82 protein-coding genes and 2 pseudogenes (1 of these 84 cut by a window edge) are annotated in these 88,989 nt (G+C 62.4%); 45 read left to right on the plus strand and 39 right to left on the minus strand.

Features of this window, described 5'->3' with window-relative positions; translation table 11 throughout:
• From PARACOCCUSGL_RS0106930 to PARACOCCUSGL_RS0107025, 20 genes are all read left to right on the plus strand, one after another.
• Nucleotides 1–102, plus strand: the 3' end of a protein-coding gene (locus PARACOCCUSGL_RS0106930) for a TRAP transporter large permease subunit (protein ID WP_010394603.1). The gene continues 1,776 nt to the left of window position 1, outside the view; only the last 102 of its 1,878 coding nucleotides appear in the window; the start codon falls outside the window, past its left edge; the stop codon is at nt 100–102.
• Between the two features lie 28 nt (nt 103–130).
• Nucleotides 131–1,147 carry a TRAP transporter substrate-binding protein gene (locus tag PARACOCCUSGL_RS0106935; RefSeq protein ID WP_010394605.1) on the plus strand — a complete coding sequence of 339 codons (1,017 nt, stop codon included), beginning with the start codon at nt 131–133 and terminating at the stop codon, nt 1,145–1,147.
• Between the two features lies 1 nt (nt 1,148).
• Complete coding sequence (locus PARACOCCUSGL_RS0106940; RefSeq protein ID WP_010394607.1) at nt 1,149–1,985, plus strand: IclR family transcriptional regulator; 837 nt, start codon at nt 1,149–1,151, stop codon at nt 1,983–1,985.
• Complete coding sequence (locus PARACOCCUSGL_RS0106945; protein ID WP_010394609.1) at nt 1,982–3,151, plus strand: acetyl-CoA acetyltransferase; 1,170 nt, start codon at nt 1,982–1,984, stop codon at nt 3,149–3,151. Before PARACOCCUSGL_RS0106940 ends, PARACOCCUSGL_RS0106945 begins: the two co-directional genes overlap by 4 nt.
• The gene (locus PARACOCCUSGL_RS0106950) at nt 3,148–4,737 is read left to right on the plus strand and encodes an acyl-CoA synthetase (protein ID WP_010394611.1); all 1,590 of its coding nucleotides are present in this window, start codon (nt 3,148–3,150) and stop codon (nt 4,735–4,737) included. The genes PARACOCCUSGL_RS0106945 and PARACOCCUSGL_RS0106950 overlap by 4 nt, the downstream gene beginning before the upstream one ends.
• Complete coding sequence (locus tag PARACOCCUSGL_RS0106955) at nt 4,734–5,573, plus strand: PCC domain-containing protein (RefSeq protein WP_010394613.1); 840 nt, start codon at nt 4,734–4,736, stop codon at nt 5,571–5,573. The genes PARACOCCUSGL_RS0106950 and PARACOCCUSGL_RS0106955 overlap by 4 nt, the downstream gene beginning before the upstream one ends.
• Complete coding sequence (locus PARACOCCUSGL_RS0106960; RefSeq protein ID WP_010394615.1) at nt 5,570–6,331, plus strand: SDR family NAD(P)-dependent oxidoreductase; 762 nt, start codon at nt 5,570–5,572, stop codon at nt 6,329–6,331. Before PARACOCCUSGL_RS0106955 ends, PARACOCCUSGL_RS0106960 begins: the two co-directional genes overlap by 4 nt.
• A 134-nt stretch (nt 6,332–6,465) precedes the next feature.
• Complete coding sequence (locus PARACOCCUSGL_RS0106965; protein WP_010394617.1) at nt 6,466–7,851, plus strand: PLP-dependent aminotransferase family protein; 1,386 nt, start codon at nt 6,466–6,468, stop codon at nt 7,849–7,851.
• A 98-nt stretch (nt 7,852–7,949) separates the two neighbouring features.
• On the plus strand, nt 7,950–8,735 hold the full coding sequence (gene ehuA, locus PARACOCCUSGL_RS0106970; RefSeq protein ID WP_010394619.1) for an ectoine/hydroxyectoine ABC transporter ATP-binding protein EhuA: 786 nt from the start codon (nt 7,950–7,952) through the stop codon (nt 8,733–8,735).
• A 22-nt stretch (nt 8,736–8,757) separates the two neighbouring features.
• Nucleotides 8,758–9,579: an ectoine/hydroxyectoine ABC transporter substrate-binding protein EhuB gene (ehuB, locus tag PARACOCCUSGL_RS0106975; RefSeq protein WP_176224537.1), complete on the plus strand. Its 822-nt coding sequence runs from the start codon at nt 8,758–8,760 to the stop codon at nt 9,577–9,579.
• 58 nt (nt 9,580–9,637) lie between these two features.
• Nucleotides 9,638–10,294, plus strand: coding sequence for an ectoine/hydroxyectoine ABC transporter permease subunit EhuC (ehuC, locus tag PARACOCCUSGL_RS0106980; protein WP_010394623.1), 657 nt, complete (start codon nt 9,638–9,640; stop codon nt 10,292–10,294).
• Between the two features lies 1 nt (nt 10,295).
• A complete protein-coding gene (gene ehuD, locus PARACOCCUSGL_RS0106985) occupies nt 10,296–10,955 on the plus strand; it encodes an ectoine/hydroxyectoine ABC transporter permease subunit EhuD (RefSeq protein ID WP_010394625.1) in 660 nt (219 codons plus the stop codon).
• Entirely contained in the window at nt 10,952–11,695 is a 744-nt protein-coding gene (locus PARACOCCUSGL_RS0106990; RefSeq protein ID WP_010394626.1) for an aspartate/glutamate racemase family protein, read from the plus strand. Before ehuD ends, PARACOCCUSGL_RS0106990 begins: the two co-directional genes overlap by 4 nt.
• A complete protein-coding gene (gene eutB / locus PARACOCCUSGL_RS0106995; protein WP_010394630.1) occupies nt 11,692–12,648 on the plus strand; it encodes a hydroxyectoine utilization dehydratase EutB in 957 nt (318 codons plus the stop codon). Before PARACOCCUSGL_RS0106990 ends, eutB begins: the two co-directional genes overlap by 4 nt.
• Nucleotides 12,645–13,622 carry a cyclodeaminase gene (locus PARACOCCUSGL_RS0107000; protein WP_010394632.1) on the plus strand — a complete coding sequence of 326 codons (978 nt, stop codon included), beginning with the start codon at nt 12,645–12,647 and terminating at the stop codon, nt 13,620–13,622. The genes eutB and PARACOCCUSGL_RS0107000 overlap by 4 nt, the downstream gene beginning before the upstream one ends.
• 11 nt (nt 13,623–13,633) lie before the next feature.
• On the plus strand, nt 13,634–14,815 hold the full coding sequence (gene doeA, locus PARACOCCUSGL_RS0107005) for an ectoine hydrolase DoeA (protein ID WP_010394634.1): 1,182 nt from the start codon (nt 13,634–13,636) through the stop codon (nt 14,813–14,815).
• A gap of 4 nt (nt 14,816–14,819) precedes the next feature.
• Complete coding sequence (gene doeB / locus PARACOCCUSGL_RS0107010) at nt 14,820–15,842, plus strand: N(2)-acetyl-L-2,4-diaminobutanoate deacetylase DoeB (protein ID WP_010394635.1); 1,023 nt, start codon at nt 14,820–14,822, stop codon at nt 15,840–15,842.
• Nucleotides 15,839–17,290, plus strand: coding sequence for an NAD-dependent succinate-semialdehyde dehydrogenase (locus PARACOCCUSGL_RS0107015; protein WP_010394637.1), 1,452 nt, complete (start codon nt 15,839–15,841; stop codon nt 17,288–17,290). The genes doeB and PARACOCCUSGL_RS0107015 overlap by 4 nt, the downstream gene beginning before the upstream one ends.
• On the plus strand, nt 17,290–18,660 hold the full coding sequence (locus tag PARACOCCUSGL_RS0107020) for an aspartate aminotransferase family protein (protein WP_010394639.1): 1,371 nt from the start codon (nt 17,290–17,292) through the stop codon (nt 18,658–18,660). Before PARACOCCUSGL_RS0107015 ends, PARACOCCUSGL_RS0107020 begins: the two co-directional genes overlap by 1 nt.
• Nucleotides 18,661–18,673: 13 nt before the next feature.
• Entirely contained in the window at nt 18,674–19,813 is a 1,140-nt protein-coding gene (locus PARACOCCUSGL_RS0107025) for an alcohol dehydrogenase family protein (protein WP_237701492.1), read from the plus strand.
• 89 nt (nt 19,814–19,902) lie between these two features.
• Here PARACOCCUSGL_RS0107025 and PARACOCCUSGL_RS0107030 read toward each other — a convergent pair whose 3' ends face one another.
• The 5 genes from PARACOCCUSGL_RS0107030 to PARACOCCUSGL_RS0107050 all read right to left on the minus strand — a co-directional run bounded on the left by PARACOCCUSGL_RS0107030 (nt 19,903) and on the right by PARACOCCUSGL_RS0107050 (nt 28,349).
• Nucleotides 19,903–20,403, minus strand: a complete 501-nt coding sequence (locus PARACOCCUSGL_RS0107030) for an acetone carboxylase subunit gamma (protein ID WP_010394643.1) — start codon at nt 20,401–20,403, stop codon at nt 19,903–19,905.
• A 71-nt stretch (nt 20,404–20,474) separates the two neighbouring features.
• Complete coding sequence (locus PARACOCCUSGL_RS0107035) at nt 20,475–22,790, minus strand: hydantoinase B/oxoprolinase family protein (RefSeq protein WP_010394645.1); 2,316 nt, start codon at nt 22,788–22,790, stop codon at nt 20,475–20,477.
• Between the two features lie 22 nt (nt 22,791–22,812).
• Complete coding sequence (locus tag PARACOCCUSGL_RS0107040) at nt 22,813–24,960, minus strand: hydantoinase/oxoprolinase family protein (protein WP_010394647.1); 2,148 nt, start codon at nt 24,958–24,960, stop codon at nt 22,813–22,815.
• Nucleotides 24,961–25,085: 125 nt separating this feature from the next.
• Nucleotides 25,086–26,912, minus strand: coding sequence for a sigma-54-dependent Fis family transcriptional regulator (locus PARACOCCUSGL_RS0107045; protein ID WP_227493481.1), 1,827 nt, complete (start codon nt 26,910–26,912; stop codon nt 25,086–25,088).
• 111 nt (nt 26,913–27,023) lie between these two features.
• Nucleotides 27,024–28,349: an MFS transporter gene (locus PARACOCCUSGL_RS0107050; RefSeq protein WP_029371710.1), complete on the minus strand. Its 1,326-nt coding sequence runs from the start codon at nt 28,347–28,349 to the stop codon at nt 27,024–27,026.
• Nucleotides 28,350–28,573: 224 nt separating this feature from the next.
• Here PARACOCCUSGL_RS0107050 and cyoA point away from each other — a divergent pair, with 224 nt between their 5' ends.
• The 5 genes from cyoA to PARACOCCUSGL_RS0107075 are packed head-to-tail and all read left to right on the plus strand — an operon-like array spanning nt 28,574 to nt 33,497.
• A complete protein-coding gene (gene cyoA, locus PARACOCCUSGL_RS0107055) occupies nt 28,574–29,776 on the plus strand; it encodes a ubiquinol oxidase subunit II (protein WP_010394653.1) in 1,203 nt (400 codons plus the stop codon).
• A gap of 12 nt (nt 29,777–29,788) precedes the next feature.
• A complete protein-coding gene (gene cyoB, locus PARACOCCUSGL_RS0107060; protein ID WP_010394655.1) occupies nt 29,789–31,795 on the plus strand; it encodes a cytochrome o ubiquinol oxidase subunit I in 2,007 nt (668 codons plus the stop codon).
• 3 nt (nt 31,796–31,798) lie between these two features.
• Nucleotides 31,799–32,428 carry a cytochrome o ubiquinol oxidase subunit III gene (gene cyoC / locus PARACOCCUSGL_RS0107065; protein WP_010394657.1) on the plus strand — a complete coding sequence of 210 codons (630 nt, stop codon included), beginning with the start codon at nt 31,799–31,801 and terminating at the stop codon, nt 32,426–32,428.
• On the plus strand, nt 32,428–32,811 hold the full coding sequence (gene cyoD / locus PARACOCCUSGL_RS0107070) for a cytochrome o ubiquinol oxidase subunit IV (RefSeq protein WP_010394659.1): 384 nt from the start codon (nt 32,428–32,430) through the stop codon (nt 32,809–32,811). Before cyoC ends, cyoD begins: the two co-directional genes overlap by 1 nt.
• Complete coding sequence (locus tag PARACOCCUSGL_RS0107075) at nt 32,808–33,497, plus strand: SURF1 family protein (protein WP_010394661.1); 690 nt, start codon at nt 32,808–32,810, stop codon at nt 33,495–33,497. The genes cyoD and PARACOCCUSGL_RS0107075 overlap by 4 nt, the downstream gene beginning before the upstream one ends.
• Before the next feature lie 157 nt (nt 33,498–33,654).
• Here PARACOCCUSGL_RS0107075 and PARACOCCUSGL_RS0107080 read toward each other — a convergent pair whose 3' ends face one another.
• Nucleotides 33,655–34,983: a nucleobase:cation symporter-2 family protein gene (locus PARACOCCUSGL_RS0107080; protein WP_050804173.1), complete on the minus strand. Its 1,329-nt coding sequence runs from the start codon at nt 34,981–34,983 to the stop codon at nt 33,655–33,657.
• A gap of 253 nt (nt 34,984–35,236) precedes the next feature.
• Here PARACOCCUSGL_RS0107080 and PARACOCCUSGL_RS0107085 point away from each other — a divergent pair, with 253 nt between their 5' ends.
• Complete coding sequence (locus PARACOCCUSGL_RS0107085) at nt 35,237–36,175, plus strand: LysR family transcriptional regulator (RefSeq protein WP_010394665.1); 939 nt, start codon at nt 35,237–35,239, stop codon at nt 36,173–36,175.
• A 45-nt stretch (nt 36,176–36,220) separates the two neighbouring features.
• Here the strand turns inward: PARACOCCUSGL_RS0107085 and PARACOCCUSGL_RS0107090 are convergent, their stop codons facing one another.
• From PARACOCCUSGL_RS0107090 to PARACOCCUSGL_RS20365, 4 genes are all read right to left on the minus strand, one after another.
• Nucleotides 36,221–38,524, minus strand: coding sequence for a xanthine dehydrogenase family protein molybdopterin-binding subunit (locus tag PARACOCCUSGL_RS0107090; protein WP_010394667.1), 2,304 nt, complete (start codon nt 38,522–38,524; stop codon nt 36,221–36,223).
• Nucleotide 38,525: 1 nt separating this feature from the next.
• Nucleotides 38,526–39,026, minus strand: a complete 501-nt coding sequence (locus tag PARACOCCUSGL_RS0107095) for a (2Fe-2S)-binding protein (protein ID WP_010394669.1) — start codon at nt 39,024–39,026, stop codon at nt 38,526–38,528.
• Nucleotides 39,023–39,886, minus strand: coding sequence for a xanthine dehydrogenase family protein subunit M (locus PARACOCCUSGL_RS0107100; protein ID WP_029371712.1), 864 nt, complete (start codon nt 39,884–39,886; stop codon nt 39,023–39,025). The genes PARACOCCUSGL_RS0107095 and PARACOCCUSGL_RS0107100 overlap by 4 nt, the downstream gene beginning before the upstream one ends.
• Before the next feature lie 76 nt (nt 39,887–39,962).
• The gene (locus PARACOCCUSGL_RS20365; protein WP_010394673.1) at nt 39,963–40,685 is read right to left on the minus strand and encodes a GntR family transcriptional regulator; all 723 of its coding nucleotides are present in this window, start codon (nt 40,683–40,685) and stop codon (nt 39,963–39,965) included.
• A 129-nt stretch (nt 40,686–40,814) separates the two neighbouring features.
• Here PARACOCCUSGL_RS20365 and PARACOCCUSGL_RS0107110 point away from each other — a divergent pair, with 129 nt between their 5' ends.
• On the plus strand, nt 40,815–41,771 hold the full coding sequence (locus PARACOCCUSGL_RS0107110; RefSeq protein ID WP_237701493.1) for an XdhC family protein: 957 nt from the start codon (nt 40,815–40,817) through the stop codon (nt 41,769–41,771).
• Complete coding sequence (locus PARACOCCUSGL_RS21205) at nt 41,768–42,325, plus strand: NTP transferase domain-containing protein (protein WP_010394677.1); 558 nt, start codon at nt 41,768–41,770, stop codon at nt 42,323–42,325. Before PARACOCCUSGL_RS0107110 ends, PARACOCCUSGL_RS21205 begins: the two co-directional genes overlap by 4 nt.
• Here the strand turns inward: PARACOCCUSGL_RS21205 and PARACOCCUSGL_RS0107120 are convergent.
• The 7 genes from PARACOCCUSGL_RS0107120 to PARACOCCUSGL_RS0107150 form a co-directional block, all read right to left on the minus strand.
• Nucleotides 42,322–43,551: an amidohydrolase family protein gene (locus tag PARACOCCUSGL_RS0107120; protein WP_202796776.1), complete on the minus strand. Its 1,230-nt coding sequence runs from the start codon at nt 43,549–43,551 to the stop codon at nt 42,322–42,324. The genes PARACOCCUSGL_RS21205 and PARACOCCUSGL_RS0107120 overlap by 4 nt on opposite strands.
• Nucleotides 43,552–43,713: 162 nt before the next feature.
• The gene (locus tag PARACOCCUSGL_RS0107125) at nt 43,714–45,081 is read right to left on the minus strand and encodes a nucleobase:cation symporter-2 family protein (protein WP_010394681.1); all 1,368 of its coding nucleotides are present in this window, start codon (nt 45,079–45,081) and stop codon (nt 43,714–43,716) included.
• A 111-nt stretch (nt 45,082–45,192) separates the two neighbouring features.
• On the minus strand, nt 45,193–46,218 hold the full coding sequence (locus tag PARACOCCUSGL_RS0107130) for a GTP-binding protein (protein ID WP_010394683.1): 1,026 nt from the start codon (nt 46,216–46,218) through the stop codon (nt 45,193–45,195).
• A gap of 21 nt (nt 46,219–46,239) precedes the next feature.
• Nucleotides 46,240–46,836 (minus strand): UbiX family flavin prenyltransferase, encoded by a 597-nt coding sequence (locus tag PARACOCCUSGL_RS0107135; protein ID WP_010394686.1) that lies wholly within the window; start codon nt 46,834–46,836, stop codon nt 46,240–46,242.
• Complete coding sequence (locus PARACOCCUSGL_RS0107140) at nt 46,833–48,203, minus strand: UbiD family decarboxylase (RefSeq protein WP_010394689.1); 1,371 nt, start codon at nt 48,201–48,203, stop codon at nt 46,833–46,835. The genes PARACOCCUSGL_RS0107135 and PARACOCCUSGL_RS0107140 overlap by 4 nt, the downstream gene beginning before the upstream one ends.
• A 61-nt stretch (nt 48,204–48,264) precedes the next feature.
• Complete coding sequence (locus tag PARACOCCUSGL_RS0107145; RefSeq protein ID WP_010394691.1) at nt 48,265–49,170, minus strand: amidohydrolase family protein; 906 nt, start codon at nt 49,168–49,170, stop codon at nt 48,265–48,267.
• An 18-nt stretch (nt 49,171–49,188) separates the two neighbouring features.
• Entirely contained in the window at nt 49,189–50,130 is a 942-nt protein-coding gene (locus PARACOCCUSGL_RS0107150; RefSeq protein WP_010394694.1) for an amidohydrolase family protein, read from the minus strand.
• A gap of 208 nt (nt 50,131–50,338) precedes the next feature.
• Between PARACOCCUSGL_RS0107150 and PARACOCCUSGL_RS0107155 the strand changes: the two genes are divergently transcribed.
• Nucleotides 50,339–51,274: a LysR substrate-binding domain-containing protein gene (locus tag PARACOCCUSGL_RS0107155; protein ID WP_010394696.1), complete on the plus strand. Its 936-nt coding sequence runs from the start codon at nt 50,339–50,341 to the stop codon at nt 51,272–51,274.
• Between the two features lie 35 nt (nt 51,275–51,309).
• Here the strand turns inward: PARACOCCUSGL_RS0107155 and PARACOCCUSGL_RS0107160 are convergent, their stop codons facing one another.
• On the minus strand, nt 51,310–51,648 hold the full coding sequence (locus PARACOCCUSGL_RS0107160; protein WP_010394697.1) for an inner membrane ABC transporter permease protein YjfF: 339 nt from the start codon (nt 51,646–51,648) through the stop codon (nt 51,310–51,312).
• 433 nt (nt 51,649–52,081) lie between these two features.
• Here PARACOCCUSGL_RS0107160 and PARACOCCUSGL_RS20375 point away from each other — a divergent pair, with 433 nt between their 5' ends.
• From PARACOCCUSGL_RS20375 to PARACOCCUSGL_RS0107195, 7 genes are all read left to right on the plus strand, one after another.
• The gene (locus PARACOCCUSGL_RS20375; protein ID WP_138918307.1) at nt 52,082–52,567 is read left to right on the plus strand and encodes a MarR family winged helix-turn-helix transcriptional regulator; all 486 of its coding nucleotides are present in this window, start codon (nt 52,082–52,084) and stop codon (nt 52,565–52,567) included.
• Between the two features lie 328 nt (nt 52,568–52,895).
• Nucleotides 52,896–53,690, plus strand: coding sequence for a cyclase family protein (locus tag PARACOCCUSGL_RS0107170; protein ID WP_010394700.1), 795 nt, complete (start codon nt 52,896–52,898; stop codon nt 53,688–53,690).
• A gap of 12 nt (nt 53,691–53,702) precedes the next feature.
• Nucleotides 53,703–55,265 carry an NAD(P)/FAD-dependent oxidoreductase gene (locus PARACOCCUSGL_RS0107175; RefSeq protein ID WP_010394701.1) on the plus strand — a complete coding sequence of 521 codons (1,563 nt, stop codon included), beginning with the start codon at nt 53,703–53,705 and terminating at the stop codon, nt 55,263–55,265.
• Nucleotides 55,262–55,699, plus strand: a complete 438-nt coding sequence (locus PARACOCCUSGL_RS0107180; RefSeq protein ID WP_010394702.1) for a MarR family winged helix-turn-helix transcriptional regulator — start codon at nt 55,262–55,264, stop codon at nt 55,697–55,699. The genes PARACOCCUSGL_RS0107175 and PARACOCCUSGL_RS0107180 overlap by 4 nt, the downstream gene beginning before the upstream one ends.
• A gap of 47 nt (nt 55,700–55,746) precedes the next feature.
• Nucleotides 55,747–57,891 (plus strand): indolepyruvate ferredoxin oxidoreductase subunit alpha, encoded by a 2,145-nt coding sequence (locus PARACOCCUSGL_RS0107185; protein WP_010394703.1) that lies wholly within the window; start codon nt 55,747–55,749, stop codon nt 57,889–57,891.
• 8 nt (nt 57,892–57,899) lie between these two features.
• Nucleotides 57,900–59,462: an indolepyruvate oxidoreductase subunit beta family protein gene (locus PARACOCCUSGL_RS0107190; protein ID WP_010394704.1), complete on the plus strand. Its 1,563-nt coding sequence runs from the start codon at nt 57,900–57,902 to the stop codon at nt 59,460–59,462.
• Between the two features lie 85 nt (nt 59,463–59,547).
• Nucleotides 59,548–60,852: an aromatic acid/H+ symport family MFS transporter gene (locus tag PARACOCCUSGL_RS0107195; RefSeq protein ID WP_010394705.1), complete on the plus strand. Its 1,305-nt coding sequence runs from the start codon at nt 59,548–59,550 to the stop codon at nt 60,850–60,852.
• Between the two features lie 633 nt (nt 60,853–61,485).
• On the opposite strand, the gene maiA is transcribed toward PARACOCCUSGL_RS0107195, so the two are convergent.
• Genes maiA through hmgA form a run of 3 tightly spaced genes read right to left on the minus strand, consistent with a single transcriptional unit; the run spans nt 61,486 to nt 64,747 of the window.
• The gene (gene maiA / locus PARACOCCUSGL_RS0107205; protein ID WP_010394706.1) at nt 61,486–62,142 is read right to left on the minus strand and encodes a maleylacetoacetate isomerase; all 657 of its coding nucleotides are present in this window, start codon (nt 62,140–62,142) and stop codon (nt 61,486–61,488) included.
• On the minus strand, nt 62,139–63,344 hold the full coding sequence (fahA, locus tag PARACOCCUSGL_RS0107210; RefSeq protein ID WP_010394707.1) for a fumarylacetoacetase: 1,206 nt from the start codon (nt 63,342–63,344) through the stop codon (nt 62,139–62,141). Before fahA ends, maiA begins: the two co-directional genes overlap by 4 nt.
• 41 nt (nt 63,345–63,385) lie before the next feature.
• The gene (hmgA, locus tag PARACOCCUSGL_RS0107215; protein WP_010394708.1) at nt 63,386–64,747 is read right to left on the minus strand and encodes a homogentisate 1,2-dioxygenase; all 1,362 of its coding nucleotides are present in this window, start codon (nt 64,745–64,747) and stop codon (nt 63,386–63,388) included.
• Nucleotides 64,748–64,893: 146 nt separating this feature from the next.
• Here hmgA and PARACOCCUSGL_RS0107220 point away from each other — a divergent pair, with 146 nt between their 5' ends.
• Entirely contained in the window at nt 64,894–65,325 is a 432-nt protein-coding gene (locus PARACOCCUSGL_RS0107220; RefSeq protein WP_010394709.1) for a MarR family winged helix-turn-helix transcriptional regulator, read from the plus strand.
• Here the strand turns inward: PARACOCCUSGL_RS0107220 and PARACOCCUSGL_RS20380 are convergent.
• The 4 genes from PARACOCCUSGL_RS20380 to PARACOCCUSGL_RS21990 all read right to left on the minus strand — a co-directional run bounded on the left by PARACOCCUSGL_RS20380 (nt 65,322) and on the right by PARACOCCUSGL_RS21990 (nt 67,289).
• The gene (locus PARACOCCUSGL_RS20380; RefSeq protein ID WP_010394711.1) at nt 65,322–65,798 is read right to left on the minus strand and encodes a MarR family winged helix-turn-helix transcriptional regulator; all 477 of its coding nucleotides are present in this window, start codon (nt 65,796–65,798) and stop codon (nt 65,322–65,324) included. The two genes, PARACOCCUSGL_RS0107220 and PARACOCCUSGL_RS20380, sit on opposite strands and share 4 nt — an antisense overlap.
• A gap of 234 nt (nt 65,799–66,032) precedes the next feature.
• A complete protein-coding gene (locus tag PARACOCCUSGL_RS22255; RefSeq protein ID WP_010394713.1) occupies nt 66,033–66,446 on the minus strand; it encodes an FAD-binding protein in 414 nt (137 codons plus the stop codon).
• 146 nt (nt 66,447–66,592) lie between these two features.
• The gene (locus tag PARACOCCUSGL_RS22260) at nt 66,593–66,874 is read right to left on the minus strand and encodes an FAD-binding protein (RefSeq protein WP_010394715.1); all 282 of its coding nucleotides are present in this window, start codon (nt 66,872–66,874) and stop codon (nt 66,593–66,595) included.
• Nucleotides 66,875–67,133: 259 nt separating this feature from the next.
• Nucleotides 67,134–67,289 (minus strand): hypothetical protein, encoded by a 156-nt coding sequence (locus tag PARACOCCUSGL_RS21990; protein ID WP_010394716.1) that lies wholly within the window; start codon nt 67,287–67,289, stop codon nt 67,134–67,136.
• A 421-nt stretch (nt 67,290–67,710) separates the two neighbouring features.
• On the opposite strand from PARACOCCUSGL_RS21990, the gene PARACOCCUSGL_RS0107245 reads away from it, so the two are divergent.
• The 7 genes from PARACOCCUSGL_RS0107245 to PARACOCCUSGL_RS20390 are packed head-to-tail and all read left to right on the plus strand — an operon-like array spanning nt 67,711 to nt 73,352.
• Nucleotides 67,711–68,673 (plus strand): MoxR family ATPase, encoded by a 963-nt coding sequence (locus tag PARACOCCUSGL_RS0107245; protein WP_029371725.1) that lies wholly within the window; start codon nt 67,711–67,713, stop codon nt 68,671–68,673.
• Nucleotides 68,667–69,503, plus strand: a complete 837-nt coding sequence (locus PARACOCCUSGL_RS0107250; protein ID WP_237701494.1) for a DUF58 domain-containing protein — start codon at nt 68,667–68,669, stop codon at nt 69,501–69,503. The genes PARACOCCUSGL_RS0107245 and PARACOCCUSGL_RS0107250 overlap by 7 nt, the downstream gene beginning before the upstream one ends.
• On the plus strand, nt 69,490–69,819 hold the full coding sequence (locus tag PARACOCCUSGL_RS0107255; RefSeq protein ID WP_010394723.1) for a hypothetical protein: 330 nt from the start codon (nt 69,490–69,492) through the stop codon (nt 69,817–69,819). Before PARACOCCUSGL_RS0107250 ends, PARACOCCUSGL_RS0107255 begins: the two co-directional genes overlap by 14 nt.
• Nucleotides 69,816–70,742, plus strand: a complete 927-nt coding sequence (locus PARACOCCUSGL_RS0107260) for a VWA domain-containing protein (protein WP_010394725.1) — start codon at nt 69,816–69,818, stop codon at nt 70,740–70,742. The genes PARACOCCUSGL_RS0107255 and PARACOCCUSGL_RS0107260 overlap by 4 nt, the downstream gene beginning before the upstream one ends.
• On the plus strand, nt 70,739–71,608 hold the full coding sequence (locus tag PARACOCCUSGL_RS0107265) for a VWA domain-containing protein (protein WP_010394726.1): 870 nt from the start codon (nt 70,739–70,741) through the stop codon (nt 71,606–71,608). Before PARACOCCUSGL_RS0107260 ends, PARACOCCUSGL_RS0107265 begins: the two co-directional genes overlap by 4 nt.
• Nucleotides 71,605–72,216, plus strand: a complete 612-nt coding sequence (locus PARACOCCUSGL_RS0107270; protein ID WP_029371728.1) for a hypothetical protein — start codon at nt 71,605–71,607, stop codon at nt 72,214–72,216. Before PARACOCCUSGL_RS0107265 ends, PARACOCCUSGL_RS0107270 begins: the two co-directional genes overlap by 4 nt.
• Nucleotides 72,210–73,352 (plus strand): BatD family protein, encoded by a 1,143-nt coding sequence (locus PARACOCCUSGL_RS20390; protein ID WP_010394731.1) that lies wholly within the window; start codon nt 72,210–72,212, stop codon nt 73,350–73,352. The genes PARACOCCUSGL_RS0107270 and PARACOCCUSGL_RS20390 overlap by 7 nt, the downstream gene beginning before the upstream one ends.
• 137 nt (nt 73,353–73,489) lie before the next feature.
• Here the strand turns inward: PARACOCCUSGL_RS20390 and PARACOCCUSGL_RS0107280 are convergent, their stop codons facing one another.
• The 8 genes from PARACOCCUSGL_RS0107280 to PARACOCCUSGL_RS0107315 all read right to left on the minus strand — a co-directional run bounded on the left by PARACOCCUSGL_RS0107280 (nt 73,490) and on the right by PARACOCCUSGL_RS0107315 (nt 82,056).
• Nucleotides 73,490–74,194 (minus strand): ABC transporter ATP-binding protein, encoded by a 705-nt coding sequence (locus PARACOCCUSGL_RS0107280; protein WP_010394733.1) that lies wholly within the window; start codon nt 74,192–74,194, stop codon nt 73,490–73,492.
• Complete coding sequence (locus tag PARACOCCUSGL_RS0107285; protein WP_010394735.1) at nt 74,187–75,959, minus strand: ATP-binding cassette domain-containing protein; 1,773 nt, start codon at nt 75,957–75,959, stop codon at nt 74,187–74,189. Before PARACOCCUSGL_RS0107285 ends, PARACOCCUSGL_RS0107280 begins: the two co-directional genes overlap by 8 nt.
• Nucleotides 75,952–76,785 carry a branched-chain amino acid ABC transporter permease gene (locus PARACOCCUSGL_RS0107290; protein WP_010394738.1) on the minus strand — a complete coding sequence of 278 codons (834 nt, stop codon included), beginning with the start codon at nt 76,783–76,785 and terminating at the stop codon, nt 75,952–75,954. The genes PARACOCCUSGL_RS0107285 and PARACOCCUSGL_RS0107290 overlap by 8 nt, the downstream gene beginning before the upstream one ends.
• A gap of 65 nt (nt 76,786–76,850) precedes the next feature.
• Entirely contained in the window at nt 76,851–78,011 is a 1,161-nt protein-coding gene (locus tag PARACOCCUSGL_RS0107295) for a substrate-binding protein (protein ID WP_010394740.1), read from the minus strand.
• A gap of 41 nt (nt 78,012–78,052) precedes the next feature.
• The gene (locus tag PARACOCCUSGL_RS0107300; RefSeq protein WP_010394742.1) at nt 78,053–78,898 is read right to left on the minus strand and encodes a nitrilase family protein; all 846 of its coding nucleotides are present in this window, start codon (nt 78,896–78,898) and stop codon (nt 78,053–78,055) included.
• Between the two features lie 185 nt (nt 78,899–79,083).
• On the minus strand, nt 79,084–79,728 hold the full coding sequence (locus tag PARACOCCUSGL_RS0107305) for an ANTAR domain-containing response regulator (RefSeq protein ID WP_010394743.1): 645 nt from the start codon (nt 79,726–79,728) through the stop codon (nt 79,084–79,086).
• A complete protein-coding gene (locus PARACOCCUSGL_RS0107310; RefSeq protein WP_010394746.1) occupies nt 79,725–80,867 on the minus strand; it encodes a transporter substrate-binding domain-containing protein in 1,143 nt (380 codons plus the stop codon). Before PARACOCCUSGL_RS0107310 ends, PARACOCCUSGL_RS0107305 begins: the two co-directional genes overlap by 4 nt.
• A 268-nt stretch (nt 80,868–81,135) precedes the next feature.
• On the minus strand, nt 81,136–82,056 hold the full coding sequence (locus PARACOCCUSGL_RS0107315; protein WP_010394748.1) for a LysR family transcriptional regulator: 921 nt from the start codon (nt 82,054–82,056) through the stop codon (nt 81,136–81,138).
• Between the two features lie 123 nt (nt 82,057–82,179).
• Here PARACOCCUSGL_RS0107315 and PARACOCCUSGL_RS0107320 point away from each other — a divergent pair, with 123 nt between their 5' ends.
• Nucleotides 82,180–82,464: a hypothetical protein gene (locus PARACOCCUSGL_RS0107320; RefSeq protein WP_010394750.1), complete on the plus strand. Its 285-nt coding sequence runs from the start codon at nt 82,180–82,182 to the stop codon at nt 82,462–82,464.
• A gap of 285 nt (nt 82,465–82,749) precedes the next feature.
• Here PARACOCCUSGL_RS0107320 and PARACOCCUSGL_RS0107325 read toward each other — a convergent pair whose 3' ends face one another.
• From PARACOCCUSGL_RS0107325 to PARACOCCUSGL_RS21995, 6 genes and pseudogenes are all read right to left on the minus strand, one after another.
• On the minus strand, nt 82,750–83,652 hold the full coding sequence (locus PARACOCCUSGL_RS0107325) for an XdhC family protein (protein WP_010394751.1): 903 nt from the start codon (nt 83,650–83,652) through the stop codon (nt 82,750–82,752).
• A 110-nt stretch (nt 83,653–83,762) separates the two neighbouring features.
• Nucleotides 83,763–85,991, minus strand: a complete 2,229-nt coding sequence (locus tag PARACOCCUSGL_RS0107330) for a xanthine dehydrogenase family protein molybdopterin-binding subunit (protein ID WP_029371736.1) — start codon at nt 85,989–85,991, stop codon at nt 83,763–83,765.
• Nucleotides 85,992–86,003: 12 nt separating this feature from the next.
• Nucleotides 86,004–86,450 (minus strand): (2Fe-2S)-binding protein, encoded by a 447-nt coding sequence (locus PARACOCCUSGL_RS0107335; RefSeq protein WP_010394754.1) that lies wholly within the window; start codon nt 86,448–86,450, stop codon nt 86,004–86,006.
• A 484-nt stretch (nt 86,451–86,934) separates the two neighbouring features.
• A pseudogene (locus PARACOCCUSGL_RS21420) lies at nt 86,935–87,354 on the minus strand (class I SAM-dependent DNA methyltransferase); the annotation flags it as partial.
• 97 nt (nt 87,355–87,451) lie between these two features.
• Nucleotides 87,452–87,811, minus strand: coding sequence for a type II toxin-antitoxin system ParD family antitoxin (locus PARACOCCUSGL_RS22390; protein ID WP_083825823.1), 360 nt, complete (start codon nt 87,809–87,811; stop codon nt 87,452–87,454).
• 124 nt (nt 87,812–87,935) lie between these two features.
• Nucleotides 87,936–88,989, minus strand: a pseudogene (locus PARACOCCUSGL_RS21995) (hypothetical protein); the annotation flags it as partial.

Consider the following 88,989-nt stretch of genomic DNA (forward strand, 5'->3'; position numbering starts at 1 on the left):
GCCGATCAGGTCATGCGCCGGATCTGGCCCTATCTTGCGGCGCTGATGATCGGCCTTCTGGCCATCGCTGCCGTGCCCTGGTTCTCGACCGCATTGCTATGATCCAAACAACCTCGGGGAGGAGGAAACCATGAAAATCAACCGTCGCAGCGTCCTGATGGGGGCCGCCGCCGGGGCGCTGGCCGCGCCCTTTATCCGCACCGGCGCAGCCCGCGCCGCCGAATTCAGCTACAAGATCGCCAATAACCAACCGCTAGAACACCCAAGCAACGTCCGGCTGATCGAGGCGGTCAAGGCGATCCTTGAGGAAACCTCGGGCGCTGTGGACATCCAGATCTTTCCGTCCAACCAGCTTGGCGCCGATACCGATGTGCTGGGTCAGCTGCGCTCGGGCGGGGTTGAGTTCTTCCAGCTGTCGCCGATCATCCTTTCGACGCTGGTGCCGAACGCCTCGATCAACGGTGTGGGCTTTGCCTTCCCGGATTACGACACGGTCTGGAAGGCGATGGACGGCGAGCTGGGTGCCTATGAGCGCGGACAGATCGAGGCCGCGGGCCTTGTCGTGATGGACAAGATCTGGGACAACGGCTTCCGCCAGACCACCTCCTCGACCAAGCCGATCACCTCGCCCGAGGATCTTCAGGGCTTCAAGATCCGCGTGCCGGTCAGCCCGCTGTGGACCTCGCTCTTTTCGGCCTTTGGGGCGGCTCCGGCCTCGATCAACTTTGCCGAGGTCTATACCGCACTGCAAACCGGCATCGTCGATGGTCAGGAAAACCCGCTGGCGATCATGAAGGTCGCCAAGCTGTGGGAGGTGCAGAAATACCTGTCCATGACCAACCATATGTGGGACGGGTTCTGGCTGCTTGGCAACCGCCGTGCCTGGGCCGCCCTGCCCGAGGAAGCCCAACAGATCGTCGCCAAGAACTTCAACGCCGCCGCCGAACGGCAACGCGCCGACGTGATGGAGCTGAACGCCTCACTGCGTGGCGAGCTTGAGGGACAGGGCTTTGTCTTTAACGACGTCGATCCCAAACCGTTTGAGGACAAGCTGCGCGAGGCGGGCTTCTATACCGAATGGAAAAAGACCTACGGCGACGAGGCGTGGGAGATCCTTGAGACCGCCATCGGCCGCAAGCTCGCCTGACATGACCGGACAGCCCGCCCCATCCCCCGCACCCCCTGCGCCTGAGCCCGCCGGCGGCGGCGCGCAGGCGGTGGCGCGGGCGCTGTCGCTGCTGTCGCTGGTCGGCAGGGGTGGCAGCGCGGGATCGGGGCTGGCTCAGCTTGCCGCTGCAACCGGGCTTGCGCGACCGACAGCACGGCGGCTGCTGCTGGCGCTGACCGAGGCGCGCATGGTCGAGCAGGACCGCCACACCCGCCGCTATCATCTTGGTCCCGAAGCGTATCTGCTGGCCTCATTCGCGGCCGAGCGGCACGGCATCCTGCATCACGCGCGCGACTCCATGCTGCGGCTGGCGCGCGACACTGGCGATACGGTGCTGCTGACCGTGCCACAGGGCGACCACACGCTTTGCCTTGAGCGGATCGAGGGCGACTTCCCGGTCCGGACCCATGCTCTGATGCGCGGCGACCGCAAACCAGCGGGCGTCGGCGCAGGGGCGCTGGCGATCCTTGCCGCCCTGCCGGTGGCCGAGGCGGATGCGCTGCTACAGCGGACGGCCCCGCTGACCGAGGCGATGGCCCCCGGCCTTGCCCCGGCACTTATCGAGGATCTGGCGCGCGCGCGGGCCAGCGGCCATGCGCTGAACCCCGGTCGGGTCGTGCCGGGATCGTGGGGCCTGGGCGTTGCAATCCTGTGGCCCGATGGCCGCCCGGCGGGTGCGCTGTCCATCGCTGCAATCGACAGCCGCATGGGCGAGGCCCGTCAGGCCGAACTGACAGCCATGCTGCACCACGAAGCGCGGCTGATCGAAACCCGTCTCGCCGCGCTTGAGACGCAACCCGAAAGGAACATCGCATGACGGATCCGCTGATCGTCGGCTGGGCGCATACGAAATTCGGCAAGGCCGAAGCGCCCGACACCATGGCCCTGATGGCCGAAGTTGCGCGCCCGGCGCTGGACCACGCCGGACTTGGCCCCGAGGCCGTCGATGGCATTTTCGTCGGGGTCTATAACAACGGCTTCTCGCGGCAGGATTTTCAGGGCGCTCTGGTCGCCATGGGTACCCCCGAACTGGCGGGCGTACCCTTTATGCGCACCGAAAGCGCCTGTGCCACCGGCTCGGCCGCGCTTTACTCGGCTGCGGATTTCATCGCCTCGGGGCGTGGCAAGGTCGCGCTGGTGATCGGCGCCGAAAAAATGAGCGCGACCCCCGGAGATCAGGTCGGCGACATCCTTTTGTCAGCAAGCTACGTCCCGGAAGAGGGCGACATCCCCGGCGGATTTGCAGGCGTTTTTGGCCGCATCACCGACACCTATTTCCAACGCCACGGCGACCGCTCGGAAGAGCTGGCGATGATCGCCGCAAAGAACCACGAAAACGGTATGCGCAACCCTTATGCGCATATGCAAAAGCCCTTTGACGTCGCTTTCTGCAACACTGTCTCGGACAAGAACCCGCGGGTGGCGGGACCGCTGCGGCGCACGGATTGTTCACTCGTCTCGGACGGGGCTGCGGCGCTGGTGCTGGCCGCGCCCGATGTGGCGGCCGATCTGCAACGCGCCATCCGCTTTCGCGCCCGGGCGCAGGCGGGCGATCTGCTGGCGCTGTCGCGGCGCGACCCCATCGCCTTTGACGGCCCGCGCCGGGCATGGGCAGCGGCGCTTGAACAAGCCGGGCTTGGTATCATGGATCTGGCGCTGGTCGAGACCCATGACTGTTTCACCACCGCCGAGATGATCGAATACGAGGCCATGGGCCTGGCCGAACCCGGTCAGGGCTGGCGCGTCATCCGCGACGGCGTGACCCGCTTTGACGGCGCGTTGCCGGTGAACCCCTCGGGCGGGCTCAAGTCGCGCGGCCATCCGATCGGCGCAACCGGCGTCTCGCAACATGTCATGGTCGCCATGCAGCTTTGCGGTGATGCTGGCGAAATGCAGGTGCCGGGCGCCACACTCGGCGGGGTATTCAACATGGGCGGCGCAGCAGTCGCCAGCTATTGCTCGATTCTGGAGCGGATGAAATGACCGAACCCATCGGCGGCCTGAACCCGGTCTCGACCCGGGTGATGAACCTTGCCACTTTTCTGACCCAGGCAGCACGGCGGGACCCTGACGGCGTCGCGCTGGTCATGGGCGATGCGCGCTGGAGCTGGCGCGAGTTCGAAGCCCGCGCCGACGCCCTTGCCCACGCGCTGCAAACCCGCTTTGGCCTGCAAAAAGGCGACCGGGTCATGTGCCAGTCGCAGAACTGCATGGAGATGATGCAGGCCATGTTCGCGGTCTGGCGCGCCGGTGGCGTCTGGGTGCCCGCAAACTTTCGCCAGACGCCCGAAGAGGTGGCCTATCTGACACAATCCTCGGGCGCGGCACTGATGTTCTGCAACGCGGGCTTTCCCGATCACGCCGCCGCCTGCGGGGTAACGACGCTGGTCTTTGGTCAGGCGGACTTTGGCCCCTCGGTGCAGGATATCACCGAGGCGCATCTGGGCCAGCGCCCCGAAGTCGCGGTGGTGGATCGCGACGACCCGTGCTGGTTCTTCTTTACCTCGGGAACGACGGGACGGCCCAAAGCCTCGGTCCTGACCCACGGGCAAATGGCCTTTGTCGTTACAAACCATCTTGCTGACCTGATGCCCGGGCTGACGGGCGACGATGCCTCACTGGTCGTCGCGCCGCTGTCCCATGGCGCGGGGGTCCATCAGCTGACGCAGGTGGCACGGGGGGTCAAGACCGTGCTTTTGCCGTCCGAACGTTTCGATGTCGCGCAGGTCTGGGATCTGGTGCGGGAATGGCGTGTCTCGACCATGTTTACGGTGCCGACGATCCTTAAACTGCTGGTCGAACATCCGGCGACAGCCGGGGCCGATACCTCATCGCTGCGCTATGTGATCTATGCTGGCGCGCCTATGTACCGGGTCGATCAGCAAAAAGCGCTGGACACGCTTGGCAAGGTGCTGGTGCAATATTACGGGCTGGGCGAATGTACCGGCGCAATCACCGTCCTGCCCGCCCATCTGCACGAAACCGGGGAAGGTCCAAACGTCCGCATCGGTACCTGTGGCCATGCCCGCACCGGGATCGAGATCCAGATACAGGACGATCAGGGCCGCGAACTGCCGCCCGGCCAGACCGGAGAGATTTGCGTGATCGGCCCCGCCGTCTTTGCCGGCTATTACCAGAACCCACAGGCCAATGCGAAATCCTTTCGCAACGGCTGGTTCCGCACCGGGGACCTTGGCCATATGGACGAGGCGGGCTTTGTCTATATCACCGGACGCGAATCCGACATGTTCATCTCGGGCGGCTCAAACGTTTACCCGCGCGAGATCGAGGAAAAGATCCTGACCCACCCCGCCATCTCTGAGGTCGCGGTGCTTGGCATCCCCGACCCGCTGTGGGGTGAGGTCGGCTGGGCGGTCTGCGTTGCCCACGCCCCGGTCAGCGAAGCAGAGCTGACCGAATATCTTGGGCCCAGGGTCTCGCGCTACAAACTTCCCAAACGCTTTCTGTTCTGGGACGCGCTGCCGAAATCGGCCTATGGCAAGATCACCAAAAAGATGATCCGCGAAGAGCTTGAGGCCCGCGGCCTGCTGGAGAAAGCACCGGCATGAACCCCGACACGCGGATGGTCCATCCCGGCCCGCGCGCCACAAGCCGCGCCGAGGTGCGGCGCGCCGTGTTGCGCCCTGTCAGGGGGCGGCTGCGCGCGGGTCAGACGGTCATGCAGGCGGTGGGCGATCTGTTCGCCTCTTGCGGCTGCAAGGGCGGGGTGTTGTCGCTTGCCGGGCTTTGCTGCGGGCCGATGCGTTATGTGCTGCCCGACCTGTCCACAGACGGGCTGCATGCGGCGTGGTATTCCGAGACGCACGCCCCGCCGGGCCGCTGGACAATCCACAGCGCCACCGCCACCGTCGGCTGGAAAGAGGGCGCGCCCTTTCTGCATTGCCACGGCATCTGGTCGGATGGGCGCGAAACGGCCATGGGGCACCTTTTGCCCTTTGACTCGGTCATTGCCGAGGACGTCACGGTCGAAGGGCTTGGCGCCCCCGGCACATGGTTCGAGGCCCTGCCTGACCCCGAGACCGCCTTTACCCTGTTCACGCCTGAGGGGGGCGAGGATGGCGCCGCCCTTTTCGCCCGCATCCGCCCGGGCGAGGACGTAGTCACCGCCATCGAAACCCTCGCCGCCAGGCATGGCATCAGCTCGGCAAGGCTGCATGCCGTCGGCAGTATCGACCACATCCGCTTTTCGGACGGGCAGCGTATGGACTGCCTTGCCACCGAACTGCGTTTTGACGACGCCCGGCTGATCCGGGGCACCGCGCATATCCCGATTGAGGTCGTGGATATCCACGGCCATATCGCCCGAGGCGTGCTGGAACGTGGCCCGAACCCTGTGGGCGTCACGCTGGAACTCATCATCGAACCGACAGAGGACCCATCATGAAAACCGCTATCGTCACCGGGGGTTGCCGGGGCATCGGCCTTGCCGCCACCGAGATCTTTCTTGAACAGGGCTGGCGCGTGGCCATGGTCGATCGTGACACCGAAGAGCTGCACCGGGTCGCGGATGGTATGGAAAACGTGCTGGCGGTCGAGGCCGATGTCTCGATTCCCAAGGATGTCGAGCGCATGGTGGCCGAGACAACCGCCGCATTCGGCCGCATTGATGCGCTGGTGAACAATGCCGGGGTCGCGCTGTTTTCGCGCGTCGGCCGCACCAGTTTCGAGGAATGGCGCGAGGTGATGTCGACAAACCTTGACGGCGTCTTTCTGTGCACCCAGGCGGCAGTGCCGGAACTGGCCAAGACGCGTGGGGCAATCGTCAATATCGCCTCGATCTCGGGCCTGCGCGCCTCGACCCTGCGGGTAGCATACGGCACCTCCAAGGCGGCGGTGATCCACCTGACCAAGCAATTCGCCGCCGAGCTGGGCGAACAGGGCATCCGCGTCAATTGTGTGGCGCCCGGCCCGGTCAAGACCAAGCTGGCTGCCGCCGTCCATGCGCCCGAAATCATCTCGGCCTATTACGACGCCATCCCGCTGAACCGCTATGGCGAGGCGCGTGAGATCGCAGAAGCCATCGTCTTTCTATGCTCGGACAAGGCGAGTTTCGTGTCAGGACAGACCCTGGCCGTCGATGGTGGCTTTGACGCAACCGGCGTCGGCCTGCCCGCGCTCAGGCGCGAGAACGAACCGGCCTGACCGCGGGCCGGTGCCGCATCCAACCCGCTGACCAATGCCGGGCCGTGTCACGACATCACGGCCCGCCCGAAAATTGTCTGCAGATATAATCATAACAATATTGCCAATTGCCTGGATTGGATTAATTTCAATCCATGACAATATGGACCCCAGATCCCGGCACCCTGCATCGCCCGGCCTATCTTTCGCTGGCCGAGCAATATGCCCGCGCCATTCGCGACGGGCGGCTGCCCGCTGGCACCCGCCTGCCGCCCCAGCGCAAGCTGGCCGACGATCTGGGATTGTCGGTCCAAACCGTCTCGCGCGCCTATGAAGAACTGATCCGCCGCGGCCTGGTGGTCGGAGAGGTCGGGCGCGGCTCTTTCGTGTTGCCCCCGGGGGGCGAAAACTCACCACCCTATCTGGCAGAGCGGCAGCGCGAACTGATCGACCTGTCGATCCTCAAACCCGTGACCGAGCATATGCATGTCGAGACCTTCCGTCAGGGCCTGCATTGGGTGGCCGAAAATCTGACGGCTTCGGCCGCGCTGTCCTTCCGCCCGAACTCGGTCCTGCCGAAACACCAGCAGGTCGCCGCAGACTGGCTGCGCCGTCATGGCGTCGACACCGCACCGCAAAACATCACCATCACCGACGGCGCCACCTCGGCCATCACCACGGCGGTGATGAGCGCGGTCCCGGCGGGCGGCACTTTGGCGGCCGCCACGCTGACCCATCATCTATTGATCCCGCTGTGCCGCTATCTGGGCCTGCATCTTGAGGGACTGCCCGTCGATGAGGACGGCATCATCCCCGAGGCGCTGGATCATCTGGCCCGCAAGGGCTGTTTGCGGGCGCTGTATATGCAACCGGCGGCAATCAATCCCATGGCAATCATGACCAGCACCCAACGTCGCGCCGAACTTGCCGATATTGCCCGTCGGCATGATCTGCTGATCATCGAAAACGACATGCTGAACGCGATGATTCCCGACCGGCCGACGCCCATGGCGGCACTCGCGCCCGAGCGGGTGCTGCATATCAACGGCTTTACCAAGACCACGCTGCCGGGCCTGCGGGTTGCCTGGCTGGTGTCTCCGCCCCAGATCGCCTCGACCGCCGCTAACCGGCATCTGGTGACAAACTGGATGGCCACACCCGCCATGGTCGAATTGCTGAGCCATTGGATCAGTGACGGCACGGTGGACCGGCTGATCTGCTGGCAACGCGAGGCGTTGGAACAGCGCCACCGCATCGCCCGTGAGGTGCTGGGCGCAACCCTGTTTCGCGCGCATCCCCAAAGCCTGCACATCTGGCTGGAACTGCCCGAAGGTCGCGACGAAGAGGAGTTTGTCGCCCAGGGCCGCCAGCGCGGCGTCGCCATCGCTTCGGGCCGGGCCTTCCGGCTGAGTGAACGTGGACGCCGCGACGCGGTGCGAATCGCCCTTGGCTCGACCAGCACAGATGAGCTGCACCGGGGCCTAGCACTGGTCGCCGATGTACTGAACGGCACCTCGGAGCCGTTGCTTCCGCTGATCTGATGAGCAGATCAAAGCTAAAAATTGTTATGATATTATTTTAATATTGACCTGATTTGATCTCGCTGCAAAGCTCTCCTCAGCAACAAAGGGGGACGCCTTTGGACCAGCCGATCATCCGCATCCAGAATTTGCAGAAATCCTTCGGGACGCTGACAGTTATCGACGGGCTGAACTTTGATGTGGCCAAGGGCGAAAAGCTGGCGCTGATCGGCCCCTCGGGCTCGGGCAAGACCACGATCCTGCGCATCCTGATGACGCTGGAAGGGATCTCGGGCGGACGGATCGAAATCTGTGGCGAACCGCTGTACCACATGCAACGCAATGGCGCCGAGGTCCCCGCGGATGAGGCGCATCTGCACCGGATGCGTCGCCACATCGGCATGGTATTTCAGCATTTCAACCTGTTCCCGCATAAATCGGTGCTGCAAAACATCACGCTCGCCCCCATGCTGACCAAGGGCGAGACGCGGGCAGCGGCCGACAAGCGGGCGCGCGAATTGCTTGATATGGTCGGCCTGGCCGATAAGGCCGGCTACATGCCAAGCCAGCTTTCGGGCGGCCAGAAACAACGCGTCGCCATCGCCCGCGCGCTGGCCCTTCAACCCCAGATCATGCTCTTTGACGAGGTGACCTCGGCTCTTGACCCTGAACTGGTCGAAGAGGTGCTCGAAGTGATGAAGCGCCTGGCCGCCGAAACCGACATGACCATGCTGCTCGTCACTCACGAGATGGGATTTGCCCATGACTTCGCTGATCGCGTCCTGTTCTTTGACCGGGGCCGCATCGTCGAACAGGGTCCGCCCAAGCAGATCTTTACCGCGCCGGCAGAGGACCGGACGAAGTCCTTCCTGCGCAAGATCATCGCCGCCGGACAGCGCGTGTGATGCAACCCAACAGGAGAGAATGATGAAAAAATGCCTGATCGCCTTGGTTTTGGTGGCCGCGCCGCTGCCGGCCCTTGCCGACAAGCTAGATGACCTCAAGGAACAGGGCTATGTCCGCATCGCCATCGGCAACGAACCGCCCTATACGGCTGTCGCCTCGGACGGCAAGGTCTCGGGGGCGGCACCGGATGTGGCACGCGCGGTCTTTGAGCGGCTGGGGATCAAGGATCTTGAGGCCTCGATTGCCGAATATGGCGCGATGATCCCCAGCCTTCAGGCCGGGCGGGTCGATGCGATCACCGCAGGTCTGTTCATGAAACCCGAGCGGTGTCAGGCCGTCGCCTATTCCGAACCGATCCTTTGCGATGCCGAGGCACTGCTGCTGCCCAAGGGCAACCCAAAGGGCTTTAAATCCTATGCTGACATCGCCAACGACCCTGCGGCAAAGCTTGGCGCGCCGGGCGGAGGCACCGAGGAAAAGCTGGCGCTTGATGCGGGCGTGCCGCGCGACCGGCTGATCGTGGTTCCTGATCCGCAATCGGGGCTGAAGATGGTGCAGGACGGCCGTATCGACGCCTATTCGCTGCCGGTCCTGTCACTCAACGATCTGCTTAAGAAATCGGGCGACGCGAACCTTGAGGTCTTTGCCCCGGTCGAAGGCGCCCCGGTTTATTGCGACGGCGCGGCCTTTAACAAAAAGGACACCGCCCTGCGCGACGCCTTTGACGTCGAGCTGGCCAAGCTGAAAGAATCGGGCGAGTTCGCCAGCATCGTCGAGCCTTACGGCTTTTCGGCACAGGCGGCGATGTCGACGACGCGCGATCAGCTCTGCGCGGCGCAGTAACCTCTGGGCGGGGGGTTACCTCGCCTTTTCATCAGCGAAAAAAGGCAGGCTTCGGCGCATGGGCGACTGGGCAGGATATCTGACACTCATCCTTCAGGGGGCATGGGTCACGGTCAAGCTGACCCTGATGGGCTCGGCTTTGGCGCTGGTCGTGGCCTTTCTTGCCGGGCTTGGCCGCATCTCGCACCACGCGCCGATCCGCTGGCTTTCAACCGCGTATATCGAATTCTTTCGCGGCACTTCGATCTTTGTCCAGCTGTTCTGGATCTATTTCGTGCTGCCGATGACAGGGGCCGAGCTGACGCCCATGCAGGCGGGGGTAATGGCGCTGGGGTTGAATGTCGGCGCATATGGGGCCGAGGTGGTGCGCGGCGCGATCCTTGCCGTGCCGCGCGGCCAGCACGAGGCCTGCATCGCCGTCAACCTGACGCGCTGGCAGCGGCTGCGCCATGTCATCCTGCCGCAAGCCCTGCCGCTGATGCTGCCGACCTTTTGCAACAATGCCATCGAGCTGCTCAAGGCGACTTCGGTCGTCTCGCTGATATCGCTGTCGGACATGACCTTTCAGGCGCAGGTGGTCCGTTCACAGACCGGCAGCACGCTGATGCCCTTTGTCACCATCCTGGTGCTGTATTTCGCGATGTCCTCGGCCATCTCATTCGGCATGCGCCGGATCGAGCGCCGGGTGACGCGCGGTCTCGACGGAGTGCGCTGACATGGAATGGGATTGGGATTTCGCCTGGTCGATCATGCCCACCCTGCTTGCAGGGTTCCGCATCACGCTGATCGCGACCTTTCTCGGCGCTATTGTGGCCGCAGTGCTGGGGCTGGTCTTTGCGATCCTGCGCCGCTCATCCAACCGCTGGCTTTCACGCGGGACCAGTTTTGTGGTCGAATTCATCCGCGGCACGCCGCTGCTCGTGCAGCTGTATTTCATCTTTTACGTGCTGCCCGATCTGGGGCTGCGATTGCCGGCGCTGATGGCGGGGGTGATCGGCATGGGCCTGCACTATGCGACCTATGCTGCCGAGGTCTATCGCGGCGGCATCGAATCCGTCCCGCGGGGCCAGTGGGAGGCCGCGCGCGCCACCAACCTGACCACCCGGCAGACCTGGCTGCATGTCATTCTGCCGCAGGCGGTGCCACCGATGATCCCGGCGATGGCGAATTACCTGCTGGCCATGTTCAAGGAAACGCCGCTGCTATCCGCCATCACCGTACTTGAGCTGATGAATCAGGCGAAATCGGTCGCCAACAGCTCATACCGCTATGTCGAGCCGATGACGCTGGTCGGGGTGATGTTCCTGATCGTCAGTCTGCTGTCGGTCATCGCGCTGCGCTGGCTGGAACGCCGTTATGGAAGGGTCTCGCAATGAACACCCTGCCGCTGTCCGTCACCTTTGACAACCGGCCCCTGCCTCGTCGCGTCGGGCTGGTGACACTGGCCACAGATCACACGACCGAGGTCGATTTCTCGGTCCTGCCGGCGCATGGCGTTGGCGTCTATGCCACCCGCATCCCCTTTGCCAATCCCGTCACGCCCGAGACATTGGCCGCGATGGCCCGCGACGTGACCTCGGCAGCGGCGCTGATCCTGCCTGATGAGGATCTGGACGCGGTGGTCTATAGCTGCACTTCGGCCTCGGTCGTGATCGGCGACGAAGCGGTGCGCGAGGCGATCCGGCGTGGCAAGCCGGGTTCTGAGCCGATCACACCGATTTCAGCCGGATTTGCCGCTTTGCGGGCGCTTAAGGCAGAGCGGATCACGCTTCTGACCCCCTACACCCCGCGCACCACCCAGCCGATGGCCGATTGCTTCCGGGGTGCGGGCTTTGCCCTGCAAGGGGTGTCCTGCCTGAACCTGACCGACGATCGCGAAATGGCACGAATTTCGCATGCGACGATCATCGAGGCGGCGCGTGCCGCCATCGCCCCGGACAGCCAGGCATTGTTTATCGCCTGCACTGCCGTCCGCGCCGCCACCATCGTCGACCGGATCGAACAGACGGTCGGGGTCCCGGTGGTCTCGGCCAATTCCGCAACGCTGTGGGCGGCTGCGCGGGCCTGCGGCGTGACCGGCCCGATCGCGCCCGGCCAACTGATGAGGACGGCATGAGCGTCACCCTTAACGACATCCACGCCGCCGCCAAGCGCATCCGCGCCCATGTGGTCGAAACGCCGCTGTTGCCGGACGAGGTCCTGTCAGCCCGGCTGGGCCAGCCCATCTGGCTGAAATGCGAATACCGCCAGACCACTGGCGCCTTCAAGCTGCGCGGCGCGACCAATGCGCTTTTGTCCCTGCAACCCAGGGCGCTGGCGCGCGGCGTTGTCACAGCTTCGACCGGAAATCATGGCCGGGCGCTGGCCCATGCGGCCCGCGCGCTTGGCGTGCCGGCGACTGTCTGCCTGTCGCGTCTGGTACCCGAAAACAAGGTACGTGCCATCCGCGACCTCGGGGCCGAGGTACGCATCGTCGGCGCCAGCCAGGATGAGGCGATGGCCGAGGTTGCCCGCGCAGTCGAACGCGAAGGGATGACCGAAATCCCGCCCTTTGACCACGAAGCGGTGGTTGCCGGTCAGGGAACGTTGGGTCTGGAAATCGCGCCCATGGACCCTGCGATGGTGCTGGTACCGCTTTCCGGCGGCGGGCTCGCAGCTGGGATTGCGGTGGCGCTCAGGTCGCTTGCCCCCCAGACACGGATCATCGGCCTGACGATGGAGAGTGGTGCCGCCATGGCCGCGAGCCTTGCCGCCGGTCATCCGGTCGAGGTCGGGGAAAGCCCCAGCCTTGCCGACAGCCTTGGCGGCGGCATCGGGGTCGCAAACCGCGTGACCTTTCCGCTGTGCCGCGACCTGCTCGACGATGTGGTCCTGCTGACCGAGGCCGAGATCGCGGCCGGTATCCGCCACCTTGGCCGCGCGGGCCATGTCGTCGAAGGCGCGGCCAGCGTCGGCACCGCCGCGCTTCTTGCGGGTAAGGTCGCGCCGACCGGCCCGACCATCTGCATCCTTTCCGGCGCGAATATCGACCCCGCGCTGCATTCCCGCATCATGGCAGAGGCCGCATGAGACCGCCCGTCACCATCCTGACCGAAACCGACCTGCGCGCGCTTGTGCCGCCGGATACCAAAGCTGTTGCCTGCATCCGCGATGCCTTTGTGGCGCTGGCGACCCGACCTGTGGCAATGCCGCCGATCCTGCGCCTGGATATCCCCGAACACCGGGGCGAGGTCGATGTAAAGACCGCTTATATTCCCGGCCTTTCGCATTTCGCGATCAAGATCTCGCCCGGATTTTTTGGCAATCCCGCGCTTGGCCTGCCCTCGACCAATGGGATGATGGTGGTGCTGTCCTCGCGTACCGGACTGGTCGAGGCTCTGTTGCTCGACAACGGCTATCTGACCGATATTCGCACCGCCGCAGCCGGGGCAGTGGCCGCCGACGCGCTTGCGCGCCCGGATGCAGGCAAGGCAGCGATCCTTGGGGCGGGGATGCAGGCGCGGATGCAACTGCGCGCGCTTACACTTGTGCGCAAACTTACCGGGGTGCGGGTCTGGGCGCGGGATGCGGCCAAGGCACAGGCTTTTGCGGCCGAGATGACCAAAGCGTTGGGCATCCCCGTCACCCCCGCCGCCAGCGTCGCCGGGGCGACGCACGACGCTGATCTGGTCGTGACCACCACCCCCGCCGAGCAGCCGATCCTAGGTCCCGACGACATTGCCCCCGGAACCCATGTCACCGCCATGGGCTCGGACGCGCAGCATAAGAATGAGATCGCGCCCGAGCTGATCGCCCGCGCACTCTATGTTGCCGACCGCCTCTCGCAAACGCGAGAGCTGGGCGAACTGCGCCATTCGCCCCTTGCCGGGCAGGAATTTCCCGAACTGGGCCAGATCCTTGCCGGACAGGCCGCGGGCCGGACCAGCGCCAGCCAGATCACCCTGGCCGATCTGACCGGCACCGGGATTCAGGACACCGCCATCGCCACCCTGGCACTTGCCCGTGCGGGCAAAACCGGGGCCGGCCGTACCTTCACCCTGTGAGAGCAACCGCCATGACAGAAGTCGCATTGAAATTCACCCGCGAGGAATATGCCGGACGCCTCGCCAGGACCCGCCGGGCGATGGAGGCGAAAGGCGTCGATCTGCTGATCGTCACCGATCCGTCGAACATGAACTGGCTGACAGGCTATGACGGCTGGTCATTTTACGTCCATCAATGTGTCGTCATCCCGCCCGAGGGCGAACCGATCTGGTACGGGCGCGGACAGGACGCCAATGGCGCAAAACTGACCGCCTATCTGCGGCATGAAAATATCATCGGCTATCCCGACCATTACGTGCAGAACCCCGAAATGCACCCGATGGACCACCTGTCCGCCATCCTGCGCGACCGTGGCTGGGGCGCAAAGCGCATCGGCGTCGAAATGGACAATTACTGGTTCACCGCCGCAGCCTTTGCCAGCCTGACACAGCACCTGCCGGATGCGCGGTTTTCAGATTGCACCGCCCTTGTGAACTGGCAACGCGCGGTGAAAAGCCCGCAAGAGATCGCCTATATGCGCAATGCCGCGCGGATCGTCGAGGCGATGCACGCCCGCATCCTCGACAAGGTCGAGGTCGGCATGCGCAAATGCGATCTTGTGGCCGAGATCTATGATGCAGGCGTGCGCGGCATCGACGGAATCGGCGGCGATTATCCCGCAATCGTGCCGCTGTTGCCCTCGGGGCGCGATGCCTCGGCCCCGCATCTGACATGGGACGACAAGCCGATGCAGCGCGGCGAGGGCACTTTCTTTGAAATCGCCGGGTGCTATCACCGCTATCACGTCCCCCTGTCGCGCACGGTATTTCTGGGCAAACCGACACAGGCGTTCCTAGACGCGGAAAAAGCGACGCTCGAAGGGATGGAGGCAGGGCTTGCCGCCGCGAAACCCGGCAATACCTGCGAAGATATCGCCAGGGGCTTTTTCGACGTTCTGGCAAAGTACAACATCATCAAGGACAACCGCACCGGCTATGGCATCGGCGTCAGCTACCCCCCGGATTGGGGTGAACGCACGATGTCCCTGCGCCCCGGCGACCGCACTGTGCTGCAACCCGGGATGACCTTTCACTTCATGACCGGCCTCTGGCTTGAGGACATGGGGCTGGAGATCACCGAGTCGATCCTGATCACCGACACCGGCGTCGAGTGCCTTGCCAATGTCCCGCGCCAGCTTTTCGTAAAGGATTAGGGCCATGTTGCAGATGCAGCCCCCGCCCTCGCTGGTGCCTTCGCCCGTCACGGCGACGGTGGATTTTGCCGCGCCCGGGGTACAGCACGGCTTTCTGCGCCTGCCCTACTCGCGCGATGACGCGGCCTGGGGTTCGGTGATGATCCCGGTCACCGTGGTCAATCACGGCGAGGGGCCGACGGCGCTGCTGACCGGCGCAAACCACGGTGACGAATACGAAGGGCCGATCGCGCTTTTCGATCTTGCCGCAACCGTCCGGCCCGAGGAAGTCACCGGCCGGCTGATCATCATTCCGGCGATGAACTACCCGGCCTTTGCAGCAGGCACCCGTACCTCTCCGATCGACCGGGGCAACCTGAACCGCAGCTTTCCGGGTCGGCCCGACGGCACGGTGACCCAAAAGATCGCCGATTATTTCCAGCGCGTGCTGCTGCCCATGGCCGATGTGGTGCTGGATTTCCACTCGGGCGGAAAAACGCTGGATTTCCTGCCCTATTGCGCCGCCCATGTGCTGCCCGACAAGCGGCAAGAGGCGGCCGCCTTTGACCTTGTACGCGCCTTTGGCGCCCCATGGTCGTGCAGGATGCTCGAAATCGACGCGGTCGGCATGTATGACACCGCCGCCGAAGATATGGGCAAAATCTTTGTCACCACCGAACTGGGCGGAGGCGGGACAGCATCGGCCCGCACAGCCGGAATCGCCCGGCGAGGCCTGAGAAACCTGCTGATTGCTGCCGGGGCGATGCGGGGCGAGGTCACGGCCCAGCCGACACGCTGGCTTGATATGCCCGACGCTGATTGCTTTGCCTTTGCCGAGGACGGCGGGTTGATCGAATTCCTGATTGATCTGGGCGGGCCGGTCAGTGCCGACCAGCCTGTCGCGCGCATCTTTCCCATCGGGCGGACCGGGCTTGCCCCGACTGCCGTCCATGCCCGCCGCGCCGGGCTGCTGATGGCGCGGCATTTCCCCGGCATCGTGAAACCCGGCGATTGCGTCGCCGTCATCGGCGAGGAGGTCGAAGGATGATCTCGGACAAGACCCTGCTTTGCGAAGACGCCTTTATCAACGGCGGCTGGGTCGGCAGCCCGCGCTTTGACGTCACCGACCCCGCGACCGGCACGGTTATCGCCCGGGTGGCACGGCTTGATGCGGCGCAGGCCCGCGCAGCCGTCGATGCGGCTCAGGCCGCCTTTGCCCCCTGGGCCGCCCTGCTGCCGCAGGAACGCGCGGCAGTGCTGTTGCGCTGGTACCAGCTTATCCACGAAAACCGCGAGGATCTGGCCCGGCTCATGACCGCCGAACAGGGCAAACCCCTGTCCGAGGCCCGGGGCGAAATCGACTACGCGGCCAGCTTTGTCGAATTCTACGCCGAAGAGGCAAAGCGACCGAATATCGAAAGCGTGACCTCGCATCTTTCGACCGCCGAGATGGAACTGTGGCGCGAACCTTTGGGCGTCGCGGCGCTGGTGACCCCGTGGAACTTTCCCTGTGCCATGATCACCCGCAAGGCCGCGGCAGCACTGGCGGCGGGTTGTACCACGGTTGTGCATCCTTCGGCGGAAACGCCACTTTCGGCGACCGCCCTGGCAGAGCTTGCGCGGCGCGCAGGCTTTCCGGCAGGCACCTTTAACGTCGTGACCGGGGACGCGGCCGAAATCGTCGGCGCATGGTGCGCCGACCCCCGGGTTCGGGCGCTCAGCTTTACCGGCTCGACCCGTATCGGCAAGCAGCTGTATCGCCAAAGCGCCGATACGGTAAAGCGGCTGGTTCTTGAGCTTGGCGGTCACGCGCCCTTTATCGCCTTTGCCGATTGCGACCTTGATCTGGCCGTTGATGAGGCGATCAAGGCCAAATTCGCAACCTCGGGACAGGATTGCCTTGGCGCAAACCGCTTTCTGATCGAACGCGGGATCTATGATGAGTTCTGCCGCCGCTTTGCCGCCGCCGCCGCCGCGCTGACACTGGGTCCGGGGGTCGAGGACCGCGACCTTGGTCCGCTGATGAATGAAGCCGCCGTCCGCAAGCAAGAGGAACATGTCACCGACGCATTGGCCCGCGGCGCACGGCTGCTGACCGGGGGGACACGGGATGCGCAGGGGCCGCTGTTCTATCAGCCGACCGTTCTGGCCGATGTCCCGCCCGAGGCGCTGATCTTTCACGAAGAAACTTTCGGCCCTGTCGCCGCCATCGCCCCTTTTGAAACCGAGGACGAGGCGGTGGGTATCGCCAATGGCACCGAATACGGGCTGGTCGCCTATGTCCATAGCTGCGACCCGCGCCGCATCTACCGCCTGTCGCGGGCGCTGGAATTCGGCATGGTCGCCGTCAACCGCACCAAGGTCACCGGCGCACCGATCCCCTTTGGCGGCATGAAACAGTCCGGGCTGGGCCGCGAAGGCAGCCGCCACGGGCTCGAAGCATTCACCGAGATCAAATACGTCTGCCGCGACTGGGCAGAGACAAGGAGAGCATGATGCTGACCAATGACGAACTGTCCAAATGGGACCGCGAGAGCCTGTTCCACCCCTCGACCAATCTTGGCCAGTTCGCGCGGGGCGAGGGCGCGCAGCGCATCGTCGCAGGCGCCGAGGGTGTCCATATTCTGGACCGCGACGGCAACCGGCTGCTGGACGGCTTTGCGGGCCTGTACTGCGTGAACGTGGGTTATGGCCGCACCGAAATCGCCGATGCAATCGCCCGGCAGGCGCGCGAGCTGGCCTATTACCACGCCTATGCCGGTCATGGCTCAGAAGCGTCGATCACGCTGGCAAAGATGGTCATGGACCGCGCGCCCAAGCATATGGCGCGGGTCTATTTCGGGCTTGGCGGCTCGGACGCGAATGAAACGAACATCAAGCTGGTCTGGTACTACAACAACATCCGCGGGCTGCCGCAAAAGAAAAAGATCATCTCGCGCTGGCGCGGCTATCACGGCAGCGGCCTGATGACCGGCTCGCTGACCGGGCTTGAGCTTTTTCACCGCAAGTCCGCCCTGCCGCTGGCGCAGGTGATCCATACCGAGGCGCCCTATTACTATCGCCGCAAGGATGCCGGCATGACCGAAGAGCAATTCAGCGCCCATTGCGCCGAAGAGCTTGAGCGCCTGATCGCCGCCGAAGGCGCGGACACCATCGCCGCCTTTATCGGCGAGCCGGTTCTGGGCACCGGCGGGATCGTCCCGCCGCCCAAAGGTTATTGGCAGGCGATCCAGAAAGTTCTGGCGCGTCACGATATCCTGCTGATCGCTGATGAGGTGGTGACAGGCTTTGGCCGGCTGGGCAGCATGTTCGGCTCGGACCATTATGGCATGACGCCCGATATCATCACCTGCGCCAAGGGCCTGACCTCGGCCTATGCGCCGCTGTCGGGCAGCATCGTCGGGCAAAAGGTCTGGGATGTGCTGATGCAGGGCACGGACGAGAACGGCGTCCTTGGTCATGGCTGGACCTATTCCGCCCATCCCATCGGCGCAGCGGCCGGTATCGCCAATCTGCGGCTGATCGACGAGCTGGGACTGGTCGGGAACGCCGGTCGCACCGGCCGCTATCTGAACGACCGGATGCGCGCCGCCCTTGGCGATCATCCCAATGTCGGTGAAATCCGCGGTGAGGGCATGCTTTGCGCGGTCGAGCTGGTCCGGGATCGGGACCAGCGCACCTTCTTTGACACAGACGAGGGGGTCGGGGCCAAGGTCGTTGGCGCAATGCTCAGACGCGGTGTGATCGCCCGCGCCATGCCGCAGGGCGATATCATCGGACTTGCCCCGCCCCTGTGCCTGACCGAGGCCGAGGCCGATGTCATCGTCGATGCCGCCGCCGGATCCGTGCGCGAAATCCTGGGCTAAGGCGGAATAACTCGTGACGGCCGCTATCCCCGAAACGATGTGCGCCATGGTCCTGACCGGCCATGGCGGCCCCGACAGGCTGGAATGGCATGACGACTGGCCCGTTCCCCGCCCCGGCCCGGGCGAGGTTCTGGTCCGCATCACCGCCTGTGCCAAGAACAACACCGACCGCAAGGTGCGTGAGGGGCTGTATTCCGACGATGGCGCGGTCGCCTCATTCGCCATGGCGGGCGAGACGCTGACCTTTCCGCGCATTCAGGGCGCCGATGTAGTCGGCCATGTCGTCGCCGTGGGTCCGGGCGTATCGCCCGACCGGATCGGCGAAAGGGGGCTGCTCGATTTCAACATCTATCCCGATCAGCGCGACGATCTGAACCTTGCGCCGGATTATTTCGGCCATGGCGCAGACGGGGGCTATGCGGAATATGGCTGCTTTCCCTCAGACCAGTTCCACGCCATCGCCAACCCCGCGCTCAGCGATGCCGAGCTGGCGACACTGGGCATGTGCTCGTGGCAGACGGGCTATCACATGCTGACCTCGGCCAATGTTTCGGCGGGTGAGCATGTGCTGGTCACCGGGGCCTCGGGCGGGGTCGGAACCGCGCTTTTGCAAATGTGCCGGGTCATCGGCGCGATCCCCCATGCCATCGCCAGCGCCGGCAAGGCCGAGGCACTGCGCGCGCTTGGCGCCGAAAGCGTGATCGCACGCGAGACCGTCACCGACTGGCCCGTGGCGATTGCGCAGGCAACAGGCGGTGTCACGATCGACGCGGTGATGGATCTGGTCGGGGGCGAGATGACCGTGCCACTGATCCGCACCATGTGCCGTGACCTGCACGGACGGCGGACACCACCGCGCCTGTCCATTGCCGGGGCAAGCGCGGGCAATGTCACTGCCCTGCCCTGGACGCTGATCTATCTTAATCAGGTCCAGATCTTTGGCGTCTCGCACGGCACCCGGGCCGAAGCGCGGCAACTGATCAGCTGGATCCGCGAGAACCGGTTCAGGCCCGTGCTGTCAGGGATCATGCCCCTGTCCCGCCTGCGCGAGGCCGAGCAGCTGTTTGTCGAGCGTAGCCGCGATTTTCTTGGCAAGCTGGTGATCGTCCCGGATCGGGTGATCGCGGAACAAGGGCTGACACCAATGGCCTGAACCACCCGCCCGGCAGGGCAGATGTGCAAGGGGCGACCCACACCGGCCGCCCCTTGTCTGATGAACTGTCTTTGGCGATGGGCCGCAGGTCAGGCGCGCTCGGGCACCGGCAGACCCAGCCAGTCCTTGTAAAAGGTCTCGATATCCGGCTCAAAGTCATGGATGACCGGATACCATGGGGTCGGCGCCTCGACCTCCAGCAAATCGCCCGACAGCGGACAGAAATATTCGCGGATGACCTGCCAGTCGGGCGAGGGGGCCATCAGGCGCGGATAAATCTCTTCCATCTGCTGGGGGGTGCTACGCACCCGGACCCGGGCATAAAGTTTCCAGTTCTGGTCCCAGTCGCAGAAATCATGGCCCGCCTGACTGCGGATCACCCATTTCTTGTCCGACTTGCGCTGCACGATATACAGTTTAGGTCCCAGCGGCAGAATGATCGGATCGTCCCATTCCACCTGCTCTTGCAGGATCTCCAGATAAATCTGGAAACGCTCGCGGTCCTTTGGCGTGGACAGCATGTTATGCAGCGTGTCACGGTCGATCTTGCCGTCCACCAGATCCTTGATCTTGGCTTTGGTATAGGCCATCGGTTCCTCCCTTGGATTGGCCTTGAGGGGATATTGGCTGCGCCCGGGGGGAACGGACGCAGCCGGGGGCGTCATTCCTCGACGAATTGCACGGTCCTGACGTCCGGCAGTTCCGAGATATCCATCGAGTATTCCCGCCCGTAAGAAGGGATGGGCAGATCCGCCTCGCACAGTTTCCAGTCGGCGGGCAGGTTCCAGAAGGCGCGGAACTGCTCTTCAAATCGCGGCCCAAGCTTGAACGAGGCGGCATACATCTGCTGAACATGCACACCCGCATCCTTGTTCAGGATCCGCTGGCGTTCCTCGGCCATCCATTCGCTGGTCGGGACCGATTCCGCGAGCCGCTGTTTGCGGATGGCCTGACGGCGGACCTCGGTCGCGGCCAGATCCACGCCCTTCATGCCGTCGCCCGCCTCCTTCAGCACCACGCCATAGACGCTGTCGGCAAACCGTTCGAGCAGATAGCCGCCGTTCACGTCATCGGCGACCTTCTGCGGCTCGCGGTCCAGAGGATCGCCAAAGCCCGGCCCTCCCCGCATGTAGTTGAGGTAAAGGTCATAGTCCCTGAACATCGCCTCGGTAGTGATGGCCTGCTTGTCACGCTTGATGCGCGCGTCAGGCAACTGGCCATCCCAGACCGGGTTTTGCGGGTCGGTATCGCCGCCATGGGGGATCGGGCCACCCTCGGCGATGAGCTCTTTCAGGCGGGTGTCATGGGCCTCGAACCGATAGCCCGAGGCAGCGGGGTAGCCACCCATCAGCCCCCAGTCCGAGCTGATATGCCCGTTACCCATAAAGAACATGGTCCAGTCTTTGGCGTTCCAGACCATGCGCAGCGATTCAAAGCCGCAGCCGCCGCGATACTTGCCAGCGCCGCCTGACGAGGCCTTGATCTGCCGACCCAGATAGATCAGCGGTTCGGCCAGTTCCCAGATCTCCATGTCACCCATGTCGCCTTCGGGGTTCCAGACCGCAGCGGCATGGCTGATCCCATCGCTGAAGGCGCTGGCCCCGACTCCGTTCGCGGCGCATTCGAACGAGTTCACGGCATGGATTTCATCATACTGGTTAAAGCCGCCGCCCTGTAGCCAGTTCGAGGTATTGGCGTTACCCGAGTTCACTTCTTCCAGATAGCCGCGCCCGAAATAGGCCCGGCTCAGCCCGCGCCACAGCGCAGTCCACGAACTGACGAGGAAATGCCATGAATAGCTGAATGCCACCCGCCTGTCGTCGGGGTTCATCCATGTGCCCTTGGGCAGACGGAACTCGGTCCCGTAGGCGGCGCCGTCGTTGATCATCTCGGTCGGGATCAGCGACTGGGTCATCATCACCCAGATACCGCTGGTAAAGCTGACCTGATGGGCGTTGTAGGTGTGCCAGCCCCAGCGCGAGGCGCCCTCGAAATCCAGCCGCCATGTACCATCCCCGCGAATGGTGATTTCGGACGGGGTGTGCATGATCGTGTCGACCTTGGCAAAGTCCGAGGGGACCCGCACATCCTCATGCGCATAGGGCACGTCCACAAAACCGACCTGCCGATACTTGCCGGGAATGGTCATCGCCCTGATACGGGCCTGAAGACCCAGCCGGCCGTGCTCGACCGCCTCATAGGCGAATTTCCAATAGGCCTCGATACCCTCTTCGGCGATCACCTCCTGCACCAGATCGCGGATCATGTGGCAGCCCGCGACGCGGGTACGCTCGTCCAGCATCCAGTAGCGCGTAGTGCGCACCATGCGCTGGCTTTCGTGCAGCCAGTCGCGGAACAGCGTGTCATTTTCGCCAATCTTGCGGCAGGTGATCGAATAGCCGTCGCCGAAACGCTGCACCTGCCCGGTAGACATCGAGCCCGGCCCGACCGAGCCGGTGTCGATCACGTGGGTGACGCCACCAACCCAGCCGATCAGTTCCCCCTCGTGAAAGATCGGCACGATGGTGTGGATGTCGCAGGGGTGGACGTTCCCGATCAGGCTGTCGTTGTTGCAGAAAATGTCCTTGTCCCTGATGCCGGGGTTATGTTCCCAGCCGTTCTCGATCATATATTTGATCGCCGCGCCCATGGTCCCGACGTGGATGATGATCCCGGTCGAAGTCAGGATCGAGTCGCCAGCCGCGTTATAAAGGGTAAAGCACAGCTCACCCTCTTGCTCGACGATGGGCGATGCCGCGATCTTTTTGGCGGTTTCGCGCGCATCCACCACCCCGGCCCGCAGCCGCGAGAAAAGCTTGTTGTACTTGATCGGATCGCTGTCGCGCATCTCAAGCCGCTCAAGCCCGGCGTAATGTTTGGTCCGCCTGGTGGCCTCCATCAGCCGGTCGCGGTGTTGCTTCAGGGTCTCGCCGCCGCGGACGATGCCGCGCGTGTCGACCTTTGCTTGAATGTTCATGTCGATCTCCTCCCTCGGAGCTTCAGAGTTCTTTCAGGTGGAACAGGCGATGACCGTCGAGCCAGGTCTCGAAACCTCCGGGCACCACAAAGGTCGTGGCGTCGGATTCGATGATCGCCGGGCCGGTGACGCGGTTGCCCGGTTTCAGCTTTTCCATCTGGTAAAGCTGCGCATCGACCCATTGCTTGTGGCGATAGAACTTGCGGGTGCCAAGCCTGGCCTCTTCGGGCGGGGTCGGACCGGCCTCGGGTTCCTTGGGGATCCGGGGTTTGGGGATTGGCACCGTGCCGCGCATGATCGCGCCAGTCACCGAATAGCCAAGCTCGGGCGAGCGGGCAGCGGCGGCATAAACGCGTCCATAGGTGTCGTTGAAGGCCTCGACCAGCTTATCCCAGTCCTCGGCCGAGTTGGCCTCAAGGATCGGGCTTTCGATTTCCAGATCGTTCAGCTGGCCGCGATACTGCATGCGGAAACCGGGTTGCAGTGTCACGCGATCAGCGGAATAGCCGTTGATCTCGAACTCTTCGAGGACCCGCTCTTTGAGCTCTTCCCAAGCTGCCTGCAGGGTCTGGGCCTGACGGACCTTGAGATCATCCCCGGCCTCGCTTGCGATGTTGATATCGAGCGATTTATCATAGCGATACTCGAAATCCGCCGCCGCGCAGCCAAAGGCGGAAAAACCTGCCGCCCAGGCGGGAACGATCACATCCTCAAAGCCCAGACCCTCGGTATAGCCATAGGTGTGGACAGGACCTGCGCCACCATAGCTGAAGCAGACGAAGCTGGACGGGCTGTAACCCTTGCCCGAGATCATCGAGCGCAGATAGTCACGCAGATCGCTGTCCAAAAGCTCGATCACCCCAGCCGCGGCATCCTCGACCGACAGGCCAAGCGGATCGGCGATCTGCTCCTTCATCGCGTTCCAGGCCCGCTCGCGGTCCAGCTTGACCTGACCGCCAAGGAAGTTGTCGGGGTTCAGATAGCCAAGGATGACATGACAGTCCGAGATGGTGACGGTCTCGATCCCCGATTCAGCCCAGCAGACACCGACGCGATAGCCCGCCGAATCCGGGCCAAGCTTGATCGCCCTGGTATAGGGGTCAAGCCGGATAAAGCTGCCCGCCCCGGCGCCGACCGAATCCATGGCGACCAAAGGCAGGGACAGGACAAGCCGCGCCATATCCGGGTCGTTGCGGATCGTCAGTTCGTTCTGGGTGATCAGCGCCACGTCGAACGAGGTGCCGCCAATGTCAGAGCAGGCGATATTGGAATAACCCAGCACTTCGCCAAGATATTTCGCACCGATCACGCCCCCGATCGGACCCGAGACGATGGTGCGCGCCAGCTCCTTGGCCTTCCAGCTGATGGTGCCGCCATGCGTCGCCATCACGCGGAAGTCGAATTTCGAGCCGTTATCCTTGAACGCGGATGAGATCTTGTTCAGCGTCTGGCGCGACGGCTCGGCGGCATAAGCCTCAAGGATGGTAGTATTGGTGCGGTGGGTTTCCTTGCGCACCGGATAATAGTCGGTCGAGGCAAAAACCGGGATGGACTTGCCCGAGGCCGCGATTTCCTCTTGCACGATATCGCGCACCCGCCGTTCATGCGCGGGGTTGCGGTAGCTGTGCAAAAGCGAGATCACGATGCCTTCGACATCCTGCGCGATCAGTTCGCGCGCAGCCTGACGGGCAGTTTCCTCGCGCAGCGGAATGACCACGGTACCCGACATGTCGATGCGTTCCATGACGCCGCGCGTCAGGTGACGCGGCACCAAAGGCTCGTCATAGTAATGGGTGTTCAGGTGGATCCGGTCTTCATAGGCAAAGCCCAGATAGGCCTGGATCGCACGGCCCATGCGGTGGAAATCCTCCATCCCCGCATTGACGATCAGGCCGCAGCGCAACCCCTTGCGCTGAACCACTCGGTTCAGCATGGCGGTGCCTGAATAGACACCGGTCTGGATTTCGGACAGCGCCTCTTCCAGCGTCAGTCCCCAATGCTCCAACCCCTCGCGAGAGCTGGCGATCAGGCCAAGCGCCTCGTTCTGTGGCGTCGATTGGGCCTTGCCGACGACGAATTCGCCTTCGCTGTCCACAAAGAACGTATCTGTCATGGTGCCGCCAGCGTCGATGCCCAGCACCTGCACCTTGCGTCTGTTGGGTTTGTCCAATGGCACGGTTTTCTCCTCCCATTGCGCCACCTCCCTGTGGCGTAGCGGCAGGATGGAATCGTGCCACCTGTCCGTGTTGTCCGGTTTTCGGACAGGGCGTCGGACAATGGCGGACAGAACGGCACTTATTCGCGGCGAGGCCGCCTGATGCCGTACTGGTCAAGCTTGAGATAAAGCGTCGAGCGCGCGATCCCCAGCCTGCGCGCGACCTCGGTGATGTTGCTGCCCGCCTCGGCCATGGCCGCCATGATCTCGGCCCGCTCTCGGTCGCGCAGGGTTTCCTCGCGCCGCGGACCGGGTGCGCGCGTCAGGTGGCGGGGCAGGTCCGACGCATCAACCAGCCCGCTTAGCGAGGTCACACCCAGAGATTCCACCAGATTGCGCAATTCCCGCAGATTGCCCGGCCAGTCATGGGCCTGCAACTGCTGCATTGCCGCCGGGGTAAAGCGCAGCACCCTGCCCTGACGGTGCTGCGGCGCATAGGTCTGGGCAAAGCGGCGGATCAGCGCCGGCAGGTCCTCACGCCGCTCGGCCAGCGCAGGCAGGCGCAAGACCGCCGCAGCCAGCCGGAAATGCAGCGCCGAGCCAAGCCCGCCCACGCCAAGGCTGTCGGACAGCGGCACCGAGCACAAGGTTATCAACTGGACCGCCGTCCCCGCCCGTTCGATCTGCGCCAGCGCCTGCGTCAGAAGCGGCTGCACCTCGGCCGGGGTTTCGGCCGGCTCGTCAAGGCACAGCGTGCCGCCGCTTTGCGCCAGACGCAGCAATGCCTCGCTGCCACCCGATCCCGGCTTCAGCGTCGCCGCGTCAAGAAGGCTGCAATCGAGCATCTCGAACGGCAACCCGGCCAGGGGGCCACCTGCATGCAGCGCACGGGCAAAGGTCTCTTTGCCGCTGCCGACCGGCCCCTCAAGAACCAGAGGCAGGCCGTTTCCGACGATCCGTTCAGCGGCATTGCAAAGATCCTGCATCACCGCCCCTGTTTCAGCGATCTGGCGCAGATCTGGGGGCGCGGCCGGCTCACGCCGTGCAGGACGCGTGCGGCGGGGAAAGGTCACGACAACGCCCAGCGCCTCGCCACGTTCGGACAGGACATCGACCTCGGCATCGGCCAGAACCTCGCGCACCCGCCCGGCCAGATCATGGCAGTCGCCGTCGTTGTCCTTCATCAGGCTTTGCAGGACCGCACCTTTCGCTTCGACCTGCGCGGCAGCTTCGCGGCTGGGGGTGCGGGACCAGACCTTGCGCCCGTAGCGGTCAAGCAGCAACAGATCCTCGGCTCCCCCGCCATTGTGCCGTGCCAGCAGCGCATCAATCAGGACCGCATGTTCATGCAGGCCGGCGCTGCGCAAGCTTTCCTCGATCTGCAAAGCCAGCGTCACCGACAGCGCGGCGCCCCGGCGCATGCTGTCCTGAGCAGGACCCGAGATATCGACAGCGCCAAGCAGCCGCCCGCTCAGCGGGTCATGGATCGGGGCTGCAGCACAGGACCAGCGCTGAATCGCCTCGCAGAAATGCTCCACCCCGGTGATGACGACAGGCTGGGCCAGATGCAGCGCGGTGCCGATGGCGTTGGTACCAATCGCGCCTTCGTCCCAGCGCCCGCCCGGTTGCAGATGGTTTTCCGCACCGCGCGACAGGATGCGGGAATCGCCCGTCGCATCCATGACGACGCCTCTGCGGTCGCAAAGCAGAAGCATCGCCCCGGCGTCCTCAAGCATGTATCCGGTGCGGCGGATCGCGTTCTGCGCCGCCTTGCGCAGCCTCGCGTTGCGGTGGCGAATGCCATGCAATTCGTCCTGCGCAACCGTCGGCGCACGGTTGAGCGAGCCGATTTCCCCCCGCTCCCGTGATCTGACCCAGGACCTGAACACGATCTCCCGGATGCTGGGGGGCACGCTCCCCAACGCACGGAACCGCTCCCAGTCCTCCTTCTGGATGCTTTCCGTCATCATCGCGCCTTTCTGCAGGCTTGCCGCAGAGTAATGTGACTGGCGCAGCTTGTGTCAAGAAAAGAACGCCGCGCCCCGCCTCTGGTATGGGATCGGGGGACGGCGGGTCACCTAGCGGTCAGAGGTGCGAAAATCCAGCTTGCCCGACATGAGAATGGCGATGACCGAACAGACGGCGCCCGAAAGCAGGTATAGCCCCGCAGCCGACAGCCCCAGCCAGGTCGACAGCAGCAGTGCCGTCAGCGGCGCGAAACCCGCCCCGAACATCCAGGCCAGATCCGAGACGATGGCCGAGCCGGTATAGCGGTTGCGCGCCCCAAAGAGCGAGGCCACCGCACCCGAACTTTGCCCGAAGCTAAGGCCAAGGATAAAAAAACCGGCGATCATGTAAATGAGCTCTCCGGTCTCGCCGCCGGACAAAAGCAGGGGGGCGAGTGCCGCAAAACAACCGATAAGCAGCGCCCCGATCAGCAAGAGGTTACGCCGTCCAAAGCGGTCGGCAAGCCAGCCCGACAGCAGAATGGCAACGATTCCAGCAACGGCGGCCACGGCCTCGATAATCAGAAAGCTTAGCAGCGTCTCGTCGGTATAGAGATAGATCCAGGACAGCGGATAGACCGTGACCATGTGGAACATGGCAAAGCTTGCCAGCGGAACGAAGATCCCGACAAGCACCGCACCGCCATCCTCGCCGAGGGTCTTGCCGATGCGGGTCGGCTGCAGCTCACGCGATTCGAAAAGCTGGGAAAACTCATCGGTCGCGACGATGCGCAGCCGGGCAAACAGCGCCACCACGTTGACCGAGAAGGCGACAAAGAACGGGTAGCGCCAGCCCCAGTCCAGAAAATCCTGCGCCGTCAGATTGGCGGCAAGATAAGCAAACAGCAGGCTTGCCACGATCAGCCCGATCGGCGCGCCAAGCTGCGGCACCATGGCGTAAAGGCCGCGCCGGTTCGGTGGGGCCGTCAGCGCCAGAAGCGAGGGCATACCGTCCCATGCCCCGCCAAGTGCCAGCCCCTGTGCGATGCGCAGGATAGCAAGGATGACCACCGCCCAGCCGCCGACATTTTCATAGCTGGGGATCAGGCCCATCGCGACGGTGGCGGTTCCCATCAAAAACAGGGCTGCCGTCAGCTTGGTCACGCGTCCATGGCGTCTGTCGATACCCATGAACAGGACGCTGCCAAGCGGCCGGGCGACAAAGGCCAGTGCCAGCAGCGCAAATGACAGCAGCGTGCCGGTCAGCGGATCGACAAAGGGAAAGATCCGCTGAGGAAAGACGATCACCGAGGCAATCGCGAAAACGAAGAAGTCAAAGAACTCCGAGGTGCGTCCGATGATCACCCCGACGGCAATGTCCGAGGGTGAAACGCTGTGATGGCCGTACGATGACGGGGCTGCCGTCCCGGCGGCGGGCATGGAAGAAGTTGTGCTCATGTTCCCGAGGAATCCGATGTGATCCAGATTCGCGCCCGGCTTGACCAAAGTCCACCGCGGCGTTTCCTACCTTATTGCTGCCGCAATGAGGGGCCAGGCAGTATAGGACAAAACGCCGCATGGCGGATTTGATCCAGATCAAGGTAAGCCAATTACCGCATAGGTCGCAGCCTTTCGCGACTCAGCCATCCGCACCTGTCGTTCACGGACACTCGGACAGTCCAATGACCCAAAAACGAAAATTCGCCGGCCTGCCGTGGCTTGCGCTGGCGTTCCCGCTGGCCGCCTGCAAGGCCGAAGTTCTGGCCCCCGCCGGGGATGTGGCGGCGCGACAGCGCGACCTGCTGGTGACCTCGACGCTGCTCATGCTGCTGATCATCGTCCCGGTCATGATCCTGACGGTGATCTTTGCGCTGCGTTACCGCGCCAGGAATCGCCGCGCCGACTATCAGCCCGACTGGGACCATTCGACCAAGCTTGAGTTCGTGATCTGGGCCGCGCCGCTTTTGATCATCATCACGCTTGGGGCGCTGACCTGGGTCGGTACGCATCTGCTGGACCCCTATCGCCCGCTTGACCGCATCACGAGCGGCCAGCCGGTGGCCAGCGACACCAGGCCGCTGCAGGTGCAGGTGGTGGCGATGGACTGGAAATGGCTCTTTATCTATCCCGAACAGGGCATTGCCTCGATCAACGAGATGGCGGTGCCGGTCGATCGTCCGGTCGAGTTCACGCTGACCTCGACCTCGGTCATGAACGCATTCTACATCCCGGCGATGGCTGGCATGATCTACGCCATGCCGGGGATGGAAACCAAGCTGAACGGCGTCTTTAACCGCCCGGGCGAATACAAGGGCATCGCCTCGCATTACTCGGGCCAGGGCTTTTCGGGGATGCATTTCAAGGCTCTGGCCAGCGACGAGGCAGGCTTTGACGCCTGGGTCGCCAGGGCCCGGGCTGGCGGCGGCACGCTGGACCGCCCCCGCTACCTTGAGCTTGAGGCACCCAGCGAAAACGTGCCGCCGATGTCCTTTGCCGATGTCGATCCCCAGCTTTTCCAGCGCGTCGTGAACATGTGCGTCGAGCCCGGCAAGATCTGCATGGCAGAGATGATGGCCCTGGACGCCCAGGGCGGCACCGGGCTTGCCGGTACGATGAATGTGCAGCGGCTGACCTATGACAAGGACCAGCGACGCGGCACCCGCGCCCCGGTTCTGGGGTGGGAGCCCTTTCAGATCGCCTCGTTCTGCACGCCCGAGGATTCGGCGCGGATGTTCGGAAAATCGCCCGAGCTGACCCGCACGACAGTGAACATGACGCCTCTGCGCGGCCATGCGCTGCCTCCGCCGAAAGGGCTGTTCACCCCCTCACAGGACAATGCCGTGACGCTGTTGGACCCAGCCAGGGGTCAGGCGCAGAAATTCTGATCGGACGCAAGCATGGCAACGTTTTCCAACGAAACCACCTTTCTTCTGGGCCGGCTGAACTGGGATGCGATCCCGAAAGAGCCGATCGTCCTGGGCACCTTTGTAGTCGTAGCGATGGGCGGGGTCGCATTGCTTGCAGCCCTGACCCGCTACCGTCTGTGGGGCTGGCTGTGGCGAGAGTGGTTTACCTCGGTCGATCATAAAAAGATCGGCATCATGTATATCATCCTTGCGCTGGTCATGTTCCTGCGCGGCTTTGCCGATGCGATCATGATGCGGTTGCAGCAGGTCTGGGCCTTTGGCGGATCCGAGGGCTATCTGAACTCGCATCACTACGACCAGATCTTTACCGCCCATGGCGTCATCATGATCTTTTTCGTGGCGATGCCCTTTGTCACAGGGCTGATGAACTATATCGTGCCGCTGCAGATCGGCGCGCGTGACGTTTCATTCCCCTTTCTGAACAACTTCTCGTTCTGGATGACGGTCGGGGGCGCGATCATCACCATGGCCTCGCTGTTTGTGGGTGAATTCGCACAGACCGGCTGGCTGGCCTTTCCGCCGCTGTCGGGCATCGGCTACAGCCCATGGGTCGGGGTGGATTATTACATCTGGGGCCTGCAGGTCGCGGGGGTCGGCACCACGCTTTCAGGCATCAACCTGCTGGTGACGATCCTCAAGATGCGCGCGCCGGGCATGACGATGATGCGGATGCCGGTGTTTACCTGGACGGCCTTCTGCACCAACATCCTGATCGTCGCCTCGTTCCCGGTCCTGACCATGACGCTGATCCTGCTGACGCTGGATCGCTATGTCGGCACCAACTTCTTTACCAATGACCTTGGCGGCAATCCGATGATGTATATCAACCTCATCTGGATCTGGGGCCACCCCGAGGTCTATATCCTCATCCTGCCGCTGTTCGGGGTGTTTTCCGAAATCACCGCGACCTTTTCGGGCAAGCGGCTGTTTGGCTACAGCTCGATGGTCTATGCCTCCGTCTGTATCACGGTGCTGAGCTATCTGGTCTGGCTGCATCACTTCTTTACCATGGGCTCGGGCGCCTCGGTGAACTCGTTCTTCGGGATCACCACGATGATCATCTCGATCCCGACGGGGGCCAAGCTCTTTAACTGGCTGTTCACCATCTATCGCGGCCGCGTCCGGTTCGAACTGCCGATGATGTGGACACTGGCCTTTATGCTGACCTTTGTGATCGGCGGCATGACCGGGGTGCTGCTTGCGGTGCCGCCCGCCGATTTCGTGCTGCACAACTCGCTGTTCCTCGTTGCGCATTTCCACAACGTCATCATCGGCGGCGTGCTGTTTGGCTGTTTCGCGGCGGTGAATTACTGGTGGCCCAAGGCCTTTGGTTTCAAACTGGATGTGTTCTGGGGCAAGGTCTCATTCTGGTTCTGGGTCATCGGCTTCTGGTTTGCCTTCATGCCGCTGTACATCCTTGGCCTGATGGGCGTGACGCGAAGGCTGCGTGTCTTTGATGACCCGGACCTGCGCATCTGGTTTGCCATCGCCGCCCTTGGCGCGGTGCTGATCGCCGTCGGCATCTTGGCCATGTTCGTGCAGTTAGGCGTCTCGATCATGCGCTGCAACCGCCCCGGATACCGCGACCCGACCGGGGACCCGTGGGACGGGCGCACGCTGGAATGGGCGACCTCGTCGCCACCGCCCGCCTATAACTTTGCGTTCAACCCGATCTCGCACGGGCTGGATACCTGGTGGGAGATGAAGCAGCAGGGCGCCACCCGGCCGACGTCAGGCTTCATGCCGATCCATATGCCGAAAAGCACCGGCACCGGCGTGATCCTTGCCGCTTTGGCGACGGTCTGCGGGCTGGCGATGGTCTGGTATATCTGGTGGCTGGCGGGCCTGAGCTTTCTTGGCATCATCGCTGTCTCGATCGCCCATACCTTCAACTATGATCGCGACTATTACATCCCGGTCCCGGAAATCGAGGCGACCGAGGATGCCCGGACGCGCCAGCTTGCGCAGGGGGTCTGAACCATGAGCCACGTTGTAACCGACACCACCACAGACAACCTTGGCCGTTATTGGGAGCTTAAACCCCATCACCACCCCGAGGGCGCCTCGACCAGCCTGGGTTTCTGGGTCTATCTGATGAGCGACTGCCTGATGTTTGCAGTGCTCTTTGCGGTCTATGGCGTGCTTGGCACCAGCTTTGCCGCCGGACCAGGGCCTAAGGACCTGTTCGATCTTGGGCTTGTGGCGGTCAATACTGGGATGCTCCTGCTGTCCTCGATCACCTTTGGCTTTGCCATGCTGGCGATGTTTGCGGGCAGGCAGGGGGCGACCCTGCGCTGGCTGGGGGTGACGCTGGTCTTTGGTCTGTGCTTTCTGGGGATCGAGCTTTACGAATTCCAGCACATGATCCACCTGGGGGCCGGACCGCAGCGTTCGGGCTTTCTGTCGGCTTTCTTTACGCTGGTCGGCACGCACGGGCTGCATGTGACCTTTGGTTCGATCTGGCTCATAACGCTGATGGTGCAGATCGCGCGCCGGGGGCTTGGGCCAGAAAACCAGCGCCGGATGATCTGTCTGTCGATGTTCTGGCATTTCCTCGACGTGATCTGGATCGGCGTTTTTACCTTCGTCTATCTTCTGGGGATGATCTGATGTCCGCTGAACACGCACATACCGCGCATCATCAGGATCACGGCCACGACCACGGCAGCCATGCCGCCTATATCAAGGGTTTTCTGCTGTCGGTGATCCTGACCGCGATCCCCTTTGGTCTGGTCATGGCCGGAGGGTTTGAAAGCCGCTCGCTGACCGCCGTCACGGTGATGGGTTTTGCCGTGGCCCAGATCCTCGTCCACATGGTTTATTTCCTGCATATGAACGGTAAGCAGGAAGAGGGCTGGACCATGCTTTCGACCATCTTCACCATCGTCGTGGTGGTGATCCTGCTCGCCGGTTCGCTATGGGTCATGTATCACATGAACACCAACATGATGCCGCAGATGGATCATGAGCTGATGCAGGGCTTTGGCTCGTGAATTTCCGCCGGCTGCTGGCGGCTGCCGGGGCGCTGGCAGTCTTTCTGGCGCTGATCGCGCTTGGGGTCTGGCAGGTCCAGCGGCTGGCGTGGAAAACCGATCTCATCGCCCGGGTTGAGGCACGGCTGGCAGCCGATCCCGTCCCCGCCCCCGGACCAGCGGATTGGGCTGGGCTTGATCCGCGCGATGCCGAATACCGCCGGGTGACGGTCAGCGGCAACTATCGCGCCGACAGCGACACTTTGGTCAAGGCAGTGACTGCCCGGGGGCCGGGCTTTTGGGTCATGACGCCGATGCGCACCGCCGAAGGCTGGGATCTGTTGATCAACCGCGGCTTTGTCCCCGAGACCGCCCGCAACGACCGCCCCTTGCCCAGGGATCAGGTGACGGTCAGCGGGCTTTTGCGGATGAGCCAGAACAATGGCGGGTTCCTGCGCCGCAATGATCCCGTCGGCGGACGCTGGTATTCCCGCGACACCTCTGCCATCGCCGCCGCACAGGGCATCGGCCCGGTCGCACCCTATTTCATCGACGCCGACGATCGCGGGGACGAGGCGCAACCGATCGGCGGGCTGACCGAGGTCAGGTTCCGCAACAGCCATCTTGGCTATGCGCTGACCTGGTTCTCATTAGCGGCGCTATGGGCGGGCGGGCTGATCTGGCTGCGCAGGCGCGGCCGGGCCTGATCCCCCGACATCAGGGTCGTATTGCAGGCTTAGCGGTCAATCAGCTTAACCATAAGCCACCGGAACCGGTGAAACGGCTCGGGCGATACCAAGCCTATCACAACCCATCAAAAAACGGGCCGGGAATATCCCGGCCCGCCAAAGGTATCCGGCGCGATCAATGCGCCGCTGCCGCCGGGTCGGTCCCACGTGCCGGAATGCCATTGAACAGAAGGTTCAGCAGCAGGGCCGAAAAGGTCCCGACCAGAATGCCGCTGTGAAAGATCCGCTCGACCAGATGGGGCATCTTGTCAAACATCGTCGGCGCGACAACCGGGATCATCGACAGCGCAAGGCTGACCGCCACGATATAGACATTGCGCCGGTTCCCGACAAAATCGACCCGCGCCAGGATCTTGACCCCTGTGGCTGAAACCATTCCGAACATGACCAGCGCCGCGCCACCGATCACATAGCTGGGGATCGAGGCGCTGATGAAAGCGATCTTGGGCAGGCAGCCCAGCAGGATCAGGATTGCACCGCCTGCCGCGACCACATAGCGGCTAAGCACGCCCGTGATCTGCAACAGCCCGACGTTCTGCGCATAGGTCGTGTAGGTGAAGGTATTGAAGATGCCGCCGATGATATTGCCGATACCATCGGTACGCAGTCCGCGCGCCAGACGCTCTTCGCTGATCTTTTGCCCGGCCATGTCACCCACGGCAAGAAACTGACCGGTGGCCTCGATCATCATCACGATCATCACGGCGCTTAACCCAATCGTGCCCCAAAGGTTAAAGGTCGGCAGACCAAAGGCAAAAGGGGTGACCAAGTTGACCCAGTGCGCCTCGGCCAGACCTTGAAAGCTGACCTTGCCCGCCGCAATCGAGATCAGAAAGCCCAGTCCGATTCCGATCAGCACGCCAAGATTAGCGTAAAATCCGCGAAAGAACCGGGTCACCAGCAGGATGGTCAGAAGCACGATCCCGGCGACGGCTATGGCAAAGGGTTCGCCATAGGCTGGGTTCGGAACAACGCCTTCGGCAGTGCGGATGGTCGGATTGCCGCCCGCAGCCCAGTTCACCCCCACCCGCATCAATGAAACACCGATCACCAGCATAACCGTGCCAGTCACGACCGAGGGGAAAAAGCGCACCCATTTGCTGAAAAACCAGGCAGCAAAGACTGTAAATACCCCCGAGGCAATCACCGCACCGAAAACGCCGCGGATGCCCACATCGGGATCGCTGCCGGTGGCGATGATCACCGGGACGGCGGTAAAGCTGATCCCCATCATGATCGGCAGCCGGGCACCAAATTTCCACAGGCCCAGACACTGGATCATCGTCACGACGCCGCAGCAGAACAGATCGGCGCTGATCAGCAGCGCCACCTGTTCCTTGCTCAGCCCCAGCGAATTTCCGATCAGCAACGGCACCGCCACCGCACCCGCATACATCACCAGAACATGCTGCAGCCCCAGCGCCACAAGCTTGGGAACGGGCATTTTTTCTTCAATCGGATCAAAGGCCGCTGCCCCTTCCCGGGACACAGCAACTGGCGCGGCCGCCTCCTCCCCGTCCCATGCAGAGTTTCTCATATCGAGTGTGCCACTCATGGTTTCGTCTCCCTGTCTGCTGGCTTGGTCGGCATGTCTTTTGCGCATGCACTTCATCTTGGGCCGACGACAATTCATTTATCAATCGGCACAATTGACTTTGTTCATATGATCTTTCTATGAATTGAGATGGAGGGATCGCATGGAACCCACGCTCAAGCAGTTCCGGGCCTTTGTCGCCGTCGCGGAAAGCGGACAGTTCACGCGGGCAGCGGAACGGCTGGGGCTGTCGCAATCCGCGGTCAGCACCCTGATCAGCCAGCTTGAGCAAAACCTTGGCCTGCGGCTGTTTGATCGCCACACACGATTGCTGCGGCTGACCCAGGCTGGTGCCGAGGCACTGGCCGTGGCGCGTCAGGCCGTCGGAGATCTGGATCGTCTGGTTGAAAATGCCCGTGATCTGAACAATTTCAGCCGGGGCCGGGTCAGCATCGCCGCTGGCACCTTGCAGGCAGCACTGATGCTGCCGCGCCTTATCCGCAGCTTTCGCGACAGATACCCGAATATCGACGTGACCATGCACGATGTGTCGGAACGGGCGGTGGTCGATATGGTCAAATCCGGCCAGGTCGATCTGGGTCTTGGCACCGTTCCGGATCGGGACAGCGAGGTTCTTGGGCTGGAGCTGACCACCGATTCCTTTCTGGTTGTCATGCCGCCGGAGCACCCTCTGGCCCAACGGCGCGGGCTGCGCTGGAAAGATCTTGAAGCCGAAACACTGATCGGCCCGCAGCGGGGCAACCCCATCCGCGAACGGCTGCGGGCCGAGCTGGCGCGTGTCCAGGTGAACCTGACGCTGCACCGTTCGTTTCAGGATGTCTCGTTGCCGCTGACAATCATCGGCATGGTCGAGGCGGGGCTTGGCATCGCGGTGATGACCTCGGCCGTCAATCCTCTGGCGAAATCCATGGGACTGGTCACGGTGATGCCGGTCGAGCCGATCATCACCCGCAAGATCTCGCTTATTCAACGGGCCGATCATTCGCTGTCGCCTGCCTGCCGACTGTTTCGCGACTTTCTGCACCGATCGACGCAATCGAGCCTGCGCAACGGGTTTCGCCGGACCGGATCGGGTCAGTGACCCCCGCCGCCAATCGGGCGGGGGGCAGTAGCCTGGCCGTGCGCCTTAGTCCCGTGCGGAACTTTCAGCGGCCTTGCGACGCAGGCCATTCAGCACATCCTCGGGCGTGATCGGATAGTGGTGAAAGCGCACGCCGATGGCGTCGTAAACGGCATTGGCAATGGCCGGGCCAATGGCAATGATCGGGTCCTCGCCTACCCCTTTGGCGCCCCATGGCCCCCCAGGATCGGGCGCGGCCTCAAGGATTACAGTTTCGATATCCGGCATATCCATCGACAGCGGCATCTTGTAATCGACCAGACCGGCATTCAGTGACCGGCCGGTCGCCCGGTCGATCACATAATCCTCGGTCAGGGTATGGCCGATGCCTTGCTGGATACCGCCCTCGATCTGCCCCTGCGCTGCGACGGGATGGATGACGCGGCCTACGTCATGGACGGGCATCACCTTGCGGCATTCGATGATTCCGGTTTCGGTATCTACCGCAACCTCAACGAAATGCGCCGCAAACGAGTAGGACTTGGTCGGCATATAGCTGCCCGAGGCAACCAGATGCTCGGCCGGAATACCGCGCGACGGGCCCATTGCCTCAGCCACGGTGATGCTGCGGTCAGGCTGCCCCTGGACCAAGATCACCCCCTCGACCATCTCCAGATGCCCGGGCTTTTCCTGCAGCTTTTCGGCCGCGCGTGCCAGTACACGCTGACGCAGCTCGGCCGCAGCCATTTTTGCCGCCGAGCCGACCAGATAGGTGGTGTGGCTGGCAAATGCACCGATATCCCAGGGCACCACATCCGTATCGCCATGCACGACCGAGACCGTCTCAAAGGGCACGCCCAGCTCTTCGGCAACGATCTGGGCCAGCGCGGTATGGGCACCGGTCCCCAGCCCCGCCGCCCCGGTCAGCAGGGTAACGCTGCCGTCCTCATTCATACGGACAATGGCGTTGCCCTGCTCTTTAATGCCCTGATAGGCAGATGAGCCGTGCATCTCGCAGCCGATGCCCCAGCCCTTGCGGATCGCGGGGTTGGCGGGATCGTGACGGTCAGCCGCGCGCTTGCCCGCCCAGTCAAAGGCACGGATGCCGTGCCGGATACAGGCCTCCAGCCCATATCCGACGACAGGATGGCCAGAGGGTGCGATATCACCTTCGCGTACAGCATTGCGCAAACGGATCCCGGCCGGGTCGATACCCAGCTTTTCGGCCGCCTCATCCATCTGGATGTCGATGGCGAAATAGGTCTGTACCACGCCATAGCCGCGATACGCCCCGGCAATCGGCGTGTTGGTATAGACCGCGCGCCCATCCAGCCGCACATTTTCGCAGCGATAAAGCGAGGTGGCCGAGGCAGTGCCGACATTGGTGACGCCGGGACTGTGCGATCCATAGGCACCGGATTCATAGACGATCTTCATCTCACGCGCGGTCAGCGTACCATCTTTGCGAAAACCCTGCCTGAGCCACAGCCGGAAGGGATGGCGCGACCGCCCGGCAAGAAAGGTCTCGCGCCGGGTGAACTCCATCTTGACCGGGCGACGGCATTTCTTTGCCAGCAGCGCACATAGGAATTCATGCTGGAACAGGTCCTGTTTGGCCCCAAAACCGCCGCCCATATGATCAACGAGCACCCGTACCTTGTTCAGCGGCAGGCCAAGCACCTCGGCCAACGCCCCCCGCACCATGAATGAGGTCTGGGTCGAGGTCCAGAAGGTCAGCTTGTTGCTGCCATCCCAGTCTGCGATGCAGACATTCGGCTCCATATAGGTTGGCACGGGACGACCGCCCGAGAACTCTCCCTCAAGGATCAGATCGGCCTCGGCAAAGCCCTTTTCGACATCGCCCCGTTCGATATGGACAGGCGGGATCACCAGATTGCCGCCGGGGCCGACGTCATGGATCAGCGGTGCATCGGGGGCCTGCGCGGCGTCTATATCCAGAATGGCGGGCAGCGGCTCGTATTCCACCTCGATCAGATCCAGCGCCTCATCGGCGATTTCCTCGCTGACCGCGGCGACAGCGGCGATCCCCTCGCCCCAGAACCGCACGCGGTCATCAAGGATATACTGGTCCATCGTACAGGACGCCGAACGTGGATGCGGCGAGCCGTAATGCAGCACGCGTGGTACGTCGTGATGGGTCAGCACCGCCTTGACACCGGGATAGGCCAGCGCCCGTGACACGTCGATCCGACGGATCCGGGCATGTGCGATCTCGGCGCGCTTGATCTTGCCAGACAGCAGGCCCGGCAGGTGATAGTCGCCGGTGTATCGGCCCTCGCCGGTGATCTTTTCAATGACGTCCTGACGTTTGACGCTTTTGCCGACAATGCGGAATTCATGCTTCGTCATCTCAGGCCTCCACCGACTGGGCCCTGGCGGCGGCCATGCGGCGGCCCGCCGTGCGAATGGCATCAAATATCTTGGTATAGCCGGTACACCGGCAGATATTGCCCGAGAGGCCAAAGCGGATTTCTTCGTCGCTGGGCAGGGGATTACGATCCAGCAGGCATTTTGCCATGATCAGAATGCCCGGAGAGCAAAAGCCGCATTGCGACGCCCCGTGCTCCATGAACGCCTCTTGCAGGGGGTGCAGCGTATCGGGATCGGGCTGCAACCCCTCGATGGTCAGGATTTCTGCACCCTGCGCCTCGACTGCCAGCATCAGGCAGGCATTAACGGGCCGCCCATCGACGATGACCGTGCAGGCACCGCAGTCGCCGACATCGCAACCCTTCTTGGTGCCGGTCAGCCCAGCCTCTTCGCGCAGCGCATCCAGAAGCGAGCGATGACCTTCGACCATCATGCTGCGCGCTTCGCCATTTACGGTAATTTCCAGATGAATCTTGTTCATGCCGCTTCCTCCAAGGCAAGCATCACCGCGCGGCGGGTCAGGACCCCCACCATCTCGCGCCGATATTCGGCCGAAGCGCGGACATTGCTGATTGGCGTGCATTCCTGCATCGCCTGTTCTGCCGCTGCGTTCAGAACGGCGGCATCCAGACGCGAGCCGACAAGTATTGCCTCGGTTTGTGGGGCACGCAGCACCACCGGACCAACCGCACCAAGCGCGACGCGAGCGCCTGTGCAAAGCCCGTCTTCGACCTCAAGGCTGACCGCCACACCGACGGTGGCAAGCTCCATAGCCTTGCGCCGGCCATGTTTAAGATAGGCTCGATGGCTGCCCTGCGCGGGCGGCGGCACGGTCACGGCGATTACGATTTCGCCCGGTTCCAGCACCGTACGACCGGGGCCTGCAAAGAATTCGGCCAGCGGAATATGCCGACCGCCCCCGGGACGATAAGTCTCGATCACGGCACCATCGGCGATCAACGGCGGGATCGTATCGGCCGAGGGCGAGGCCCGGCAGACATTGCCGACCACCGTCGCCCGGTTTCTGACCTGAATCGAGGCCAGGGCCTTAAGCGCGGCCCGCAGGTTGGGATAGCGGCCGTTCAGATAGCCCGAGGCCTCCAGCTGCCCGGCCGTCACCTGCGCGCCAAAGCGCAACCCGGTTTGGTCGGACCATTCGATCTGGTCCAGCCCCGGCACCCGTTTGATGTTCACAAGATGGCGCACCTGGCGCAGCCGCTCGCGGATCTCGACGAACAAATCGGTGCCTCCTGCCAGAAAATACGCCCCCTCCCCCAGGGACGTCAGCAGTTGCGAGGCTTCCTTCAGTGATGTTGGCTCGTGGTACTCGAATCTGCGCAATTCACCCTCCTCTGGCTATTCAAGCGACGATTCTTTTGCCTGGCCGCTTACCGATCGGGGCTACGCCGGGACGTTTCTATTGCGTGCCGCGGGCCCTCCCTCCGACATCGCGTTCTGCCGATTCGCGCAGAAACTCACGTTCCAGCGCGCATAGCAGTTCGGTGTTGGCGGCCTCGGCCTCGGCTCCGTCGCCGCGCTGCAAGGCTGCCAGCGTCTTGGTATGGGCGATCACGCCCGAAAAACTGGACGGCCGGTCCCGGTCCCAGGCCGCAAGCAGCGGCTGGCAGGCGATCAATTCACGCATGAAGCGGGCGATCATTTCGTTACCGGCCATTTCGGTAAAGGCGATGTGGAACTGGCGCGAAAAGTGGCGCGCCTCGCTAATGCGCCCCTCGTCATAAGCCGAGGCTTCATTACGCAGGATCTGCTGCAACCGCCCTGATCCTGCCTCATCAAGCCGGGGGGCAAGCATCCGCAGGGCGGCACCCTCGTTAATGATCCGGGCCTGCATGATCTGTCGGGTCATGTCAGGTGTGCATTGCATGACAGTCGCCCCGCGATTGGGAGTCAGCTGCACCAGACCGGCCTGAGACAGGCGCAGCAGCGCATTGCGCACCGCCTGACGATTGGCATGTGCACCCTCGGTCAATTCACGTTCGACAAGCCTGTGTCCGGGCGGGATGCGATGCTGGCCGATGCCCTCCATGACCAGCCGGACCACGCGCTCTTCGGCATCAAGGCCGCTTTTGCTCAGGCCGGGATCAGTGTCGGGCAAGGTCTGGGTTGGGGTCTGACTCATGACGATTCCAGATTGTTGACAATTTTTAGCTTGCGGCGATGCCGATAAATTGTCAACAATCTATTAAATCCCGCTCTTCACGGCCCAGGCAGTCGAGCGAAGCTTTAAGACAACCCGTTGGGAGGCTTCGTGATTCAGGATTTCCACATTTCCATTCCGGTGCGCGACCAGCACCCTGCCCTGCTGGACCCCTGGCTTGCAGCACTGGAGTTCGGCCCCGGAACCGTCATGGCCGTTCTGACCCAAACCATCGGCCCGGCTTACAAGACCCGCGGCGCAGCCATGGCAATCGCAGCGGATGGACGAACCGCTGGTGCCCTGAGTTCGGGCTGTATCGAGGCCGACCTGGTGCTGCACGCGCAAAAGGTGCGCCAAAGTGGCATCGCACGGCGGCTGCGCTATGGGCAGGGCTCACCCTTCATGGATCTGCGGCTGCCCTGTGGCGGGGGAATCGAGGTTATGCTGTTTCCCCTGCATGATCTCGCGCCGCTGGAAACCCTGGCCCGGCGCATGGCGGCGCGACAGGTCACCACCCTGACGGTGACCAAGGTGGGAACGCTGGAGCTTGGCGCAAATGCGGGGTTTCGCCTGACCTTTCGCCCGCCGCTGCGCTTTGTCATCTTTGGTGCCGGCGCCGAAGCAGCGGTCTTTGCTGATCTGGTCCGCTCGCTTGGGTTCCGGCATGTGTTGCTGTCGCATGAGGATCGCAGCCTCGACATGGCGCAGGCCATGGGGTGCATGACCCGGCGGCTTGGCCCTTTGCCTGACATGGCAGAGCTATTGCCTGACGATCGTTGCGCAGCCCTGCTATTCTATCATGACCATGACTACGAACCCGAGATTCTGCGCGCGCTTCTGTCCGGTCCGGCTTTTTACATCGGCGCCCAAGGCAGCCGCCGGACGCAGGCGGACCGGCTGGAAAGGCTGACCTCCATGGGAATACCGATCAAGCAACGCCAGCGTGTGCGCGGCCCTATCGGGCTGATCCCTTCATCCCGTGATCCCCGCCAGCTTGCGGTCTCGGTACTTGCCGAAGTGCTGATGGTCGCGGGCACGCAGGATGTTACCGCCGGAGCCCCGGCATGACCCGGGTTGGCAGCCTGCTCGCGGCCGGTCAATCGCAGCGCTTTGGCAGCGAGGACAAGTTACTGGCGCTTTGGCGCGGCCGCCCCTTGGTGGACTGGGCGGCAGAGGCCCTGAGGGCGGCCGGATGCGACCAGCTGATCGCGGTTGTGTCCTCGCCACAGGTGGGCGACCGGCTGACGGGTTTTCATTTGCTGCCTGTGCCGCCCGGCCTGCCCATGTCGCATTCCTTTGGCAGGGCACTTGGATACGCAAGCGAGGCTGGTGCCGAGGGGCTACTGATTTGTCTGGGCGACATGCCGAACGTAGATACCGCCCTTTTGCATCAGCTTTCCGGGCATACCCACAGTGCGGCCTGCATTTCCGCAGGCCGTCCGATGCCGCCCGCCTATGTCGCGGCATCGGATTTCGCGGCAGCCCGGGCCGCCCCGACAGGCGATCATGGCGCGCGGCATATTATCGCGACAATTCCGCCAGAGCGGCTTATTGCGATAGACGCCGCAACCGCGCATGACATTGACCGCCCCAAGGATTTGCGCGGCCCGCAGCCTTGCTAGCAGGGTGCGGGGTCAGGCATTACATGCCATAGGCTCAAGGCCCGGGTGCTTTCCGAAACCAGTCTGCCAGCAGCCAGAACCTGCATTTCGGTCGCACCACCGGCAACCAGCGAGGCAATATCCGCGCTGCGTGCGATCACCAGATCGGCGCGCGCCCCAATGCGCAGACCATGATCATCTAGCCCCATCAGCCGCGCCGGAATCCCGGTAATCATGCGATAGGCGAGCTCCAGCTCATCCCCTTTGAGATGCCCGGCCAGCAGCGTCCAGCGCGCTATCTCAAGCATGTCGCCCGATCCGGTCGGAACGAAGGGGTCCTGAATATTGTCCGAAGCGGTCGCGATGGGAATGCCCGCCCGCGCCAGCTCTGCCACACGGGTCAGACCACGCGGCGGCAAGATGTCGCTGTCCCGGCCCTGAAGGTAAAGGTTCGCAGCAGGCAGGGTGATGACACCAATGCCAAGGTCGCGGATTTCGGCCATCACCGCCTCGAACCCGGCCCGGGGCATGGCGCTTAGCACCGAGCAGTGGCTCAGCACCGTCCTGCCCTGCATGCCAAAGCGCCGCACCCGTTCAAACACTTTGGGAAACAGCTGGCGCGAGGCGTTCAGATGCTCATCCATATGCAGATCGACCGGGCGACCATGCTGCGCTGCGGCCTGAAAAATGATGTCCAGATAGGTATCGGGATCCTCGGCCACCGCTGGCGTCCCGCCGACGGCGTCGCCCTGCTCGACAGCGCGGTCGATATTGGCGCGCAGCCAGTCCAGATCCTGCCGCGGATGCGGGGTCATGAAGGCGACAAGCTGCAGACGCACCCGGTCGGCCCAGTCCCGCCGCAACTGCACCAGCGCCTCCATCCCGTTGAAACCGGCATCCTTGTCGACGTTCACATGGCTGCGGATTGCGGTCGTGCCTTGCGACAGGCATTGCGCGATCGTCAGGGACGCGCGGTTCAGAATATCCTCGGGCGGGGCATTGCGGGCATATAGCGCAAAGGCATCCCGCGCGCCCTGAAGCGTTCCCGAAGGGTTAGGCGCAAACCGCAGCACCCCGGTCTTGTCGAGATGCTGATGCGCATCGACAAAGCCGGGCAGGATCAGGCAGCCATCGGCCTTGATGATCTGACAGCCCTCGGGTGGGTCAATCCGGTCCCCAATTGCGGCGATGCGACCGTCAGAACCGATCAGCACATCGGCCGGGCTTGCAGACGCGGTCTTCGTCATGGGGATGCCTCCCCCGATCAGCACCGCAGAGCGGGCGGGTTCCTTTTGCATCTGGTTCATCGTCATCCTCAGCTCTGGCGAAAAGGGGCGTGCCCCTGTCGGGTTGCATGGTCAGTCGCGAAACCGCAAGGCCGGGCCCCGCGGCCAAAGTTCGGAACGTTCTCAGGCCTCGGCCTGAATCGGAGTGATCGGGGCCGGACCAGCCGGCAGATGAACATCATCGCCCTGATCATCACCCGCCCCGTTCAGGACCAGATTCAGCGTCACAGACACAAGACAGGCGATGACCACGCTGCTGTGCAGGACCGTCCTCATCCAATCAGGCAGCTGGCTGAACAGGTTCGGCGCCATGATCGGGATCAGCGCAATCGACAGCGTCAGCGCCACGATCATCAGGTTATAGCGGTTGTTCGCATAGTCGACCTTGGCAAGCGCCTGAATCCCCGCCGCAGCAACGATGCCAAACATCGCCATGGCCGCCCCGCCAAGTGCCGGGGCCGGAACCGCGGCAAGCAAAGCGCCGAACTTTGGAAAAAAGGAAAAGACGCAAAGCATCAGCCCACAAAGCGCCACGACCCAACGGCTGCGCACGCCGCTGAGGATGACCAGCCCGATATTTTCCATATGCGTGATGACGGGGAACCCGGCGAATATACCTCCGACCGCACTGGACAGGCCATTGGCGCGCACTCCGTCCGAAACCTGCCGCGGCGTCACCTGCCGGTCGACCATATCGCCAATCGAAATGAACAGGCCCATGGATTCGACCGCCTGCACGATCATGACGATGGTGATGGTAAGAAAGGGCAGCAGCCCGAATTGCGGCAGGCCGAACTGAAACGGCATCGGCAAGACCACCCATGGCGCTTCGCGGACCGGGTCCATGTTACCCAACCCCAAAAGCCACGCGACCGCCGCGCCGACCCCCATGCCCACAAGCACCGCCAGATTGCGCATCAAAGGTGAGCCCAGCCGGTTCAGCATCAGGATCACCGTCAGCACAAGCAGCGCGATGCACAGAAACACCGGGTCGCCAAAGTTCTCGTGATTTTTCCCGCCGCCAGCCCATTGATAGGCGACTGGCAGCAACTGCATGCCAATGGCCGTGACGATGCAGCCCGTCACCACCGGCGGGAAAAAGCGCCGCAATCGGCCAGCCAAAGGCGCGATCAGGACGATAAACAACCCGCCAAGGATCACCGCGCCGCAGATACCCGAGATACCAACGCCCGGCATGGTCCCGATCGCGATGATTGCCGAGACGCTGCTGAAGGCCACCCCGGTCATGATCGGTAACCGCACCCCAAAGCGCCAAAACCCCACCGTCTGCACCAGCGTCGCCAGACCCGAGCAGAAAAAGGTCGTGCTGATCAGCAGGATCGTATCTTCCCGGGTAAAGCCAAGAGCATTGGCGATAATCAACGGGACCGCGACCGAACCGACATAGGCCACGGCGACATGCTGAAGCGCCAGGGCAAACATCTTCTTTGCCGGCAGGATTTCATCCGCCGGATGTACTGTGGTTGTCATTTCTCCCCCCTGTTTTGGGTTTTCCCCCTTTATCCGGCACTCTGCCGGACAACCCCGGTCAGGCGACCCTTATCTCCTCCCCGGGTCGCTGCCGGTGCTGCTCGTGCCTCCTCAGGCAGCGCGGCATTGCGCAAGACGCGCCTGAAGCGCGGCGCGGTCAAGATTGCGACCGATAAAGACCATCTTGTTGCAGCGTGGCTCATCCGCCCAGGGATGGTTCGGGCGGAATTCGATCTGGTCATGAACCCCGTGCAGAACATAGCAGTAGTCGTCGCCCTGGATCGAAAAGATGCCCTTCATGCGAAACAGGTCGCTGTTGTCCTGCTGCCTGATCTCATGCACCCAGCGGGCCATGGCAGCCGGATCCATGTGACCGGGCAGTTCAATCCCGACCGAGGTGACCGAGGCATCATGTTCGTGATCGCCGTCCTTATCCCAGGGCGCCGCATGATGATGGGCATGGTCGTGATGGATATCCGCGGCCAGTCTGCGGGTGCGATCAAAGGCGCCAAGTCCCAGGATCTTGTCCAGCTCGATCCGGGCATGGCTGGACCGCACGATCTCGGCCGTCTCATTAAGGCGGCTGACACGCGCCTCGACCTCGGCGATCTCGCCCTCAGCGGCAAGATCGATCTTGTTCAGCACGATACGGTCCGCGCAGACGATCTGATCCACCGCCTGATTGTCATGCGCCTCGACAAGGGTATCGTCCAGATGGCGCAGGATATGTTTGACATCGACCAGCGCGATCACCCCGTCCAGATTGGTCTCTGCCCTGATCGGATCATCAAGGAAAAAAGTCTGCGCCACCGGATAGGGATCGGCCAGACCGCTGGTTTCGATGATGATCCGGTCCAGCCGTTCGGGCCGCGCCAAAAGCTGACGGATGACACGCAAAAGGTCATCACGCGCCTCGGCCACGCAGCAGACGCAGCCGTTGGTCATCTCAAAGATCTCTTCGGTGCTGCCGATCACCAGCCCGCCATCAATGCCGATCTCGCCAAACTCATTCTCGATCACGGCAATCTTCATCCCGTGATTTTCGCGCAGGATATGGTTCAGCAAGGTGGTCTTGCCCGAGCCCAGAAACCCCGTCAGCACCGTGACCGGGATCTTGTCCTTGACCGTCTTTTGCATCGTTCCTCTCCCAAGTGAAATTCAGGGGGTCTTGACCCAGCGCCGGACCTTGCCGCTATCAAGGTCGAACATGTCCAGCACCCTGCCCAGCGTGTGATCAACCATGTCGTCCAGGCTGGCAGGCCGTGCGTAAAAAGCCGGGACCGGAGGGGCGATGATCCCCCCCATCTCGGTCACGGCAAGCATGTTTTGCAGATGGCTGCGGGTCAGCGGCGTCTCGCGTGTCATCAGCACAAGCCGGCGACGCTCTTTCAGCGTGACCTCGGCGGCGCGGCTGATCAGCCCCGAGGTTACCCCCTGCGCGATCTCGGCCAGCGTCTTCATCGAACAGGGCGCGACAATCATGCCCATGGTCCGGAATGAGCCGCTGGAAATGCTCGCCGCGACATCGTCTGAACGGTACAGGAAATCTGCGCGCGCTTCGACATCCGACAGCTTGCAGCCGGTTTCATGAACCATTGTCAAAAGGGCGGCGCGGCTGACAACGACATGGGTCTCGATCCCCAGATCACGCAGGATTTCAAGCAGGCGCACCCCGTAGACAAAGCCCGATGCGCCGCTGATGCCCACCGCCATGCGCCCAGGCGTCTCACCGCGGGGGATGGTATGAGCGTTCATGGCTGCCCCCCCGCGATCAGGGCACGGGCACGTTCTTGCGCTGCGGGGCTGATCGTGGCGCGGATGCCGTGAAAATCTGGTCCGCGCGTGGCATCCAGCGCCAGACGCGATGTGGTGCCATCAGAGGTCGAGGATGGGTCCAGCGGGCTGCCCGGCAGGCCAGCGATGGTGAACATGTCGCGATGCGGCTGGAAATGCGTCGCCAGCGCCCAAAGCACCTGGCTGTCCTGGGTGACGTCGATATCCTCATCGACCGCGACCACCGTTTTCAGATAGGGGTCCCAGCCCAGCAGACCCAGCATGACCTGTCGCGCCTCGCCGGGGCGGCTTTGGCGCAGCGCCACATAGGCGTGAAAATGCGTGCCCGAGGTCGGATAATGCAACCGCGTCACCGCCGGGAAGCGGGCCTTCAGCTTTTCAAACATCTCGGCCTCGCGCGGCAGGCGTGCAAGGTTCAGGTGTTCGTCCGTCGCTCCGCCCACCACATCAACCAGCCAGGGCGCGCGTTTGCGCATTATGGCCGTAACGTGGAACAAGGTGTTGGTGGAACGGTCGGAACTGTAGCCCGAAAACTCTCCGAACGGGCCCTCGGCTACATGGGCTTCGGGGTCCAGATGGCCCTCAAGCACGAACTCGGCAGCTGCTGGCACGCCGATCCCTTGCCGGGGTGTGCCCAGCAGTTTCAGCGGCTCTTGCATCAACGCGCCTGCAATCGCCCGCTCATCGACCCCATAGGCCACCCGGGCCGAGGCGGCGAGCATGAACAGCGGATGCGCCCCGATCACCATGGCAACCGGCAAGGGCCGTCCGGCGCTGCGCGCTGTTTCATACATGCGCCACAGATGGCCGCGCGAATGCAGGCTGGTTGCCAGCGCATTGCGCGCATGGCGCATCGAGCGATGATAGCTAAGGTTCGCCACCCCGGTTTCGGGATCACAGGCAACGATGATCGCATTGGTCGCGTAAGGACCGCGGTCGCTGTCGAAATGCCGGATCATTGGCACGTTTCCCAGATCGACGGCATCGCCTTCGGCAACCTCTTCCGCCACCGGACCGCTTTCCACATATTCGGGTTCGATCGGAGAATTGGCGCGGCGCTGATATTCGGCGTGCAGGTTGTCGGGATCGGTTCCAAGAATGCGCGCAATGCGGTTGCGCGAGGCAAAGGCGTTGGTGACCAGGGGCCAGTCACTGCCCGGCACCCGATCGCAGAACAGCATCGGTGAACGGCCTTGCCGTGCCAATGCCTCGACCAGCGCGGTCACGTCCTGCCCGTCTGTAAGGGCAGAAGGCACATGCAGCACATCCTGCGGAAAACGCGCCCGATACTCGCGGGCAAAGCTTTGGAAATCCTGATTCTGGCTCATGTTCGCTTTCCCTGCGGGCCGGATGAAAGGGGTGCGGGGTCGGGGGCCCCGCACCCATGCCTCAGACGTAGGTCGCCTTAAGGCGCTTCTCGGCCTCGGCCAGGTCCTTGGGAGGCTTGGTCGGCTCGAGACCGATCAGACGGGCAATGTTGTTGCCCAGATAATCTTCCAGAATGTCCTCGCTCAGGTTCATCCCCTGCGGCTCGGGCGAGCAGAGAACCTCCAGTTCCCGCAACCACATGCCGGGGTTGTTCGGCGGCGAGTCGGTGCCAAACACGATCTTGTGCGGCGGCAGCTGCTTGGCGAACTCAACGATCCGCGACTGGAAGCACCAGCCGGATTCGCAATAGACGTTGGGTGTGTCCATCGCCATCCAGAAGGCCTCGAAACTATAGTTCCCGCCAGTCTGGATACCGAAATGGCCAATGATAAAGTTGACCATCGGGAATTCGCGGATGATCGGATAAAACTGGGTCGGGATGGAATAGGGACCATCCCCGGTGTGGATCAGCACCACCACGCCCAGTTCTGCGCATTTCCGCATTGCCGGACGCAACCATTCCAATGCGCGATCAGGGCGATAGCCATGCATGTTGGAATGCAGCTTCAGCATCCTGAAGCCGTATTCCTTGACATGAAACTCCAGCTCGGCGGCACCGTTTTCCGGCCCCCAGCGCGGGTTGAAGGTAAAGTTGCCGATAAAGCGGTCAGGATATTTCTGGCAAAGCTCGGCAACGTAGGACATGTAGTCGCGGATGCCCTCGCGGCCGCGGCGGTTCCCATCCCGATAGCCGGTATTTCCGGGCGGCGGCTGAATAAAGCCCATGTCGATCCGGCGCGGCTTGCCGTTGATCATATAGGGGCCGTCCATGAGTTTCAGCATACGCTCGCCGGTAAAGGGCTCGCCCGTGTGCCGCCATGCCTCATCCACCAGATTGGTAGGATGCAGGTGCGTGTCGATGATCATTGTCGCTCTCCGAAGATCTCAGACGAGGGTGGCGAGGTAGTGCCGGTTCTCGATGCCGTGGCGTTCGAGTTCGGCTACCGCGTCCTCATAGGTCGCAGGATGGGGGGTCGGCTCGATGCCGATCATCCGCGCCAGGTTGTTGCCCAGGTAATCCTCAAGCGTGGCCTCATCGAGGTTCATGCCCTGCGGCGGTTCATGGCAAAGAACCTCAAGCAGGTTCAGCCACATGCCGGGTTCATTCGGCGGCGTATCCGAACCGTAAAGGATCTTGTGCGCTGGCAATTCCTTGGCGAATTCTACGATCCGCGACTGCAGGCACCAGGCGGTTTCGCAATAGACGTTGGGCAGTTCCATCGCCCACTGGAAGGGCTCGAAACAATAGACCCCGCCGGTCTGCACACCGAAATGCGCCATGATGAAATTGATCTGCGGGTATTCCTTGATCAGCGGAATCCATTCGGTCGGGATCGAGTAAGGACCGTCCCCGGTGTGAACCTTGACCAGCACGCCCAGCTCGGCACATTTGTCAAGCGCGGGGCGCAACCAGTCCTTGGCCCGGTCAGGCCGATAGGCGTGCATGTTCGCCTGGAACTGCACCATCTTAAAACCATGCTCGGTGACATAGCGCCCGATCGCCTCGACACCGTTCTGCACGCCGCAGCGCGGGTTATAGACGAAGCAGCCGATGAAGCGATCCGGGTATTTCTGAACCATCTTCAGCGTATAGGCCATGTATCTGTCGATGGACTCGCGCCCTGAAAGTTCGCCGTCGGTCCAAGTGTAGATGGTGTTGCCTTGCGGCGGCTGGATAAAGGCCTTGTCGATGCGGCGCGGCTTTCCGTTGATCGTATAGGGGCCGTCCATCATCTGGATCAGGCGTTCACCGCTGAACGGCTCGCCATCGTGCTGCCATGCCAGATCGACCAGATCGGTCGGATAGCAGCTAGTGTCGATGATCATGCTTGGTCTCCTTCTGCTCGGCTCCGCTGTGGGGCCGATGGACAAGAAAACCGCCGTGCCCATCCCATGACGGACCGCTTGCAGCGCCCGCGCCTGACTTGCGCCGAACAACTTTTCCCGACAGTGGCGATTTCCTTCAGGCCAAGGTTGGCATCACATCACCCATTCGTATAATATCGCTTTCATGTGATGGTGAGATGTTTTGAATATGGACCTTGCCGATCTGCGTCCCTTCAACCTGCGCACACTGCGCTACTTTCTCGTGCTGGCCGAGGAACTGCATTTCGGCCGTGCTGCCGCACGTCTGAACATGTCCCAACCACCGCTAAGCCAGCAGATTCGCCAGCTGGAGGCCGACCTGGGCGCCGCGCTGTTTTTGCGCAGCCATCACCATGTCGAGCTGACCCCCGCCGGACATGCGTTTCTTGAACAGGCGCCGCTGGTCTTTCAGCAGCTGGAAAAGGCAGTTACGACCGCCCCCCGTACTGCAAGCGGCCAGATCGGACGGCTGGAGATTGGTGTCATCAGTTCATCCCTGGTCGGCGTGGTGCCTGCCGCACTGGAAACCTTTCGTGAGCGCCATCCGGAGGTTGAGTGGCGCCTGCACGAACTGACACCGGCACGCCAGATCGAAGGCTTGCTTGAACGGCGGATCGATATCTGCCTGTTCCGCATGCCCCCCGCCCGCGAAGGTCTGCATCGCGAGTTGATTCAGCAGGAAAAGCTGATGATCGCCCTGCCCCGAACCCACCCGTTGACCGAACGCGAGGCGATGGCGTTGACCGAACTGAAAGAGCAACCCTTTGTCATGTTCGGTCTGCGACAGTCGCATTTTGCCGACTATCTTTACCAATGCTGCGTCAAGGCAGGGTTTGCACCGCAGATCCGCCAGCAGGTGCTTGAGGTGCAGTCGCTGCTCAGCCTTGTCGCCGCGAACATGGGGGTGGCCCTGTTACCGGCCAGCATGGCATCGCTTGCCCCTCAGAACGTGGTATTCCGCGACATTATCTCGGCGCCCCGAATTCCGCTTTACGCCATCTATCGTCAGGACGACCCCTCACCAACGCTGCAAGGTTTCCTGTCGGTCATCCGCGAGCTGGTCAGCAAAGAGCAGGCGGCGCAGGGCAGCGACCGCCGCCCCTAGCACTTGCCTCATCTCCGGGCGGCAAGCCGCGATCACTACAGGTTCAGCAAGCCCTTTTGCCGCAGGATAAAGACCAACTGCAGGATACCGACGACGATCTTGGTCCACCAGCTCGACAGCGTGCCGTCAAAGACGATGCAAGTCTGGATCAGCCCCATGGTCAGCACACCGACCAGCGTGCCAAAGACATGGCCCGCTCCGCCTGTCAGCAGGGCTCCTCCGATCACCACAGCGGTGATGGCGGTCAGTTCCGTCCCCACAGTCGCCAGCGAATAGCCCGGGCCGGTGCAGATCGAGAGCACGATCCCCGACAGCCCCGCCGTCAGCCCCGAAAAGGCATAGACCCGTATCGCCCTGCCCTGCCGGACCCCCATCAGCCGCGCGGGCGCCTCAGGGCAGACGTTCGCGGCTGTTTCTGCGATGATTTCACAGGCCCTCCGGAAGGCAAAGTCCCCCGCTGGTGCCGAGATTTGGCAAATTGGTCGGGTCGGAAGATTGGCTGCAGAGACAATATCTTTCTCATAGCTCTGCTACATCCCAGCGGCTCATCCTCCTGCCGATCGCTTATCCGCTAAAACGCATCGGGCCCGGTATCCAGAACCCAAACCATCAGCCAGGCAAAGCTGTTCATAACTGCCGCCCTGCCCTGCTTCCGCAACAGACCCTCACGTCGGGCACGAGCTATACTCAATGCCTCATCCGGCGGTCATGTTCCGGAACAGCTGGCTGCTTTGGGTTGACCAGCCCATGCAGATCCCGCAAGGGCTCAGCATCGGTCCGGTATGTGAAGATTTCAAAGGATTCCCGATGACGCAGCCCGATAGCGACTTCACCGTGACGCCCCAGGTTCAGGACAAAGGGCTGGCCCGCCAGCGGCTGCGCCTGTGGGTGCATATGCTGAAAGCGGTGCGCCACATCGAAAGTGATCTGCGCGACCGCCTGCGGCGGGATTTCGACATGACGCTGCCCCGCTTTGACGTGCTGGCTGCGCTACACGCTGCACCCGAGGGACTGAAGATGACCGACCTGTCACAGCAGCTGATGGTCTCGAACGGGAATGTCACCGGCATTGTAGACCGGCTGGTCAAGGACGGCCTGGCCGAGCGGCAGATATCCGAGACCGACCGTCGCGCTTTTCTGGTCCAGATCACACCTCAGGGCCGCCAGCTGATGGACCGAATACTGACCGTACATCTGGCCTGGATCGATGACCTGCTGCGGGACGTCTCCGAAACGGACATCGCCCGCGGCATCGCGATCATGATGGATATCCGCCACAAACGCCCGATCTGACAGCCTGCTGGACGAATCATCTCACACTCTCAGCTTTGCCCCGCACCCTGCAGCCAGTCCTGCTGCACAGAGTGACGGGATGATGACCCTGCCGTGACGCCATCAAGGCATTGCCGCACCCGCAAAATCACAGCAAACCTTTAAGAGCAAAACGATTTCATCAAGCCGTAGCAACATTGGTTATGCTTGGCAGTCCAGATTTTCTGCTGTGCGGCAATGCCTCCAACTTAGGCATCTGAGTAATATTCGCCAGGAATTCATTTTAATCTTGAAATAATAAGAAATATGCATTTGCATATATTAAGGCGCAATGTCGCCCAGGGAGGACATGATGAACACCACAAAGCTTCTGGCCGATCTGGCCGGGGCGCTGGCCCATGGCGAGGTCACGATAGTCGACTGCTCTGCCGTTCTGGGCCCGCAGACACCCGTCCTGAAACTGCCGCCCGAGATTGCAGACGACACCCCGGCGGTAGAGATTCACAAGATCTCGGAATACGGTGACCGTGGGCCTTATTGGGCGTGGAACTGGCTGAAGCTTGGCGAACACACCGGCACACATTTCGACGCGCCCAAGCACTGGATCACCGGCCGCGATTTCGCGGATGGCACGACCGACACTATTCCACCGCAGAACTTTGTCGCCCCCGTCAACGTCATAGACTGTTCGGCCGAGGCTGAAACCGATCCCGATTTCCTGCTGACCCGAACAGGGATCGAGGCATGGGAGGTCAGACATGGTGCCATCAATCCCGGCGAATGGGTGCTTATGCGCACCGACTGGGATCGTTTCAACGACGACGCAGACCGCTTTCTGAACGCAGATGCTGCGGGACCGCATACGCCCGGACCGTCGGTCGATTGTATCCAGTATCTTATGGAACGAGGGGTACTTGGCTGGGGCACGCAATGTATCGGCACTGATGCGGGTGCTGCGGGCTGCTTTGATCCGCCCTATCCCGCGCACAACCTGCTGCATCTTCACAATCGTTATGGGCTGGCCAGCCTGACCAATCTGGACAAGCTGCCGCCCAAGGGGGCGATCCTGATTGCCGCGCCGCTCAAGATCCAGAACGGCACCGGCTCGCCCGTCCGGGCACTGGCACTGGTACCAGGCGCATAGGCGGGACTGACCATGACCTCCTGTGATATTGCCATCATCGGCTCGGGGATCAACGCATTGACTGCCGGGGCGATGCTGGCAAAATCCGGCAGACGCGTAGCCTTGTTCGAGCGTGCACCGGTCGCGGGCGGCTGCATCCGTACAGAAGAGCTGGCGCCCGGCTATCTGCATGATCCGCTGGCGACTACCTTTGTCCTTTGGGTCACCGGCGGGGCGCATGGCGCGCTTGCGCCCGATCTTGCCAGCCACGGGGTCGAGTTTCTGACGACCGAGACGCCCACCGGCGTCCTGCTGCCCGATGGCCGGTCGCTTGGCTGGAGTATGGATCGCGCCGCCAATATTGCGGCCTTTAACGCCGCACATTCTGGCGATGGCGACCAATTAGGCCGCGATCTGGACGGTTTTGCGGCCAAGGCAGAGCTACTTTTCGGTCTGATGGGCGGCGACCCGTGGTCCCGCCAGACCGCGCTTTTGCTGGGCAGGGAAACGTGGCGGCGCAGGCCGCATGGGTTGGCCTCGACCTTGGGAGAGGCGCTGATCTCGATGCGTGGCTGGCTTGAGACCAGCTTTCAATCCGACCTCGCCCGCGCCGTTTGGGCCCCCTGGTGCCTGCATGCCGGACTGGGCCCGGAGGCCGCATTCTCAGGTCAGATGGGTCAGATCATCGGCTTTGCACTTGAGGCCGCGGGTGCACCCATCATCAAGGGTGGTGCCGCGCGCATGGCACAGGCGCTGCTGGCCATCATTACGGAACATGGGGGCAGCATCCGCACCAATGCCGAGGTAGCGCGCATCACCACCACCCAAGGTCGGGCAACCGGCATTGAACTCGCAGGCGGTGAGCGGATTGCAGCAGGCAAGGTACTGGCTTCGGTCACGCCCAACGCACTTTATGCCGGGCTGACCGACATCCCTGAGCGCCGCGATGATTTGCGCAAATACCGCTATGGCAAAGGCAACTTTCAGCTTCACTACGCGCTCAGACGGCCTGTCACCTGGGCGACGCCCGGGCTTGAGCGCGTGCAGCTGCTGCACCTGACGCCCGGATTAGACGGGGTCTCAAAGGCCGGGAATGAATGCGCGCGGGGGCTTTTGCCAGAGGTGCCGACGATCTGTCTTGGCCAGCCCTGCGCCGCCGATCCATCGCGCGCGCCCGAAGGCGCCGCGACATTGTGGCTGCAGATGCCCGAGGCTCCTCGCCATGTCAGGGGCGATGCTGCCGGGTTGATCGACGTGCCCCCTGACGGGCGCTGGACCCCGGCCCTGCGCGAAGCCTTTGCCGACCGGATCGAAGCGATCCTGCTCCACCATATCCCCGATCTGCGTGAGAGCATCGTCGCCCGGCGCGCCATCTCTCCGGCTGATCTTGAGGAGTACAATCACAATCTGGTCGGCGGCGATCCCTATGGCGGGGCCTGCACGCTGGACCAGCTTTTTGCCTTTCGTCCCTTTGCAGGCAGCAAGCGGCACGAAACCGGAATCAAGGGATTGTATCATATCGGGGCTTCGACCCACCCCGGCCCTGGCCTCTCGGGCGGGTCAGGTTTTCTCGTCGCAAAGGAGCTGGGCGCATGAGCCGCGATCTGGAGCGATTTACCCCTTATCTGATGAATCGCATCATGGCGCGCTATAATCGTGGGGTCGAAGAGATATTGCGCACCGAGGGTGTCAGCGTCGTGCAGATGCGCACACTGGCCGTGTTGCTGGAACACGGCCCCCAGACGGTCAACGACCTGTCCGTGCTGACCGTGGTCAAGCAATCGACCCTGTCACGCACATTGGACCAGATCGAGGCGCTTGGCCTGATCCGCCGCGAACTGGATCCCAGCGACAGCCGTCTGCGCATTATCTGCGCGACCGAGGCGGGCGCAGCTCTTCATGCCAAGGTCTGGCCTGCAATGCTGGCAGCACAGGACCGGCTGCTTGCTGCCCTGGACGCATCCCAGCGCGAACACCTGAACGATTTGCTGACCCATATCCTGCGCAGCATCCGCCATCACGATTTCTGACCCATTCCGGGGCCAGCGGCCCCGACCAAGAACAGGGAGATACCACCATGGCAGAGCGTTCCTTCGCCAAGGAAGTAAAGAAACTAAAGATGGGTGCCGGCGAAACCTTCCGGGGCGAAGGTATCCTCGCCGTCACCAAGGCGCTTTTGGAAAACGGTGTCGGCTATGTCGGCGGTTATCAAGGCAGCCCCATTTCGCACCTGATGGACGTACTGGCGGATGCACAGGAAATTCTGGGTGAGCTTGGTGTGCACTTCGAAGCCTCTGCCAATGAGGCGACGGCCACCGCCATGCTGGCCGCCTCGGTCCACTATCCGATCAGAGGCGCGGTAACCTTCAAATCCACCGTGGGCACCAATGTTGCATCAGATGCGCTGGCCAACCTTGCCTCGGGCGGGGTGACAGGCGGGGCACTGATAATCGTGGGTGAGGATTATGGCGAGGGTTCGTCGATCATGCAGGAACGCACCCATGCTTTTGCGATGAAATCGCAAGTCTGGCTGCTTGATCCACGACCCAACCTGCCGTCGATCGTCAAGGCCGTAGGGGACGGGTTCGAACTGTCGGAAGCATCCAACACCCCAGTCATGCTGCAGATGCGCATCCGGTCCTGCCACGTCTATGGCCAGTTCACTGCCAGCAACAATCGCCCGCCGTCGATGACGGTTTCGGAGGCGCTGGAAAACCCCAGGCGCGACCTGACCCGTATCGTACTGCCGCCCGCGACCTATCTGCACGAAGAGGAAAAGCTCACCAGGCGCTGGCCCGCAGCCGAACGGTTCATCCTTGAACGCGGCATCAACGAACGCTTTGGTGACCCGGCTTCCCGCATCGGCATCATCCTGCAAGGCGGGATGTATAACACGCTGATCCGGGCACTGAACCGCCTTGGGCTGGCCAGCATCTATGGCGACACACAGATCGACATGTTGTGCCTGAACGCGGTCTATCCGCTGGTCGAAGGCCAGATCCTCGATTTTTGCGAAGGCAAAGATGCCGTTCTGATCGTCGAGGAAGGCCAGCCCAATTTCATCGAACAGGCTATCGGTCACATGCTCTACAAGGCTGGCGCCCGGGTCATCTTGCAGGGCAAGGGCATGCTGCCGATGGGGGGTGAATATAACGGTCAGGTGCTGGTCGATGCGCTGGGGCTGTTTCTTGAGACCCATGCCCCCGAGCTGCTGCCTGTCGCCAAACAGGCGGTGAATGAGCCGGCAACACCGATCCCGGATATCTCGGCCAAGCTGCCCTCACGGCCACCCGGCTTCTGCACCGGCTGTCCCGAGCGCCCGATCTTTGCCGCCACCAAGCTCGTGCAAGAAGAGTTGGGGCCGCACCATATCTCGTCCGATATCGGCTGCCACCTGTTCTCGATCATGCCGCCCTTTGACATCGGGGCCACGACCATGGGTTATGGCCTTGGCCCGGCCTCGGCGGCAGCCCTGCGCAACAAGGACCCAAAGGGCAAACGCTCAATCTCTTTCGTGGGCGACGGCGGTTTCTGGCACAACGGCCTGACCTCTTCGATCGGAAACGCGGTCTTTAACAAGAATGACGGCGTGATCGTCATCGTGGACAATTTCTACTCATCGGCCACGGGCGGGCAGGATATCCTGTCTTCGCGCGCTGACAACCCGACCAAAACGACGCAAAACCCCATCATCGACGCCGTAAAGGGCATGGGTGTCAACTGGGTACGCCAGATCGACCGCACCTATGACGTGACCCTGATGCGCGACACGATGAAAGAGGCGCTCGCCTCGGATGCCGAAGGGCCAAAGGTCATCATCGCCTCGTCGGAATGCATGTTGAACAAGCAGCGCCGCGAAAAGCCCTTGCTGGCCCGGGCGGCAAGGGACGGCAAGCGTGTGGTAAAGCCCCGCTTTGGCGTGGATGAGGACATTTGCACCGGTGATCACGCCTGCATGCGGTTGTCGGGTTGTCCGTCGCTGTCAGTCAAGGACACGGGCGATCCCCTGCGCGATGACCCCGTAGCCAGCATCGACCAAAGCTGTGTCGGCTGCGGCAACTGCGGCGAGGTCGCCGATGCAGCCGTGCTTTGCCCAAGCTTCTGGCAGGCCGAGCTGGTCTCGAACCCCACGCGCGGCGAATCGCGGCTGGCACGTTTCGCGCAGCGCATCATCACCCGGCTGCAAGCGCGCCGCGAAGCCCGCCGCATCGTCTTTCAATGAGGCCCGCCATGAATATCCAAACCGGCAAGCCAGCTCCGCGCATCGCCCGCCGTTCGCCCGGTCCCGACGGAGAGGGGATCATTACCCTGGCCGCTCTGGCGGTTGGGGGTCAGGGCGGCGGCGTGCTGACCAACTGGATCGTGGAAGTAGCCGAAGAGAACGGCTGGCTTGCACAATCCACCTCGGTGGCAGGCGTGGCGCAACGCACCGGCGCGACCATCTATTATGTCGAGATGTGCCGCGATACGGGCCGCCAACCGGTCTTTGCGCTGTCCCCGGCGCCAGGCGATGTGGATATCCTGATGGCCTCGGAACTGGTCGAAGCCGGGCGGGCCGTGATGCGCGGCTTTGTAACGCCGGGCCGAACCACGCTGATCGCCTCGACCCACCGCATTCCGGCAGTGTCGGAAAAGATTGCACCGGGCGATGGTCGAACCGACAGCAGCGCCGTGATCAAGGCCATGGGCATTGCTGCCGATCATGTCGTCGCCTTCGACCTTGAGGCCTTGGCCAAGGAAAGCGGGACCGTGATTTCAGCCACGCTGCTGGGAGCGTTGGCAGGCTCGAACGCATTGCCTTTCCCGCGTGAAAGCTACGAAGAGGTGATCCGTCGTTCGGGCAAGACGGCCGAGGCGTCGCTACGCGGGTTCCGCCGGGCCTATGACTGCGCGACAGGCGCAGCGCCGCCGCCTCAGCCGCTGGCCGAGGACAAGGCAAAACCGGCGCTGGCGGTGCCTGCAAAGCTGAAAAAGCCCTGGCAGGCACTTGAAGCCCGTCTGCACACCTTGCCGACCGAGGTGCAAGAGATGGCCAGGCTCGGCCTGCAAAAGGTCGTCGATTATCAGGATATCGCCTATGGTGCCGAGTATCTCGACATGATCAAGCAGATCCACACACTTGATCACGCCCCTTTTGACATGACAATCGCTGCGGCTAAATACTGCGCGCGGGCGTTATGCTATGATGACATCTTGCGGGTCGCTGATCTGAAAACCCGTTCTTCACGCTTTCGCCGCATCCGGGCCGAGATTGGCACCACAGACGCCCAGCTTTTGCGACTGACAGAGTATTTTCACCCGCGTTTCGAAGAGTTCACCACCACCCTGCCACGCCGTCTGGGCCGCTGGTTACAAAACAAACCCGGAACCGCGGCCTTTTATACCCGCCATTTCGATAAGGGCCGCCGCATCCGCTCAACCAGCCTTGGCGGATTTCTGGCGCTTTGGGTGGTGTCCACCCTTCGCCCGTGGCGGCGCTCGCTGCTACGCCATGAGACCGAGATGGCACATGTCCGCGACTGGTTCACGACCGTTCTAAGGCTGGCCAGGACCGACCGCGCTTTGGCAGCCGAGGTGCTGGCCAATTACCGCCTGATCAAGGGTTATTCCGATACGCATATGCGCGGGCTGTCGAAATTCGCCCGCGTGATGGGCAGCCTTTCGATGCTTGAGGGGCGAGCAGACGCGGCCGACTGGATGCGCCGCCTGCGTACTGCCGCCCTGGCGGATGAAAAAGGTAAGGCGTTGGACGGCGCGCTGACGACCGTTGCCTCTTTTGCCAAACCGGGTTGAGTGGCGCGCAGGTAAGGGTCTGCGCCGCCACATATTTTAAATCTGAAATATCTAAACATTAAACAAATATGCGACAGGGAAGCTGATGAAACCTCAGGGATCACCACCCGAAATTTCGATCGCAAAAAGCCATATCGTGGTCTTTCTATGCTGGCTTGCAATCTTTGCCGAAGGATATGACGTCGGAGTTCGGGGCGCGATATTGCCTTCGCTCGCCTCTGATCCCGTCTGGCAGCTGACGCCACTGCAACTGGGCGCAATGGGCAGCTATACCGTACTGGGCATGTTGGTTGGCGGAATTCTGGCCGGTACGCTAAGCGAACTTTACGGACGCAAGCCGCTGTTCATTGCCTGTCTGGCACTGTTTGCCGGTTGCATGGTGGCCAGCGCCCGTGCGCCTGATCCGACGACTTTCGGCATCAGTCGTTTCATCGCCGGGCTTGGGCTGGGCGGGATCATCCCCTGCGCCGCCGCACTGACCACCGAGTATTCGCCCAAACGCCGGAAAAGCTTTAACTACGGGCTGATGTATTCGGGCTATTCGGCCGGCATCCTCGCAGCCGCACTGGTCAGCCGGGCAAATGTCGAGGAACACGGCTGGCGGATGATGCTGATGATCGGTGCCTTTCCACTGATACTTCTGCCCATCTTTGCTATTTTTTTGCCGGAATCGCTGGAGTGGCTGGTCTCGCAAGGCCGCAAGGCACGGGCCGCAGAAACCGCGCGGCGCTGGAACATGCCGCTGCCCGCAGCGCCGGCAACGCGCGAGGCCGCGCCCGGCGTAATTCAGGTGATCTCGCGGATATTCGCCCGGGATCGCGCATTCGAGACCGCTTGTTTCTGGACAGCGCTTTTTGCCGGATTGCTGCTGGTCTACGGGCTAGGGCAATGGTTGCCGCAGATCATGCGTAAAAGCGGGTACGACCTGGGCAATAGCTTGCTTTTCCTGGCGGTCTTTAGCCTTAGCTCGGCCATTGGCGGAATTTTCCTGGGTAAGCTTGCCGACCGCTTCGGTGTACGGCGGGTGGTGGCGCTGTCCTATGGCGCGGGGGCGCTTGGCATCCTCGCCCTGAGCTTTCAGAATTCGTTGGTGGTGAACTATATCTTCGTCGCCCTCGCTGGGTTCGGCACCGTTGCGGCCTCGCTGATTTTGACCGGATTCCTCGCACAGCGTCTGGACCCGGACATCCGTGCGGCTGGGACGGGTTGGGCGCTAAGCTTTTCGCGGATCGGAGCACTTTGCGGACCGATGCTGGGGGGCGCAATCGCTGCTTATGACATGCCACCAGCCGCGAATTTCCAGGTCTTCGCCGGTATTGCGCTTGTTGCTGCGCTCGCCACAGCAATGATCCCGACTGGAGCCGTCAGTCGTCAGCCATCCCGGGAGTGATCTGAAGATCCGCCGATCCAAATGGTTTTGATGAAGCTGAAAGGGAAGGAGCATGTCCGATCCCTCCCGCCGTTCTCCCCGCACGGTTTTTCCGATGCTGTTGAACAGCAGCGACAGGGGTTTTGGCGCGCGACGTGTCGATATCCACACCTTCAGGCCGTGTTGATGAAAGGGGCTCCGCTGTTCTGCGACCTGTGATTCAGGCGCATCTCCACGAGGGAGACGAGCTTGGCACGCAACCTGATATCCCACAATGAATGAACTTTCTGCGAGGGGGTCACTCGCGCTGTCCGGCATCCGGACAGGCATAAGCCTGCAGCTCATCATCTTGTTATTGATTCAATTTTCCGGATCACGCTGATGAGCGCGCCAGGTCCTGTTCCATGCGAGCATCGGCCTGGGCCGCCGGAAACACCGATGCCCCGCCCGACGGTGGTTGAGGTTGCGGATCTCTTACCTGCTCTTCAAGAGAAGGTGCCAGCCGCGCCGCACAGAAGCCTGGCATTGCCGGATGAGATCCCGGCGCCGTCATCATCCGGCATGGGTATCCTACCCCCCTCATCAGGCCAATCTTCCGGGGCGACAAACGGGGCATACGGCCCGTAGCCGCACCGCAGCAGTGCCCGTGAAGCGTCAGATAGCGGAGGTGCAGACCTCCTGTTGCCGGGCCTTTTCAGGCATGGCGACCTGAAACGCCTCCAATGCCGAGCATGCCGCCAAAACCGCATCAACGCGCGAGAAATGCTGAAACTCTACCCCCCAGCGGCTGGCGTTATATAGCTGCGGGATCAGCACACAATCGGCCATCCCCGGTTGATCGCCATAGCAGAAACGCCCGGTAAAACCCGGATGGTCCAGCAAGCGCTCAATCGTTTCAAGGCCGCGGGCAATGTTATCACGGTTCCATGCGGCACGTGCCCCGGGTCCGGCCAGATCCCCGACGCGCGCCAGAACTCCAAGGTTCGAAATAGGGTGAATCTCGCAGGCCACGGCAAGCGCCAATGCCCGAACATGTGCCCGCGCCTTGGCGTCTTGGGGCAGCAAGGGCGGCTCAGGCCGGGTTTCCTCAAGATATTCAAGGATCGCCAGTGATTGCGTCAGGCGCAGCCCATCTGTTTCAAGCACCGGCACCAACCCTTGCGGGTTCCGCGCCAGATGTTCAGCGTCCCGCTGCGCACCGGAAAGCAGATCGACCGGCACCCGCTGATAGGCGATGCCCTTCAGCGCCAGCGCAATCCGCACCCTGCAGGATGCGGATGAGCGCCAGTAATCATAGAGTACGACGCTCATGGTTTCGCAGGCAGGATCTTGCCTGTGCACGGGCCAAAGCCGATGCAATAGCCGTCGCCCCGGGCATGGGCAAAGAGGTCAATCTCATCCCCGTCCTCAATGAAAGTGCGCGGTGCACCGTTGACCATGACCGGAGTCTTGCCACCCTCGGTCATCTCAAGAAGCGCCCCGGTTGCGTCCCGGGTTGGCCCCGAGATCGTACCCGAGCCAAGAAGGTCCCCCACCCGCAGCGGACAGCCCGAGCTGCTGTGATGGGCAAGCTGTTGGGCGCTGGAATAATACATGACGTTGTAATTCGTCCGCCCCATCACCTGCCCGTTCATGGTCCAGCCGACCTGCAGGTCATAAAACCCCGGCCGGGCCTCTTGCAGATAGGGCAGCAGCGGGTTCACCCGCTCGGCCCCGGGACTGCGGAACGGCTCCAGCGCCGCCTGCGTCACCACCCATGCCCCGATGGTCGTGCCAAGCGCCTTGGCCAGAAACGGACCAAGCGGCTGGTATTCCCAAGCTTGAATATCCCGCGCCGACCAGTCGTTTAGCAGGACATAGCCAAAGATCATCGCTTCTGCTTTTTCGACGCTGACCCGTTCGCCCATGGTGCTGTCCGCACCAACGATGGCGCCCAGTTCAAGCTCAAGGTCCAGCCGCCTGCACGGCGCCCAATCCGGGCCCGCCTCTCCGCGAATCTGTCCCATCGGCCGCCGGATCGGCGTTCCCGAGACCACGACCGAAGAGGCCCGGCCGTTATAGCCGATGGGCATATGCGTCCATTGCGGCGGCAAGGCATTTTCAGGACCGCGAAACAGCACCCCGACATTGAAGGCATGGTTTTTCGAGGCGTAGAAATCGGTGAACCCGGTCACACGGATCGGCAGATGCATCTGTGCCTTGGCCATTGGGACCAAGGGCAGCTGAGTGCCCGAGTTTTCGGCCAGAAGTTCGGTCAGACGCGCCCGCACCCTGTCCCATTCGGCCCGCCCCAGCGCCATGAACCCGTTAAGCTGCGGCTGCGAGAATGTTCCCCCCGCATGCAGCAGCCCCATCGCCTCGCAGGCAGCCAGATCGACGATCATATCGCCAATAGCCGCCCCGCAGCGCGGCGCAGTGCCGGTGGTTGAAAATACGCCATAAGGCAGGTTGTTCAGGGGAAAGGGGCAATCCGCCCCGTTGGCGCTTTCCACCCAGGACCGCAGCAAAGCCAAATCCGGCCTCCTTCTATGATTTTCCGATTGCCGCGACGGCGTCACTTGATGCCGGGCGTACCGTCGAATTTCTTTTCAAGCTGTTGCCAGACCTCGATATATTCCTGTTGCAGCGGCGCTTCGTTCGCGGCGAATGCGGTCAGATGCTGCGGAAAGCGGGTCTCGAACATAAAGGACATGGTGTTGTCCAGCTTTTCGGGTTTCAGTTCGGCATTGCTGGCCCCCTCGAACGCGTCGCGGTCGGGGCCATGGGGCAACATGCAGTTATGCAGGCTGATCCCGCCCGGGGCAAAGCCCTGAGGCTTAGCGTCATAGATGCCGTAGATATTGCCCATCAGCTCGGACATGATGTTGCGGTGGTACCACGGCGGGCGGAAGCTGTGTTCGGCCACCATCCAACGTTCGCGGAACAACACGAAGTCGATGTTGGCCACCCCCTCTTGCCCCGAAGGCGCGGTCAGCACGGTGAAAATCGACGGGTCAGGATGGTCGAACAGGATAGCACCGACCGGGGAATAGCTGCGCAGGTCGTATTTGTAAGGGCAGTAATTGCCATGCCAGGCGACAACGTCCAGCGGGCTGTGGTCAATCCAGGTTTCATGGAAGCGGCCACACCATTTGACCACCAGTCGCGAACGGGTTTCCCGATCCTCGAAAGCCGCGACAGGGCATTTAAAGTCGCGCGGATTGGCAAGGCAGTTCGCACCGATTGGCCCGCGGTTCGGCAGGGTAAAGGTCTGGCCGTAGTTTTCGCAGACAAACCCGCGGCATGGCCCCTCCAGCACCTCGACCCGGAAGATCAGACCGCGCGGGATGATGGCGATCTCTTTCGGCTCGACGTCGATCACGCCCAGTTCGGTGCAAAAGCGCAGCCGTCCTTCTTGCGGCACGACCAGCAACTCACCATCGGCGGAAAAGAAATATTCGTCCTGCATCGAGCGCGTGACCAGATAGACATGGCTTGCCATGCCAACCTGCAGGTTGACATCCCCCGCCGTCGTCATGGTCCGCATGCCGGTCAGCCAGGTCAGATCCTGATCCGAACCCGGCAGCGGAATCGGATCCCAGCGATACTGGCCGAGGCTGGCAATATCGGGCAGCACGTTCGGCGCGGTCTGCCAATAGGGCAGCTCGATCGGGTCGAAACGCCCGGTATGGCGAACCGAGGGGCGGATACGATAGCACCAGGTCCGCTCGGGATGCGGGCGGGTAAAGGCCGTGCCGGAAAGCTGTTCGGCATAAAGTCCATAGGCGCATTTCTGCGGGCTGTTCTGACCCTGCGGCAATGCGCCCGGCAACGCCTCGGTTTCGAAATCATTGCCAAAGCCCGGCATGTAACCGTCATGGGTGCCAGTGACGACCGTAGCGCGGGTCATACCCTGAGGCAGTGGATGCCGGGTCATATTCTCCTCCCTGTCAGATCATTGCTATTGCAACAAATATGCCGTTGCATCAGCAATGATGTCAACTGATATCTGCGCCGTTATTGTTCCTTGTTGCGAACGCAACGGCTTTCTGCTGTCCTGCCCATCAAGGAGAAGCAGCACATATGGCATTCAATCTTGATCAATTCCTGCCCTATCGCCTTAGCGTTGCCGCTGCTCAGATCAGCCGCCGCTTTGCCGCCCGCTATGCAGCCGAGGCGGGACTGACTGTCCCCGAATGGCGGGTGCTGGCGCATCTGTACCACTCGGGCGCGGTCAGTGTGCGTGACATCAACGTCCGGGTGAACCTCGACAAGTCGATGGTCAGCCGTGCCGCCTCCCGCCTGCAAGAGGCGGGCTGGGTGCGCAAATCGGAAAACGACACCGACCGCAGGCTGGTGGTGCTGGAACTGACCGCCGAAGGTCGGGCCCTGATGACCCGCCTGACCCGCGTCGCCGAGGATTTTCAAGCCGAGCTGCTGAAAGAGCTGGGTTCAGATGCCGAGGGAATAGACCGGGCTTTGACCAAAATCATCGCGAAAGGTGGCGCTGACTAGCCCGTCTGCTGCATCTGGCCCAGGCGCGAAGATGGGCTGGCCGCCCCGGATCCGGACCGATCCACCTCAGCGATGCCCTGCGCCAGCGCGCCCCGATCCGCAGCAGACATCGCGTTGAGTATCTGGTTTGCCCGCGTCTCGACAGCACCAAAGGCGCGGCTGAACAGATCGCGCCCCGCATCAGTGATGGCATAACTGCGCAAGCGGCGCTCCGGGCCGAGAACCGAGTGCGTGATCAGACCCTTTTCCTCTGGCCGCGATGCCGCACGGCTGACCTGCACCTTGTCAGGCAAAGTACGCTGAGACAGTCCCAGCGAATCCAGCGAACCGGCATCTTTCAGCAGAAACAGCAGTCGCCATTCTTCGCGCGGGAAAACGTGCTTGTGTCCATAAACGGCAACAAGCTGGCGCGAAAAGCCCCGGCCACCACAGCTGGCTGATAAGGGAAAAAGGTCCCGATACGCATGACACACCCGCAAAATGTTTTCTTGGAAAGTTCGTCCGTCGCATGCGGACTGATCTTTTCATGCCCCGGCGAACCGCCGGGCTCCCGCCGCTGGTCAACTTGTCGCAAGCGCGGACAAATCCGGGCAAGGCCACCGCTTATGAAACCAGCCGATTGCGACGGCTCGGTGACAGGCCTGCAACATCACTCGCAAGCCCCGGCATGAGACCTGCGAGTGATGACAGTTTAGGCCAGCCGCCCTTTACGCAGCCGCTGATTGCCCGACGACATATCCAAAGGTCAGCGCCGGACCCAAGGTGCTGCCCGGGCCGGGATAAGCACCGGACATGATCGAGTTGATACCGTTCCCGCAAGCATAAAGGCCGGATATGACTTTGCCTTGCCTGTCCCTGACCTCACCCTTTGCCGTGATGTCGGGCTCCATCGAGGTCCCGATGTCGCCGGGGTAGATCTCGACGGCATAGAACGGCCCCTCAAGCGGGCGCAGACAGGGGTTCGGCCGATGTTCGGCATCGCCCAGATAGCGCTGATAGCTGGTCGATCCCTTGCCGAATTCGGGACCTTCGCCACGGGCTGCAGCCTCATTGAATCGGGTCAGAGTTTCGATCAGCGCCGGGGCAGCGATACCACATTGCCGGGCCAGCCCCTCGGGCATCTGGCGGTATGGGGGCCAAAACGCGCCGGAAACGCATGCGCCGCGCCCAGCCCATAACGCCGGATCGCCCGATGATCGGCAATCAACCGGACGGATTTCTGCCCCTCGGCTAAAAGCTTGGCTATCAGGCGCTGTACGAAATCATGCTAGCTTGACGCCTCATTGACAAAGCGTCGACCATCATGGCCGACAGCGATCACGCCGGGCTTGGCGCGATCCAGAAACAGATGCGGGAACGGCCGCATTGATCCATCAGCATTGCGCAGCAGCAAAACCGGGGGCCAGAAACCGCCGTTAGGGTTCGTATCCACAAAATTCGCACCGAAGGCCGCGGCCGCGGCGATCCCGCCGCCCGTGCCGGAAACCGGCGACATCGAGTAATGCAGCAGGCCGCGTCTGACATGGTCAAAGCTTTGCGCCCGGCGCACCACATCATGCGGATAGCCGTCCTCAGCCAGACGATGCGCAATCGCCCGCCCTATGCCTGAGCCTGCGCCGGCTCCGATTGCGGTCGGAAGTGTTTGAGAAGTCGTGATTTGCCAGTTGGTATGCAGTGGATAGGCTAAGGCAAAAGGGCTGGATCAGTTCACGCCAAAGATGGTGTCATCAACCTTGGCACAGATCTTTATGCACGAGGCGCGCGATGGCCTCGGTATCGTTGCGATCAACCCCTTCCAGCAGTTCGGATCATTTGCGGGCCAGTGCCGGATATTCGTCGATGACCGGGGTCGGATCGTCGATGCCGCGCTGTTTCATCGTACGTTTGGCCAGTCCCGCCAACATCCCGTCCTGGAACTCTTTCAGCCTGGCCTCAATTGCGGGCGACGCGTCCGAGACGATCACCCCGCGACCCCCGCCCCCCCTTCGGCGCCGAAGCCACGCCTTGCTGGTAAGCCACCTGAGACCGGGCAAGCGCAAGCCCCGTCCGATCCAGAATGGCGCGCCAGTCCTGCGGTGAAAGGCTGGCCCAGAAATCACGATTCAAGCACAGGACACGCCGGGATCAACGCCCTATGGCGCAAAATCTGTGCAGAATTGCGCGGAAGTTCTCGCGCCTGAATACTGGCGGACAGCAAGAATTCTGGGCCTTGAAAGCCCCGCGTTCAGGACCGACCCGCCGCCGATCTGCCAAACCCTCTGCCATTCCGGCCGCTTGCAGGTCACCTGCGGAATGGCCTTTGGGTTAGTCCCTTAGTGCTACTTCGCGGGGAGGAGGCTCGTCCGGCATAGCCGTTTATGTGAAGCTCGTGGCGGGGGAGAGATGATGAACCAACTGGACAGGCCCGCCGGAAATCCCGTTGCCACGCTGGTGAGCGAGGTTTCAGCAGGGCTGATCGGCCATCACCAGATGGTCGAACGGCTGGTGATCGCCTTGCTTGCCGGGGGGCATGTGCTGCTGGAGGGGCCGCCCGGCATTGCCAAAACCCGTGCGGTCAAGCAGCTTGCCTCGCATTTGCCCGGCAAACACGCACGCATTCAGTGTACGCCTGACCTGCTGCCTTCGGACTTGACCGGCACGCAGGTTTTCCGCGCCGATACGGGCGGCTTTGATTTCGTGCCCGGCCCGCTGTTTCATTCGCTGGTGCTGGTCGATGAGATCAATCGCGCGCCGCCAAAAGTACAGTCAGCCTTGCTAGAGGCGATGGCTGAACATCAGGTGACCACTGGCGGCACGACAAGGCCCTTACCTGATCCATTCATGGTGGTGGCAACGCAAAACCCCATCGAGCATGAAGGCACATTTCCGCTGCCCGAGGCGCAGATGGACCGTTTTCTGCTGCACCTGTTTCTGGACATGCCGGGGGCTGAGGCCGAGCGGGCAATCCTTGATCTGGTCGAGGCCGAGACACTGACGCCCGTGTCAGCCATTCAGCCGGTGATTGCCGATGCTGACATCCATGCCGCGCGGCAGGCAGTTGCCGGGATCCATCTGGCCCCGGCACTCAAGGACTTTATCGTCCGGCTGGTGATGGCAACCCGCGCCGGGGGTGAGGTTGCAGACCGGATCGAACATCCCGTCTCGCCCCGTGGCACGCTTGCCCTGGCTGCCGCCGGGCGTGCCCGTGCCTGGCTGCATGGGCGCGATCATGTGCTGCCCGAAGACGTCGAGGATCTGGCCGAGGATGCCCTGGCCCATCGCCTGATCCCGAACTGGCAGGCCGCCAGCGAAGGGTGGAATGGCCGCAGCTTGATTGCCGAGATCCTGCGCAAGGTGCGGCCATGGTAGCAGCCGCATTGGACCATCCGGGGCTGCGTCTTACCGCTGCAGAACTGATTGCGCTGCGTCCTGCGTTCAGGCCCGCCCGACACCGTCCTGCGGGTGCGCGCCCCGGAGCAATTCCGGCGCGGGTCGCAGGTCAGGGCATGGACCTGCGCGAGATCAGGGCCTTTGCCGAGGGGGACGACCAGCGCCGCATAGATCCCGGAGCAACCGCCCGGACGGGTCAGCTTCATGTCCGCAGCTTTCATGAGGATCGCGATGACACGAGGCTGCTGATCGTCGATTTTCGTCATCAGATGCTATGGGGCACGGGGTCGGCGCTACGCTCGGTCCGGGCGGCGCGGTGGCTGGCCCGGATCGGCTGGCAGGCGGTGGCACAAGGGGCGTCGGTCGCGCTGATGGCGGTCAAGGAGGGGGCACCGGCGTTGCTGTCCGCAGGGACGGGTACGCCCCAAATGCTTGCGCTGTCTCAGGCCATGGCGCAGGCCCATGATGCGGCGCTGGCCCTTGGATCGGGTCAGTCCAGCCTTGCGACGGCGCTGGTTCAGGCACGGCGCATGGTCCCGCCGGGCGGGCAGGTGCATCTGGCGACCGGCCCCGACGGGTTGGCCGGGGCTGACGCAGCCTTGTCGCAACTGGCGCGGGGGCGGGTGATACGCGTGCGCGTGATCCTTGATCCTGCCGAGACCTCTCCGCCCCGAACGGCGCTGTCGGTGCGCCACGGACATGCCGCACGCCATGGACGGCTGTCCCCGCTGGACTGCGGGGCCTTGCTTGCCCATCTGCACAGCCTTGGCGCCAAAGCCCGGGCGGTTTCACCCGATGACACGGGCTGAACTGATCGCTGCACTGTCGCCAAGCCGCCTGCCGCCCTCGACATTGGTGCCGGGCTGGCGCGAGGCGGTGGCGCTGTTCGGTCTGGGGCTTCTGGCCGGGGCTTTGCTGATCTGGTTGCTTTCACCGATCCTGACGCATCGCCGCTCAGTCCGCACCCGCATTCGCGCGACGCGCGGGCTAGAGCCCGAAGAGCGGCTGCTTGTCATCGCCCGCATTCTTGGCCGCCTGCCACGGGCACTGCGCCCCGCGGCTTATGGTGCGGCGCCCATGCCCCCAGCGGATGAGATCGAGCGACTGGCAAGGAGCCGCGAATGAGCTTTGCCTGGCCGCTGGCCTTTCTGCTTTTGCCCGTACCGCTGTTGATCCGTTTGCTGCCGCCAGCGTCCGTGCAGACCGGGTTGCGGGTGCCCGAGCATATTTTCGCAGGCGTCACCGCTGAAAGACGAGCGGGACGCAGCTGGTTGCCAGCCGGGCTGGCCTGGGTGTTGCTGGTGATTGCGATTGCAGGGCCTCAGGTCAGCCGAACCAGCGATATGCTGCCTGCTTCGGGACGCGATATCGTGCTGGCCATTGATCTGTCGGGCAGTATGCGGAAAGAGGATTTCCACCTCGGCGGTCAGCCGATTTCCCGGCTGGATGCGGTTAAACGCACTGCCTCGCGTTTTGTCGCAGCGCGGCGGGGGGACCGGATCGGGCTGGCGATCTTTGGCGACCGTGCCTATTTCGCCCAGCCGCTGACCTTTGACGTCGACGCTGTCGCACGTGCCGTCGATGAGGCTCAGATCGGGATCTCGGGGCGCGGAACGGCAATATCGGACGGGCTAGGCCTGGCGATCAAGCGGCTTGCCGCCAGCGAGGCGCCGACACGGGTGATCGTTCTGCTGTCGGACGGTGTCGATACCACGGGCAAGGTGCGCGCGGCCGATGCGGCCCGGTTGGCGGCAAGCCACGGTATCCGCATTCATACCATCGCGCTTGGTCCCGAAGATCTGGAAAACCAGCCTAAGTCCCGCGACGCGGTAGATACGAAAGCCTTGCGCGAAGTGGCCAGTCTTGGCGGCGGCACCGCCTTTCGTGTGCGTGACATGAACGATCTTGAGGCGATGGCCGCCAGTCTGGATCAGCTTGAGCCGAACCCGGCCGAGCGTCCGCCAATGCGTTACTGGCATTCGCTGTGGTTCTGGCCGGGCGCGGTGGCGCTGATCCTGATGATGCTGATCTGCTGGAGGCGCGAATGATCCTGCTGCGCCCCCTGTGGCTTCTGGCCCTTGCTGCGCTGGTCCTGCTTGCGCTGGCGATCTGGCGGCGCGGACCAGATGCGGGCGGCTGGCAAGCTGTACTGCCACCCCATATGCGACGGGGCATGGCGGCACTGGGTCAGCTTGGCGCGGGTACGGACCGCGCGCGATACCTGCCTTTGGCCGGTGCTGCCGCGCTGGTGCTGGGGCTTGCCGGGCCTGCAGTGCAGCGGGCCAAGGCGCCGGTCTTTGCCCAAAGCGATGCGGTCGTGATTGCGCTGGACATGTCTTCTTCGGTCGCTGATGGGCCGGGACTTAAGGACGCGCAGGCGGCCGCAGCAGGGTTGCTGGCGCAGCTTGCGGGCCGTCCGGTCGGGCTGATCCTTTATGCGGGCGAGGCCTACCTGATCGCCGCCCCGACCCAAGACCCCGCGACGCTTGAGACCCAGATCGCGGTGCTGGACGCGGAAACCATGCCCGACGAAGGTTCGCATCCCGCTGCCGCTCTGGCCATGGCAGGGCAATTGCTGCGCGGGTTGCGGCGGGCGGATCTGGTGCTGATTTCGGATGGCGGCGGCATTGATCAGGCAGCGCAGGCCGAGGCCGCGCGGCTGCAATCCGGCGGGGTGCGGATTTCGGCGCTGACAGTCGCGGGCAATCCGCCCTCGGATCCCGAGGCGCTGCGGACGATCGCCAACGGCCCTGTCGCCCGCTTTGACGACCCCTATCGGGTGGCTCGCTCGCTGGCCTCTTCGGGGTTGGATCGTGACCCGGCGCTTCGCTCGCAGCAGTATTACGATCTGGGACCGTGGCTTGCGCTGTTGGCGCTGCTGTCTTTGCTGCTTCGTTTCCGGAGGCTGGCATGAGAATACCTGTCCTGTTGACCGCCGGCATCATCTGCCTTGCCCTGGCCGGACCCCAGGCGCTGGGTCGGCTGGCCCTGCTGGGCGGAATGCCGGGGCTTGCCGTGCCATTGCTGTCAGATCCCGTCGAAAAGGGCGTCGCACTGTATCGCGCGGGACAATATGACCGTGCGGATAAGGCGTTTGCCGCTTCGGGGCGCAGCCAGACCTATAATCGCGGGCTTAGCCTTGCTGCCATTGGGAACTATCCGCTGTCTGTGGCCTATTTCGATGCGGTTCTGTTCTCTAACCCCGCTGACGCCGAGGCGCGCCACAACCGCGACCTGGTCAGCGCGATGTATCCGCCAGCCCGCGGTGAAAGCGTGGTCCCGGGGCGCATCCGTGGCTATGGGGGCCTTGGACCTGGGGAAGAGATGCAGCAGTCCTCGGGGGATATTCAGGACCCCGAAACACGGCGCAAGGTTGATGCGGGCGGGATCGTTGCAAGTGACGACTGGCTGGCCACCATCAGGGATGATCCGGGAGAGTTCCTTAAGCTGCGTCTGAAATCGGAATATGATCGCCGCCTTGGCCAAGGCCTTATCCGGCCGCGGGAGGCTGAGCCATGGTGATCCGCGCGCTGCTGTTGTTGCTTTTGACGACGCTGCCAGCAATGTCGGACAGTCTGCGCCTGCTCATACCCGAGATGCGCCCTGTGGTCGGCGAGATGATCCCCGTGACCATCCGTGGCGAATACACCGGCTCTGTCACGCTGGAAAAGATGGTTTTCCCGGATTCCCCCGCCTATGACTGGGTGCAAACCGCCCGTGACCGGTGGGTGGATGAACGGGTGGACGGCACCCTTTATCGCGTCTTTGAGCGGAGGGTCGCCGTCTTTCCACGTCATGCCGGCACTTTGACCATTGGACCGGTTACACATCATCTGACCAAGGCCGAAGGTACGTCCCGGATCGCAGTCAATGTTGAGGCGCAGCCTGTGACGCGCGCTGTGACACCCTATCCCGGCTCGGGCCGGGCGTTGGCGGCCCGCAATGTGACGGTCAGGGATGAGTTTTCGGCCAATCCCTCGCAGCTTGGCCCGTCCGAATCCTTTACCCGGCGGATCACGCTGATTGCTGAGGGCAGCATGGCCCATCTGTTGCCTGCACGCCCGACAATCCGCGAACCATGGCTGATCAGCTTTGCCGCCCCCGAGCTGCGAGAGACGCGGCTGACGGCGCAAGGTCCGGTCGCGGTCGCCGTGTGGGAGTGGACGCTGCGCCCGCATACCGGCGAAACCGGTTCGCTGACCCCGCTGCGCTTTCCCTGGTTCAACACCCAGATCCGCGAAATGCGCGGTGCTGTTACCCTGCCGGTCGAGATCGGGATAGCGGGCTTTGGCAACAATATTGGCGGGCAGGCGTTCTCATCACGGACAATGGCCGTTCAGATGGGTGCCTTTGCCTTGGCGGGGCTGGTTGTTGGGATGGTCGCAGCACTGATCGGGCGCGCGCCCGCACCCGGACGTCTGGTGGCTCAGGTACGCCGCCTGCTGCCCAACCCCAAGGGGGGCGCCCTGCGAAAGGCCGCGCGGACTGGCGATCTGATGGCTTTGCGCGCCGCAGCCGAAGCATTCGTCATGGCCGAGGTCCGATTGGGCCGGACGGTCAACCCCAGGCCGCTGCGCGATCTGGACGAAGAACTGTTTTCCGGCAGGCAAGCCGGTACATTCGACCGGCGCGATTTCCTGAGGAGGATCGGCGCGTAGGTTGGCGACAGTTTGGTAATCCTCTCGGTTGGGTCCAAACCACGGTCAGCGCCTGCGGCCGATCTTTCAGGGTTTCTGACCACCGGGTCGCAAAACGTCCGGTGGCCGATACACAAACGATCAGGCGGATCAGGCCCTCAGATACTCAGATGCTTTAGCACCATTTCTCTCGACTCGGCGTTGCAGGCGCCTTCGTCGACGATTTGACCCAACTTCATGACCGCCCAGCGATCCGCCACGCTGAGTGCGAAATCAAGATTCTGCTCGACCACCAGAATACTGATCCCGCGTCGTTCGCGCTCGGTCTTCAGGGCGGTTGCAATGCGCTGAACCACGCTGGGCTGTATCCCCTCAGAGATTTCGTCGATCAGTAAAAGATCGGGTTCGTTCATCAGGGCGCGCGCCAGGATGAGCATCTTTTGCTCACCCCCAGACAAGGTGCCTGCCAACTGTTCCAACCGTTCAAGCAGAAAGGGAAAGCTGCGCCCAACATTCTGCAAGGCCTTGGCCAGATCGCGATCATGACGCAAAGCAAGTCGCAGATTGTCACGGATCGAGAGGTCCTGAAACAAGGGCAGCTCTTGCGGCGCATATCCCACCCCATGCGCCAAAAGCCAGGCGGGCGGCTTGCCGTCGACCGGGCTGCCATCAAGCATGATGCGGCCCGCGCGCGTCTGGATCAGGCCCATCACGGTCTTTAGCAGCGTGGTTTTGCCCATGCCATTGCGCCCCATCAGGGCAAGAATCTCGCCCCGGCGCAAAGTCAGCGCAACCCCTTGCAGGATATCGGTCTCGCCATAGCCAGATGTCAGGGCCTCGATCGTCAGCCTGTTGTCAGTCATGGGCCATCCCCGAATAGATCGAGCGTAAAAGCTCTGAGTTCACGACCTCTTCGACAGAGCCATCCATCACCAGTCGGCCCTGGTGAAGCACGACGAGCCGCTGCGAGATTTCCTTTACGAAATCAATATCATGCTCGATAAGGATCGCGGCGTAGCCCAGGTTTTGCGTCAGTCGCTTCAACACCTCGCCGATCAACGTCCGCTCGGCCTTGGTCAGACCTGCGGTAGGCTCGTCCAACAGGATCAGCCGGGGCTGCATGGCGACGACCATCGCCAGCTCCAGGCTTTGCCGCATCCCGTGAGAAAGTCCGCTGACCGGTTCGCCCAGTTTCTTGTTCAGGCCCGTCAGCGCAAGGATCTCCAGCGCGGCTGACGGCAGTTCGATCGTCGAGGCGCGATGCCACAGGCTGGGCCGTTCATGGGTCGTGCGTGCAAGGCGCAGACATTCAGCGACGGTCATGCTTTCAAAGACACTTGCGACCTGAAATTTGCGACCGATGCCCAGTGCGACGATATCTTCGGGCGGGCGGCCGGCAATGTCCTTATCAACCACGGTGATATTGCCCTCGATAGTCTCTGTCCCGTCCGAAAGGCAGCGCAGCAGAGTGGTCTTGCCGGCACCGTTTGGTCCGACCACCGAGATCAGCTCACCGGGTCTGACCTTCAAATCAATACCATCAAGCACGACAAAATTGCCATAAGCCTTGCGCAGCCCCGAAACCGTAAGCAGCGCATCGCGGCCGCTTTCCTGCCTTTGATCCGGCAGGGCGACCAGTGCCGGTGCTGCCCCGCTGTGCTTGCGCCGGGGAAGAAGCCCCACAAGACCGCGCGGGACAAACAGGATCATCGCCACGAAAAGGACGCCGATGATCAGTTGCCAGACATAGGGCATGCTGCCCGACAGTTGGGCGCCCAGATAATCGATGCCGATTGCGCCAAGGGCTGGCCCAAAGATCGAGGCCCTGCCGCCCAGTGCGGTCCAGACGATCATTTGTGTACCAAAACCAAAGCCCGCAATCTCGGGTGCGACGATGCGCCCGGCATTGGCGTAAAGAAAACCGCACAGCCCGGCGATTCCACCCAGCACGGTCATCAGCAGGATCTGCACCTTTTGGGTGCGGATACCCAGGTAAGCCGCGCGCAGGGGATTGTCCCGAATGGCGACGAGAACCCGCCCCGCATCCGAACGAACGATGATCCAGGACAGAGCAGCAAACAGGATCAGTGCCACCCCAGCAAGGCGGAAGTAATTGGCCGCGCCAAGCTTCATCACCGGATACCCGACCAGCCCACTGGAAGAGCCGGTAAAACTGCCTCCGGCAAAGATGGCCTGCGTCAGCACGATCGGCACCACCAGCGAAATGACGGATGCGTAAAGCGGCGTCGACTTGTGGTAAAAGGACAGCCAGCCAACCAGTGCGGCCAGCACCATTGGCAGGATTACCGACAGGGCCAGGGCGAGCGCAAAGTTCTGCATGCCTCCGCCGATATGGGTCAGGATCAGGGCGGTTGCGTAAGCCCCGGCACCGAAAAAGGCGGACTGTCCGAATGTCAGGATGCCGGTATAGCCCCACAGCAGATCCACCGTGATCGCCATCATCGCGTAGATCATCGAGCGGGTCAGGACATTCTGCGTAAAGCGGTCCAGAAACAGCGGTCCCAGCAGCACCAGCGCCAAAGCCAGAGCGCCCAGCAGGAACAGCCCCGTCCCATGACGGGTAAACATACGGTCGGAAACGGCAAGGGAATGTGCGCGATCAGCCACGGGCAAAACCTTTCGGATGAAGTCGCAGTACGACGGCGCAAAGCACAGCTACGGTCACGCTGCCAAGGATGGGGCTGATCCATGTCGACACCAGCACCTGCGCTGCGCCAAAGCACAGACAGGCCAGTGCAAGTGCTGCGACCGAGGTGCCAGATACCATGACCAGCATGAACGCTCCGATCAGCCAGGAAATGCCCATGGTGGGATCAACACTGGAAAGGGGCGTCAGCAGGACCCCGGCCAGGGCTGCGATGGCCGAACCCAGCATAAAGGTGACCAGTCGCACTTGCGAAGTATTGATGCCCAATGCGCGTGCCAGCGTCTCATTCATGATGACTGCTTGCGCATTCAGGCCAAGGCGCGTGCGCTCAAGAACAAGGACGAAGGCCAGGCCCATGATGACCGCAGCGACCAGCAAAAACAGCCGGTAGCTGGAATATGGCATACCCAGCACGTCAACAGTTCCGGTGATAAGCGCGGGCGGCATCTGCATGTCCCGGCCAAACGTCAGGGTGATGATCTGGACGATCACCACGCCCAACCCCCATGTCGCAAGAATGGCGTCCAGGGAACGGCGATAAAGCGGGCGCACAATGGCGATCTCTGTGGCCGCGCCCAGCAGCCCGCCAACGAAAACGGCCAGCGGCAGCGACAGCCAGGGGCTGAACCCCATCCTGGTCGCGACCACGGTTGTGTAGGCGCCGATGGTCAGCCATGCGGCATGGGCGAAATTGATGATCTTGAGTACGCCGAATATGACGAACAGACCGGCAGAGACGATGAACAGCAGCGCTGCGGTCGTTGTTATGTCAAGTAATAGGGCCATGCGGTTCCCTCGTTGAAGGACAGGCGTGCCCGCGACCGCGTATGACGGTCGCGGTACGGGACGGCTCAGAGATCAGGGCACTGGTCGCCCGGGTCCACGTTCGGGAATTCGGCCACAACCTTGACCGAACCGTCAGCCTGTACTTCCCCCAGATACATGGTGAGGGGGGCATGATGCTGTTTCGACATTGAAATCTCGCCGCGCGGCCCCTTGAACGAGACTTCGGGGAAGGCTGCCAGGACGGCTTCGGTTTCCGTCGATCCGGCCTTCTCGACAGCGGCCTTGTAAAGATAGACCGCCTCATATTGCGGGGTGGACAGATCGTTCGGGGTCCGCATCTCACCCCCGAATTTCTTTTCCAGAGCCGCGATGAAATCCTTGTTCTCGGGCGTGTCGATTGCGGTCAGGTATGATGCCGAAATAAGAATGCCCACACCATCCGCCCCCATCGCTTTCGCGGTGCCTTCGTCAACCGCCAGATTGGCGTAGGGGATCGAGATACCCGAGGCGCGCAGCTGTTTTGTCAGCGTCACGTTCGGTGTTCCGCCCGCCGTCGAGGTGATGACCGCATCCGCGCCCGCGCTACGCAGGTTCGAAAGGATCGCGGTCCAGTCCGACCCCTCCATCGGCAGGTATTCCTCGCCCACGATCTTGCCGCCCTTATCCTCGATATACTTGCGCGTGAACTCAAGCATGCCCCGCCCGAAGGCATAATCCGAACCGATCAGGAAAAAATTCCTGGCACCATCCGCCATCAGCTTTTCCACAACCGGAGGCACCTGCTGTTCAGGCACCCAGCCGTTGACGAACATATTGGGTGAGCAAGAGCGGCCTTCATAGAATGATGAATAAATGAAGGGCTTTTCCCCCTCTTCCACGATGGGAAGGCCCGCGTTGCGCGCGGCCGAGGTTTCCATCGCGATCAGCACGTCAACGTCGTTCTGGAAGACCAGCGTATTATAGGCGGTTTGCGCCCCTGCCGCGCCCGAGGCGTCATCTGCGACGACAACCTTGACGGGGCGGCCCAGGATCCCGCCGCTGGCATTGATCTGCTCAACGGCAAGCTCGGTGGCCTGAACCACGGCGGGGGCAATAACGCTGTTTGCCCCGGACAGGCCAACGGGCACGCCAATGGTGATCGGCTCGCCTTCCTGGGCAAGGGCGGGGCCGCTGACAAGCGCGGTGGCAAGCAGCAGGCAAAGGCAGGTGGGTTTAGCGTTTTTCATCTTACATTTCCCTGTTGTATCAATTGGTTATGCGCAAGCGATCAGTTGTAAAGATCGGTGCGCCGGTCTTCCCAGACGTTATTGCGTTCACTGACGCGTCGCTGGTTTTCCAGGTCTCCGAACATGACATCGGCGATCAGGATCTCGGGGTTGGTAGGGGATGCAGGACCGGCAAGAGGCCAGCCGCGTGGCCCGACGATCAGGCTGCATCCCAGAAAGGGCTGGCCACGTTCGATGCCCACGCGATCGGCACAGGCGATGGCGACACCGTTCGAATGGGCGGCCGCCTTGTGAAGGATATTGGCCATCGGTTCGGCACCGGCGGGTTGGTCTGGGATGGGAACCCAGTTGGTCGGCACGCAGATCAGTTCGGCACCCGCAGCGACCAGTCCCCGGAAGGTTTCCGGGAACCAGCCATCATAACAGATCGCCACGCCAACCTTGCCATAGACCGTGTCGAATACAGGCAGCCCCAGATCGCCGGACCGGAAAAACAGCTTTTCCTTGTTCCACAGATGCAATTTGCGGAATGTGCCCAGATACCCCTCTGGCCCGCAGAATATCGCCGAGTTGTAGAAGGTATCCCCGGCTTTCTCGCATAGCCCGGCCGCTATGTAGACGCCCAGCTCAGCCGCCAGTGCGATCAGCGCCTGTGATGGGCGTCCTTGGGGAATAGGTGCGGCCAGTTGCTGCAATTCATCGGCTGCCTCAAACACATAGCCGGTGTCCGCCAGTTCGGGCAGGACAAGGATCTTGGCCCCCTTTGCCGCAGCCTCTCTGGCCAGCCGGTCGATGGCGGCCAGATTGACCTCGACCTCGCCAAAGCGGGGTTCGAATTGCAGGCAAGCGACGGCAACCGTTTGCTTCTCTTGGACCTTGTGCGTCAAGGCGCCCTCCAGAAATGAAAAAAGCCCATGGACGCGGGAAAGATCCGCATGCCATGGGCTACCTAGCCTCGATTTCAGTTCGGCAATCCTGCCGACAGAGCAACCTTGCTCGCGGACAACTCTGCCAAGCTCAGTTCAAATGTCAACGAGAAATGGCAATCGACCCAGGTTCGCAAAAGGCAGGGCTATTTTTCGGCAATCGTCAGGCCGATGCTGCGCAGCGTTGCTTCGGCGGCAAGCAAACCTTCGGCGATCGAGGTCAGCGAGGTCCGCCTGGCCGTCGCCTGATCACGTAAAAGACGATAGGCCTCATCATCCGGAATACCGCGCAGCTCGGCCATCAGTTTGACCGCGCGATCAACGAGGCGGCGGCTTTTCATCGTCTCTTCCAGCTTCTGGATCTTGCCTGTCAGCCGCCCCTCATAGCCCCGGCGATAGCGGGCCAGCACGAACTGGGCGAGAATGCCGAACGGCCGCAGCGGCTTTGAAATCACGCCATGGGCGTTCAGATCGGTGATGGCTTGCAGCGCGGTCGGCGTCTCATAGGTCATGATAGCGATGATGGCTGGCGTGCGATCCTGCAGCAGCGCGGGCAGTGCCTCTCCGGGCAGATCGTCGACCTGCACGAATATCGTGTCGGTTTCAGGCGGCAGCGCGGCGGGCAGAGGCCACAGGGCCGTTACCGCGCAGCCAAGTCGCTTGAGATGTTCGGTCAGGACCGCCCTGTCTTCGTCGTGTGGATGCAGGACCAGCACCCTGGCCTGACGCAGATCGTCCAGGAGGCGGCGCGCGGCAGGGCGCCGGCTGCGATCAACTGGTGCGCCCGTCAAACCCAGACCTCATCAAAGCGAGCAGTTGCCAGATAGGGGTCGGGACGGACCGGGCTGTCAGCCTGCCACGCGACGTCGAACAGCCCGTCCCGGCGCATGATGCCGATGCGCGGTGTCAGCCACAGATGCCGGTTTTCCTGATCGACACAAACCGGGCCTTCGGGTGCCAGCAGGTTTTGCCCCAGCAGGTGGGGGGCAAGCGCCGACGGCTCAAGACTGCCCGCGCGTTCAAGTGCATGCGCCAGCAGGTATACCTGCAGATATGCCGTCTGGGACCAAACGCTGGTTGTCGCTTCGGGCCCGAACCTGTCTTTGTAGGCCGCAACGAACAGCTGGTTCTGGTCAGAGGGCAGCGTCTGGAAATAGCTGGCCGACAGCACATGGCCGTGACAGTATTCGGGCCCGATCTCGTTGATTTCGGTTTCGGCCATGGTCAGGCTGGCGATGGGGCGCTGTTGTGTGTCAAAGCCCGCCTCGGCATACATGCGGTACAGTTGACGGGCCGGGCCGCCGATCACGGTACTGAACACTGCATCAGCCTGCCAACTGCGGATATGGCCCATCAGTTCTGCGACCTCGGAGGATGAGGCTTCAAGCGGCGCATAAACCTCGCCCGCGACCTTGGCCCCCTTGCTTTCAAGGATGTCGCGCATGGTGCGGTTTGATTCGCGCGGGAAAATATAGTCCGCCCCGACAAAACCGATGCGCTTGCCGTAACGGCGGATCAGGAAGTCGGCCAGAGCAAAGGCGCATTGGTTCAGCGTGGCGCCCGCATAGATCACGTTTTCCGAATACTCGAACCCCTCATAGACCGAGGGGTAGAACAACAATGCATCATGCCGCTCGACCAGCGGAAGCACCGCCTTGCGCGAGGCCGAATGCGAGCAGCCAAAGATGATCGTGACCCCTTCATCCACGATCAGCTGCCGTGCCATCTGGCGATAGGTCGTCGGGCTTGATTGTGGGTCGCGCAGAACGGGGACAAGGGGCAGGCCGCGCACGCCGCCGCCCTTGTTGATCTCTTCGATGGCCAGGGTCGTGCCGCGCAGATGCTCGCTTTCGGTCAGCGCGCTAAGCCCGCTGCGCGAAAACAGCACACCTATACGCCAGCCCTCAGAGGCGGTGGGAATATGGCTCATGCAGATGGACCTGAATGTCAGATTCCCGGACTTTGCATGCATCAATGCGTAAAAACAATGCCTGAGCGAGAACGACAGCATCGAAGAGCTTCCCGATCAGAAATGGCGGCCCGGCTTTGGGGTCAATACAGGCGCAATGTTTTATTCGCCCGAGGTGACGGATATGCCCAAGGACGGGACGATCATCATCGTGGCTTCGATAACCGCCCGGGACACAAGCTTTACTTTCCGGCCACCGACGCCGGGCCGCAGGCGGTCGTATTGGATATCAGACCTTCCCCGATGCCTTGTCACGCAACGCCAGCGATGCGCGCCAGCCGCGTGCCTGGTCATGGATGAAGCGGGTCAGGCTTTGCACTTTGGAACTGCGGTGCAGGTCCACATGCGTGACCACCCAGATCTGCGTCCGCCATTCCGGTGGGCAGATGCCGGGGAACAGCTCAACCAGCTCGGGCGAGGCGGTCAGCGGGCTGAGAAAGCCGATGCCCAGCCCCTGTTCGACCGCGCGATAGGCCACAGAGCTTTGCGGGGTGCGCAGGACAAACACCTCGTCCGGGACGCGGCTGAACAGCCATTGATAAAATGGCGCGCGGGCGAAACGATCCTCGCCCACGATCAGATGATGCGCGGCCAGATCTGCCAGCGTTTCCGGGCGACCATGCCGGGCGATATAGGACGGCGCCGCGTAAAGCGCATGTGGGTAGTCAAACAGCGGCGTGACCACGCTGTCCTGTGCTGAAGGACGCGGACCGGCCCGCAGCGCCACATGCGCCTCGCCCCGCGACAGCTCAAAGGTGCGCTCATCCGAATCATAGGTGACCTGCACCAGCGGGTGGTCGCACAGGAATCGGCCCAGCATCGGTACGATCAGCGGGTCAAGGCTGGGCACCGCCGTCAGCACCAGCCGTCCTGAGACCTGATTTCGCGCGGTTTCGATCCGCCCCAGCATCTGGGTGAATTGCTCGTCCACCGTGCTGGCGGTTTGCAGCAGCTCCTCGCCCGCTTCGGTCGGTGTATAGCCGCGCGAATGGCGCTGGAACAGCTTGACGCCCAGCTCGGCCTCAAGCGTGTCGATATGCCTGATGACAGAGGAATGATGCATCCCCAGCACCTCGGCTGCGGCACTGACCCGGCCCAAACGCGCCACCTGAGCAGCGGTGCGGATTTCACTCCAGAGGTTCAGGCGCATAGTTCCACTCAGTTTTGCACATCAGTTGTCATTTTTGGCCAGTTTAACGCGGAAATGCAATGTTCATATTGGCTTCATACCGGGGCGAAACACAGCCGCCGCCGGATCCAAGGAGAAGTTGAAATGCTGAATAAACTTGTTATCGCCGCCGTTGCAGCAAGCTTTGCCGTGCCCGCCCTGGCCTCGGAAATCAATCCCGGCCGCCAGATGCAGGCGGACCTGCTGGGACTGGACGCAAGCCAGTTCACCACCAACGAGCTGGCGCAGATTGCCAGCGAAAAACTGGGTGAAGAACGCGCCAGCCGCGCCGCCTTCATCACCGCACAGAAAGGCACGGGCGTCCTTAATCTGGTGTCCGGCAACAATGTGGCGGGGCTCTATACCGTAAGCCGCGCCGGCGACAAATAACGACACCTGTTCCGTTTGTACGCAAAGCGGCCATGCCTTTGGGCATGGCCGTTTCCATTTGTCACAAAGTAGCAGACGCGCGACCTGCCTTTCGCATCGAAGGACCGACCCGCCCGGAACACCAAGACAGGCATTCTTGCAGAAGGCGGGCTCGATCATATTCGCCCCCAAGGGAATCAATGAGTGAGAGTCCAAGCTGTGGGGTTCTGTCAGCGCGGGACTAATGCCGATAGTATCGCAGCAGGCCGAAGCTCCCGGACGACCCGGAAATACCACCCACCAGCCTCAGGCAAAGGCTGCCAACCGTGCAGCCGCAACGTCAGCCAGCACCGAAATTGCAAGCGAGGACGCGTCCCTTGTCGGGCCGAACATGCCGATTGGGGCCTTGATCCGGGCAATATCGGTCTCAGGGATCCCCATACCCCGTAAACGTTCGGCGCGCGCGCGATGGGTCCTCATGCTGCCCAGCGCCCCGATGTAAAAGGCGGGCGACTGCAATGCCCTGTGCAGCACGGGCAGTTCGGCGTCCGGATCATGGTACAGAACGGCAAAGGCCGTATAGGCATCGGCCAGTTCCCCGATGTCATCCGCCACAAGTGAGGGACCCAGCGCCAGAGTGTCATACCCCGCGCAGGCGGCAAGCTGCGCCAGCTTCTGCGCCTCGATCGAGCGACCCGAGATCACCATCCTCGTCACCGGATGATAGACCGAAAGAAAGCCGCCGTTGTCCCATCCCGGCCGTTCTGGCACCGGCGCACAGCGCAACGCCTGCTGTTGCGGATCATAGCACAATGCCGCAGGCCGACGCGCAGCGAGGTTATGAAGGGTATGCTCGATGGCACCGACATCGCGCAGCACATGGATGGCGATGGTAATTCCACCGCCGCAGGGCAGGACAATGTCGAAAAACGGAGACCCCTCGCCAAAGATGGCTGTCCGGTCATGCCCCTCGGCCATGGCAAGCAAAGCCTCGGCCGCGACTGCGGCCTCGACACAGCCGCCCGAGACAAACCCCGCATAGCCACCATCCGCCGCGATGACGACATGCGACCCCAGCCTTCGCGCCGCACTGCCGCGAATGCCGGTCAGGGTCGCAACCGCAACCGGACCCCGGGCAAAGCTTGTCACTGCGAAACGCAACAGCTCTGCCGGATCATCGCTTTCAAGCACCCGGACGGGTGTTGGCAATACGTTAAGAATCTCCGTCCCGTTCAACTCATGCCCCGCGAGAAACTCGGTTGCCTGATCGGGCGACTAACGGCAGGTACCGATGCCCTGCCGTTACGCCACAGCCAGCTTCAGGTTGCGCCGCCCTCCTCCAGACTGAACTTCGACAGTGGCAGGCTGCGCACACGACGCCCGGTCAGGGTCGACACCGCGTTCGCCACAGCTGGCGGCACGCCCGGCACCCCGGGTTCGCCGATACCGCCCATGGGGGCGCCGCTTTCCACGATGCGGACATGGACGCGCGGCATCTGATCCGGCGTCAGGATCGGATAGCCGTCGTAATTGCGCGCCTGTGGAACACCGTCGACATAGACCACCTCTTCCAGCAAGGCAGAGGACAGCCCCAGCGCAACCGCCGAATTCACCTGAGCTTCGATGATTGCCGGGTTGACGATGCTGCCCGGATCAATGGCCACCCAGATGTCATGCACAACGATCTGGCCCTGCTGGATCGACACTTCGGCGATAGTCGCCACCTCACTGCCGAAAGGCGAGGCCATGGCGACACCCCGGGCGCGGCGGCTGCCATCCTCGGCCTCAAAGGGTCCGCGCTTCCAGCCGCCTGCCAGTTCGGCAACCGCTTCAAGCAGGTTTCTGTGACGCGAACTGTCGGCCAGCAGACGGTGGCGCAACTCATAGGGATCATGCCCCCCGACATCGGCCATTTCGTCGAAGAAGGTTTCATAAAAGAAATCATTCATGGAATGCCCGACCGAGCGCCAGAAGCCGATGATCGCCGGATCATCTACATGGATATGCCCGACGCGACGGTTCTTGATCGCATAGACCTTGCCGGCAATCCCCTCGACAGCGGTACTGTCGACCTTGTCCGGATCACGCCCGAACCAGCGGCCAGCCGGTCCCTCGCCCGCGGACACCGCATGTAGCGCGACAGGAAGCCCGTCAGCATCCAGCCCGGCACGAAAGCGGACAGCGGACATGGGACGAAGGGCGTCACGCAAGAACTCTTCCTCGCGGCTCCAGATCAGCTTGATTGGCCGGCCAACAGCTTTCGACAGCAGTATCGCCTGCGGAAAGGGGTTGGCGGTTTCATAAAGAAAATGGCGTCCGAAAAAGCCGCCAAGCAGGGGCGAATGAACAATGACCTGCCCGGGCTCGATGTCAGCCACCTTTGCAGCATGGGCCTGGAACATCTCGGGCGCCTGATTCGGGGCCCAAAGCTCCAGCGTGCCATCTTCGTTCCAGCGCACCAGCGCCGAGGGCGGTTCCAGCTGACCATGCGCCAGATAGGGCGCGTCATAGCTGGCCTCGACCACCTTCGCAGCACCGGCAAGTGCGGCGGAAACGTCCCCTTCCTCTTCAAAAGCGATGCCGTCGCCGGGCGCGGCCTTCAGCGCAGCCAGATGTGCCTCGGTCGAGAAATCGGCCGGCATGGCACGGGAAACATCGGGTGCCGGCTCGGTCCAGGTCACCTGCAACGCCTCGACCGCCATCCGGGCCCGCCACCAGCTGTTGGCAACCACCGCGACCGCGCCGGGCAGCCGGTGAACCGAATGGACGCCCGGCATACCGGCTACCTCGGCTTCGTTTTGTAAGCTGTCCGGCTCGCCCCCCAGATGCGGGCTGTGCTGCACGGCGGCATACAGCATCCCATCGACCTTAAGGTCGATGGAATATTGCGCCTTGCCTGTCGATTTGTCATGCGCATCCAGCCGCCCGACCGGTTTTCCGATCCAGCGAAAGTCGGCGCTGTCACGCAAAGCGACCTCTTCGGGCACCGGCAACCCGGCAGCCGCGTCCACCAGTTCACCATAGGGAATGCTGCGCCCCGACTTTGCATGCAGCACACGCCCCGGCTCTGTCGACAGTTCGGCAACCGGCACATCAAGCTGCGTCGCCGCGGCCTGCATCAGCATCATGCGGGCCGCGGCACCCAGCTTGCGCATGGCATCATAGCTCATACGGACCGACATGCTGCCGCCGGTAAAGCGTGCACCGCCGATCAGCAGATAGTCAGGACCCGGAGGCGCACCCTCAACGGTAAAGTTGGCCGGATCAACGTCCAGTTCCTCACCCACGATCTGCGCCATGGCGGTAAAGATCCCCTGCCCGCCTTCGATGAAGGCGCTGCGGAACAGCACGGTGCTGTCAGGACGAATTTCGATAAAGGCGGATACGCGTGTACCCGGCACAACAGCCTGCGCCGCCTGCGCACGGGCACACCCCGCCGGCACGACCACCCCCAGTGCCAGCGCCCCTAATGAAGCGCCGATGAAACCACGACGCGACAGTTTGAACGGTTTGCCGATCTCGCGGGACTTGATGAACATGTCATTCATTTTTCTGCCCCATTACGCCTGAGCCGCATCACGCACAGCGGCGATTATGGCGTTATAGGTGCCACAACGGCACAGGTTGACCATTGCCGACGCAATGTCCTCATCTCCGGGCTGGGGTGTTTCCTTAAGCAGCGCCGTCGCAGCCATCACCTGTCCCGACTGACAATAACCACATTGCGGGACCTGATGGGCGACCCAGGCTTGCACCACCTTCTGGCCGATCGGGTCCTCTTCGATGGCTTCGATCGTCGTGATCTGTGCCCCCACCACGCTGTCCACCGTGGTCACACAGGACCGGGTGGCGACTCCGTCAACCAAGACAGTGCAGGCTCCGCATTGCGCAACTCCGCAGCCGTATTTGGTTCCGGTCATACCCAGTTCATCGCGCAGCACCCAAAGCAGCGGGGTTTCGGGTTCGATATCAATTTGGTGCTTGGTGCCGTTGATTGTCAGATCCATGGGTAGCTCCTCAGCCTGAAAGTGGTACGGGGGGATGCCCGTCGCTGCCATCAGTTTCACTCCGGCCCGGCTTCCAGAGGTCAGGCCGCCCGGCTACGGGCTACTGGAATACGGTCAGCCTATCACGGATAAGGACAGCACAACAGGCCGCCCCGGTCTATAGGGGGCATCTCACATTCTCATGAATGATCGGGATACATCTTCGTCCAGCGTGATGGTGGGACAGAGTTGTCCTCCGGTCCCATTGGATCATTCCACACAACCAATTGATTTTAAAATAATTCATAGCCTCTCCGCATGAAAATGAAGCGATGGCGGGTGCGATGTTCCTGGCACACCGACGAGCAGATGGCGCATCTGAAGCCCAGCTTTCCCAAGTCCCATGGCAAACCCCGCGTCGATGACCTGTGTGTTCCGAGCGGAAAATCGCATGGTTTCTGGCCTCTGCGGTGACAACGAAATCATCGCGCGCCACGCTTTCGGGGAACTTGTCGAACGGCGGGTTGGTCAGGATCAGATCGGCCGGATCGAATTTCTTGGCGTCAGAGGTCAGCACATCAATTGGGTCGATCGGCTGGTCAATGCCATGCAGCAGCAAATTCATCGTATTCAGCCGGTGCGTGCCGGTAATCAGTTCCGCGCCCTGGTACTTTCCATTTCGCTGGGCAAAGGTGACGTCCTTGGAAACGGTCGTTAGGTCGTCGGTGTCGCGCATGATGGCGCGGTGGGCGGCAATCAGAAAGCCTCCGGTACCCGCCGCGGGGTCTTGGATGACCTCGCCAACCTTGGGCTTCATCAAGTGGATGATGGCTGCGATCAACGGACGCGGGGTGAAATACTGACCCGCCTTAGACTTTCGCTCAGACGTGGTGCGTTCCAGTAAGCCCTCGTAGAGATCGCCCAAACCGTCTTCTTCGGCTGCATATCAGTCGAACGTGTCGATGGTGGTGATTAGGCTGGTCATGGCGAGAGCCTCTGGCAATCGAAGTCTTGTATGACGCTCACGGGCCCGGTAGTGAATGCCGCTTTCGGCAGCCTGTAATTTGGCACTCACCTGATGGCGCACCGGACCGCATTGCATGAAGATGATCGGGTGATGCCCGTCTTTTCGGGCGATGGTTGCCGATGAGAACGGGCACGGCACTGTCGACGTAGTCTACGACCAATACGTCCTTCAGGGCCGCTTCCAACGCCCTCGACCTGGCCTCATGTTCTTCCAGCAGACGCAGTCCGGCGGGCACCACTTCGCAGGCCGAGCTATGCGGCCGGCCTGCGGCTGATCGCTGATAAATTTGGCGAAATGTTCTCCAATCTTCGCCGACAAGTCGGCGCAGACCCAGGCTGCATGGGCCGGTTGGCACCGCTGACGGGCGCTGACGATGGATGGGTAAAAGGTCGGGTGGCTTCAGGGCAGGTCAGGGTGCTTGATCCGTTGCCATCTTTCGCCGTCGAACCGAAAGATGTCCTTGCTGGCCACCGCCCGGATCACGTCACCGAAAGCTTGCACAAAAAACGGCCTACCCAGTGCATATCCCGGGTTGCTGTCGAGGCGGTTGAGTTTGGGCAGGCGTGGCTCGAACCGGCTGACCGCGTTCGATTGCAGGTCAAGCTGGCATCAGCAGGCTGGCACGCCAAGGCGTGAACCCGTGAAACAGGTTCAGGCGGATCGGCATTGACCGGGTTGAAGCCGCGCGCATGACTGCCATGCAGCAGCACCCCCTCGCGGCCACAAACCCAGACGCTGTCGGGGCTTTCGACATGGATCCCGGTCAGGGCGGCTTCCTCGACAGGAACCTTCAGTTCCTCAAGGGTCTCGCCGTCCCAGTAGCACAGGACAGGTTTCGTCCCCGGACCGACTTCGCCGCAGATATAGATCGCATCCTCGGACAGGCCAGCGATGTCATGGAAGACGATGTTGCGGGACGCGGGGTTGAGGGCAGATGCCTCGATCATTTCCCACCACTCGTCTGACATGTATGTCGGTTCGGGTGTCGGTCGCTGCGTTTTATTGGCCTCTCGGTCCAACAACAGGGCCTCCGTAAGCATTCGCCAGTTGTCGCGACCCTCCCGAACATAAATTTGCTCCCCGGTTCCTATGACGTAAAGGTGCAGGCCGATCTGCTTCAGCGTCGGCACCTGTCCGTAAAACTTCGATCCCGGATTACTTGTGCCAGCCCCTTCGATCCTTTCCTGATGCCGGTCCGGGCGCGACAGATAGGCGATGTCGCCCTCGGCTCCGAGCAACGCGAAGAAGCGCGGCCGATCCGGAGAAACTTCTGGTTCTTCGATCACCGCGATATCCTGAACGCTCAGGGGGAAATCATTGACGGACCATTGTTCGTCGGGCTGGCTTCTGTGTTCATACTGAAACACGCGCGCGGCGGGCTGATAGATGGCCTCGTCATTATCTTCGTCAAGCACTGCCGAGATCATCAGCGTACCGGCAGAGGATGCAGCAGCACGGGTAAACATGATCGTGGGCATTTGATGCATCAAAGCTGCTGACCGACCTTGCGGATCGGAACAGGCCGCCTGAGGC

This window comes from Paracoccus sp. TRP, assembly GCF_000185925.1.
Lineage (GTDB): Bacteria > Pseudomonadota > Alphaproteobacteria > Rhodobacterales > Rhodobacteraceae > Paracoccus > Paracoccus kondratievae.

Coding starts and splice junctions, on each gene's coding strand:
- PARACOCCUSGL_RS0106935 (WP_010394605.1), top strand. CDS start 131: ATGAAAATCAACCGTCGCAGCGTCCTGATGGGGGCCGCCGCCGGGGCG.
- PARACOCCUSGL_RS0106940 (WP_010394607.1), top strand. CDS start 1,149: ATGACCGGACAGCCCGCCCCATCCCCCGCACCCCCTGCGCCTGAGCCC.
- PARACOCCUSGL_RS0106945 (WP_010394609.1), top strand. CDS start 1,982: ATGACGGATCCGCTGATCGTCGGCTGGGCGCATACGAAATTCGGCAAG.
- PARACOCCUSGL_RS0106950 (WP_010394611.1), top strand. CDS start 3,148: ATGACCGAACCCATCGGCGGCCTGAACCCGGTCTCGACCCGGGTGATG.
- PARACOCCUSGL_RS0106955 (WP_010394613.1), top strand. CDS start 4,734: ATGAACCCCGACACGCGGATGGTCCATCCCGGCCCGCGCGCCACAAGC.
- PARACOCCUSGL_RS0106960 (WP_010394615.1), top strand. CDS start 5,570: ATGAAAACCGCTATCGTCACCGGGGGTTGCCGGGGCATCGGCCTTGCC.
- PARACOCCUSGL_RS0106965 (WP_010394617.1), top strand. CDS start 6,466: ATGACAATATGGACCCCAGATCCCGGCACCCTGCATCGCCCGGCCTAT.
- ehuB (WP_176224537.1), top strand. CDS start 8,758: ATGAAAAAATGCCTGATCGCCTTGGTTTTGGTGGCCGCGCCGCTGCCG.
- ehuC (WP_010394623.1), top strand. CDS start 9,638: ATGGGCGACTGGGCAGGATATCTGACACTCATCCTTCAGGGGGCATGG.
- ehuD (WP_010394625.1), top strand. CDS start 10,296: ATGGAATGGGATTGGGATTTCGCCTGGTCGATCATGCCCACCCTGCTT.
- PARACOCCUSGL_RS0106990 (WP_010394626.1), top strand. CDS start 10,952: ATGAACACCCTGCCGCTGTCCGTCACCTTTGACAACCGGCCCCTGCCT.
- eutB (WP_010394630.1), top strand. CDS start 11,692: ATGAGCGTCACCCTTAACGACATCCACGCCGCCGCCAAGCGCATCCGC.
- PARACOCCUSGL_RS0107000 (WP_010394632.1), top strand. CDS start 12,645: ATGAGACCGCCCGTCACCATCCTGACCGAAACCGACCTGCGCGCGCTT.
- doeA (WP_010394634.1), top strand. CDS start 13,634: ATGACAGAAGTCGCATTGAAATTCACCCGCGAGGAATATGCCGGACGC.
- doeB (WP_010394635.1), top strand. CDS start 14,820: ATGTTGCAGATGCAGCCCCCGCCCTCGCTGGTGCCTTCGCCCGTCACG.
- PARACOCCUSGL_RS0107015 (WP_010394637.1), top strand. CDS start 15,839: ATGATCTCGGACAAGACCCTGCTTTGCGAAGACGCCTTTATCAACGGC.
- PARACOCCUSGL_RS0107020 (WP_010394639.1), top strand. CDS start 17,290: ATGCTGACCAATGACGAACTGTCCAAATGGGACCGCGAGAGCCTGTTC.
- PARACOCCUSGL_RS0107030 (WP_010394643.1), bottom strand. CDS start 20,403: ATGGCCTATACCAAAGCCAAGATCAAGGATCTGGTGGACGGCAAGATC.
- PARACOCCUSGL_RS0107035 (WP_010394645.1), bottom strand. CDS start 22,790: ATGAACATTCAAGCAAAGGTCGACACGCGCGGCATCGTCCGCGGCGGC.
- PARACOCCUSGL_RS0107045 (WP_227493481.1), bottom strand. CDS start 26,912: ATGACGGAAAGCATCCAGAAGGAGGACTGGGAGCGGTTCCGTGCGTTG.
- PARACOCCUSGL_RS0107050 (WP_029371710.1), bottom strand. CDS start 28,349: ATGAGCACAACTTCTTCCATGCCCGCCGCCGGGACGGCAGCCCCGTCA.
- cyoA (WP_010394653.1), top strand. CDS start 28,574: ATGACCCAAAAACGAAAATTCGCCGGCCTGCCGTGGCTTGCGCTGGCG.
- cyoB (WP_010394655.1), top strand. CDS start 29,789: ATGGCAACGTTTTCCAACGAAACCACCTTTCTTCTGGGCCGGCTGAAC.
- cyoC (WP_010394657.1), top strand. CDS start 31,799: ATGAGCCACGTTGTAACCGACACCACCACAGACAACCTTGGCCGTTAT.
- cyoD (WP_010394659.1), top strand. CDS start 32,428: ATGTCCGCTGAACACGCACATACCGCGCATCATCAGGATCACGGCCAC.
- PARACOCCUSGL_RS0107080 (WP_050804173.1), bottom strand. CDS start 34,983: ATGCCCGTTCCCAAGCTTGTGGCGCTGGGGCTGCAGCATGTTCTGGTG.
- PARACOCCUSGL_RS0107085 (WP_010394665.1), top strand. CDS start 35,237: ATGGAACCCACGCTCAAGCAGTTCCGGGCCTTTGTCGCCGTCGCGGAA.
- PARACOCCUSGL_RS0107090 (WP_010394667.1), bottom strand. CDS start 38,524: ATGACGAAGCATGAATTCCGCATTGTCGGCAAAAGCGTCAAACGTCAG.
- PARACOCCUSGL_RS0107095 (WP_010394669.1), bottom strand. CDS start 39,026: ATGAACAAGATTCATCTGGAAATTACCGTAAATGGCGAAGCGCGCAGC.
- PARACOCCUSGL_RS20365 (WP_010394673.1), bottom strand. CDS start 40,685: ATGAGTCAGACCCCAACCCAGACCTTGCCCGACACTGATCCCGGCCTG.
- PARACOCCUSGL_RS21205 (WP_010394677.1), top strand. CDS start 41,768: ATGACCCGGGTTGGCAGCCTGCTCGCGGCCGGTCAATCGCAGCGCTTT.
- PARACOCCUSGL_RS0107120 (WP_202796776.1), bottom strand. CDS start 43,551: ATGACGAAGACCGCGTCTGCAAGCCCGGCCGATGTGCTGATCGGTTCT.
- PARACOCCUSGL_RS0107125 (WP_010394681.1), bottom strand. CDS start 45,081: ATGACAACCACAGTACATCCGGCGGATGAAATCCTGCCGGCAAAGAAG.
- PARACOCCUSGL_RS0107130 (WP_010394683.1), bottom strand. CDS start 46,218: ATGCAAAAGACGGTCAAGGACAAGATCCCGGTCACGGTGCTGACGGGG.
- PARACOCCUSGL_RS0107135 (WP_010394686.1), bottom strand. CDS start 46,836: ATGAACGCTCATACCATCCCCCGCGGTGAGACGCCTGGGCGCATGGCG.
- PARACOCCUSGL_RS0107140 (WP_010394689.1), bottom strand. CDS start 48,203: ATGAGCCAGAATCAGGATTTCCAAAGCTTTGCCCGCGAGTATCGGGCG.
- PARACOCCUSGL_RS0107145 (WP_010394691.1), bottom strand. CDS start 49,170: ATGATCATCGACACGCACCTGCATCCTACCAATCTGGTGGATGAGGCA.
- PARACOCCUSGL_RS0107150 (WP_010394694.1), bottom strand. CDS start 50,130: ATGATCATCGACACTAGCTGCTATCCGACCGATCTGGTCGATCTGGCA.
- PARACOCCUSGL_RS0107155 (WP_010394696.1), top strand. CDS start 50,339: ATGGACCTTGCCGATCTGCGTCCCTTCAACCTGCGCACACTGCGCTAC.
- PARACOCCUSGL_RS0107160 (WP_010394697.1), bottom strand. CDS start 51,648: ATGGGGGTCCGGCAGGGCAGGGCGATACGGGTCTATGCCTTTTCGGGG.
- PARACOCCUSGL_RS20375 (WP_138918307.1), top strand. CDS start 52,082: ATGACGCAGCCCGATAGCGACTTCACCGTGACGCCCCAGGTTCAGGAC.
- PARACOCCUSGL_RS0107170 (WP_010394700.1), top strand. CDS start 52,896: ATGATGAACACCACAAAGCTTCTGGCCGATCTGGCCGGGGCGCTGGCC.
- PARACOCCUSGL_RS0107175 (WP_010394701.1), top strand. CDS start 53,703: ATGACCTCCTGTGATATTGCCATCATCGGCTCGGGGATCAACGCATTG.
- PARACOCCUSGL_RS0107180 (WP_010394702.1), top strand. CDS start 55,262: ATGAGCCGCGATCTGGAGCGATTTACCCCTTATCTGATGAATCGCATC.
- PARACOCCUSGL_RS0107185 (WP_010394703.1), top strand. CDS start 55,747: ATGGCAGAGCGTTCCTTCGCCAAGGAAGTAAAGAAACTAAAGATGGGT.
- PARACOCCUSGL_RS0107190 (WP_010394704.1), top strand. CDS start 57,900: ATGAATATCCAAACCGGCAAGCCAGCTCCGCGCATCGCCCGCCGTTCG.
- PARACOCCUSGL_RS0107195 (WP_010394705.1), top strand. CDS start 59,548: ATGAAACCTCAGGGATCACCACCCGAAATTTCGATCGCAAAAAGCCAT.
- maiA (WP_010394706.1), bottom strand. CDS start 62,142: ATGAGCGTCGTACTCTATGATTACTGGCGCTCATCCGCATCCTGCAGG.
- hmgA (WP_010394708.1), bottom strand. CDS start 64,747: ATGACCCGGCATCCACTGCCTCAGGGTATGACCCGCGCTACGGTCGTC.
- PARACOCCUSGL_RS0107220 (WP_010394709.1), top strand. CDS start 64,894: ATGGCATTCAATCTTGATCAATTCCTGCCCTATCGCCTTAGCGTTGCC.
- PARACOCCUSGL_RS22255 (WP_010394713.1), bottom strand. CDS start 66,446: ATGCCCGAGGGGCTGGCCCGGCAATGTGGTATCGCTGCCCCGGCGCTG.
- PARACOCCUSGL_RS0107245 (WP_029371725.1), top strand. CDS start 67,711: ATGAACCAACTGGACAGGCCCGCCGGAAATCCCGTTGCCACGCTGGTG.
- PARACOCCUSGL_RS0107250 (WP_237701494.1), top strand. CDS start 68,667: ATGGTAGCAGCCGCATTGGACCATCCGGGGCTGCGTCTTACCGCTGCA.
- PARACOCCUSGL_RS0107255 (WP_010394723.1), top strand. CDS start 69,490: ATGACACGGGCTGAACTGATCGCTGCACTGTCGCCAAGCCGCCTGCCG.
- PARACOCCUSGL_RS0107260 (WP_010394725.1), top strand. CDS start 69,816: ATGAGCTTTGCCTGGCCGCTGGCCTTTCTGCTTTTGCCCGTACCGCTG.
- PARACOCCUSGL_RS0107265 (WP_010394726.1), top strand. CDS start 70,739: ATGATCCTGCTGCGCCCCCTGTGGCTTCTGGCCCTTGCTGCGCTGGTC.
- PARACOCCUSGL_RS0107270 (WP_029371728.1), top strand. CDS start 71,605: ATGAGAATACCTGTCCTGTTGACCGCCGGCATCATCTGCCTTGCCCTG.
- PARACOCCUSGL_RS20390 (WP_010394731.1), top strand. CDS start 72,210: ATGGTGATCCGCGCGCTGCTGTTGTTGCTTTTGACGACGCTGCCAGCA.
- PARACOCCUSGL_RS0107280 (WP_010394733.1), bottom strand. CDS start 74,194: ATGACTGACAACAGGCTGACGATCGAGGCCCTGACATCTGGCTATGGC.
- PARACOCCUSGL_RS0107290 (WP_010394738.1), bottom strand. CDS start 76,785: ATGGCCCTATTACTTGACATAACAACGACCGCAGCGCTGCTGTTCATC.
- PARACOCCUSGL_RS0107295 (WP_010394740.1), bottom strand. CDS start 78,011: ATGAAAAACGCTAAACCCACCTGCCTTTGCCTGCTGCTTGCCACCGCG.
- PARACOCCUSGL_RS0107310 (WP_010394746.1), bottom strand. CDS start 80,867: ATGAGCCATATTCCCACCGCCTCTGAGGGCTGGCGTATAGGTGTGCTG.
- PARACOCCUSGL_RS0107315 (WP_010394748.1), bottom strand. CDS start 82,056: ATGCGCCTGAACCTCTGGAGTGAAATCCGCACCGCTGCTCAGGTGGCG.
- PARACOCCUSGL_RS0107320 (WP_010394750.1), top strand. CDS start 82,180: ATGCTGAATAAACTTGTTATCGCCGCCGTTGCAGCAAGCTTTGCCGTG.
- PARACOCCUSGL_RS0107330 (WP_029371736.1), bottom strand. CDS start 85,991: ATGAATGACATGTTCATCAAGTCCCGCGAGATCGGCAAACCGTTCAAA.
- PARACOCCUSGL_RS0107335 (WP_010394754.1), bottom strand. CDS start 86,450: ATGGATCTGACAATCAACGGCACCAAGCACCAAATTGATATCGAACCC.